The following is a 111,004-nucleotide window of genomic DNA, read 5'->3' on the forward strand; positions in this document are numbered from 1 at the left end:
CCGGAGGGGCCTGGTGTGTGGACGTAAAGCGCAGCAGTCCACACACCAGGCCCCGGAGGCCCGTCACCGCACCCACAGCCCCGCGCAGCGGACCCCGCCCGCCGCAGGCGCAACGGCGAGACGAACCACGGCGGGAACGCCGACAACGTGGGCCGCGGCGCTAGCCCGCATAGCGCCGCAGGAACAGCGCCTCCGCAAGCGACAGCCGCTCCAGTTCCTGGGGCGAGACGCTTTCGTTGACCGCGTGGATCTGGGCCTCCGGCTCGCTCAGTCCGATCAGCAGAATCTCCGCCTCCGGGTAGAGCACGGCCAGCGTGTTGCACAGCGGGATCGAGCCGCCCATCCCAGAGGTCTGCATCTCCTCGCCGTCGTACGCCTCGCGCAGCGCCGCCGCCATCGAGGAGTACGCCGGGCTGGCGGTGTCCGCGCGGAACGGCTGCCCCTGCCCGATCTGTTCGACCGCGACCCGCGCACCCCACGGAGCGGCGCTCTCCAGATGCGCGGTCAGCAGCTTCGTTGCCTCGACCGCGTCGGTGCCCGGCGGCACCCGCAGGCTCACCAGCGCCCGCGCGCCCGCCTGCACGGACGGGGTGGCGCCGACCACCGGCGGGCAGTCGATGCCGAGCACCGTGACGGCCGGACGCGCCCAGATCCGGTCCGCGATCGAACCGCTGCCCACCAGCCCGACACCGTCGAGAACCTTGGCGTCCTTGCGGAAGTCCTCCTCCGGATACTGCAGGCCCTCCCAGGAGGCGTCCGCGGCAAGGCCGTTCACCGTGGTCGAACCGTCCTCGGCGCGCAGCGAGTCCAGGACCCGGATCAGCGCCGCCAGCGCGTCGGGTGCCGCGCCGCCGAACTGACCGGAGTGCAGATTGCCCTCCAGGGTGTCGACCCGGACGCGTACCAGCGTCATCCCGCGCAGCGTCGCGGTCACCGTCGGCAGCCCGACCCGGAAGTTGCCGGTGTCACCGATGACGATGGCGTCGGCGGCCAGCAGGTCGGGGTGTGCCTCGGCGTAGCGCTCCAGACCGCCGGTGCCCTGCTCCTCCGAACCCTCCACGATCACCTTGACGTTGACCGGCACCCCGCCGTGCTCCTTCAGGGCACGCAGCGCCGTCAGATGCATGATCAGGCCGCCCTTGCAGTCGGCCGCGCCGCGCCCGTACCAGCGGCCGTCGCGCTCGGTCAGCTCGAACGGCGGGGAGACCCAGGCGCCCTCGTCCAGCGGCGGCTGCACGTCGTAGTGCGCATACAGCAGCACCGTCGGGGCGCCGGCCGGGCCGGGCAGGAAGCCGTACACGGACTGGGTGCCGTCCGGGGTGTCCAGCAGCGCCACGTCCTGGAATCCGTCCGCCCGCAGCGCCTCGACGACCCAGTCGGCGGCCGCCTCGCACTCGCTCTTGGGGAACTGGGCCGGATCCGCCACCGACTTGAAGGCCACCAGCTCGGCCAGCTCGGTCCTGGCGCGGGGCTGCAGTGCGGCGACGGTGCGTGCGAGCGGGCTGTCAGACATGGAACGCTCCTTGTGGGCGCGACGTGGTGCGTACGGGCCGTCCGGCCTCGTGAGCCGGACGGGCCGGACGTACGGGCATCAGTGCGTCCGATCTTCCCACAGGGCCCTTGCGCAACAGCGGCCCGTAGGATGCGGGCGGTACGCGCAGCCAGGCATCGGATGGGAGCAGAAGCACAGGTGAGCAGCGAGCACGCAGCCGAGGACAACCAGCAGGTGTGGGACGTCGTGGTGGTGGGCGCGGGGCCTGCGGGCGCCTCGGCCGCGCATGCCGCGGCCTGTACAGGACGCCGGGTGCTGCTCCTGGAGAAAGCGGAACTCCCGCGCTACAAGACCTGTGGCGGCGGCATCATCGGCCCCTCGCGGGATTCGCTGCCGCCCGGCTTCGACCTGCCGCTGCGGGACCGGGTGCATGCGGTGACGTTCTCGCTGAACGGCCGGCTGACCCGCACCCGCCGCTCCAAGAGCATGCTGTTCGGGCTGATCAACCGCCCCGACTTCGATGCGCGGCTGGTCGAGTCGGCCAAGGACGCGGGCGCGACGGTCCGTACGGGCGTCACGGTCTCGCGGGTGGAGCAGCACGGCGCCGAGGTGCCGGACCGGCGGACCGTCGCGGTGGTGCTGGGCGACGGCGAGGTGGTGCTGGCGCGCTCCGTGGTCGGCGCGGACGGCAGCGCGGGCCGGATAGGAGCCCATGTCGGGGTCAAGCTCGACCAGGTCGATCTCGGCCTGGAGGCGGAGATTCCGGTACCGGCGCCGGTCGCGGAGGACTGGGCGGGCCGGGTGCTCATCGACTGGGGCCCGATCCCCGGCAGCTACGGGTGGGTCTTCCCCAAGGGCGACACCCTCACCGTCGGTGTCATCTCCGCGCGCGGCGAGGGCGCGGCGACCAAGCGCTATCTGGAGGACTTCATCGGCCGGCTGGGCCTGGCCGGTTTCGAGCCGAGCATCTCGTCCGGGCATCTGACGCGCTGCCGTGCCGAGGACTCCCCGCTGTCCCGCGGCCGGGTGCTGGTGTGCGGCGACGCGGCCGGGCTGCTGGAGCCGTGGACGCGCGAGGGCATCTCGTTCGCGCTGCGGTCAGGGCGGCTCGCGGGGGAGTGGGCGGTGCGCGTCTCCGAGGCCCATGACGCGGTGGACGCCCGCCGCCAGGCCCTCAATTACGCCTTCGCCATCAAGGCGGGCCTCGGCGTGGAGATGGGGGTGGGGCGCCAGATGCTGAAGGTCTTCACGCGCCGCCCCGGCCTGCTGCACGCCGCGGTCACCGGCTTCCGCCCGGCCTGGCAGGCCTTCGCGAAGATCACCCGCGGGACGACCACGCTGGCCGAGATCGTCCGCACCCACTCGATGGCGCGACGGGCGCTGGAGGCGATGGACCGGGGGTGAGGCCGGGGCTCGGCCGTCCCCGGGCGGCGGCGCGGTGTGTGCCACCGGCGCCCGTGTCGCGGCCCGCGGGCCGGGCGCGCGCCGGCCCCCCGGCCCGTACTCCCCCGGGAGTACGGCGGATCACCACGCCGGGCTGACGCCGCCGGGCCCCGCCGCGGTCTAGCGTGACGGCATGGAGAACGCACGGCCGCCGTGGGCGCGGCGCTGCCTCGGCCCGGGTTGGGAGCGGTGGCTGTCGGCCTCGCCGGACGAACCGCGGGGGTGGTTCGGCACCCGGCTGCCCTGGCTCTCGACCCTCGCCGTGACGGTGATCGTGATGGTCGGGTCGGGCTTCGCCGGGCACGGCCAGCCGGACCGCGTCCCGCTGGACTCCGTCGCCCGTGCGCTGCTGTTCGCCGGCACGGCCCTGCTGCTCTTCCGGCACCGCTTCCCGCGCGCCGTCGCCCTCGGTGCCGCCCTCGCCACCGTGGTCTATCTCGCGGCCGGCTACCCGTTCGGGCCGGTCTTCCTCACCGTCGCCCTCGGCGCCTTCGGGGCGATCGTCGCCGGGTACCGCAGGGTCGCCTGGTGCGCGCTGGGCGGTGTGTGGCTCTCCCATGTCCTGGTCGCCCACTGGCTCTACCGCTGGCTGCCGCCCGCGCACGACGGGCCCGCCCCATGGGAGCAGGAGTTCTTCGTCACCGCCTGGGTGGTGGCCGTGGTGGCCCTCTCCGAGCTGGTACGGGTGCGCCGCGAGCAGCTTGCGAAGGCGCGGGCCGAGCGGGCCGCGGCGGAACGCCGGCGGGCGGACGAGGAGCGGCTGCGGATCGCCCGTGAGCTGCACGACGTCCTCGCCCACAGCATCTCCGTCATCAACGTCCAGGCGGGCGTGGGCCTGGCGCTGCTCGACAGCGACCCGGAGCAGGCGCGCTCCGCGCTGACCACCATCAAGGACGCGAGCAAGGAGGCGCTCGGCGAGGTCCGTCAGGTCCTCGACACCTTGCGCACCCCGGGCGACGCCCCGCGCTCCCCGGCCCCCGGCCTGGACCGGCTGCCCGAACTCACCGAGCAGGCCGCGAGCGCCGGCCTCGCCGTGGCGGTCAGCACCGAGGGCGCCCCCGCCGCCCTGCCGCCCGGCACCGACCTCGCCGCCTTCCGTATCGTCCAGGAGGCGCTCACCAACATCGTCCGGCATTCCGGCTCGCGCACCGCCCGGGTGCTGCTCGCCCATACGCCCGGGGCGCTGGAGATCCGGGTCGACGACGACGGCCCGGCGACCTCCGAGGCGGACGGGCCGACGGGCGGCGGCAACGGTCTGGTCGGGATGCGGGAGCGGGCCGCCGCACTGGGCGGCAGCGTGGAGGCGGGCCCGCGCCCGGACGGTGGCTTCCGGGTCCTGGCCCGTATCCCGCTGCCGGGGACGCGTGACCGGGGCCGGGCCCCGGATACGGATGCGGTGACTCCGGCCGCCACGGAGGAGGAGTCGTGATCCGGGTACTGCTCGCCGACGACCAGCTGCTGGTCCGGGCCGGGTTCAAGGTGCTGCTGGACGCCCAGTCCGATATCGAGGTGGTCGCCGAGGCAGCGGACGGGCAGCAGGCGCTGGCCGCGGTCCGCGCACACCGCCCGGACATCGTCCTGATGGACATCCGGATGCCGGTGGTGGACGGTCTGGCCGCCACCCGCCACATCACCGAGGACCCGCAGCTGCCGGACGTGAAGGTCGTCATGCTGACCACCTTCGAGTTGGACGAGTACGTCTTCGAGGCGATCCGTTCCGGGGCCTCCGGCTTCCTGGTCAAGGACACCGAACCGGCGGAGCTGGTGCGGGCCGTGCGTGCGGTCGTGGCCGGCGACGCGCTGCTCTCGCCCGGTGTCACCCGCCGCCTCATCGCCGAGTTCGCGGCCCGGTCCAAGGAGCCGGCCGCGGCGGATGCCCTGTCCGAACTGACCGAGCGGGAGCGCGAGGTGATGGCGCTGGTCGGTATCGGGCTCTCCAACGAGGAGATCGCCCGGCGGCTGGTCGTCAGCCCGCTCACCGCCAAGACGCACGTCAGCCGCACCATGGTCAAACTCGGCGCCCGCGACCGCGCCCAGCTGGTCGTGCTGGCCTACGAGTCGGGATTGGTGCGGCCCGGCTGGCTGGGCTGAATCCAGATGACGTCCTCGGTGGACGGGCCGGCCCCCGGCCGGGCGGGCAGACGCCGCAGCACGCGCACCACCCGGACGCAGAACAGCGCCCCGCCGAGGACGGCGCTCACCGTGAGCCACGGCCCGCGCCACGAACCCGGCATCCCGCCCCACAGGACCGCGCTGCCCAGTACCCCGCCTCCCGAAAGACCCACGAAGGCGCCACTGACCAGGGCAAACATGATCTCGATGGTGACCGCGTCGCGTTCGGCCGGGGTACGGGTGGGTGACATCCCGTCAGTCTCCCAGGCGGGCACCTCCGCCGGTCCGCTGGCGGCTTCTGTATGTTGATGCGCCCTCGGCGGCCGAACGGGAACGTCCCCGGGCCCTCTGCCGGTCGGTCCTTTCCGGTAGCCGGACGGGCCTCGTCCAGGACTCCACCCGCCGCCGCGCCCGCGGGCCTTTCCCGCGCTCAGACGCCGGCGCGCTCCCGCCACAGCCCGGCCAGCGTCTCGTCACCGGTGATCGTCATCGCGTCCCACGGCAGACGGTTCCACAGCGCGAGATACAGCTCCTCGGCCGGGCCCTCGATCGTGCAGTCCGCGGGCTTTCCGGTGTCCGGTCCCTCGCCGCCGGCCTCCGGGGAGGTGCGCACCGTGTGCGGCGGGGCGTCGGAGAGGTGCACGGTCCAGTCGGCGCCGCGGGCGTTCGTCGCGCGCAGCCGCAGCGTCCGGGGGACGTCCGTCCGGACCTTGCTGCGGTCACGGGCGTGAAAGCCGGTCAGGAGCTCGTCGATCCCGTCGGCCGCGAAGGCGGACGGGAGGGGGGTAAGGGAGGCACCGAGCGCCTGCTGGGCGTCCACGCGGTGCACCGACGTCTCGTGCGCCTGTCGGCGGGCCCAGAACGCCAGCGGGGACGGGGCGGGCAGGAACGTCCAGGCCGACAGGTCCTGCGGGGCGGAGTGCAGCGCCAGGACGAGGTGGTGATGGCCTTCGCGCAGCCAGGACACGAGTTCGTCGTCGGCCAGGTCCGGGGCCTCGGGGGGACGATTGGGCTGCTGCAGGCCCTGGGTCACGAACTCCGTCGCCCAGCGGTGAATCCGGCCGGTGTGGGTGACCAGATCCCGCATCCGCCACTCGGGACAGGCCGGAATCCGGGCATCCGGTCCTGCCTCCTCGGCGGCGTCGGCGAGCAGGCTTCCGTCCAGTCGCAGCGATTCGACGAACTCAGTGATCTCCATGGTCAGAAGTGTGCCAGCAGGTGCTGACAGCGGACCCTCGCGGGTCGGGGCGGCTGCCGCACGGATGCGGGTGCGCGGGCGCCCGGCCGCGTGGCCGCGACGGTGGTCTCACGGCCGCCCGGTGTGGTGCGCCCCGCGGGTGGCGTACGCGATGCCCGCGGCGACCGCGGCCAGCACAGCCACCGTCGTCAGGGCCGTCGGCAGGCCGACCGCCTCGGCGAGGAAGCCGATGGCGGGCGGTCCGAGCAGCATCCCGCCGTAGCCGACCGTGGAGGCCACGGCGACCCCGTCGGGGCCGCCGCTCTCGCCGGCTCGGGCGATGGCGATCGGGAAGATGTTGGCGAGGCCCAGGCCCGCGACGGCGAAGCCGGCGCAGGCCGCCCCGGCCGAGGGGGCGAGCGAGCCGAGCAGCATGCCGGCGGCCGCCGTCGTCCCGCCTGCGATCAGCGCCCGCGCCGCGCCGAATCGCTGCACGACCGCGGTCCCGGACAGCCGTCCGACGGTCATCGCCAGCGCGAACACCGCATAGCCGGCGGCAGCCGTACCGGGACCGGCGGCCAGGTCCTGGGAGAGGTGCAGCGCGCCCCAGTCGGCCATGGCTCCCTCGCCGTACGCGGTGCACAGCGCGATCAGCCCGAAGACCAGCACCAGGCGGCAGCCGCGGCCCGCGCTCCGCGGCCGGTTTTCCGCCGTCGCCGCCGGCCGTCGCTCGGGGACGGCCGGGGCCCGGTGCGTGTGCAGCGCGCGCCCCGCAGCGGCCGTCACCAGCAGCCCGATCACGGCGAGCAGCAGCAGATGGACGGTGGGGGACAGGCTGCCGGCGATCAGCCCGCCGAGCCCCGCACCGAGCATGCCGCCGAGGCTGAAGGCGGCGTGGAAGCCGGGCATCACGGGGCGTCGCAGGGCGCTGATGAGGTCGACCGCGGCGCTGTTCATCGCGACGTTGAGCGAGCCGTACGCGGCGCCGAAGACCAGCAGGACCAGTCCCAGCGCGGTCGCCGAGTGGGTGAGCGGCGGCAGCACGATGCTCAGCGCGAGGGCGGCCCCGGAGGCGGTCGTCACGGCGTGGCTGCCGAACCGGCGGCACAGCCTGCCGGTGATCATCATGAAGGCGACCGCGCCGGCCGACACGCCGAGCAGCGCGAGCCCCAGCGTGCCCGCGCCGGCGCCGGTCTGCGCCTTGATCGCGGGGATGCGGACGACCCATCCGGCGAAAAGGAAGCCGTCCATGGCGAAGAAGGCCGTGAGGGCGATGCGGAGTCGGGTGAGGTGCGGATCGGCGGGGAGGAGGCTCCGGGTCGTCGTCAGGGCCGCCCGCATTTTGTTTAGTGTCGGCACAAAGCCAGAATAGGGGGGTGACCCAGACTCGGACAACCAGGCTGGAGCGGGGCCGTGGCGCCCTCGGACCCGCACTGGAGCTCGTACACACCGGACGTGCGCCCACCCGCGCCGTCCTGACCTCCGAACTCGGCGTGACCCGCGCGACCGCGGGGGCGGTGGCCGCCGAGCTCGAAGCGCTCGGCCTGATCACCGTCGACTCCCGGCCGACCGCCTCGGCCGGCTCCCAGGGACGACCCTCCCACCGGCTGTTCGTCGACGAGCGCGGACCGGTGGTGCTCGCCGCGCAGATCCATGCCGACGGATTCCGGGTCGCGCTGGTGGGCCTGGGCGGCCGCATCGTGGCGACCTCGACCGGCTGCGGCACCATCCCCGCCGACCCGGCGCATGTCCTCACCGACGCGGTCGCGGCCGGCTCGGACCTGCTGCGCGAGACCGGACGGCGCTGCCTCGGCGCCGGCCTCGCGGTGCCCTCCGCGGTCGCCGAACCGGACGGCGAGGCCCTCAACCCGCTCCATCTCGCCTGGCCTTCCGGCGCCCCCGTACGCGCACTCTTCCTGCGCTCGCTGGCCGACGCCGGCATCCCGGGAGTCACCGAGGAGATCGGCTTCACCGGCAACGATGTGAACCTCATGGCGCTCGCCGAACACCGGCACGGTGCCGGCCGGGGCGCCCGCGATCTGCTCTGTGTGGCGTCCGGCCACCGGGGTGTCGGCGGGGCGCTGGTGCTCGACGGCCGCCTGCACAGCGGCAGTTCGGGCCTGGCGCTGGAGGTGGGCCATCTGACGGTCAACCCCGAGGGGGCGCCCTGTCACTGCGGCAGCCGCGGCTGCCTGGACGTCGAGGCGGACCCGCTCGCCTTCCTCGGCGCCGCGGGCCGCGAGCCCGGCCCGGAGGTGTCCCTGCTCCAGCAGGCCGCCGATCTGCTGCGGGACGAGTACGCCGATCCGGGCGTCCGTGCCGCCGCCGATCTCCTCATCGACCGCCTCGGGCTCGGCCTTGCCGGACTCGTCAACATCCTCAACCCCGACCGCATCGTCCTCGGCGGACTGCACCGCGCGCTGCTGGAGGCGGACCCGGAGCGGCTGCGCGCGGTGGTGGCCGACCGCAGCCTGTGGGGCCGCAGTGGCGGGGTGCCGATCCTGCCCTGCAGTCTCGACCACAACAGCCTGGTCGGGGCGGCGGAGTTGGCCTGGCAGCCGGTTCTGGACGATCCGCTGGTCGTCCTCGACCGGTAGCGGGCGGGCGGGTGGCGCGGGGCCAGGGGCTCCGCGCCCGCGTCACGGTCGCGGCCACCGCCGGGCCGGGGAGCGGGCCGGCGGCGCTCCGGCTGCTCAAGGCGCCGTGTCCTGCCGTCCGGCCGGAGTCCTAGGGTGTGGCCATGATTCCCGAAGCGGTCGCGCGCAGTCCTTACGTCAGCCTGGTCACGTACCGCAAGAGCGGGACCGCTGTGGCCACCCCCGTGTGGGCGGTGGCCGAGGGGGACGAACTCCTGGTGTGGACGCGGGACGACAGCTGGAAGGTGAAGCGGCTGCGCAACGACGCGCGGGTGACCGTCACCCCGTGCGATGTCCGCGGCCGGATCGCCGAGGGCGCACAGACCGTCGAGGGCACCGGCCGGCTCCTGGAAGGCGTCTCCGGGCTCGGCCGGGTGCGTCAGGCGATGGCGCGCAAATACGGGCTGCGGTTCCGGGTGATGGACGTGGTCGGCGCGCTGGTGCGCGGGGGCAGGCGGCCGCACGTGGGGATCTCCGTCACGCTGTAGGCGCTCGCCCCGGTCCGTGACGTCCGTGCGGGGCCCGCGTCCAGTCCGCGGCGAAGGCGCGCGCCGGATTCGTCGTCAGAAACTGTGTGACCAGGTTCGTTCCCAGGGCGACTTCGAGACGCTCGCGGTGACGGCGCAGCAGATGAGGCATGCCGGGGCCGCCGTTGACCGATCGAGCGCCGGCCGTCGTGGTGTCGCCGCCCAGCAGGATCCGGTCGCCGTGGCCCGCATCGGCGAGCGCGGTCAGCGCCTCGGGCAGCCGCCAGTCGGTCGTGTGATGGGCCCGTGAGGGGCCGTCGAAGGCGAGGTACGCCCCGGCCTCGGCGGCCGTCCGGTGGACGACGAGGTCCGGCGAGCGATTGAGGTGGCTGAGGATCACCCGGTCCGGCGGGACGGCCAACTCGCCGCAGAGCAGGTCGAGTACGTCCAGCGCGCCGGTGCCCAGCTCCAGATGGACCCCGATGGCGGCGCCGGTCGCCCGCTGGGCCTCGGCGGCCGCGGCCATGGTGTGCCGGGCGTGGGTGTCCAGACCGTGGAAGCCGCCGGCGACCTTGATCATCCCGGCGCGGGGGCCGCTGCCGCCGATCCCTTCGGTCAGCTCGGCGAGGAACAGCGAGGCCAGATCGTCGTGGATCCGCTCCAGCATCTCCGGGGCGTAGTGCGCCGCCTGGTGCAGCCCGGTGGCGGCGACGATCCGTACCCCCGACTCCCTTGCCAGCAGCGGGAGTTCGGCGGCGCCCCGGCCCATGCCGTACGGCGTCCACTGGATCACCGCCGCGCCGCCTGCCGCACGAAAGGCGCTCAGCTCGGCGGCCGCGGCCTCGGGGTCGTCCAGCTCCTGGCCCGGGAGTTGGGGGCTGCGCAGGAAGAGATGGTCGTGTGCGTCGCAGATGCCGAGGCCGGACGGGGGGATGTCGCCGAGGACCGTACGGATGGCAGGGGCGGCCGGGTCGCCCGTGGAGGCCGGGCTCACCACTGCCGTCCGGCGCCCAGCAGGCCGGTGCCCGGGGCGGACAGATGCAGCACCTGGTGGCGGGCGCCCGCGGACTCCGGGGCGGCGTCCTCCCAGAGGGTGAAGTGGACCAGCTCCCAGTGCCGTGGATCGAGGGCCAGCGCCGTGGAGTGCACACCGTCCGTCGTGGCCAGCTCCTCGTGTCCGCCCACCGCATGGGCGATGACGGTGGCCGCGTCGGCGTCCTCGGCGAGCGTTTCGGTCCGCCGGGTGAAGGCGCGGGGGAGGGTGCCGGCGGCCGGGCCGGAGCGGTGGAACAGCCCCTGCCAGTGCTGGACGACCGGCCGGCCGAAGTCGCGGACCACCCCGCGGAATCCGTCACCGAGGAGGAAGCGGTTCATGGCCTCCGGATCGGCCCAGAGGTAGAACGGTGCGTACTGGTTCACCGGTGAGCCGTCGACCCCGCGCTCCCGGATTCCGTACGCCTTGAGGCCGAGCCCGGCGAAGTCGTCCAGGAGCGGGCCCTTGGACTTCACGCGGCGCCGGATGATCTGCATGTCGTAGTCGGCGGGCAGGGTGATCGCGTACTGCATGGCGTGCATGGCGGGCTCCGTACGGTGCGGGGGAGGGGGCTCAGTCGGTGGTGCCCGTGCCGGGCGTGACCTGTGCGGCGAGCAGCGCGAGCACGCCCCGTACGGCCGCGTCGAAGGGGGCGGTGTCATCGGCCGCGCGGGCCAGTACGTACCCGCCCTGGACGACGGCCGCGACGGTCGCCGCGGTGGCCGACGGGTCCAGTCCGGCGGCCAGTTCGCCACGGCGCCGCCCCTCGGCGAGGACCTCGGCGATCCGGCCCTGGAGCCAGCCGAACATCTCGTCCAGCGGCTGCCGCAGCTCGGGGCTGTGCACCACCTCGCGGTCCTGCGTCATCCGGCCGACCGGGCAGCCGCGCAGCACCTGCCGCTCGCGCAGCAGGTAATCCGCGACGCGGTCGTAGGCCGTGCCGGGGCCGCTCAGACACTCCTCGGCGGACGCCTTCATGCGCGCGGCGGTGCGCTGGATCGCCGCCAGCGCGAGCGCGGACTTGCCCGCGAAATGGTGGTACATGCTGCCCTGGCCGACGCCCGCGCGCTCCAGGATCGCCTTGGGGCTGGTGCCGACGTACCCGCGCTCCCACAGGAGCTCCTGGGTGCTTCGCACGAGGCGTTCCTGAGCGTTGGGTGTGCCGTGAGCGCCGGGCGGTACCTGCGTGCCGAGCGGTTCCTGAGTGCTCATGGGCGCACTGTACATACCAGTAGTTACAGAGATCAAGAGGTGACCGGAACGGGGCGGGTCCGAGCGCCCGGAGCAGGCGTGGACGTCCCGCGTACTTCCTGCGTCGTACGGACAGAGCCGCTGGCCGTACGACGACCCGCGGCCCCCTGAGGACGAGGCTCGAAGGAGACCGGACCCCCCGGTCCTGCCCGGGACCGGGACCCTCCGGCCCACTCGTCCCACCGAGGAGCTGATCATGATGTTCGAGCTCGCCGAGACCTGGACCGGCGGCGGCCCCGGCCCCTGGATCCTGTTCGTTCCCGTCCTCTGGGCGCTGGTCATCGTCGGCGTGGTGACGCTGCTGCGCCGCACCGGCCGACGCCACGGCGGACCCGGCCGGCGGTTCGGCGGCCCGCAGTACTCCGCCCGTGCCGACGCACCCTCGCCCCTCGCCGTACTCGGCCGGCGCTTCGCCGCGGGCGAGATCGACGAGGAGGAGTACTGGCGCCGCCTCTCCGTCCTGGAGGAGCACTTCGGCGCCGGCCCCAAGGGAGGCGTGGCATGACCGCCGCGGACCCCACCGCAGCCGCGCCCGCCGCGCGCGTCGTCGATGCCGTCAAGGTCTACGGATCCGGCGATGCGCGGGTGCGGGCCCTGGACGGGGTGAGCGTCGACTTCCCGGCCGGCCGGTTCACCGCGATCATGGGCCCGTCCGGCTCCGGCAAATCCACCCTGATGCATATCGCGGCCGGCCTGGACAGCCTCACGTCCGGGGCGGCGTTCGTGGGCGGCACGGATCTGACCGCCCTCGACGACCGCCGGCTGACCCTGCTGCGCAGGGAACGGATCGGCTTCGTCTTCCAGGCCTTCCATCTGCTGCCGACCCTGACCGTCGCCGAGAACATCACCCTCCCGCTGGATCTGGCGGGTGAGCGGGGCGATCCCGAATGGATCGATGCGCTCATCGACGTCGTCGGGCTCACCGACCGGCTGCGCCACCGGCCGAGCGAACTCTCCGGCGGGCAGCAGCAACGCGTCGCGGTGGCCCGCGCCTTCGCGGGCCGTCCCGAGGTGGTCTTCGCGGACGAGCCGACCGGCAATCTCGACTCCCGGTCCGGTGAAGAGGTGCTCGGGCTGCTCGGCCGGGCCGTACGCACCATGGGCCGTACCGTCGTCATGGTCACCCACGACCCGGTCGCCGCCGCACACGCCGACGAGGTGGTCTTCCTCGCCGACGGCCGGCTGGTGGACCGGATGGCCGAGCCCACCGCGGAGCGGGTCCTCGACCGCATCAAGGCCTTCGACGGCAGGCCCCGGACCGGCGCGGCGGTGCCGTCATGACGGCCCGCCCCGTACGCCGCACGGCGGCGCTGCCGACGCCCGTACGTCTCGCCGGCTCGGCGCTGCGCACCCACAAACGCCGGTTCGCCGGCACGTTCATCGCCGTCCTGCTCGGTGTCGCCTTCCTCGGCGGCACGCTCGTCATGGGCGACACCCTGCGCGCCGGCTTCGACACGATGTTCGGCAACGCCACCGGCGGCACCGCCGCCGTGGTGCGCAGTGCCGATGTCGTCACCGTCCCCGGCGCCGGCCAGGGCACCCGTCAGCCGGTCAGCACCTCCCTGGTCAAGACCGTCGAGAAGGTGCCCGGCGTGGCCGCGGCGGTCCCCAGCATCCAGGGCGAGGGCCGGCTCGTCGGCAAGAACGGCAAGGTCGTCGGCGCGAGCCAAGGACCGCCCTCGCGCGGCGGCAACTGGATCGGCGACGCCGGGCTGAACCCCTATCAACTCGCCGAAGGACACGCCCCCGAGGCCCCGGGCCAGGCGGTCATCAACCGTGGTGCGGCCAAGGCGGGCGAGCTGCGGATCGGCGACCGCACCGTACTGCGCACCCCCGACCCGGTCACCGTCACCATCGTCGGCATCGCCACCTTCGGCGGCGAGGACGGCATGGGGCAGAGCACCTTCACCGCGCTGACACAGAGCGACGCGGAGAAGTACTTCACCCCCGAGCCCGGCCGGGCCGCGAGCATCCAGGTGCGCGCCGCCTCCGGTGTCTCCCAGCAACAGCTCGTCGACGACCTCCGGCCCACCCTGCCCCAGGGCGTGGAAGCCATCACCGGCGCCCGGTTCACCGAGGAGAGCAGCGCCGTCGCGGGCGGATTCCTGGCCCTGTTCACCACGCTGCTGGTGGTGTTCGCGGGCATCTCGCTGCTGGTCGCGACCTTCTCCATCCACAACACCTTCGCCATCGTCGTCGCCCAGCGCACCCGCGAGAACGCCCTGCTGCGCACCCTGGGCGCCGCCCGGCGCCAGCTTGTCGGCGCCACCCTCGCCGAGGCCGCTGCCGTCGCGCTCGCCGCCTCCGCCGCCGGTCTGCTCGCCGCCCTCGGCATCGCGGCCGGACTGCAGGCCCTCTTCCCGGCGATCGGGTTCCCGTTCCCCGGCGGCCCCTTGGTCATCAGCGGACTGTCGATGGCCCTGCCGCTCGTCGTCGGCGTCGTGGTCTGCCTCGGCTCCGCGCTGCTGCCCGCCCTGCGCGCCGGGCGCACCGCCCCGATGGCCGCACTGCGCGACACCGCTGTGGACACCTCCGGCAGCTCCCGCCCGCGGGCCGCGGCCGGCGCCGTCCTGGGCACGGCCGGGATCGCACTGACCGTCGTCGGCGCCACCGGCACCCCGGACATCGGGCTCACCGGCGCCGGTGCACTGCTCACCCTGATCGCGTTCGTCGTGCTGGGTCCGGTCGCGGCATCCCTCGCTGTACGGGCACTCGGCAGCCCGGTCGTTGCGCTGCGCGGTGTCACCGGCGTGCTGGCCCGGCGCAATGCGCTGCGCTCGCCGAAGCGGACCGCGGCCACCGCCACCGCCCTGATGACCGGCGTCGCCGTCGTGTGCCTCTTCACGGTCTTCGGCGCCTCCCTGAAGGCCGGCGCGGACCGGTCCGTCTCCCAGGCGTTCGCCGGCGACATCGCGGTCGGCACCACCTCCTTCGGCCCCGGCGGCAGCGGCATCAGTCCGAAGCTCGCCCCGGCCCTGGCGCGGTTGCCCGAGGTGGACACCGCGCTCGGGCTCGGCAAGGGCGTCGCCAAGGTGGACGGCGGCGGACGGCAGCTGACCGTCACGGACCCGGCCACGCTTCCCGAAGTCCTCGATCTGGGCGCCGTACAGGGCTCGTTGAAGGGGCTGGGCGGCAACGGCCTCGCCGTCGCCCGGCGGGAGGCCGACGCGAAGGGCTGGCACCTCGGCAGCACCGCCGAGCTGACCTTCGCCGACGGTGCCCGGGAGCGGTTCACGGTCCGCGCCCTCTACGCGCAGCCCGACCTCACCGGGGACTACGTCATCTCCCGCCGGGCATGGCAGCCGCACCACGTCCAGGACACCGACACCCTGGTCGCCGTCTCCCTCAAGAACGGCGTGGGCGTCCCGGCGGGCAAGGCAGCCGTGCAGCACACCGCCGCCTCCTACGGCAGTCCCGAGGTGCAGACCCGCGCCGAGTACGCCGCATCCGCCGCGAACGGCGTCGACACCTTCCTGACCCTGGTCTACGCACTGCTCGCCCTGGCCGTGGTGATCGCCCTGCTCGGCATCGCCAACACGCTCACGCTGGCACTGCACGAGCGCACCCGCGAACTCGGCCTGCTGCGCGCCGTCGGCCAGACCCGGGCGCAGTTGCGTGCCATGGTCCGCTGGGAGTCGGTCCTGGTGGCCGCCTTCGGCACGGCCGGCGGGCTGGCGCTGGGCGGATTCCTTGGCTGGGCGCTGGTACGGGCCGCCGACAGTACGGGCAGCAGCGTCTTCACCCTGCCGCCGGTGCAGCTGGCGGCGGTGGCGGTGACCGGCGTCGCCGCCGGGGCGGCGGCCGGACTGCGGCCCGCGCGCCGCGCGGCACGGCTGGATGTCCTGCGGGCCGTCGCGACCGAGTAGCGCGACGCGGAGGACAACCGATCGGGGCGAGGGACGATACGGGAGAACCACCGAGCGGTGCCGTGCCGGGGACAACCGCCCCGCGCGGCACCGGAATTCGGCGGACAGGGGATCGGCGCCACCGGCGGTCCGCCTCCCGGGCGGAGCGAGGGATTCCGCGGTGTACCCGAGAGGCGAGGGGCGAGGAGGCGCGAGGGGCGGCAACCGCGGCTTCGCCGTCGCGGAAGCCCGTATCCGGCCCCGGACCGCGGCCCTGAAAGGCCTGATCGACACCGACGTGCGACGTGCGACGTGCGACGACCGCCGTAGACGAAGCGCCGGCCGTGGACCGGCCCGTCAGCCGACCTTCGTGCCCCGTATCGGAGGGCGCGGACCGGCCGCCGTACCGCTGTCCTCCAGCGGCAGGGGCTCCAGATAGCCACGGACCGTAAGGGCCTCTTCGGGGGCGGTGTTCAGGGCCGGAAGAGTGAACCACACGACCTTGCCGCTGCCGTCCGGACGCACCCCCCAGCTCTCGCTGAGCGCCGCGATCAGCGCCAGGCCGCGGCCACAGGTCTCCCAGCTGTCCGCGACCCGGATCCGCGGCAGCCGGGGATCCTCGTCATGCACCGAGACCGTCAACTGATCCAGCAGTACGCACAGTTCCAAGGTGCACTGTTTGCTGGGGCGGGCATGCCGGTGGACATTGGCGAGGAGTTCGGTCACCCCGAGCGCCGCCGGGTCTATCAAGGCGTCGAGACGCCAGTACCGCAGCTGCGCGGAGACGATTCTGCGCACATGTCCGATGCGAGCCGGAACGGCTTGGAGCTTCACCGTGCAGTGCCTGCTGGGCTGCCTGATCACGACCGCGACTCCCTGATGAGGCCGGGCGCCCCTCTCACCGGGCAGGGGCGAAGATCGGATCCAGCGATGCCGACTACACCAAAGCGTCACCGCTGGTGAACCCTCAGTGATACGAGTCCAGGGTCATGCAGCCGGTGCGCTCCCGCAACCGCACCTCCACGTCCGGAGGAGGGCGTCAGGGGTGGGGCGGACGCGCCGCCTCCAGGGCCTTGAAGAACAGTTCCGGGGTGCCCAGGGTCAGCGAATAGCGGTGGCCGTTGAGCGTGGCGAGCGCCCGGTCCCGCGCCGCGAACAGCGGTTTATGGGCCTCTACGGCCTGCAGCGGGGCGCTGTCGATCTCCGTGCCGTAGCTGGTCAGCAGCACGAGTCTGCCGTCTCTGATGACGACCTGTCCGGCGCGGGTCAAGGACCGCAGCCACCGCTCGATCCGTACGCCGGTCGCGTTGAACTCGGCCTCCGCCATGCCGGCACCTCCTCGGTGAGACGGGCAGCTGCCCTCCACCGCCCCTTGGGGGGAGTCTGCCGGTGCGGCGCCCGGTGCACCAGTGCCCCCCGGCGCGCACGGCGCGTGACGGGCCCTGTCCCACGACGTCCTTGGGGTATCCCAAAGTGATGTTTATGCAGGTGAGAAGCGTGCGGCGGGTCGCTATAGTCGTAATCTGCCCGCGGGTGTGCGCGGGCTTCCGAACCCCTGAGGAGCGCGCCGGTGAGCATCGCACAGCAGCCGCAGAGCCGGCCCGACCATGAGGCCGCGGCCGAGGCCCGGATACCGACCGTGGATATCGACCGCACGGATCCGGCCTACCGAAGCTGGCTCAAAGAGGCCGTCCGTAAGGTCCAGGCGGATGCCAACCGCACCGCCGACACCCACCTTCTGCGCTTCCCGCTGCCCGAGAAGTGGGGCATCGACCTCTACCTCAAGGACGAGTCGACGCACCCCACCGGAAGCCTCAAGCACCGGCTGGCCCGCTCGCTGTTCCTCTACGGGCTGTGCAACGGCTGGATCCGCCCCGGGAAGCCCGTCATCGAGTCCTCCAGCGGCTCCACGGCCGTGTCCGAGGCGTACTTCGCCTCGCTCATCGGAGTGCCGTTCATCGCGGTGATGCCGGCCACCACCAGCCGCGAGAAGACCCGGCTGATCGAGTTCCATGGCGGCAGCTGCCATCTGGTGCAGGACCCGCGGACCGTCTACGAGGTCTCCGCCCGGCTCGCCGCCGAATCCGGCGGTCACTACATCGACCAGTTCACCTACGCGGAACGGGCCACGGACTGGCGCGGCAACAACAACATCGCCGAGTCGATCTACCAGCAGCTGCGGCTCGAACGCTACCCCGAGCCCGCCTGGATCGTGGCGACCGCGGGCACCGGCGGCACCTCCGCGACCATCGCCCGCTATGTCCACTACATGCAGTACGACACCCGCGTCTGTGTCCCCGACCCGGAGAACTCCTGTTTCTTCGACGGCTGGCTCACCGGCGACGCGAAGACCGACTGCGCCACCGCCTCCCGCATCGAGGGCATCGGCCGGCCCCGTATGGAGCCGAGCTTCGTACCCGGCGCGATAGACCGGATGATGAAGGTGCCGGACGCGGCCAGTGTCGCCGCCGTACGCGCCCTGGAGGCCGCGATCGGCCGCAAGGCGGGCGGCTCGACCGGGACGGGGCTGTGGAGCGCCCTGAAGATCGTCGCGGAGATGGTCGCCGAGGGCCGTCGGGGATCCGTCGTCACCCTGCTGTGCGACCCCGGCGACCGCTACCTCGACAAGTACTACTCCGACGACTGGCTGACCTCCCAGGGGCTGGACATCACGCCCTACACACGCACCCTCGACGCGTTCCTGGCCACCGGCTCCTGGCCGGCCTGAGCCGTCGGACCGGCCCGCGGGGCCCGGCGCCGCCTCAGGCCCGGGCGAGCCTGCGGTCCAGGGCCCGCGCCGACTCGCGGAAGGCGCGGCCCAGACCGGGCCTGGCCAGCGTCAGCACAAAGCGGAACGGCGCCGGACCGTCCGCCGCGAACGTCCACCGCAGCCGGGTGCCGCTGCCCGCCGGCGCCAGCCGCCACTCCTCCAACAGGGCCCGCAGACCGGGGGCGTTGGTGGCGTCGACCCGGTAGGCGTAGTGGACGTCGGGCTCGGCCGCCAGGACCGTCTCCGCGAAGCGGGTGCCGCCGGTCAGCCGCACCTCCCGGCCCTTGCCGCCGTGCGTCGGCGCCGACCGCGCGACGCCCGTGAACCAGCACGACCAGCCCGCCACATCGTCCGCGAGCGCCGCATACACCGCCTCCGGCGGCGCGGCGATCTCCGCGGCGAACACCAGCCGCAGCGGGGCGGACTCGGCGAAGTCGAGCTCGACGGGGCGGAGTCGGCGTGCCATGGGACGAGCACCCCCTACGGGACGGTCGGCGGGCCTGCGCGGCTCACCATAGCTGGCGGGCCGTCAGATGTCTGCGTCGGCCGGCCGTTCGCCCGCCACCACCAGCTCCGGCGGCAGCTCGGCGAACTCCGCGCGCGCCTCGGCGGACAGCCCGGCATCCGTCACCAGCACCTCCACCTGATCCAGCGTCGCGAACGAACTCAGGCCGACCGTGCCCCACTTGGTGTGGTCGGCGACCACCACCACCCGGCGCGCGGACCGCACGAAATGCCGGTTGGTCTCGGCCTCCGCCAGATTCGGTGTCGACAGCCCCGCCTCCACCGATATGCCGTGCACCCCGAGGAAGAGCACATCGAAGTGCAGCGACCGGATCGCGGCGTCCGCCACCGGGCCCACCAGGGTGTCCGACGGCGTACGCACCCCGCCCGTCAGCACCACCGTCGCGGCGCCCGCGCGGGGCCCCGCGCCACCGCTGGCCGCCGCCCGCTGGGCGCCGTAGAACACATCGGCCACCCGCACCGAATTCGTCACCACCGTCAGATCCGGCACATCCAGCAACTGCTGCGCCAGCGCGAACGCGGTCGTGCCGCCCGCCAGCGCGATTGCGCTGCCCGGTGCCGCCATCTCGGCCGCCGCCTTGGCGATGTCCTCCTTGGCGCTCAGCTCCAGCGCCGACTTCGCCTCGAAACCGGGCTCGTGCGCGCTCGGCTCGCTGACCGGCACCGCGCCGCCGTGCACCTTCTCCACCATGCCCTGACGGGCCAGCGCGTCCAGATCGCGACGGACCGTCATGTCGGACACGTTCAGCTTGCGGGTGAGTTCGTTGACCCGCACCCCTCCGCGCCGCCTGATCTCGTCGAGAATCAGGGCCCGTCGCTGCTCCGCGAGGAGGTTCTGGTTGTCGCTCACCCCGGCCCGTCCCTTCCGCCCCGGCTCGCTGTGTCGGGTCGTACGCGCTGGCTGCCGCCTGCGATCACTGGTGCCCTCATCCTCGCACGAGGTGCTGACAGTGATGCTGGTGACGGGGGAAGCGTCTGTGGGTGACGGGGGAAGCGTCTGCTGGTGGTGGCGCGGAAGCGTCTGCTGGTGGTGGCGCGGCTGCTCCCCCGCCCCCTCCCCCTCTCCCCCTTCGGGGGAGGGGGCGGGGGTGGGGGTGGGTTCGGGGGTGGGAAGAGGGGAACCGGCCGGGAGGGGGAGGGAGAGCCGGTCGCCGGGAGCCGGTCACCGGTGCGCCAGATCCCCCCGCGCACCGCCCCCAAGCCGCCTCACCCTCCCCCCCCCGCAGAACCACGCGCAACTACAGACCCCGGAGTGGGTGCTGGATGCGCCTCCCAGGGGAAGGGACAATCCTGGAGCGTCACACCGCACGGCGTCGCACGGACTACCGGACACGACTGCCGGACACGACTCCAGAGCACAACCACAGGCACAACCACAGGCACGACCACAGGCACAACCACAGAGCATCACTACGGGGGACAACAGTGGAGACCGCGGACCCGACACCGCACGCGCGCTCAACGGACCGTGAGAGCACCGCAGATGGGCCACCGGCCACCGCACCGCAACTCTCCCTGGAGCTGCTGGTGCACGGCGTCGGCGGCACCACCGCACAGGAAATGCTCGGCGACCCACGCGTCCAGCTCATCACCGGCGACGACACCGCCGCCTGCTACCGCCGCACGGACGACGCGGACGCCGAGCAGCGGCCCGACGACTACCGCGGCGAACCGGTCCGCGAGGCGTACTGCTGGTCCAACCTCACCTCGGGCAACGGAGCCCGCGCCCTGTGGCTGGTCCTGGTGCCCTTCATGGTCGCCAACCTCGCCCACTGGATGCGCCCGGCCGCCCCGTCCGAGCACCCGGCCCAGCGGATCTACGACCTTCTCGTACGCATCCTCGCCCTCACCCTCACCGTCCTGCTCGCCGCCGCGGCCTGCGAGGTCGCCCTCGACCTCACGGCCTGGCAGTGCGCCGGCTCCACCGCCTGCGCCGCCGGCAAATCCTGGATGGGCTTCCTCAGCCCCGACAACTCCGGCTGGTGGAGCGCCCCGGGGCGCCGTCTCGCGCTCGCTTCCATGGTGCCGCTGCTCGTCGTCGGCTTCCTGTGGTGGCTCTCCCGCCGCACCTGGAGCGCCTACGAATCCGCCTCACCGCCGCCCCGGCTGCCCGGCACCTCCCGCGGCACCCCGGTCGCCGAACGCACCGCGCTCAGCCGCGACGGCTTCTGGTACGGCCGCCGGCTGGTCGCCCGGCTGCGCGCCGCCCACACCACGGCCGGTGTGCTGACCATCGCCGCCGTACTCCTCGCGGCCGGCGCCCAGGAGGACGGGAGCGACGGCGGCCACACCGCCCTCGCGGTCATCGGCCGGGCCCTGACCGCCTTGGTCATCCTGCTCGCCGCCGCCACCGTGGTGGTCGTCTGGCGCACCGCCCGCAGCGAGGCCGCACCGGACGACGAGTCCGACCATCTGGTCGTCCGGGCGCTGCCGTTCGCCTCCCTCGGTGTGCTGGCGCTGATCGTCGTGCACACCGGCTGGGCGCGCCCCGGCTCGCACAGCCACGGCGCGCTGCCCGGTGCCGCCGCCTTCGGCGGAATCGCCGTCTTCCAGGGCCTGTTGGTCCTCGCGCTGGCGCTGACCGCCTGGGTCCTGCAGCGCGCCGCCCGCGACGACGCCCGTACCGCCCTGCGCGGCATGGGCGGGCCCGCCGTGGCTCTGCTGGCCTGCGCGGTCGGCGGGGTGCTGTCCGGGGGAGTGGCCCAGCGCTTCGCGGACTGGCTGGACGGCGGCGCGACCCCCGGCCAGGCACACGCTCCCATCCCCGGGCCACCGGTCCTGCTGTCCTGGCAGGCCTCGGTCCTTCCCGTCCTGCTGGTCGTCGTCGCGATCGTCGTCCTGCTCGCGGCCGTCCGCGTGGTGGTCGTCCGCGGCCGGGTGGCCAAGGACGTCCCCGGGCTCTATGACCCGCGCGAGCACCCCGACGAGCGCCGTACGAAGCGGATCGCCGGCACCATCGCCGGCGCCGGACTCACCGATTCCGCACCGGTCCTGGTCGCGGCCACCGCCGCCGTCACCCTCGTCCTCGGCGCCGGCGCGGTGGCCGGCGCCTGGCTCAGCGACCGGGCGCCGGGCCGCGCCACCGAAGGCGCGCCGCCGGTCGTGCACGCCGCCGCCGCGACCGCGGAATCCCTGGGCTCCTGGCTGATGAGCGCCGGCGTCATACTGCTGATCACCATGGGCCGGCGCGCCTACCGTGACCACTCCGCCCGCCGCACCATCGGCATCCTCTGGGACGTCGGTACGTTCTGGCCGCGCGCCGCCCACCCCTTCGCACCGCCCTGCTACGCCGAGCGCGCCGTCCCCGACCTCACCTGGCGGATGGCCACCTGGACCGAGCGGTTCGACGGCCGGCTGGTGCTCTCCGGGCATTCCCAGGGCAGTGTGCTGGCGGCAGCCGCCGTCTGGCAGCTGGACCTGGTCACCCGCAGCCGGGTCGCACTGCTGACGTACGGCAGTCCCCTGGAGCGGCTCTACGGACGCTGGTTCCCCGCCTTCTTCGGGCCGCCCGCGCTGACCGGACTGCACCGCGAGATGGACGACTGGCGCAATCTGTGGCGCTTCACCGACCCCATCGGCGGCCCGATCCGGCTCACATGTGACGACGGCCGCCGGATCGACGAGGGACCGTTGCGCGACCCGCTCGCCTTCGGCCGGACCCTGCAGAATCCGCTGCCCGCCCAGATTCTGGGCCACGGCGACTACCAGGCCGACCCGGTCTTCGACCGGGTGCGCGCCGAGCTGATCGCCCAGCTCGGCCCTGACCTGCCGGGACAGCGGCCCGCTGATGACCGGTCGAGCCGCGATGCCGCTGCTGAGGACTGCCCGGACGAGCGTCCCGCTCAGGGGAGTTCGGGCAGATCGTCCGCGTAGAGCAGGGTCAGGTCGTCGGTGCTCGGGGCGGTCAGCTGTGCCACCCGCCCCGCGTGCCGCTCGACCATCGCCTCGAAGGTCTGCCGTGCGGTACGGCCGTTGCCGAACGACGGCCCCTTGGGCAACGCCGTGAAGTACTTCAGCAGCGCCTCGCCGGCCCCCTCGGCGAGGTGGTACTCATGCTCCTCGCCCTGCTGCTCGACGATCCGCAGCAACTCCTCGGGCGCATAGTCGCCAAAGGTGATGGTGCGTGAGAAACGTGACGCCACACCGGGGTTGACCGCCAGAAAGCGCTCCATCTCGGTGGTGTAACCCGCCGCGATCACCACCACCGCTTCCCGGTGGTCCTCCATCAGCTTCACCAGCGTGTCGATGGCCTCCCGCCCGAAGTCCCGCCCGGAGTCCTCGGGGGAGAGGGCGTAGGCCTCGTCGATGAACAGCACCCCGCCGCGCGCCCGGTCGAACGCCTCCTGGGTACGGATCGCCGTCGACCCGATGTGCTCGCCGACCAGGTCCACCCGGGACACCTCGACCAGATGCCCGCGCTCCAGCACCGCCAGGGACGCCAGGATCTCGCCGTACAGCCGGGCCACGGTCGTCTTGCCGGTGCCGGGGGAGCCGGTGAACACCAGATGGCGGCGCACCGACGCGGCCTTCAGCCCCGCCGCCTGCCGCCGGCGTCCCACCTCGATCATGTTGATCAGGCTGCGCACCTCACGCTTGACGCTCTCCAGCCCCACGAGGGTGTCCAGTTCGCCCAGCACCTCGTCGGAGGGCCGGCTGCTGACGGCCGGTTCCGCGGCCGCCGGGACGGTCTGCGGAGCGACCTGTGCCGGGACGTTGCCCAGCAGGCCCGCCGTCTGCGTGGCCTGCTGCACCGCGGGGGCCGCCGCCGCTCCGGCGGCCGGCGTCTGCACGGTGCGGCTCTCGTCGCTGGTGCAGTCCTGGACGGCCGGACCGTCGCCCTGCCCGGCGCCGCCCTCGGCGAACTCGTAGCCGCCGCGCGCACACCGCTCCGTACGGCACCGCGTCAGCGACGTACGGCAGCCGTCGATCACATGGAAGCCGAACCCCGAACTCCCGGTGACCCGGCAGCCCTGGAAGGTGCCGCGGCCCTCCGCGGAGACGTAGAAACCGGCCTCGGCCGGTGAACTGACCGTGCAGCCCTCGATGGTGGGGTCCGCGCCCTTGGTGACGATCACCCCGGTCTGCGCACCGTCGATGGTGCAGTTGGCGAGCGTGCCGCCGCTGCCGTGGTCGCGGAACCACGCCCCGGTCGCCGCTTCCCGGATCCGGCAGTCGTCGAGCTGGACGGTCGCCCCGTCGCTGACCGACACCGCGGTGTTGCGGACCTGCGCGATGTCGCAGTCCACGACGTCGGCGCGGGAGCCCCGGTCCAGTACGAACAGGGCGTCCGGTACGTCGTGCACCCGCGTCGAGTCCAGCAGGGCGGTGGCGCCGTCGCTGACCCATACCGCCGGATAGTCGCCCGTACTGTCATGGATCTCGCACTGGTTGGCGTCCACGCGGGTGCCCGGGTCCCATACGGACAGTCCGTTGCGTCCGAAGTGCCGCACCGTGCTGCGGGTCAGCGTCAGCACCGAACGCGACCGCAGATCGACCGCGTTCTCCGGGATGTCGTGGATGTCGCAGTCGGCGAGCGTGAGCACCGCATCGGTGTCCAGGGTGACACCGTCGGCGGAGGTGCGGTGCACCGTGCAGTCCGTGAGATGGCCGGTGGCCCGCGCGGCCACCTGGATCCCCGCGCCCTTGATCTCGTACAGCTCGCAGCCCACCGCCTCGACCGCGCTGCCCTCGCCGTTGACCGACAGGCCGGCGCCCGAGGCATGGTGGATCCGGCAGTTCTCCAGCCGCGGATGGGCCCCGCCGCGCACCGCCACTCCGGTCTGCCCGGCGGCCACCACCTCGCACTCCTCGAAGACGCCGCCCGCGCCGTCCAGGACGCTGATGCCCACCCCGCCCGCATTGTCGACCGTGCAGCGGCGCACCGTCGGGCGGGCGCCGCCGCGGACCTCGATGCCGGACGCGGACCGGGTCACCACCCGCAGGCCGGTCAGCTCCGGGGCGCCGTCCTCCACCAGCAGCGCGGGCGAGGCCGAGTCCGTCGCCTCCAGATGCAGATCGTGGACGCTGGCCGAGGCGCGTACCGTCAGCGCCACCCCGTCGGCCGGGGCGATCCGCACCGAACCGCGCGCCCCGTCCGGGCCGCGCAGCGTCACCGCGCGCACCAGGACCAGATTCTCGCGGTAGGTACCGGCCGGGACGGTCAGCACATCCCCGTCCCCGGCGGCCTCCAGGGCGGCGGCGAGCGAGCTGTACTCCCCTGTGCGGCGCCGCCAACGCGACGTTCCGGAGTGCGTCACCTGGACCGAGCCCTGTGCCATGGCGCTGTCGTGCCCCCACTTCGTGCGGCTGTTGTCGGCCCGGCACCATCCGTCCGCGGATGTCCGCTTTCTGGTCTGCGGGGCCCCAGCCGAGAGGCTGGCGCCACCACCGTAGCGCGCCGGGCGGGCGGCAGTTGACACGGTCAGCCGCCTGGAGAGGCAGCCTCTCAACTCCCCGCGCCGGCCCGGCCCCAGTCCTGGCCCGCGCGCTCCCACTCCTCGTCCCAGCGGCGGAAGCGACGCACCATCAGCTGCCAGACGACCAGCCGCCGGGCCCCCTCGATCATCATGCCGACCCCGGCCGCGGTGCCCAGACCGGCCAGCACCGCATGCGTACCCGCCGTGCTGACGTCCATCGGCCGCGGCACCACCCGGCCCCGGTCATCCGTCCAGATCCGGAACCTTTCACCGGTCTCCACCGGACGCGGCGCGGCGAGCTGTCCGATGTGCGCACTGCCGTTCGGGGCCGTCCAGCGGGCGATGACCCGGCGGTGCGCATCGCGCTGCGACGAGGTCTCGGGATCGGGGTCGAGCGGGGCCCGGGAGACCAGCCGGTCGACCGTCACCCACTCCAGATGCCGCTGCTGGTGCTGTATCCGTACGGTCGCCAGCAGTGCGCCGTGTGTGGCCCCTCCGGCGAGCCGGCCCACGGACGTCGCCCCGAGGGCGACCAGGACGGCGGCGGCGAGCGCCACCCAGGCCTCGATCCGATCGGTCCGGCGCCACAGCGGATTGCGCCGCCAGCGCCATATGCCTCTCATCGCTCGCATCGTGCCCCCTCTCCGAGTCCGTGGATACCTCATCAGGGGTGCTCCGTGCGAGAGTTCTGCGAAGAGAGAACAACTTCACCCGGTACAAAGAGCGACAACCGGACGTATGGCACGTGTCCTGGGCCCCTGGTCCGGCGTCCGGCGGGACCGGCGCCGCGGTCAGCGCAGCCGTACCGTCACTGTCACGACGGCGCCCGTCATGCCGGTCTCCGGGGCTCCCTCGGCGACCGCGAAACGGTCCGCCACCAGCCGTGCCAGCCACAGCCCGCGCCCCTTCGGCGCACCGTCCAGGCCCGGCAGCAGCTCGGGGATCACCTCCTCGCTGAACCCGGGCCCCGCATCGCTGATCCGGCACTCCAGCTCGTCGCCCACCCGCCGCAGCACCAGCCGCCCCGAACCGCCCGCATGCTCCACGGCGTTCCCGGCGATCTCGTCCACCGCCAGGACGAACTCGCCGCGCCGCGGCTCGCACAGCCCCTCCCGGGCCGCGCACTCCTCGACCAGCAGCCGCAGCTGCGGCAGCAGCCGGGCGGTGAAGCGCCGCTGCAACAGCCGGCGGCCGGACTCCTCCGCCGGCAGCTCGGCCGGATCGGGGCTCACCACGCCCGCACCACCTCCGTCAGGGCCAGCCGCGGCAGCGTCGCCGCACCCAGCCGTCGCAGCAGCCGGCGCTGCCCGCGGTCGCAGCGCACCTCGACCAGATCGTGGCCCGCGGCGCAGCGGGCCAGGGTGAGCAGACCGACGGCGCAGCCGACCGACAGGAAATGCAGCCGGGTCAGATCCACCGTGAGCCACCGGGCCGGTGCCGTCTGCGCCAGCGCGATCTCCAGCGCTCTGCTGAACGCGGTCCGATTCGCGGCATCCGCCTCGCCGATGAAGTGCAGCGTGCCGTCCGGGGCGCGCAGTGACCGCAGGCTGCCCAGGCGTTCCAGGAGGGCGCACGGATGCGCCCGTTCCATGGCGGTGAGCAGCGGGCGGTCGAACCGGCGGCGGTCGTAGGCGCAGACCTCCGTGTACGGCCGGCCGGTGAAGAGCGCCTGCGCGCCGGTCTCGCGGCACGCCATCACACCGAGGTCCGCGCCGAGCGCACGCACCCAGCCCATGTCGATGAACGCCCGCAGGCCCGTGTACCCCTCGGCCGTCGCCCGGTCCGTCTCCGCGTACAGCCGGCCCATCTGGCGCGCGGCCGTGAACTCCGTGTCCGGCCGGATCACCTCATGCATGCTGCTCACCACCAACTGGCCCCGCTCGCGCGCCGACACCGTACTGCGGCTGGGGAAATCGATCCTGGCCAGTACCTCGTCCTCGGGCACCCCGGGGCAGGGCAGCACCAGCACCCTCTCGGCGCGGGACAGGCCGAGCCGTACGAACGCCGTGACGACCTCCCAGCGCACCTCGTCATCGCCGTAGCTGACAAAGGCGTGGTCCCCGGGCCGCAGATGCTGGACGGGAAGGAGACGGGCGCACCCGGTGTCGTTCGCAGACATCGACACCAGCTCTCCGTCTTCCGTCGGCCGCTCCCGTCGGCGGAGTCGGGCGCTCACCGCCGACCGTGGTCACCGGGCCGCGGCGGCCCGCGGCCGCCGTGAACGCCCACGGCGCGACGTTGGCGAACGGCCGCGCCGGCCCGTCAGCCGAGTATCTCGAACGGGTCGCCGATACGGATCGTGCCGGCGCCGCGGGGGATCAGATTCTGGCCGAAGACCAGCCGGTCACCGAAGCGGCGATGCCGGGCGAGGGTGCGCAGCGGCTCCTTGCCGCGCTCGGCGGTGCGCTGGTCGGTGGTGGTGACCACACAGCGTGCGCTGGGCTTGGCCACGTCGAAGACCACGTCGCCGATACGGACCCGCTGCCAGTCGTCCTCCGCCCAGGGCGCGGTGCCGTCCACCACCACATTGGGCCGGAAACGGTTCATGGGCAGCGGCCCCTCGTCGGCGTGGTCGCCCTGCGCGATGAGGGAGTTGAGTGCGTCCAGCGACGAGGTGGTGGTCAGCAGCAGCGGGAAACCGTCGGCGAAACTGACCGTGTCACCGGGCTCGCAGTACTGCGGGTCGACGGGGCGGCGCTTCTCCGGGGCGTCGAGATACACCAGCCGGCACTCGACTCCCAGATACCCGCCGAACCACTCGGCCGCCGCCGGGTCCGCGGGCACCGCCTCGACCTCGTCCTTCCAGACCTCGACCGGGATCGTCTCCCCGGAGGCGGGCACCTCGACGGTCAGCGGGCTCCTCCCGGGCGCGGTGAGCCTGAGGCCGCCGCCCGGCAGCCCCTCGGCATGCGCCAATGCCAGCGTCCGCTGCTGTCGTTGGGTGATCTGCCTGCGCTCGGCGTCCACCAGCAGCCAGCGTCGGTCCCCGGCGAGCCCCCACGGCTCCACTACCGCCTCGCCGGGACCGGACCCCGCAATGGATTTGACCGGGTAGAGATGGATCGACTGGAGCGCAGGCTTCGGCATGCCGTCCATCCTGCCAGCAGCCTCGGACAGTTGACCGACGCCCAGGTCAGTACCCGCGCGGGTACTGCCGGCCGTACGGGTCGTCGTACGGCGAGGCCGGCCGGGGCGCGACCGGAGCGGCCGGCCGCATCGCCTCATACCCCGTGCCCATCGGCGGGCGCTGGGGCTGCTGCTGGGACGGATAGCCGCGGGTGCCCGCCTGCTGCGGGATGTACGGCGCCGGAGCCTGCTGCAGCGGGGCGACCGGCTGTGCGGCCGCTCCCGGGTAGCCCTGCGCAGGCGACGGGTAGGAAGGCGCGGCCGGAAGTGCCGGCAGTGCCGAGGTGCGCGCCGGCAAATAGGACGAGCCCGTGTCGTAAGGGGAGGGGTTCACCCGGATCGGGGCGATCTGCGGCGTACCACGTTCGGCGACGAGGCTGTCGTAGATCGGGGTGTCGGGGAAGGAAGGCGAAGCGTAGTAGCCGCCGTAGGTAGAGCGGGGGGAGGTCATGCCTCATAAGTTAAGCCCACGATGTGCCGATTGGGGAGCCTGGAAAGAGGGTTGTTTTGCGTGTTCGGAGCGGTGGTGGATCCCCAATGGGAGCGAACTTGTGGAAATCGGTCGCGATCGCCCGTAGGAATCCTGTAAAGACCCCGCTTCTCGCAGGTGAACAAGGGGCGTTCGGACGGGCGGGGGCCCAGTAGGTTGGGAGTGCCACCAGTGACGGGGCACGGCGGACGAAAGGAAGGCGCAGCGATGTCGATGCTCAAGGGCAGCAATGTTCCGGTTCCGGCCCCGGAGGTCCGGGTGGAACTGGGCTGGCAGGCGGCCCCGGGGACACCGGACGTGGACGCCTCCGCCCTGCTGCTGGTGTCCGGAAAGGTCCGGGACGACGGAGACTTCGTCTTCTACAACCAGGCCGCACACGCCTCCGGCGCGGTACGCCATGACGGCAAGCGCCCGGCCGGCGGCGCGATGACCGACACCCTGACCGTCGCCCTGGCCTCCGTCGAACCCGCCGTCGACAAGGTGGTGCTGGCCGCCTCCGCCGACGGCGGCACCTTCGGGAGCGTCCCCGGGCTGCACATCCGGGTGCTGGACACGGCGAGCGGCGCCGAGCTCGCCCGCTTCGACAGCAAGGACGCCGGCACCGAGACCGCCTTCGTGCTCGGCGAGCTCTACCGCCGCCAGGGCGCCTGGAAGTTCCGTGCGGTGGGGCAGGGTTACGACACCGGGCTCGCCGGACTGGCCACCGACTTCGGCATCAGCGTCGACGAACCGGCGCCGCCGCAGCCCACGCCGCCGGCCCCGGCCCCCGCCATGCCCACGCCGCCGCCCCCGGCGCCCGCGCCGCCCATGGCCCCGCCGCCCATGGCCCCCGCGCCGCCGTTGCCGACGGGGCAGCCGGCGGCGTCCGTTCCGCCTCCGCCGGGGCAGCCCGCGCCCGCCCCGGCGCCGCCTCCCGTTCGTCTGACAAAAGTCACCCTCACGAAGGACGCCCCAGCCGTCTCCTTGACGAAGCAGGGCGGCACCTCCGGGGCGATGCGGGTGAACCTCAACTGGAGCGGCGGCTCGGCGGGCAAGCGGCTCGGCAAGACGCTCGGCCGCAAGGCGATGCAGGCCGTGGGCGCCCGCGGCGCGCTGCTGTCCCCCTCCGGCGAGCTCGACCTCGACCTGTGCGCGCTGTACGAACTCACCGACGGCGCCGCCGGTGTGATCCACCCGCTCGGCAACAACTTCGGCGCCCTGCAGGCCCCGCCGTTCATCCAGCTCGACGGCGACGACCGCACCGGCGCCGCCGAGGCCGGCGAGAACATGACCATCAACCTCGACCACCAGGCACGCATCAAGCGCATCCTGATCTTCGTGACGGTCTACGCCGGCGCCCGCAGCTTCGAGGGCCTGAGCGCGACGGTCACCCTCCAGCCCCAGCACGGCGCCCCCGTCGACTTCTCGCTCGACGCCTGCACGGTGCCCTCCAACGTCTGCGCGCTCGCCCTGATCACCAACACCGGCAGCGAACTCGTCGTCCAGCGCGAGGCCCGCTATCTCGTTCCCGAGCCCGGCGTCAGCCCACAGCGCACCGTCGACTACGCCTACGGCTGGGGTCTGGACTGGTCACCGGCCCGCAAGTGACGGCGGCACCGGGGGCGCCGCTCAGGGCGCCGGGTACGTCCGCCCCTTCCACGCCGCACCGCGCCCCCGGTAGTGCGCCACCGCCGAGTCCACGGTCATCAGCAGATACAGCAGCGCGGTGAAGGGCAGCAGCGGCGCCCACCACAGCGGCTGCCCGTAGTAGCGCAGCATCGGCAGATATGTCCCGCACATCACCGCCCAGGCCGCCCCGCCGAGCGCGGCGAGCGTCGTATTGCCGTCGGCCAGTCCGGCCACCAGCGCGACGGGCGGCGCGAGATACACCAGCGCAAGACCGAGGACCGTGCCGAGCAGCAGCATTGGCTGGTGCCGCAGTTGGGCGTATGCGCTGCGCGAGACCATCCGCCACAGGTCGGCCGGCCGCGGATACGGCCGCACGCTGTCCACCCGGTCCGCAAGCCCCAGCCAGATCTTGCCGCCGGAGCGCTGCACCGCACGGGCCAGCGTCACATCGTCGATCACCGCATTCCGGATCGTCTCCGGAATGCCCGCCCGCTCAGCCGCCTCCCGCCGCAGCAGCACACAGCCGCCGGCCGCCGCCGCGGTGCGCGCCCCGGGACGGTTGACCCGGCGGAAGGGATACAGCTGCCCGAAGAAGTACACGAAGGCCGGCACGATCAGCCGCTCCCAGAAGGTCACCACCCGCAGCCGCGCCATCTGCGACACGAGGTCCAGCCCCGCCGACCGGGCCGCCGCCACCAACTCCCGCAGGCTGTCCGGATCATGCGCGATATCCGCATCCGTCAGCAGCAGATACTCGGGTGCGACGCGCTCCCGCGCCAGCGCGATCCCGTGGCGTACGGCCCACAGCTTCCCCGTCCACCCGGGCTCGGGCTCGCCGGGCGAGGACACCGTCAGCGGCAGGCCCCCGCGCGCGGCCGCCAGCTCCCTGGCCCGTGCGCCGGTCCCGTCCGTACTGCCGTCGTCGACCAGGAACACCTCCGCCCGGCCCGGGTACTTCTGCCCGAGCAGCGACGGCAGACTGTCCGGCAGCACCGCGGCCTCGTCCCGCGCCGGGACCACCACCGCGACCGACGGCCAGCGCTCCGGATCCCGGCGGTCCGGCAGCCGTACGTCCGTCCGCCAGAAGAAGCCCTGCCCCAGCAGCAGCCACACCCAGGCCAGCAGCGACCCGGTACCGATCCACTCCATCGCGCTCACGGCCGCAGTCTGCCGCACCGCCACCTGCACACACCGGCGATCGACGCGGTGTCCCGGGACGGAACGGAACGGATCGAGAGGGTGCGGGACGGAGAGAGAAGGGGCGGGACGGTACGCGAGGGCAACGGGCCGGGAGACCGTCCGCCGCCCGTCCGTGGCCCCGGCGGGCCGCCCGGCTGCCGCGCCCGGTATGACAAGCCGGACGTGCGACTGAGTAAAGTGTCCGGGTGAAGATCGCGCTGATGGACTCCGGGACCGGGCTGCTCGCGGCGGCCGCCGCCATGCGGCGACTGCGGCCGGACGCCGATCTGGTCCTCTCCTCCGATCCCGACGGGATGCCCTGGGGCCCCCGCACCCCCGACGATGTCACCGCACATGCGCTGGCAGTCGCCCGCTCCGCGGCCGCACACCGCCCCGACGCCCTGATCGTCGCCTGCAACACCGCGTCCGTGCATGCGCTGCCGGCGCTCCGCGCCGAACTGGAGCCCGATGTCCCGGTCATCGGCACCGTCCCGGCCATCAAGCCCGCCGCGGCCGGCGGCGGCCCCGTTGCCATCTGGGCCACCCCCGCCACCACCGGCAGCCCCTACCAGCGGGATCTGATCGAGCGGTTCGGGCAAGGCGTGGAGGTCACCGGCGTGCCCTGCCCGGGGCTCGCCGACGCGGTCCAGGCCGCCGACGAGGCGGCGATCGACGACGCCATCGCGGCCGCCGCGCATCGCACCCCACGGGACGTGCGCAGCGTGGTACTGGGCTGCACCCACTACGAGCTGGTCGCCGAACGGATCCGCGCCGCCCTCCAGCAGCCCGGTGCCCCCGCCCTCGTCCTGCACGGCTCCGCCGAGGCGGTCGCCGCCCAGGCGCTGCGCCGCATCGGTGCCGAGCCGGCGCCGGCGGCCGCCCCGACCGGCGCACTCAGCGTGATCCTCAGCGGCCGTCCCGCCGGACTGCCGGCCGTGGCGCTCGTCTACGCCGAGGGCCGGCTGCTCGCCGAGAGCCCGACGGACATCGCCCCGGGGGCCTCCGCCGAGGGCGCTCCGGCGGCCGACGGGGTCGCCACCGCCGCCCCCCGCTGACGTCAGGCATGGTGTCGGCGGCACCGCAATCCGGGCCGTGAATGCCCCGCCCGACGCGCTGCCATAGCGTGCAAAGACGCGTACGCTGCGTCTCATGAGGGACCACCCCCACGAGGGGGCAGCAGCCCCCGACGACCCTGGCACGAGCGATGGCGCCGACAGTGGAGCGCGCCCCAGCGGCGGCTCCCATGCAGAGATTCCCGAGGTCTGGCACGGCAGTGCCACCAACCGCATCCAGTGGCTGCTGGCCGCGGTCGGTGCGGGCTGTCTGGCGCTGGGCATCGAGCTCGCCGTCGACAGCAGCTGGACCGCGGGCCTCGCGCCCCTGGTGATGTCGGTGGTCGGCTGTGTCGCGGTCGGCCTGCTGGTGCTCTTCGGCACGCTCGCCTACGTCCATGTCGCGGTACGCGTCGACAAGGACTGTCTGGAGGTGCGGTGCGGCCATATAGGGGTGCCACGCCGCCGGATCCCCCTCGACACCGTCGTGGGCGCCGACTTCACCCCGCAGGTCACCCCACGCCACTGGGGCGGCTGGGGCTACCGCTGGCGCCCCGAGCAGGGCACGGCGGTGGTCGTACGCCGCGGTGAGGGCGTCGTGGTGCGGCTCGGCGACGGACGCGACTTCACCATCACCGTCGATGACGCCGAGGGCGCCGTCCGCGCGATCCGGGGCCGGCTGCGGCCGCGCAAGGGAACCCCGGCAGGCGCCTGAACGCCGGGCGGGGCCGCGCACGCGGCACGTCCCACGGCCGGGGTTCCGCCGGGGGTGTCCCGTAGGGTCGGAGGATGGCAACCCCCGATTTCATCCGTGACCTCCGGAGCTCCATCGGCCGGCAGCTGCTCTGGCTGCCCGGGGTGAGCGCGGTCGTCTTCGACGACCAGAGCCGGGTCCTGCTGGGCAAGCGGGCCGACACCGGTGGCTGGTCGGTGATCGGTGGTATCCCCGAGCCCGGTGAACAGCCCGCCGAGACCGCGATGCGCGAGGTCTACGAAGAGACCGCGGTGCGGGTCGTCGCCGAGCGCGTCGTTCTCATCGAGACCATGCCGCCCACCCACTACCCCAATGGCGATATCTGCCAGTTCATGGACGTGACGCTGCGCTGCCGGGCGGTCGGCGGCGAGGCGAAGGTCAACGACGACGAGTCGCTGGACGTGGGCTGGTTCGCCGTGGACGCCCTGCCGGAGCTTGAGGAGTACGCGCTGACCCGCATCAAGCGGGCGCTGGAGGCCGGGCCGACGTGGTTCCACGAGATGGGGGAGGAGCCGGACGCGCAGCAGCCCTGAGGGGTCGTCTCCGGGGCGACCCGGGGTGCTCCGGGGTTTCTCCGGCGGCCGGAGGGGCTACAGCTCCTCCGTCGACGGTTCGTCCATCGGGTCGGAGGGCTCACCGGGAACCGGGGGCAGCTGGGACCCGCGGGGTTCGCCGGGCTCCTCGGACGGGCCCGGGTCGGAGGGGGGATCGGTCGGCTCCTCGGTGTGCATCTCCCGCTTGTCCTTGCGGCAGGTCGTGATCCAGGTGCCGGTGGGGCCGCTCTCGTACTGGCAGAACCAGCCCCGCACGGCCAGGGTGCCCCGGTCGTCCCGGGCCTCGCGCGGCGCCCGCACGAAGAACTCGGACATCACCTGGCGGGCCTCGTCGCAGCCCACCGTGCCACCGGCCCCGGGATCCGCGAAGAGGGTGACGTCCCCCGCCTTGCCCAGCGCGTCGGGGAGCGCGCCGCAGTCCATCGGCTGCCCGGGGACGGTGGGGGACGCGGAATCGGGGCCGTCGCCCGGAGTCCGGTCCGGGCCCGGACCGATGCCCGGCGCGGACGACGCCGCGGCCGTCGGGTCCCCGCCGTCGTCCCCACAGCCCGCCGCGGCCAGGGCGAGCAGCACCGTCGGCACGGCGATGAGCCTCCGCATGTCGGTCTCCTTGTGGCGGCGGTGCGCAGACGGCACGCTGCGTCGTACGACGCTAGGAGCTCTCCGGGGGCCCGGCGATCCGGGACGACCGATCGGGTGAAGCCGGTGGGCCGCCAGGAGCGGCGGGGCACCAGCCGTCACGACGGTGCGGGCGGGTGCGGGCACCACATCTGACGTGCGCCGCCACCACCTCCGTCCGGTGAAGTGTGGCGCCGAGGCACATCGGAGCCGGACCCGGCCGCTGCCTAAGGTGCCGACATGACCGTGATCGGCACCCCAGGCCCGGTATCCCTCGACCTCGACGGCCGCACCGCGCTCGTCACCGGCGCGGCCAGTGGCATCGGACGCGCCTGCGCCCTGCGGCTGGCAGCGGCCGGCGCCACGGTGCGCGCGGTCGACCGGGACACCGCCGGTCTGAACGGCCTCGTGGCGGCTCACCCGGACGGCGCCCGCGGCGGCATCGAACCCCGGCCGCTGGACCTCACCGATCTGGACGCCGCCGAACGGGTCGCGGCCGGCGCCGATCTGCTCGTCAACAACGCGGGCCTCCAGCTCGTCCGCCCCATCGAGGAGTTCCCGCCCGAGGTCTTCCACCAGGTGCTGACCGTCATGCTGGAGGCGCCCTTCCGGCTGCTGCGCGGCGCGCTGCCCCATATGTACGCGCAGGGCTGGGGCCGCGTCATCAACATCTCGTCCGTGCACGGCCTGCGGGCCTCCCCCTTCAAAAGCGCGTATGTCGCGGCCAAGCACGGCCTGGAAGGGCTGTCGAAGACCGCAGCCCTGGAGGGCGCCCCGCACGGCGTCACCAGCAACTGCATCAATCCCGGATATGTCCGCACCCCCCTCGTCGAACGGCAGCTCGCCGACCAGGCCGCCGCACACGGCATCCCCGAGGACCGCGTACTGGCCGACCTCCTGCTCGCCGACTCCGCCCTCAAGCGGCTGCTCGAACCGGAGGAGGTCGCCGAGGCCGTCGCCTACCTCTGCACTCCGCAGGCGTCCTTCATGACGGGCACCTCACTGGTGCTGGACGGGGGCTGGACCGCGCATTGAGCGGCCCGCGGTCCGGTACCCGCCCCCGGAGGCTGGCGCACCGCGGCGACCCGAAGGTATCCCTGTGACCATGCCCACCGATCAGCCGACGCCCGAGCCGGACCCCGAGTCCGTGGACGCGTCCCCGCCGCCCGGTCCCGTGGACGTCCGTCCGCCGGAGCCCGTTCCGTACGACCGGGAGCACGATCCGGCCGACGCGCTCGCCCATGACCCGGCCGAGACCCCTTTCCTCGGGCTGCTGGCCACCGGCGCCGCCGCCGAGGAGTACGAGCGGCCGGTGCTGCGCGCCCGCGCCGAGGGCGCGTCCGCCCGCCGGCTCGCCGCACTGGAGCGGGCCAAGCTCCTCGCCCTGCGGGTACGCGCCGAGCTGGAGGGCCGCCGACGGCGCGAGGAGGAGCTGTCCGCGCTCTATGCCACCGCCCACGACCTGGCCGGGCTGCGCGACCTCGACGCGGTGCTGCGTGCGATCGTGCGCCGGGCCCGTTCCCTTCTGGGCACCGAGGTCGCCTACCTCACCCTCAACGACCCCGCCGCCGGTGACACCTATATGCGGGTCACCGACGGCTCGGTCTCCGCGCGGTTCCAGCAGCTGCGGCTCGGCATGGGCGAAGGCCTGGGCGGGCTGGTCGCACAGACCGCCCGCCCGTACGTCACGGACAGCTACTTCCACGACGAGCGCTTCCGCCACACCCGCACCATCGACTCGGGCGTCCACGACGAGGGCCTGGAGGCGATCCTCGGGGTACCGCTGATGCTCGGCAGCGGCGTGATCGGCGTACTCTTCGCCGCCGACCGCCGCGAGCGGGTCTTCGAGCACGGCCAGATCGCACTGCTCGCCGCCCATGCGGCGCATGCCGCCGTCGCGATCGACACCGCCAACCTCCTCTCCGAGACCCGTAAGACACTCACCGAACTGGAAGCCGCGAACGAGATCATCCGCGACCGCAGCTCGGTCATCGAGCGCGCCTCGGACATCCACGACCGGCTGACCGAACTGGTGCTGCGCGGCGGTGGGGTCCAGGACGTGGCGGACGCGGTGGCGGAAGTCCTGGACGGCGAGGTCGAGTTCACCGATCCCGGCCGGGCGCCGGCCGAGGCACTGGCCCGCTCCCGCGCCGACGGCCACGCCGTACGGGATGGCACCGAATGGGTCGCGGCGGTCGGGGCGGGCGGTGAGGTGCTGGGCGCCCTCGTACTGCGCGGTCACCCGGCCCTCGACCCGGTCGACCAGCGCACCCTGGAGCGGGCCGCCATGGTCACCTCCCTGCTCCTGCTCGCCCGGCGGACCGCCGGCGAGGCCGAACAGCGGGTGCGCGGCGAACTGTTGGACGACCTTCTGGACGCCGCCGACCGCGACCCCCGTCTGCTCGGCGAACGCGCGGCCCGGGTCGGCGCGGACCTCGACGCACCGCATGTCGTCCTGGCGGCCCGGACCGACGGTGCACCACCGGCGCACGGGGCTGCGCCGTCCGACGGCGACGCCGCGTCCCACCCCGACGCCCACCCGCACGGCGTCGACCGCCGCCGCATATGGTCGGCGGCCTCCCACCTCGCCGCCACCCGCCATGGACTGGCCGCCGTACGGGACGGCGGCGCCGTTCTGCTGCTGCCGCTCGGCCCAGACGACGACCCGGCGCACACCGCCTGCGAGATCGCCGACCGGCTCGGTGCCGCGCTGCACCAGCCCGTCACGGTCGGCGCCTCGGCCCCGGTCCCGGCCCCTGCGGCCCGCCCCGCGGCGGTCGCGGACGCCTACGCGGAGGCGCGGCGCTGCCGGGAGGCACTGCGGGTGCTGGGCCGGGCGGGGCAGGGGGCGGCCGCCGCCGACTTCGGCTTCCTCGGTCTGCTGCTCGCCGACACCCGCGACGTGGACGGCTTCGTCGACCGCACGCTCGGCGCGGTCGCCGACTACGACGCCCGCCGCGGTACGGAGTTGCTGCGCACCCTCGGCGCCTACTTCGCCTGCGGAATGAGCCCGGCCCGTACCAAGGACGCGCTGCATGTCCATGTGAACACCGTCGCCCAGCGCCTGGAGCGGGTGAGCCGGCTGCTGGGACCCGACTGGCAGACCCCGGCCCGTGCTCTGGAAATCCAGCTGGCGCTGCGGCTGCACCAGCTGTCCTCCGCCGTGGCGCGCGATACCGGTGCGTAGCCGGGTCCCGTGATCCGCGCCGGGCCCCGGACCGGCCGGTACCGATAGCCGCCTCCGGGTGCGCGCCGCCGCGACCTGCGGCAGCGTGGTGCCGAAGCTTTCCCCCTTCCCACGGGACAAAGGAGTTCGTCATGGGTGACAAAGGCGGCATGGACAAGATGAAGGGCAAGGCCAAGCAGAAGGCCGGCAAGGCCATGGGCGACGAGCGGATGAAGAGCGAAGGCCGCACGGACGAGACCAAGGGCAAGGCCAAGGGCGCGATGGGCAACGCCAAGGAGAACATCCAGGGGATGAAGGACTCCCTGAAGGGCAAGAGCCACTCCTGACGCCCGGCGGGGGCGTGGCGGACCTGCTGCCCCGTCTCCCGGAGCGTCCCCGGGCCCGCCACGCCCCCGCCGAACATCAGGTTCCCGGACCCTTGGGGCCTGCCCTTCGGATCACGGCCGGCCCGGCCGTGATCCGAAAGGCACGCTCTAGGACGGTACGGCGGAGGACGCCCCGCCCTCCGCCGCTCCCGGGCCCGACGCACGGAGCGCGCCCGCCGTCGCCGTCCCGTCCACCGCGGCGAGATCCCGGCTACGGGTCTCGCGTGCCACGCCCACCGCGACCAGCGTCAGCAGCGCGGCGGCGATGACGTACAGGGCGATCGGCGTCGGGCTGTCGAAGTCGGCGAGCAGCGCGGTCGCGATCAGCGGGGCGGGCGCGCCGGCCGCGACCGAGGAGAACTGGGCACCGATCGAGGCGCCCGAGTACCGCATCCGGGTCGCGAACATCTCCGCGAAGAAGGCCGCTTGCGGCGCATACATCGCACCGTGGAAGACCAGCCCGACGCTCACCGCGAGCAGCAGCAGCCCGAACTGGCGGGAGTCCACCAGCGCGAAGAACGGGAACGCCCAGGCGGCGACGCCGACCGCGCCCAGGAGATAGACCGGCCGGCGCCCGATCCGGTCCGAGAGCGCGCCCCAGGCGGGGATGACCGCGAAGTGCAGCGCCGAGGCGATCAGCACGGCGTTGAGGGCGGTCTGCTGGGACAGTCCGGTGTGCGAGGTCGCATAGACGAGCACGAACGCCGTGATCACGTAGTACGAGATGTTCTCGGCCATCCGCGCCCCCATCGCGATCAGCACATCCCGCCAGTGGTACTTGAGCACCGCCACCAACGGCGTCTTCTCCACGGCGGTGCCCTCCGCCCGCCGTACCTCGGCGCTCGCCAACGCGGCCTTGAACACGGGCGATTCATCCACCGAGAGCCGGACCCACAGCCCCACGACGACCAGTACGCCCGAGAGCAGGAACGGCACCCGCCACCCCCAGGACGCGAAGGCCGCGTCCGACAACAGCGCCGTCATCACCGACAGCACTCCGGTGGCCAGCAACTGCCCGGCGGGTGCGCCGGTTTGCGGCCAGGACGCCCAGAATCCACGCCGCCGTGCGTCACCGTGCTCCGACACCAGCAGCACCGCGCCGCCCCATTCACCGCCCAGCGCAAACCCCTGGACCAGCCGCAGCACGGTCAGCAGCACCGGCGCCGCGGTACCGACCGTCGCATGCGTGGGCAGCAACCCGATCGCGAAGGTCGCGCCGCCCATCATCAGCAGGCTCAGCACCAGCAGCTTCTTACGTCCCAGCCGGTCCCCGTAATGCCCGAAGACCAACGCACCGACGGGCCGCGCCGCAAAGCCCACCGCGTAGGTCAGAAACGACAACAGGGTCCCGACGAGCGGATCGGAGCCGGGGAAGAACAGCTTGTTGAACACCAGCGCGGCGGCAGATCCGTAGAGAAAGAAGTCGTACCACTCGACGGTGGTGCCGATGAGGCTGGCGGCGACGATGCGCTTGAGGCTGGTGGGCGCGGGCGGGGAGGTTGCGGGGGCGGCCATGGTCACCACTTCCGGGCGGGTACGGGGACGTTGAGGTGTCGCCACACCGTAGAAACGCCCAGGTCAGGCGCACATGTGGCGGGACACCACACTTTGGGCTCCGACCGTGCGCGCGGGCACCATGACGTGATGCAGAGGGGAAGCCCGGGGCGAAGTAAGCGTCAGGGCCTCGGCCGGTGCCGATGCCGCTTTTGGTCAGTTTTGAGGTGCGGTGCTGACTCCCGTACTGACCGAAGTCCCATGTCATCACCCCTGATCGCCCCGCCCGTGCTGACCAGCGATGGGCGCCGGGCCCGCGACCGAGCTGCCGCGAGCGGGAAGGCGCCCATCACGATCGAGGAGACAAGGCGCTAGGCGTCCCGGTATCGGTCCCGGACCTCGGGGCGTTGCTGGAAGCCGGCTGACGTGTAGGTGGCGACGGCTCCCACATTGGAGCTCGGGGTGCAGACGATCGCGCTCGACGAGCCCAACCCCTGGAGTGCGGCCGCCGCGGCGACGGTGATCGCCTCGCCGTAGCCGTGACGGCGGTGTTCCCGGTGCACGCCCATCGGTTCGAGCAACCCGGGCCTACCCGGACCGGCCGACCACACTGTCACCGCCGCCACCGCGTTGCCCTGGTCGTCGTACGCGACCAGACACCGGGCGTCGGCGTACGGCAATCCGGCCGCCATCGCGTGCCAGCGCTCGTCCGTGAACCTCGACCCGTCGAACGCCGCCCGGTGTACGGCGGCAAACACGTGCGCCTGCTCCGGCCCGACCACCTCGATCCGCATGCCTGGGTCCTTCACCGGCTCCGTGAGGTCTCGGCGCAGCGGCGTCCACGGCTCGTCGGCGTTCCAGCCGTCCTCGAACAGCAGATCGTGGACCAGTGCACCCGTCGGCGTCTCGATGTTCACCCTCCCCTCGGGCAGCACGCCGCGCTCCGGCTCGGTCACGTCGTCAACCAACTGCTGCGCCAGCTCCTCCTCCCGCTGAGCGTCTGGCGCGATCGTCAGCCGCAGCAGCCCGGGGCCGTCCAGCAGCCCGACGGCGAGAATCCGTCCGTCCCGGCTCCACGTCCTGACCGCCGCGGCGGTTGCTTCCGCACCTGACCGCCAGAACCAGCCCAGGTCCCCCGGATGCAGTTGCATCGGCGCCCCGTCGTACTGCCACTTCCGCAGCACCCCCACGGCCTGGCTCAGCCCGTCGACTCCCGGCTTGCCCAACACGATCGCCATACGCCCGATCACACACCACCGCACCGCCAGTCCGCACCCGGTTTCCGACCGGCCGGCGTGGTGCGGGTTCGGCGACTCGGGAACCGCCGCCACCACCGGATACCAGGCAGAGAGCGTGGTGGCGGACGTCCGGCGGGGAGGCGGTGGGACGGTGAACGGGCACCGTGACCCCGGTGATCCGTCTGGCCGGGTTCCGGCCGGATCGGATGGCGGGGCCGTGCCGGGCCCCGCCGCTGATGTCGTCGTGCTCCATGACCCGTGGCGTACTCAGGTCGTTCGCGAGCCGCTGCAGGGACGGTTCGTCCAGGCCAACCGGTCAGGCCGCGCCCATGTCGGGCAGGAGGCGGGTGAAGGAGACCGGGAGGCGTTCCGGGCCGCGCAGGATCGCGTTCTCCCGGTAGGGCGGGGGATCGGCGACCAGGCGGGGTGACTCCAGCCGGCGGGCGAGTGCCGTCAGGGCGATCTGTGCTTCGGCGCGGGCGAGGGTGGCGCCGATGCAGTAGTGGATGCCGCCGCCGAACCCGAGGTGGGCGTTGTCGGTGCGGTCGGGTACGAACCGGTCCGGGTCCGCGAAGCGCTGCGGGTCGCGGTTGCCGGCGGTCAGGAGCAGGCGGACACGTGAGCCCTTGGGGATGGTGGTGCCGGCGATGTCGATGTCGGCCAGGGTGCTGCGTCCGGACATCTGTACCGGCGGGTCGTAACGCAGCACCTCCTCCACGAGCGGAGTGGCGAGATCGGGGTCGGTGCGCAGCCGGGCGAGGGCATCGGGGTGGCGCAGCAGAGCGAGGGTGCCGTTGGCGATGAGATTGACCGTGGTCTCGTGGCCGGCGATGAGCAGCAGGCCGAGGGTGACGCGGAGGTCCACGGGGTCCATGGGGCCCTCGGGCCCCTGGCCGTACATCAGGCCGGAGAGCAGGTCGTCGCCGGGGGCGCTGTCATGCCGAGCGATGAGCCCTTCGAGATACTGCTGCAACTCGGTCCGCGTCTGCTGGAGTTCGCGGATCTCGTCCTCGGTCTGGGTGTCGATGGGGTCCAGGCCCCGGGTGAGCCGACGGGCGAGACTGCCGAAGAGGGATTCGTCCTCGCGTGGCACGCCGAGCAGTTCACAGATGACGGTCACGGGCAGGGGATAGGCCAGGTCGCCGACGACGTCCAGCACTCCCGCCCGTTCGCTGGTGTGCGCGTCGAGCAGCCCGGTGACGAGGGTGTCGATGTGGTCGCGCATCTCCATGACGCGGGGTACGAACTGCTGGGTGACCAGGCGGCGCAGCTGGTCGTGACGGGGCGGGTCCTCGACCAGCAGGCTCTTGCGGATCGGCCGCTGTTGTTCCGGGGGGAGCCGGTCGGCGCTGATGCGCGGGTCGCGCAGCAGCAGGCTGATCTCGCGGTGTCCGCTGACCAGCCAGGTGCCGTCGTCCATGCGCACGGCCGGCTGCCGGAGCAGCTGCTCGTAGTAGGGGTAGGGGTTGGCGCGGTGCTCGTGGCGGAGGGCCTGCGCGAACAGCGCTGAGGCCGTGGTCCGGTGGGTGGTTGAGCTCGTGGTCGAGGCCATGGTGGATTTACCTCACTCGTGTCCGGCCAGGACGGACGGGGTGGACGGCACGGACGGTATGGACGGGCGGCCCGGTGTGGGGGCGGCGGGCCGGGGGAACGCAGGGTCGAGCGGATGGGGCCGGTCCGGTCCGTCGGTCGCGTTGAGCACCGGGGGGAAGGGTGCTCCGGCCTCGATCAGGGCGGCGTATCCGTCCAGCACTTGGGGGGAGTCCACCGCGACGGCGGCGACCAGACGGCCGCGTCGACCGTAGGCGGTCACGAACCGCCGCTGGTCGGGCGAGCCCTGGGTGAGGACGACCTGATCGGCCAGGGCGGGCAGCCCCAGGCACTTGAGGTTGACCCCGAACTGGTTGGACCAGAACGCCGGCAGGGGGCGATGGGTACGAGGCGCGCGCGACCCGTGGGCCATGTTGTGTGCGGCGGTCCGGGCCTGCGCGACGGCGTTGTCCCAGTGGTCCAGGCGCAGGAGTTGCCCGGGGTAGAGCGGGTGCGGCCAGCGGGCGACGTCACCGGCGGCGAAGACGTCCCTCACCGGTGTCCCGTCGTCGGCCAGGGCCCGGCAGGAGTCGTCGCACACCACCCCGCGGACATCGGCGGCCAGCCCGGAGCCGGTCAGCCATTCGGTGTTGGCGACGGCGCCGGCGGCGACCACGGCCACCTCGGCCTCCACCACGGTGCCGTCGGAGAGGGCCGCCCGCCGCAAGTTGCCGTGGGCGTCGCCTTCCAGCGTCCGGACCGTGGTGCCCAGCCGCAGGTCCACCCCGGCATCGCGGTACCAGTCGGTCACGGCGCCGCCGATCACGCCGCCCAGCGCACTCACCAACGGGGTGTCGCCGCGCTGCGTCACGGTCACGTCGAGGTTCAGGTCGCGGCAGACCGAGGCGACCTCGCCGCCGGTGAAGCCGGCGCCGATCACCAGCACCCGGTCCGGCCCCGCGGCCAGTGCCGCGCGCAGCCGGTCGGCGTCGTCGCGGGACCGCAGCACATGCACCCCGTGCAGGGCACCGCCCTGCTGCCGGGGCCAGGGCCGGGCCCGGGCACCGGTGGCGATCAGCAGCCGGTGATACGGCACCTCCCGCCCGTCCGCCAGCGCCACCCGGCGTTTGGGCAGGTCAACGCCGGTCGCGCGGGTGCCGAGCAGCCAGCGAGCATCGATGTTGCGCGCCCGGGGCAGCACGGTGTGGTCGGTGGGCAGCCAGCCGGACAGGACCGCCTTCGACAGCGGCGGCCGGTCGTAGGGCGCATACGGTTCGTCGCCGATGAGCGTGAGCTCACCGTCGAACCCTTCGTCGCGCAGTGCCTCGGCGGCGCGCAGTCCGGCCAGGGAGGCTCCGACCACGACGATGCGCTCGGGGCCGTTCACCGCGCACGCTCCGGGGCCAGGGGCGCGGGCTCGGTTGCCCTGCCCAGAGCGATGGCCTGTACGGGACACGCTGCGGCGGCTCGCTCCACCTCGCGGCGGGTACGTGGATCGGGCGCGTAGTCGTATTCCAGCGCCTCCTCACCGTGGAACCGGAAGACGGTCGGTGCGGCGTAGACGCACTGTCCATAGCTCTGGCATCGGTTCAGATCCACGACGAGCCGGAGCTCGTCGGGGGGCGGATCGGTGGGCATTTCTTCGCTCTCCTCCCAGGTCGGCGGGGGTTCGGCGGCTCTTTCGGCGGTTGTCGGGCGTCGCCTTGCGACGATCCCGCCGGTTCGATCGCATCCGCCATTCAGATAGCAACCACTATTCGAACTGTACACGCTATCGGCGCATTGACGTAGTGATCGCTATCCGAATAGCATTGGCCATATGAGTACCGACCGAGATGAACCGGCGCGGCAGCGGCTCACCCGTGCGGAGGCCAAGGCCCGCACCCGGCGACTGCTGCTGGACGCGGCGGCCCGGGTCTTCGCCCGCAAGGGCTTCGCCGGTGCCTCGGTGGAGGAGATCGCCGAGTCCGCGGGCTTCTCCATTGGCGCGCTGTACTCCAACTTCAGCGGCAAGGAGGCTCTCTTCCTGGAGCTGATGGCCGAACGCGGTATGGGCCGCGTGGCCGAGGCCGCCCAGACCCTCGACCGCCACGAGGCGGGCACCGGTGAGGCCGCCGCCGAGCTGGGACGTCTGTTGGTGCATGTCGCCGACAAGGACACCGATTTCGCGCCGCTCCAGGCCGAGTTCTGGCTCTACGCCGTACGCAACCCCCACGTCCTCGACACGATGGCCGCCGCCTTGCGTGAACCGCGCCAGGCGCTGGAGGGCCTGATCGACACCTGGCTCGCGGAGCAGGGCGCACCCGCCGAGGTCCCCGCCGAATCCGTGGCCACGGTGGTGACGGCGCTGTTCCAGGGGCTGGTGCGCTTGCGGCGCGTCGATCCCGACAGCGTTCCCGAAGAGCTCTTCGGCCAGGCCCTGCGATGGCTGTTCAGCGGCATCGGCGCGGACCCCGCACCGGACCGCCCCACCGACCAGGACTGACCGACGCGGCGCCACTGATCGCCCCGCGGCCGCCACCGACGGCGGGTGCCCCGCGCACACCGCTGCCACGGCAGGGTCGCGGATCGCCTCGCTCGCAACTCCGCCCGCAAGGAGCCGCTTTCATGAACCCGCAACGCCAACCGGCTGCCCGGGGTGTCCGCAGGGGCTACGCCGTGGCCGGCGTGGTCCTCGCCGTCATGTGGCTGGGGGAGACCAACGAGCCGGCCTGGGCCCACGCCGTGCGTGCCACCGTGCTCCTGCTGCTCATCCCGCCCCTGCTCCTGCGGACCAACCGCCGCCTCACCGCCGCGTTTTACGAGTCCGCGCACCCCCGCCGGGCGCTCACCCGCCTGATCACCGCCCGGATCCTCATTGTCTCGGCAGCCGTCGTCGTCAGTGCCCTCCTCGGTCACCTGATGGCCCCGGGCGCCGACCATGACATCAGAGCGCTCGGTATCCGCGTGCTGTGCGTCCTGCTGACGATCCCGTTGCAGATCCGCGCCGCACACCGTGCACGGGCCGGGGGTGGGCACCCCTCGGCCCGTCCCACCTTGTCGGCACCCCGGGTGATCTGCGCCAAGCTGGGCCTCGTCGCCGCCGCACTGCTGGCCCAGATGGTGATCGATCCTTATGTGGCCAACGCCCAGGTGCTCACCGCCGTGGCCGTCGCCGTCGCCGTGACCGTCCTGGGCCCCAGGGTCCACGCCAAGCTGCTGATCACCCCCACTCCCGGGACCGCTGTTGCGGTCCCCGTCCGGTCCGCGAAGCGGCCCGGCTCGCCGGTCGGCCCGCAGTGCGCGGAGCCGTCCTCGGTGCCGGCCACGGGCCGCGGCGGTCGGCTTCGGTCGGCCCTCGCCCCTGGGCGTTTCCTCTGACTTCTGCGCACGGACGGGGTGATGGCCGGGCCCGTACCCGGGGCGGGCAGGGAGCCGGAGTGCGTTGGAGGCCTGAACGTCGTTTCCCCGTGGGGCAGTTCGTGGGCGGCTCGTCCGCGCCTCGTTCGCCGTGTTCGGTCACGAACCCTTGTGCTCGTTTCTGTTCTACACAACACTCGCAATGCACAGAAACACGCACTACTGAACATGTTCGCGTCGTGGGCGACGATCGGTCGAGCCGAGGAGTGCAGAGATGTCGCAATTCAGTCGACGTAGATTCCTGAGCGCAGCCATGGTGGGAGCCGCGTCCGTGGGCGTCACCGTGGGCAGCAGCCGGACCACCCTCGCCCAGGCCGAGGGCCTGCGGGGACTGACCACCCGTGGAGACCAATTCCTGCTGGACGGCGAGCCGTTCCGGATTCTCTCGGGTGCTTTCCACTACTTCCGGACGCATCCCAAGGACTGGCGCGACCGGTTGACCCGGATGCGGGCCATGGGCCTGAACACCGTGGAGACCTATGTCGCCTGGAACTTCCACCAACCGGACGAGGGGAAAGCCGACTTCACCGGGTGGCGCGACGTCGCCGCCTTCGTGCGGACCGCGGACGAGGTCGGGCTGAAGGTGATCGTGCGACCGGGACCGTACATCTGCGCGGAATGGGATTTCGGCGGCCTGCCCGCCTGGCTCCTCAAGGACAAGGACGCGCCGCTACGCCGTTCCGACCCCGCGTTCGAGCGAGCGGTTGACGCCTGGTTCGCCGAACTCCTGCCCCGGTTCGTCGATCTGCAGGCCACGCGCGGCGGGCCCATCATCGCCATGCAGGTCGAGAACGAGTACGGCAGCTACGGCGACGACCACGGGTACCTGGCTCATCTGCGGGACACCATGCGGGCACAGGGCGTGGACAACCTGCTGTTCTGCTCCAACGGACCCACCCAGGAAGCGCTGAAGGCCGGCAGCCTTCCCGATCTCCTGTCCACCGTCAACTTCGCCGGGGATCCCAGCGGCCCCTTCGCCGAGCTGCGCACATTCCAGCCGGACAAGCCCCTGTTCTGCACGGAGTTCTGGGACGGCTGGTTCGACCACTGGGGAGAGCCGCACCACACCACCGACCCGGCGCAGACCGCCGCCGACGTGGAGAAGATCCTCGAAGCGGGAGCGTCGATCAACTTCTATATGGCGGTGGGCGGAACGAACTTCGGCTGGTCCGCGGGTGCCAATCTGAGCGGCAGCGCCTACCAGCCCACCGTCACCAGCTACGACTACGACTCCCCGATCAGCGAATCCGGCGAACTCACCGAGAAATTCCACCAGGTGCGCGAGGTGCTGGCCAAATACACCACCTTGCCGAGCACGCCCCTGCCGGCCACGCCGCGCCGCATGCCGGCACAGAAGGTCGCCGTCCGCGAGTCGGTGCCGTTGATGGACGCGCTCGACGCACTGGGCACTCCGGTACGGCACAGCGCTCCCGTCCACATGGAGGCGCTCGGGCAGCCGTACGGACTGATCCACTACCGCACTCGGGTGCGGGGGCCGCAGGGGACCAAGGGCCTGAGAGTCACGGGCCTGGGCGACCGTGCGCTGGTGTTCGGCGACGGCAGGCGCATGGGCACCTTCGACCGTAACCAGCCGGACCACAGCGTCGACTTCACCGTGGACGGCGCGTCCAGCACCCTCGACCTCCTGGTCGATCCCACCGGGCGGGTCAACTTCGGCCAGGGACTCAATGACCCCAAGGGGATCAGCGGCAAGGTTCTCCTCGACGACGAGGAACTGAGCGACTGGGAGATCCGCCGGCTGCCTCTCGACAACCTCTCGGCTCTGACGTTCGGCAGCGGAGACACGCCGACCGGCCCCGCGTTCCACCGCGCCCGGCTCCAAGTCGACACCCCCGCGGACGGCTTCCTCGCCTTTCCTGGCTGGGACAAGGGCATGGTCTGGCTCAATGGATTCGCGCTCGGCCGGTACTGGTCCCTCGGGCCGCAGATCACCCTGTACGCGCCAAGTCATCTGTGGCGGAAGGGGCGTAACGAGCTCGTCGTGCTGGAGATGGAGCGGACGGGGGACGAGATCGAAGTACGGTCTGCGCCCGATGTCGGACAGGGAGCGCCGTGAAAGTGGATCTTTATTGGCGGTGAGCCAGCCTTGTCGGGCCCGGTGATCCGACGAACGGCCAAGGGTTCGCCCGGTGCGGGGCCGGTGATCACCAGCGGGTGCAGGCCGTACTGCGGTTCGTCTGTGACGACCGCCACGCCCTGGCCACGTGCCGCCAGTGCCTGGGCGGCGCGTGGCAGGTCCATCTCCTGCACGGGCTGCCGGCCGAGCGGCCCGGACATCCTCGACAGATGGTCGTCGAACACCCTGCGCGCGGAGTAGGTGAGGGTGGGAACGATGAGGGGTTCCCGCCCGAGCTCCGTCAGCGGCACGGTGGGGCGGCCAGCCCAGGGGTGCTCGGCGGGTACCTGTGCGAACACCGGGAAGCGCACGACGAGGCCGACCTCCAGGCCGGTCGCACCCGGATGCGAGGAGAAACCGAGGTCGGCCTGCCCGCTGGACACGGCGTCGGCGATGGCCGCGGTGGGGACCTCCGTCAGGTTGAGCACGGCGTGCCGAGAGACGGCGGCCAGGGGCGCGAGGACGTCGTTGATGGTGGTCACCGTGGAGGCGACCGTCAGGCGCGGCTCCCGGCCCTCGGCGAGGGTGCGCATCATCGCCACCGCCTGGTCGTGCCGGGTCACCAGATCGCGGGCGACGGGCAGCAGGCGGGCCCCGGCCGCGCTGAGGTGCAGCCGCCCGCGGTGCCGTACGAAGAGTTCGAAGCCCAGGGAGTTCTCCAGCTGACGGATCTGCCGGGACAGCGAGGGCTGGGCGACGTGCAGGGCTCGCGACGCCGCTGAGACGGACCCGGTGTCGACCACCATGAGGAAGTACCGGATCGTGCGGATCTCCATTCCGCCTGTCTACCAGCTCACCCTGCTGGAGAGTGCGCCCTGGGAGCGTCGCCTGCTGGAGCACGTGCCGGTCGGGGCGCACGGTGGTGCGCGGCCACCGTGACCTCGGCGCCGGCGGCGTGGCGGGCCCCGGGAGAGGGACCGTCGGAAATTTTTCAACACGCCACCAATCCGGGGGCGTTGCGGCTCCGAATAACGAGCGGCACCTCGCCGAGGTGTCGCTCTCGAACCCGGACGACGTGCGGCCCCTCTTCCCCCGTGGAGGCCGCCGGAAAAGGATCGAACGTGATAGCCAAGCGCACCAGCCGCCTCGCCGTACTCGTCGCTCTGCCCGCCGCCCTGGCCCTCACCGCGGGCGCCTCGTCCCAGGCCGTCGCCGAGGGCACCGGAGCGTTCCAGATCAATCTGGCGCAGCTGAACAACTCCGGTTCCAAGGGCACGGCGATGCTCAGCCTCCAGGGCAACCGGCTGACGGTGAAGATCGAGTCCGAGGGGCTCGTCCCCGGACAGCCCTCCGCCCAGCACCTCCACGGCTCCACCGATGGGCATGACTTCCACTGCCCGGATGCGAGCGACGACACGAACGGCGACGGCGTCCTCGACAACACCGAAGCCACGGTTGACTACGGCAACATCAACATCTCCCTCACCACCAAGGGACCGACGGACATGATGAGCGGCCTCGCCGTCGACCGCATGCCCGTGGCAAACGCGCAGGGCAAGCTGTCCTATCAGCGCACACTCACCGTCTCCCAGGCGGTGGTCGACCACATCAAGGACCTGCACATCGTGCAGCACGGCATCGACCGCAACAACAACAAGAAGTACGACTTCGACGGTGCGGGCAAGAGCGAACTCGACCCCAAGCTCCCCCAGGAGGCCACCGCCCCGACCAACTGCGGTGAGGTCAAAGGCGCCGCGGTGGGGTCCATACCCGTCGGCGGGGTCGAGACCGGAACCGGGCCCTCCGCGGAGAAAGGGGTTCCGGTGGCGGTGATGGGCGCCGGAGGTGTCGCCTTCGTGGCGGTGACCGGTGTACTGGCTGTTCTGCGACGGCGGAAGACCGTGTTCGCCGCCGGGCGGACCGGGAACAACGGGGGCGTCGCGTGAGCCGCCGGAGCGAGGACAGCGTGCGCACCGTACGCCGCCGGGGCCACCGCGTCCTCGGCTGTGCGATCGGCGCGGCCATGGCGGCCGTGCTCGTCGCCGGGTGCGGCGGGCAGGAAACGGCGCCGCCCCGGTCGCTCCCCGCGACGCAGCCGCCGACCCAGGGCGGGGACTCGTCCCAAGACGAGCAGACGGGCGGCGGATCCGGGAGCCAGGCCGCGGCCGGCATGCCGAAGTCGGTTCCGGAGCGGATCTCCATCCCGTCGATCCAGGTCTCCTCCACGCTGGAGACGCTGGGACAGCACAAGAACGGGTCCATGGAGACGCCCCGCGACCCCGCCAAGGCGGGCTGGTACCGGCCGGGCCCCACCCCCGGCTCCCAGGGACCGGCCGTGATCGCCGGCCATGTCTCCTGGAACGGCAAGCCGTCGGTGTTCGAGAAGCTGTCGACGATGAAGGCCGGTGACACCATCGAGGTCGCCCGGCAGGACGGGAAGACGGCGAAGTTCACCGTCGACCGCGTCGCCCAGTACCCGAAGAACAAGTTCCCCACGGTCGAGGTGTACAAGAACGTCGACCACGCCGGTCTCCGCCTGATCACCTGCGGCGGCCAGTACGACGAGGGCCAGCACTACTTCCCCGACAACGTGGTGGTGTTCGCCAGCCTCACGGGCAGTGCGTAGGCCGAACCCCTGAGAACCGGCCGGCGGCCCGGCGCTCCGCACGGGCGTCCGGGCCGCTCGCCGCACCCCGGGCCGGCGTCGCGGCGGCAGGGGATCAGCACGAAGGAAACGGCCGGGAGTCCGGTGACGACGGTGGGGTGATTCGCCGCGCCGGGGAGGGAACGGGCGGCACCCGACGGCGGCGGCGAGACGGCAAAGGCGGGCCGGCACCTCCTGGGGGCGCGGCCCGCCGTCCCTGGTCAGGTGGCCCCCGGGGCCGCCGGACCGCCCGCTCCCGTCAACCGCCATACTGCGTGCGATCTTTCTGCTCACCCCGAAGGGAACCCCGCGACGTGTCCTCCACCCCCTCCCCCTCCCGCACGCACACCCGCGTCGTCATCGTCGGGGCCGGGCCCGCCGGGCTCACCGTGGCGAATGTGCTGCGCGCGGCCGGCGTCGACTGTGTGCTGCTGGAAGCGGAGAGCAGGGAGTTCATCGAGCAGCGGCCGCGCGCCGGGTTCATGGAGGAGTGGGCCGTGCATGCGCTGGCCCGGCACGGGCTGGCCGACCGGCTGCTCGAACGCGCCGACACCCAGGGGGAGTTCGAGTTCCGGTTCGACGGCGAGCGGCACACCGTACGGACGGCGGAGCTGTCGGGCCGACGCCACTACGTCTATCCGCAGCCGCTGTTGGTCACCGACCTCGTGGCGTCGTATGCGGACCGGGCGGGCGGCGAGGTGCGCTTCGGCGTACGCGACGTGCAGCTCCATGACGTCGAAGGGAACCGGCCGGCGGTCTCGTACACCGACCCGGCGACCGGCGCCCGGCACCGCATCGAGTGCGACTTCGTCGCGGGCTGCGACGGTGCGCGCGGGGTGAGCCGGGAGGCCATACCCGCCGACGGGGCGCTCCTCACCCGCCATGACCACGGCGTCGCCTGGCTCGCCCTCCTCGCCGAGGCGCCGCCGTCCGCCGACGGTGTGGTCTTCGGCATCCACGAGCGCGGATTCGGTGCCCACATGGCCCGAAGCCCCCAGGTCACCCGCTACTACCTCCAGGTCCCGCCCGGCGAGGACGCCGAGAACTGGTCGCACACACGGGTGTGGGACGAGCTGCGCACCCGGCTCGCCGCCGCCGGCGCCGCGCCGCTGACCGAAGGGCCGCTGATCGAGAAGGTGGTCCTGGACATGCACGATTACGTGGTGGAGCCGATGGCCTACGGCCGCGTCTACCTGGCCGGCGACTCGGCGCACCTGGTCGCGCCGATCGCCGCCAAGGGCATGAACCTCGCGATCCATGACGCGCTGCTGCTCGGCGAGGCACTGATCGCGCACTACCGGGGCGACGACAGCGGCCTCGAAGGGTATGGGCAGGCCTGTCTGCGGCGGGTCTGGCAGTACCTGGAGTTCTCGCAGTGGCTCTCCTATGTGCTGCACGGCGCCTCGTCCGGCGACCGGTTCCAGGCGGGCACCGCCTCCGCACGGCTGCGGCGGCTGCTGGGGTCCGAGTCGGCGGCGAAGGCATTCGCCGGTCTGTACCTCGGCGAGGAGGCCGATCTGTAGGGTCGTGACGGACGTATCCGGACCGCGCGTCTGTGGGGTGATTCACCACCCGTAGGAGGGTGGGCCCCGCTGGTCCGGGTACGCGGCCTCGTGATCGCCGGGCGAGATACCGTTGTGAAGTGGTAGAAATTCGGCGAAAAGCATCGCTGAGACTCCGAGGAAGGGAGACGCCATGTCATCGAAGCGCCGTCGCAAGAAGAAGGCCCGTCGCAAGAACGGAGCCAACCACGGCAAGCGGCCGCAGTCCTGACTGAAGGACGGTGACCGGAGGGACCTCCTCGATGGGGTTTCTGTGGGCTCCTCGCCTCCGTTTCGGCGGACGCGAGGAGCCCACAGTGGTATGCGCACGATGGTGACGGCTCGGTCCGGCTCTCGGCCCTGGGCCCGGTGGCTTTGTCCCGGGGAGGCGTCGCCCCCGGATCGGCCCGAACGGGACGGCGGCGCCCGGCTGTTGGCCGCGGGTGGCGAACGGGACTGAGGAACGGCCGTACCGTTCACCGGCCTTGCCCACGATGTGGTGATCAGCAGGCCTTCGCCCCGGGCGGCGACCGGTCGAACGCGGTGATGTCCAGCAGGACCCGGGACCCGTGCGTCAGCTTCACGGAGCCGGGCACATCGCGCCCGTGAAGGCGCGGGTCATGGCCGGGCACCCAGGCGCCGCTCGCCGTACCGGACCGCCCGCCTCCGCGCCGTCCGGCATCCGAGTAGAGGGAGCCGTTGCCGAGGTTTAGCGTGGAGAGGGGTTCCCCACACGGAGGGGCTGTTGCCATGTCGCTCGGCCGGCAGGAGACCGCGGCCGACGGACGGCTGTCCCAGCTGCTCGACAGCCCCGTCCTCGGTATGACGCCATGGATCGCGATGTCGGTGCTGGTCGGGCCGGGGCGCTATGAACTGGCGGTCGGGATATCGCTCGCCCTCGCCGTGGCGATCGTCGTCGTCGGCCGCACCCGCCGCCCCGGAAGCTCCTTCAAAATTCTTGAGATTTCCGATGTGGTCTTCTTCGCGGCGATGGCGGTCATCGGCATCCTGGCCTCCCCGGGCACCCTTCGATGGCTGGAGAATTACTCGGGGGAGGTCTCGAATATCGCCCTGCTGGTGATTTCCCTCGGATCCATGGCGATCGGGGTGCCGTTCACCCTGCAGTACGCCCGGGAACAAGTACCCCGCGAGTTCTGGAGCGATCCCAGATTTCTGCGGACCAATTACTACATCACGGGTGTCTGGGGTGCCGCTTTCGGGGTGGCGGCGATAGCGGGTGCCTGTGGCGACCTCGTGCTGCACAATTCCAATAATCTGTGGACGGGATGGATCATCCAAATCGCGGCCATCATCGTCGCGCTGCAGTTCACGCGGTGGTATCCGGACGTCGTGCGTGCGCGTTCCCTGCGGGAACGAGGTCTGCCCGGACCGCCGGAACCCCCGCTCAGCGACCTGCTCATTCCGCTCGCGGGCTATCTGACCCCGGTGGGCATTGTGGTGCTCGCCTTCAGCGCAGGGCCGGTATGGCTGGGCGTCGGGCTGGTCGTGGTGGGAGTGCTGCTGGTCAAAACGTTGAACCGCCCCTCGGCGGCCGAGCCCGATGCGGGCGGCCGCGCATGACAACGGCACGAATGCCCCGGTCGGCGACGGCCGGTACGGGGTGACCTAGACTCGATGGATGATCTTCATTGTCGTCAAGTTCCCCGTGAAGCCCGAGTACGCCGAAGAGTGGCCGCAGCACGTCGAATCCTTCACCAGCGCCACCCGCGCCGAGCCCGGCAACCTGTGGTTCGAATGGTCCCGCAGTATCGAGGACCCGAACACCTATGTCCTGGTCGAGGCATTCAAGGATGACGCTGCAGAAGCGCACGTCAATTCCGACCACTTCCGCGCCGGGATCGAGACGATGCGCCCGCTGCTGCGCCGCACCCCGGACATTGTCAGCACCGCTATCGAGGGTGCGGACGGCTGGAGCGCGATGGGCGAGATCACCATCGACTGAGGCTCGTCCGGATCACCTCGTTCAGGGGCCGTCCGGCGGACCGGAGCCGGGAAACGGAATACCGGCGAGGCGGGCAGGCCTTGGACGGGGAATTCCCCGGCCCCGCTACGGCTCCGTCACCAAGTGGCTGACAAACCAGTCCCGGGCGAGTTCGGCGACCTGCTGGAGGGTGCCGCGTTCCTCGAAGAGATGGGTGGCGCCGGGGACGATTTCCAGTCGGGTTTCCGTGCGCAGGGCCGCCTCGGCCTCCCGGTTGAGGTCGATGACCAGGGGATCGTTGCCGCCCACGATGAGCAGCGTCGGCGCCCGTACGCCGGGGAGCACCGCGCCGGCGAGGTCGGGGCGGCCGCCGCGGGAGACCACGGCACCGATGTCCGCGTCCGGGGCGGCGGCGGCCCGTAGCGCGGCCGCGGCTCCGGTGCTGGCGCCGAAGTAGCCGATCGGGACGGTGAAGCGGCCGCGCAGCCACCCGCTGGCGTCGGCGAGCCGCTCGGCGAGGGTTTCGATGTCGAAGACATTCGCCCGGTGGGCTTCCTCTGCCGGTGTGAGCAGGTCGAAGAGCAGGGTGCCCAGGCCCGCCTCGTTCAGCGCCGCGGCGACCAGGCGGTTGCGCGGGCTGTGCCGGCTGCTGCCCGAACCATGAGCGAACATCACCATCGCCCGGGCGCCCGCCGGCACCGTGAGGTCCCCGGTGAGCCGGACCCCGGCGGCGTCGATCGCCACCTCCTCCGCCACGTCCGTCTCCGCACCCGTTTCTCCGGTGGGCGGCCCGGGGTCGTCGGCGGCCTGTGCCAGCAGCGAGACGACCTCGTCGTCCGGGGTCTGGGAGAAGTCCCGGTACCACTCGCCGACGGCGGAAAAGGCGAACGGGGTGGAGAGGCAGACGAATTCATCGGTCGCGCCGCGCAGCCGCTCGGCCGCGTCCGGTGGCGCCACGGGTACCGCGAGCACCACACGGTCCGCGCCCTGCGCGCGTACCACCTCGCACGCGGCCGCCGCGGTGGCGCCGGTGGCGATCCCGTCGTCCACGAGGATCGCCGTCCGGCCGGCGAGGTCGAGTCGTGGCCGCCCCGCGCGGAAGCGCTCCGCCTGCCGTGCGAGCTCCGCCGCCTCGGCATGCTCCACGGATGCCAGGTCCGCCGGTTCCAGCCGGCCGCGGCGGACGATGTCGTCGCTGATCACCCGTACGCCGCCTTCGCCGATGGCGCCGAAACCCAGCTCGCGCTGGTAGGGAACCCCCAGCTTGCGGACCACGATCACATCGAGCGGCGCCCGGAGCGCCCGGGCCACTTCAAAGGCCACCGGGACCCCGCCGCGCGGCAGGCCGAGCACGACGGGTTCTTCCCCCTGCAGGTGTTGCAGCGCTTCGGCGAGGCGGTGCCCCGCATCCGCGCGGTCAGTGAACAGCACGATGCACCCCCTAGCCAGGGGAGACGGTAGCTGCGTCCACACCTCACTTCGAAGTAACCCCATCCGTGCAGGCTTCGCAAGTCGGGCCGTGGCGGTGTCCCGCCGCCGGCCCGGCCACGGCTGACCGTGGTTACCGTCGGCGTATGAAGGGAATCGCAGCGGTCCTGATCGATATCGACGGCGTGCTCACCGTGTCCTGGAAGGCGCTGCCCGGCGCGGTGGACGCCATGGAACGGCTGCGCGCCGCGGGACTCCCGCTGGTGCTGGTCACCAACACCACCTCGCGGACCCGCGCAGGGGTCGCCGAGCGGCTGGCCGGGGAGGGTTTTCCGGTCGATGCCGACGACATTCTGACCGCGCCCGCCGTCACCGCCGCTTACCTGCGCGAACACCATCCGCACGCACGCTGCCGGCTGATCAACAGCGGTGACGTCGGCGAGGATCTGGCAGGTGTGGCGCTGGTGGGGGAGGAGGCGGACGACGAGGGCCGGGACGCGCCGGAGGTGATTGTTTTCGGCGGCGCGGGCGAGGCATTCAGCTACTTGGCTCTCAATACCGCCTTCCGGCATCTGCAGCGCGGTGCCCGGCTGGTCGCCATGCACCGCAATCTGTACTGGCGTACGGCGGACGGGCTCGACCTGGACACCGGGGCCTATCTGCCGGGGCTGGAACGGGCCGCCGGCGTCGAGGCAACGGTCACCGGCAAGCCGGCGGAGGCGTTCTTCGCCACCGCCCTGGCACACCTCGGTGCCTCGGCCGCGGAAACGCTGATGGTGGGCGACGACATCGAGTCCGATGTGCTGGCGGCCCAGCGCTGCGGGATCACCGGTGTGCTGGTCAAGACCGGCAAATATCTGCCGGAGACCCACCGGGCGGCCGACGGCACACCGGACCATGTGCTCGATTCCTTCGCCGAGCTGCCCGGTCTGCTCGGTCTGTGGTGACCGTGCGGGTATGGCGTGCCCGATGACGGTGCGAGGGCGGGGCGCCGGGCCGGTGGGCGGTGGGCCGGTGCCGCCCGGGGTCATCCCGTCGCGGTGTCCCCGGCGCGCCGGTAGTGGAGGAGGACGACACCATTGCCGAACGTCCGGGTCCCGTCGAGCCGGAGACCGGTCTTGGCGTCCGTGGCCCGGAAGAGGGGTTTGCCCCGGCCGATGAGGACCGGATGGACATAGAGGCGGTACTCGTCGATCAGATCGTGCGCCATGAAGGCGGCGGCGAGATCGGCGCCGCCGAGCGCCAGATCTCCGCCCGGCCGGGCCTTGAGCGCCATGATCTCCGTGGGGACGACCTCCCGCATGATGGTGGTGTTCCCCTCGGCCCGCTCCAGGGTCCGGGAGAACACGATCTTGGGAGTATCCCGCCAGATCCCGGCAAATTCGGCCATGGGTCCGGTACTTGAGGGATCGGCGTCCGCGGTCGGCCAGAACCCCGCCATGAGTTCATGGGTGACCCGGCCGTTCATGAAGGCGCCCATCGTCCTGAGCTGGTCGTTGAAGTGCTGGTGCAGCTCGTCGTCGACCAGGTGCCAGTCGATCTGGCGGTCCGGCCCCTCGATGAAGCCGTCAAGGGACACCGACATCGACAAGACGATCTTTCTCATCACGGTCCTCGCTGAAGTCCTCGGGGGCGGGTCCTCCGACCGGTTGGCACCAGTGTGCCCGCGGCGCGGCGCGGTGGTGCCCGCGGTGCGCTGCGTACGGCGCGCCGGGAGGGCGCGCACCGGTCACCTCGGGTCGCCGAGCAGCGCCGCGATCTCCGCGGCCGTCCAGTGCCCCTCGGCTCCGGGGCAGCCGGCGAGGTACTCGGCGGCCTGGAGCGCGCGCCATCCGTGGGAGGCGACGATGCCGGCCGCGATGTGCCGCAGATAAGCCGCCGAGGGCGGGTTCACGGCGATGTCCTGACGGCTCCACGGGGCGGTGAAGGTCAATACCGGGTCACCGTCCAGCAGCCCGGCACACACCAGGGTTTCGTACCTGCCGGGACCGGCCTGGGCCCGGCCGCGGGTGAGGGCCTCCGTCAGGTCGAGATCCCCGCCGGGCTCCCGGTACATCTCCTGAGCGGCGATGTCGGAGAACTGGGAGAGCGTCAACAGATAGGCCTGGGCGGGAAGTTGGGTGCTCCCGGGGTACCCGGCTGCGCCGTCGGCAGGTGTGCCGGGGCCGGGGTCGTAGAAGGCTCTGCCACCGGTCCACACCTGCGATTCGGTGGCGAAGTACAGCAGTCCGGGCAGCATGACCGGTGCCGTACGCGCGGGCGGGCTGGGGTTCCGGCAGCCGGGGTAGGTGCGCAGCCCACCGAGGGGTCGCCCGCCGGCCAGATAGCAGGTCAGCCGGTCGCGATGCATGTTGGAGCCGTATGCGGCGTACCAGAGGCGGCGGACGGGGCTGCGGCGGCGGACGGCCTCGGGGGAGTGGTCGAGGGCTTCGAGGCGTTGGGGCCTGATCACGTCCTCACGCTACGCGGACCGGCTCGCCACGGCGCCGCCCGGCAGGGTCCGCGGCGTCCGGGTCGTGCGTCCGGAGCGCCGGGTGGCGGTGCGGTGACGTGCAGAGGAACGGAGTAGGCGGCCGATGTGACGGTGGCCTGATCATTTCCCCTATGTGTTTTGCCGCGAGCGGTCTGGAGAAGCGCACTGCACGGACAGGACCGGTCCGAAGGACGGCCGGCGCCCGGTTATCGGCCGGGCGCCGGGGGACGGAGGCAGTGTGGCGGACGAGGTGTCAGGGCGAGACGACGCCGGGATACGCAGGGCAGGGGCGGCCGGCCACCGCCCCGCAGCGCCCTCTCCATCGCCGGATGCGAGCCGGCGTCATCTGCTCGCGGCCACGGCAGCAGCGGGGCTGGGACTGCTCACCGCGTGCGGTGGGACATCCTCCCGTGCGGACTCCGCCCCCAAGGCGTCACCGCCCGGCGGCTCACCGCCCTCCCCCTCCGCCGGATCCGGCACCCCGAGCCCGTCCGGTTCCGCGGCAGCGTCCCCCTCGGTCCGCCCGACGAAGCGGCGCCGCCCCGAACTACCCCGTGGCGGACGGGAGTTGTTCCCGCGCTACCGGCTGGTCGGGTTCTGCGGTCTGCCCGGTGCGGCGGCGCTCGGCCGGCTCGGGACCGGTGACCCGGAAAAGCGGGCCGCCGAGGCGGAGAAGGTGGCCCACTCGTACGCCGCGGGGCGCGAACCCCTGCCCGTACTCGAACTTCTGGCGACGGTGGCCAATGCCGCGGCCGGCCCGGACGGCGCCTACCGCTCCCGGACGCCGTCGGCCACCATCCGCCGCTTCCACCACCTGGCACGCGACCGGCGCGCGCTGCTGCTGCTGAACATCCAGCCGGGCCGCGCGTCGGTGCTCGACGAGGTCAAGGCGCTGCGCGACTGGCTCGTCCACCCCGATGTGGGGATCGCGCTCGACCCGGAATGGGAGATGAGCTCCGGCCAGGTGCCGGGCGACACCTACGGGCACACCGACGGCCATGAGCTGACCAAGGTGGCCCGCTATCTGTCCGGGCTGGTGGAGGCGCACGATCTGCCGCAGAAGCCGCTGGTCTTCCACCAGGTGGCGACATCCGTCGTGAGTGAGGAGTCCGCCCTGCGGCCGCAGCCGGGCGTGGCGCTCATCAAGAGCGCCGACGGCATCGGCTCGCCGGGCCTGAAGCGCGGGACCTGGGGGCGGCTGGTCAGCGACCTGCCCGACGGTCTCCACACCGGCTTCAAGCTGTTCTACGAGGAGGACGCGCAGGGCAGCCGCCTGATGACGCCGAAGGAGGTGCTGGCCCTGCGGCCGCGGCCGGAGTATGTGATGTACGAGTGAACCGCTCGCCACGCTTCACGCCCTGACCGCGAGTCCGCGCACGAAGGCAGCAGGCGACCGCTCGGCGAACCGGACGCCGAGCGGCGGGCGTTGCAGGGATATCGCTCTGCCGTAGAGGTGCACAGGCCGTTGAACTGCCGTCAGTACGGGTGCTTGTTGGGCCGGTTCGTCCACGCCGCGTACGCATGGGCGCCGAGGTCCGGGTAGATCTGTTCGATCTTGATCCGGCGCTGGTCGAGCGGCTTGGTGAAGTCCTCGTACTGGAACGAGTCGTCGAAGCCGATCCTCGCGGTGTCGTCGAGGTCGCAGCTGTAGTACACCGCATCCATCCGCGACCAGTAGATGGCGCTCATGCACATCGGGCAGGGGGCGCCGCTGATGTAGATCGAGCAGCCCTGGAGCATGCGGGCGCGTTCCGGGAGCGGGTCCGGTGATCCTTCGGGGCGGGGGACGTACTCCAGGGTGCTTTCGTTCTGACGCTCCGTGGAGATGGACGGAGCCTCAGGGTTGAGTGCCTGGATGGCCTTCCGGATCGTCTCCACTTCGGCGTGGGCGGTGGGATCGCCGGTCAGCAGTACGCGGTTCTGACCGCGGGCGAGGATGTCCCCGTTGCGCGTGATGACCGCGCCGAAAGGGCCGCCCCAGCCGTTGTCCACGGATTCGGTGGCCAGCCGGACGGCTTCTGCGAGGAGTTCTTTCTGTTCCATTACGGAGTCTCCGATCGGCGTCGATTCCACTGCAGAACGGTACGGCAAATGCCCCATTTGCCGCGTAAATCTCTTATGTACTAGGCTACTCAAGGTGAGTTCCCGTGCAAGCCGTGGTTCCGCGGCAGACAACGCCACCGTCGTGACCTCGCAGAAGGTGCGCGAAGGTCGGACCGACGAGTACCAGCGCTGGCAGGACAGAACGAATCAGGCAGCCCGTGAATTCGAGGGTTTTGTGGACGCCGAGGTGTTTCCACCCGGCGCCGGCGACGAAAACGAATGGGTGGCCGTATTCCGCTTTTCCGGAATGGACCGTCTGACCGCCTGGCTGGATTCGAGCCGGCGGCAGGAGTTGCTCAACGAGGGGCGCGGTCTCTTCGAAGGCCCTCCGACGCAGGAGGTGCTCCACGGCGGCAGCCCCGCGCAGCCGGCTCCTGACGTGGTCACGGCCGTCATCTCCCACGAGGTGAAGCCGGGATGCGAGCAGGCATTTCTGAACTGGCAGGAGAAGACGCTCAAGGCGCAGCAGAAGACGCCGGGCTTCATGGGGTCCGAGCTGTTCAAGCCGGTGGAGGGCGTGCAGGAGCACTGGGTCGTCGTCTTCCGGTTCGACTCCCGCGAGCACCTCGACCACTGGCTCACCTCCGATGTGCGCACGAAGCTGCTGGAGGAGGGGAGCAAGTACTTCACCTCGTACGACGTGCGCAAGGTCGATTCGGCGTTCAGCGGCTGGTTCCAGTTCGACCACGGCAAGGGCGGCGGTGCTCCGCCCAACTGGAAACAGGCGATGTCCGTCGTCCTGGCGCTCTATCCGACGGTGATGGTGCTCAACCTGACCGTGGGAGTGGGGCTGGAGAAACTCACCATCCGCGAGTACATCGGCCTGTTCCTGTCCAATGTCCTGAGCGTCAGCGCGCTGACCTGGCTGCTGATGCCGATCGTGAACAGGGTGCTCGCCTTCTGGCTGGTGCCCTCCCGGGCCGCCGGCCGTCGGGCGCAGGTGCTGGGCACCGCGGTGGTGCTGCTCGGCTACCTGGTGTCCATCGTCGTCTTCGGCCTGATCACCCACCAGATCTGGTGAGGAGGCCATGATGCACCCGCGGGTACCGACCCCGGCGGAAAACATCCAGGGCACGCTGGTGAGGCGCGGCGAGGCGGGTTACGAGCGCGTCCGGTCCGCCATGGTGTGGAACGAGCGGCTGCCCCAGCGGTTCCCCGAAGTCATCGTGCGTGCCGCCGTGGAAGCGGACGTGGCACTCGCCGTCAGCCACGCACGCGCCCGGGGCCTGCGGATCTCGATGTGCTCCGGCGGGCACAACTGGTCCGGCTCGCAACTCCGCGACCGGGCGCTGCTGCTCGATCTCTCCGCGCTCCGTGCGTGCCGCGTCGCGCCCGCGACCGGCGACGCCCCGGCGACGGCCACGGTGGAGCCCGCCGCCACCGGCCAGGAACTGGTCGCGGTCCTCACCCCGCAGGATCTGGCGTTCCCCGTGGGCCACTGCCCCACCGTGGCGGTCGGCGGATTCCTGCTCGGCGGCGGTCTGGGCTGGAACTCCCGCGCCTGGGGGGCGTCCTGCGCCGACGTCCGGGAGATCCGGGCCGTCACCGCCGACGGCCGGACGGTCACCTGCAGCGAAACCGAGAACCCCGACCTCTTCTGGGCCGCGCGGGGCGCGGGGCCGGGATTCTGCGCGGTCGTCACCCGCTTCCGCCTCGCCCTGCACCCCCACCCCGCCTCGATCATGACGACCTCCCTGACCTTCCCGCTGGCCGAGGTCGCCCGGGTGACGGAGTGGGCGGAGCGGACCGCGCGCGGGCTCCCGCCGTACGTCGAAACGGCCTTCGTCCTCGCGGCGTCCGGTCCGGGGGCCGCCACGCATGAGGCAGGGCCCCGGATCACCGTCGCCGCGACCGCGTTCGCCGCGACACAAGGCGAGGCCCTGCAGGCGCTGGAGCCGTTCGCCGACTGCCCCTTCGGTGAACTCGCCGTTGCCCGGCAGCCGGCCGTGCCGACCTCCTTCGCCGCCCTGCACGAGGGCGCGGCGGCCGTCTGGCCCCCGGCACACCGGTACGCGGCGGACACCCTGTGGTCGCCGGAGAGCCATGCCACCCAGCTCACCCGTATTGCCGATGCGGTGGCCCATGCCCCCTCCGGGAAATCCCTGGTGCTCTCGCCCGTGCAGCCGGTCTCCGAGCACCCCGCTCTGCTGCGGAACATGGCCTTCTCCCCGCTCGGCGCGTCCTACCTCGTCTGCTACGCGGTCTGGGAAGACCCGGCCGAGGACGAGACTCATGCGCGCTGGCTGCGTGCGGCCATGGGCGCCGCGGACCCGCACGGTGACGGCTTCCACTTCATCGCCGAAGCGGACCTGGAAGCCGACGCCGCACGGGCCCGGCGCTCATACGCCCCCGCCACCTGGGACCGCCTGCAGGAAATCAAGGCGCAGTGGGACCCGGACAACCTCTTCCACTCGTATCTCGCCCCCTGACCACACAGCGCCGGGACGACCCGGCCGCGGACCGGCACGGTGCCGCACCGGCCCGCGGCCTGCGCGGCCGGGGAAGCGGGGACGGCGCCGCGGGGGCACCATGGCTCTATGCTGCTGGCCGATCTCGCACGGGTGTCGGGGGACGTCGCCGCGACGGCGGCGCGTTCGCGGAAGATCGCGCTGCTGGCCGGGCTGTTCCGGGCGGCCGCGCCCGAGGATGTCCCGGTGGTCATCCCGTATCTGGCCGGGCGGCTGCCCCAGGGGCGGATCGGGATCGGCTGGAGCGTGCTGCGCGAGCCGGTTCCGGCGGCCGAGCGCGCCGCACTGACCGTACGTGACGTGGATACGGCGCTGACCGGCCTGGCACATGTCTCGGGGGCCGGGGCGCAGGGGGAGCGGCGCAGGCTGGTCCGGGAACTGCTGGCCGCCGCGACACAGGAGGAACAGCGGTTCCTGGTCGGCCTGCTCACCGGCGAGGTGCGGCAGGGCGCGCTGGACGCCATCGCGGCCGAAGGGCTCGCCGCCGCGACAGAGGTGCCTTCCGCGGACGTCCGCCGGGCCGTGATGCTGGCGGGCTCCCTGCAGGACGTCGCACGGGCGCTGCTGGCCGAGGGGCCGGCGGCGCTCGCGGAATTCCGGCTCACCGTCGGCCGGCCCGTCGGGCCGATGCTGGCGCACAGCGCCAAGTCGGTGGCCGAGGCGGTGGACAAGCTCGGCGCCTGCGCGGTGGAGGAGAAGCTCGACGGCATCCGCGTACAGGTGCACCGCGACGGGCCGGACGTACGGATCCACACCCGCACCCTGGACGAGGTCACCGACCGGCTCCCCGAGGTCACCGCCGTCGCCCGGGAGCTTCCCGCCGACCGTTTCATCCTCGACGGCGAGGTGATCGCCCTGGACGGCGAGGGCCGCCCGGTGCCGTTCCAGCGGGTGGCGGGACGGTTCGGCTCACGGGTGGACGTCTCCGCGGCGCAGGCCGCGCTGCCGCTGTCCCCGGTGTTCTTCGACGTCCTGTCGGTCGACGGCCGTGATCTGCTGGAACTGCCCGGAGAGCAGCGGCACGCCGAGCTCGCCCGGCTGGTGCCCGAACCTCTGCGGGTACGCCGTCAGGTGGTCGCGGACCCGTCCGACGCCGCGGCCCGCGCGGCCGCCGAGGACTTCTGGTCCCGGACCCTGCGCCGCGGCCACGAGGGCGTCGTGGTCAAGGCGTTGGACGCCCCCTACAGCGCGGGCCGCCGGGGCGCCGCCTGGCTGAAGGTGAAGCCCGTGCACACCCTGGACCTGGTGGTGCTCGCGGCGGAGTGGGGCCACGGCCGGCGCACCGGGAAGCTGTCCAACCTCCACCTCGGGGCGCGCGGACCGGACGGCGGATTCGTCATGCTGGGCAAGACCTTCAAGGGGCTCACCGACGCCACCCTCGGCTGGCAGACCGAGCGCCTGCAGGAACTCGCGGTGGCGGACAACGGCCATGTCGTGACGGTCCGTCCGGAACTCGTCGTCGAGATCGCCTACGACGGGCTGCAGACCTCCTCGCGCTACCCGGCGGGTGTGACCCTGCGGTTCGCGCGGGTGGTGCGCTACCGGGAGGACAAGACGGCGGCCGAGGCGGACACGGTGGAGACGGTGACCGGCGCGCACGACGGCGGGGGAGGATAGCTGTCATGGCGGGAAAGCGCAGCGCGGGGCTGCTCCTGTACCGGGGCGCGGGGGACGGTACCGAGGTGCTCCTGGGGCACATGGGCGGTCCGTTGTGGGAACGGCGGGACGCCGGGGCGTGGTCGGTGCCCAAGGGGGAGTACGTACCGCCGGAGGAGGCGCAGGACGCGGCCCGGCGGGAGTTCGAGGAGGAGCTGGGGATGCCGCCCCCCGAGGGGCCCTACGTCTCCCTGGGCGAGGCCCGTCAGCCGAGCGGCAAGGTGGTGACGGTGTGGGCCGTCGAGAGCGACCTCGACCCGGAGCGGATCGTGCCCGGTACCTTCGAGATGGAATGGCCGCGCGGATCCGGGGTGACCGGCACTTTCCCCGAGATCGACCGGGTCGCCTGGCTCACCCCGCACGAGGCGCACGAGCGGCTGGTGGCGGGCCAGCGGGTGTTCCTGGAGCGGCTGGCGGAGCGGCTCGCGAACCAGGCCTGAGCACGGGCGCCCCGCACTCCCCGCCTCCACACCCGCGCACGCCAAAGGCCACAAGTCGCCCTGGACACCTCCGTTGACGCCGGGCAGGCTTACGGCGGGGCCGCGTACGACAGGCCCCGAACGGGGGGCCCTGGCGACAGGGTCATGAGCATGCCGCGGGGGCCGCATGTTGCGTATTCACTTCGAAGACCGGGATGTCGCGCGCGTACAGATCGCCGCCGAGCCCGATCCACTGTGGGAAACGGTGCTCGCCATGCACCATCTGGCGCCGCCGGGACGTGGTGTGCCGGTGTACGGGGCCTGGCGTGCCCGTGCGCGCCGTGAGCTGGGCGAGCGGGGGCTGACCCGTGCCGCACGGCTGATCAGCATCCTGGCCCCGGCCGACGCCCGCTACTTTCCGGACTTCCTCACCCCCGACGCGGCCCGCGACGGGCTGGCCGCGGCGCTGGAGGCGCTCCGGGACACTCCACGGGTGCGGCTGACCACGGAATCCGCCCGGGCAGCGCTGCCGGCCCGGCTCCCGCGCTGGACCGGCGCGCTGGCCGCGGGAAGCCGGCAGCCGCTCGACGAGCTGGCGGCCGCGTTCCAGGAGGTGCACCGCGCGGTGATCGCCCCCGACTGGACGGGGGCGAGCGCCACCGTCGACGGTGACCGGGGCGGTCGTACCCGCATGCTCTGCCGCGGCGGCGTCGACGCCATGCTCAACACCTTCCGGCCCGCGATCCGCTGGGAGCCGCCGGTCCTGCACGTCGACTACCCCGTGGACCGCGATCTGCGCCTGGGCGGACGAGGACTGCGGCTGATCCCCTCCCACTTCTGCTGGCGCAGACCCATCGCCCTCGCCGACCCCGGCCTCCCGCCGGTCCTGGTCTATCCCGTCCAGCACTCCACCAACTGGGCGCCGGCCGCCACCCGCAGCTGCCATCCGCAGGCGCTGTCCGCACTCCTCGGCCGCACCAGAGCCCGTATCCTCGCCGCCCTCGACGCCCCGACCACCACCGGTGAACTCGCCCGCCGCTTACGGGTCTCCGCCCCCTCGGCCAGCGAGCATGTGAGCGCACTGCGCGAGGCCAATCTGGCCCGCAGCCGGCGCGACGGCGGCTCGGTCATCCACGCTCTCACCCCGCTCGGCACGGCGCTCCTGCACGGTGAACTCGCCCCCGTCAGCCGGCCGCGGTGAGCGGCCCGGTGGTCGCCGGGCGCCGGTTCACGGCCGTACCTGAATCTTCCTCCCCTCGCCCGCCCGGAAGCGGTCCAGCGCCTCGGCATAGCGGTCCAGCGGGAGCCGGTCGCTGATGAAGATCTCCGGGTCCAGGGCGCCGGCCGCGAAGAGTTCCGCGGCGCGTTCATAGCTGTGCAGCACGGCCATCGAGCCGGTGATGGTGATCTCCTGGTTGTAGATGCGGTACGGCTCGATGGTGGCGCGGGCGGCGTAGTCGGCGACGCCGAACTGGAGGAAGGTCCCGCCCTTGCCGACCTGCCCCAGGGCGTCCTGGATGGCGTGTTCGTTGCCGGTGGCGTCGATGACCACGTCCCAGCCGCGCGGGCGGTCCAGCTCGTCGGCGGAACCGGCCGCGTTGCTGCAGCCCAGGGTGCGGGCGGTGGCCAGCCGCGCGGGGTTGATGTCGATGACGTCGACCCCGGCAGCGCCGGTGCGCTTGGCGAGTTCGAGCATCATCAGGCCCATCGTGCCCGAGCCGTAGATGAGGACCTGGGTGCCCAGCTGCTGGGAGCGCAGGATGTCGTAGCCGCGTACGGCGCAGGAGAGCGGCTCGATGAGCGCCGCGTCCTCGGTACGGATGTGATCGGGCAGCTTGACGCAGTTCGCGACCGGGGCGACGGCGAACTCGGCGGCGCCGCCCGCCGTGGTCACCCCGATGGCGGCCCACCGCTCGCAGAGGTTGTTGCGGCCGATGCGGCAGTAGTGGCACTCGTGGCAGTAGAGGGAGGGGTCGACGGCCACCCGGTCGCCCTCGGCGAGTTCGGTGACCGCACTGCCGGTCGCCACCACGGTTCCGGCGAACTCATGGCCCGGCACGACGGGCAGCGTCGGGGCGAACTCGCCCTGGAGGATGTGCAGATCGGTTCCGCACAGCCCACAGGCGGCGACGGAGACCACGACCTCGCGGGGGCCGGGCGTCGGGTCCTCGACGGTGGCGACCTCGACCTTGCCGGGGGCGCTGATCACTGCGGCTTTCATTTCACGGCTCCAAGCGACAGGCCCTGGACCAGTTTGTCCTGGGCGGCGAACCCGGCGATGAGCACCGGGAGGGAGATGACGGTGGCGGCGGCGCACACCTTGGCCAGGAACAGGCCCTGGCTGGTCACGAGTCCGGTCAGGAACACCGGCGAGGTACCGGCCACGACGCCGGTCAGGACCCGGGCGAACAGCAGCTCGTTCCAGCTGAAGATGAAGGAGATCAGGGCCGTTGCCGCGATCCCCGGCATCGCGACCGGTGCGACGATCCGGGTCAGGGTGGTGGTCAGCCCCGCCCCGTCGATCGAGGCGGCCTCCAGCATCTCCACGGGTACCTCGGCGAGGAACGAGCGCATCATCCACACCGCGATCGGCAGATTCATCGAGGTGTAGAGGATGACCAGCAGCCAGATGCTGTCGAGCATCCCGGCGTTCTGTGCGACGAGATAGACCGGCAGCAGACCTGCCACCAGCGGCAGCATCTTGGTGGAGAGGAAGAAGAAGAGGACGTCGCTCCATTTGCGTACCGGCTTGATGGCCAGGGCGTAGGCGGCGGGCACCGCCAGCAGCAGTACCAGCAGGGTGGAGACGACGGAGGCGGTCATCGAGTTGATCAGCGGCGGCCAGGGGCTGACACCGCCGCCCGTCGCCCCGAAGAACTCGCGGTAGCCGTGCAGGCTGAGTCCGGCGCCGACGCTCGGCGGGTTGGTCGCCGCGTCCGTCTCACTGTGGAAGGACGTCAGCACCATCCAGGCGACGGGCAGGAAGAAGGCGATCCCGCACAGCCAGGCCGCCAGACCCAGCAGACTGCCGGTACGCCGCCGGCGCCGGGCGGCCGGGGCCCCGGCGCGGCGCAGGACCAAGGATGAACCGGTCATGCCGTGACCTCCTCGCGCAGCAGGGACGACACGGTGCGCAGCGCAAAGGTCGCCACCAGCAGCGAACACAGCACCACGACCACGCCCTGCGCGGACGCCCGTCCGTAGTCATGGGACTGGTAGACGGTTTGGTAGATGGTGTACGGAAGGTTGGCCGTGCCGAGTCCGCCGCTCGTGATGGTGAACACCGCGTCGAAGTTCTGCACGACGTACACCGTGCCCAGCAGCGCGGCCAGTTCGAGGTAGCGGCGCAGATGCGGCAGGGTGAGATAGCGGAAGATGTCGAAGGCGGAGGCGCCGTCCATCCGGGCCGCCTCGACGGCGTCCGTCGCCCGGCTCTGCAGCCCGGCCAGCAGGATCAGCATCATGAACGGGGTCCACTGCCAGATCAGCGACATCTCCACCGCGGCCAGCGGCGAGTCGGTCATCCAGTCCGGCTGCGGCGGGTGCTCGCTGCCGAACAGCCCCCATATCCAGGTCAGCGAGCCGTTGAGCAGCCCGTACGAGGCGTTGTACAGCGCATGCTTCCACAGCAGCGCGGAGGCGACCGGCACGATCAGGAACGGCGTGATGAGCAGGGTGCGGACGATGCCGCGCCCGCGGAAGCCACGGTCGAGCAGCAGCGCCAGGCCGAGCCCGAACAACAGGCTGACCAGCACCACGGTCACGGTCAGCAGCACCGTCGTGCCCACCGAGGCCCGCATCGCCGGGTCGGTGAAGACGGCGCGGTAGTTGTCGAGGGCGGCGAAGCCGCGGTTGTCCGGGGCCAGTGCGTTCCAGCGGGTGAAGGAGATCACCACCGTGGCAAGGAACGGGAGTTGGGTGACGACGACGAGGAAGACCAGCGCGGGGAGCAGCGGCGCGCGGCGGGCCCAGTTCTTGGCCCGTTCGGTGCGGCGGGCGCGGGCGTCCGGGTGGCCGGTGCGGAGCACGCGGGCCGCGTCGGCCTCGGGGGCCGGTTCAGTGGTGCGTGTAGCCATCGGACACCTCCTGGGCCAGTCGCCCGCTCTTCTTCAGGGCCTCGGACACGCTCTGCTTGCCGGCGATGGCCGAACTGATCTCGTTCGAGGCCTTGGTGCCCAGGTCGGCGAACTCGGGGATGCCGACGAACTGGATCCCGGGGGCCGGGCGCCGCTGGACGCCGGGGTCGCCGGGCCGGGCCGAGCTGATCGCCCGCTCGGTCGGGCCGGCGAACGCCGCGGCCGCCTTGGCGTACTGCGGGTCGCGGTAGAGGGAGGCCCGCTTGCCGCCCGGCACCCTCGACCAGCCCAGTTCGCGGCCCACCAGCCGCTCGTAGCCCTTGCCGGAGGCCCAGCGGATGAACCGCCAGGCGTCGTCCTGGTGCCTACTCGCCTTCTGCACGCCCCATGCCCAGGTGAACAGCCAGCCCGCGTCACGGGTCCGCTCCACCGGCGCCGGCGCATAGCCGACCTTGCCCGCGACCTTGGATTCGCCGCTCTCCAGCGAACCGGCGCCGGCCGTCGCGTCGTACCACATGGCGACCTTGCCCTGCTGCATGTCGTTGAGGCACTCGGTGTAGCCGGCCTGCGGGGCACCCGCCTGTCCGTGCTTGCGCACCAGATCGACATAGAACCGGGTCGCCTTGGTGAACGCGGGGCTGCCGACCTGCTGCTGCCAGTCCTTGGTGAACCAGGTGCCGCCGAAGGTGTTGACGACGGTGGTCAGCGGGGCCGCCAGCTGGCCCCAGCCGGGCTGGCCGCGCAGACAGATGCCCTTCAGGCCCTTCCGGGAGCCGTCCAACTTGGCCGCGAGTGCGGCGACTTGGTGCCAGGTGGGCCGTGCGGGCATGGTCAGCCCGGCGGCCTTGAGGAGGTCCTTGCGGTACATCAGGAAGGATGACTCGCCGTAGAAGGGCTCCGCGTAGACCTTGCCGTCGGTGGCGGTGAGGGAGGAGCGGACCGGCTTGAGGATGTCGCCCTGGTCGAACGTGCGGTCCTTCGCGGCCCGTTCACCGAGCGGTGAGAGCCAGCCGTTGCGGGCGTAGATGGGCGTCTCGTAGTTGCTGACACTGGCCACGTCGTACTGCCCGGCCTGGCTGGAGAAGTCCTGGCTCATCTTGTCGCGCAGATCGTCCTCCGGCAGCACGGTGAAATGGACCTTGATGCCGGTCTCCTTGGTGAAGTGCTCGGCGGTGAGCCGCTGCAGATCCACCATCTGCGGGTTGTTGACCATCAGGACGTTGAGGGTGTGACGGCTTCCGTTGCCCGCATCGCCGGCGCCGCGATAGCAGCCGGCGGTGGACAGTGCCAGGGCCACGGCGAGGGCGGTCAGCCCTATGGAGCGGCCGCCGCGGCCTGGTCCGGGGGATCGTGCTCTCACGGCTCGTACCTTTCTGAGGGGACAGGGGATGTCCGACGGGTGCCGCACAAGGGGCGGTTCCGGGGCGTACGACGCCGTCCTGGGGGCACGCCGCGGAGCCGTCCGACGGCCGGCGGTGCGGCCTTCGGCGGTCAGCTGTGGGGTATGTGGTGCCGGGCTGCGGGGCCGGCCGGCCCCGTCCCGGTCAGACCCGGAGCACCTGCGGCCCCAGGAGCGAGTAGCGATGTGCCTCCGGCGCGGACAGCCCCGCATCGGTGACGATCGCGTCGAAGTCACTCACCGCGGCGAACCGGCAGAAGCTGCTGGCGCCGAACTTGCTGTGCACCCCGACCAGCACCCGCCGCCGCGAGGAGCGGACGGCCTGCTCCTTCACCTCGGCGACCGCCGGATCGGGGGTGGTCAGGCCGTGCTCCCGGGAGATGCCGTTCGCCCCCAGGAACGCCAGGTCGATCACGAACCGGGCGAGCATGTCCCGGGCCCAGGACCCGACCGTCGCCTGGGTCCCGGAGCGGACCCGCCCGCCGGCCAGCAGGACGGTGGTCGACTCGGACGCCGCGACCAGTGACGCGGTCCGCAGCGACGCGGTGATCACGGTCAGCGGACGGTCGGTGGGCAGCAGCGTGGCCACCAGCTCCGGTGTGTAGCCCTCGTCGACGAACACCGTCTCGGCCTCGCCCACCAGAGACGCGGCCGCCGCCGCGATCCGGCGTTTCTCCTCCACCTGCTGGGTCTCCCGCCGGGCCAGCGTGGTCTCGAAGCCCGCGCTCTCGACCGGATACGCCGCGCCGTGCGTACGCCGGATCAGGCCCCGGCGCTCCAGCTCGCTCAGATCGCGCCGTACGGTCTCGCGGGCGACCCCGAACTCCGCCGCGGCATCGGCGACCTCGACCCGGCCGGACTGCCGGGCGAGCGCGAGGATGCGGTGCTGGCGTTCCTCGGCCCTCATGGCTCACTCCTGCCTGAATTCTGTCGTTTTCCGGTTTCCGTTCGGTCACGGGACTGCCCGTTTCCGCCCGCATCAGGTTTATAGCAACCAGAGCGGCGCCGCAGGCTGCCCGCGGCGGCGGAAAACATGACCGTTTCTGTCCGCTTCAGGACGCTGTCACCCTGGCCGCATGCACGAACGGGTGCCCGTAACGCCCTGGCAGCGGGCCCGTACGCGCCCCACGGGCCGGGGAGCCCGGGGTGGCCCGTTGTGCGCCGGCGGGCCGCAGCGGTGGTGCCGGGGGCGACGGCGCTTAGTCTGGACGGCATGAGCTCGGAGATGCGGTCGTTGGCGGTCACTGCGATCGTGCAGGCGGAGGAGTGCGCTGTCCTGCGCGTCAGCGGAGACCTGGACCTCCGCACCGAGCAGGCTTTTCTCGCCGAGGCACGCTCGGTGGTGTCGGCCGGCCACCGCTTTCTGGTGCTAGATCTGACCGCGCTGCGCTTTTGTGACTCACGGGGGCTGAGCTGCCTGCTCGCCCTGGAATGGCTGTGCCGGCGTCTGGAGGGCAGGCTGCTGCTGGCCTCGCTCGGCGTACGGATGCTGCGGCTGCTGGTCGGCACCCAGTCCCTCAGTGTCTTCTCCTGCTACCCCACGGTCGGCCATGCGCTGGCCACGGTTCCCGACGTCAGCCGCCCGGAGTGGCCGCCGGTGGGGGAGGATCCGTCGGCGGGAACGGGCGACTCATGAGGCCGACGGCCGGGTGGTCGGACAGTTCATCCCCAGCCAGGCATCGTCGAACCGCGCAAAAGTGATCTTCCGGTACGGCCCGGACTCGTAGAGCAGCCCGAAGGTGCCGTCCTGCAGACGGGTCAGCGTCGAGTAGGCCGCCGGACCCGGAGCGACGGCCCGCGCGATGGGCCAGCTCTCGCCGTCGTCGCAGGACGCCCGCACGGTGAGGTTCTCGCGGGCGCCGGTGCTCGCCGTATTGCTGAACAGCAGCCAGTGCGCCCGCGCCCGGTCCGGCGGTGCCGCCGGGTCGTAGCGCAGGATCGAGGCATTGTTGGCCGGATCGATCAGCTCGTCGTCCGCGGCCGGGGCGCTGTAGGTCAGCCCGCCGTCCCGTGACTGCGCGACCAGCCGCCTGGTAGTGCTTCTGGTGCGGCTGTTGAGCATGATGCGCCCATCGGCCAGCTCGACGGTCTTGTTCTCGTCCATCAGCGGCCCCACCGGCGTCCCCAGCTTCCAGGACGCGCCGTGGTCGTCGCTGTACGCACTGGCCGCCCACATACTGCCGTCGGCCTTCCGGAACGCGTACTGCTGCAACAGCCGTCCGCCGGCGAGCTGGGTGCCGGAGCCGGACGAGGCGAAGATGCCACGCCAGGAAGGGTCCTTGAGGTCGCGGGTGAGGCGCCGGTGATACCAGCTGCGGCCGCCGTCGTCGGAGGAGCTGTAGTCGGTGTGCAGCACCGTGCTGCTGTCGTGGGCGTTGCCCGCGCCCGCACTGCCGAAGCCGATGCCCCGGGGCGCATACGCATGGAAGAGGAAGACCCGGCCGGTCGTCCGGTCGACGAGCAGGCTCGGGTCGCCGGCGCCCACCCCGCCGTCGTAGTCCACGGCCGCCCGCGGGGCGCTCCAGGTGCGCCCCTGGTCGGTGCTGTGCCGCACCATCACATCCACATTGCCGGGCAGATCGGCCGCGCTGTCGTTGCGCCGGTCGTAGGCGGCGAGAAGGGTGCCGTCCGGCAGAGTCGCCAGCGCCGGGATGCGGTACGTGTGCGCCCCCTGGCCGGACACCGCCAGATCGGCGGTCTCGTACAGCGCCGGCCGGGCGGCGCTGCCCGGCGGTGCGGCGGCGGGTGCCGCGGGAGCGGTCAGCAGGCCGGCACCGGTGGCGAGCAGGGTGGCCAGGGTGACGGGGCGGACGGCTTTCACCGAGACCTCCGGACGGGGCACGGCACGGGGTGCGACGGCAGCAGGGAGGCATCGGACATCGGACGTCCTGCGAATCTAAGATCCGGGTGAAAGCCCGTCAATTCCGGCAGGGCTGACCGTGTTCCCCCGGCCCGCGCCGGGCGCGCCGTTGGCGCGGCGCCGCTACTCGGCCCGGCCGAGGTCCCGGACGAGCGTGGGGGAGGGGCGGGGGATCTCGCCGAAATCCTCGTCGTCGCTGTCCACGACGAGCCGGTTGATCACGTTCTCCAGGGCGTTCGGCAGGGTCGGGGCGAGCCCGCTGTGCCACTGGACGAGGAGGTTGTGGCGGGCCGCGTCCGGCAGCAGCTGCTTCTCGTCGAACGCGGCCGTGGACCGGCGCTCCTCGTCGGGCGCATGCGCGGCCTGCTCGCGCCAGTAGGCGGCGTCGCGGTACTCGCCGTTGCGGCGGTGGGAGAGGTACAGACAGTAGGCGGCGGTCCGGCTCCCCGCACCGGCGCCGAAGTGCCACCAGAAATGGGCCGCGTCCTGGCGTCCGGTGATGTGCAGCAGACAGGCGAAGACCAGCGCGCCTTCGGGGTCGATGTGGTGCTCGTCGACCAGCCGTTCCAGGCTCGCCGCGGCCGCCGCCGCATTGACGACCAGCGCACAGGCCAGCTGGAGCTCATGGGTGGCCTCGTCGCGGGCGCTCGGGTAGGGGCTGGGCGCCCCGTGGCCGGCCCGGACCGGCCGCTCCGCCGTCGGTGGACCGTCCGCCGCCCCCGCCCGGACGGAGGCACCGAGGCCGCCGAGCACCCCCGCGTCGTCGAGGTCACGAAACCCCGCCAGATCATCGATACCGGACACCGCCGCGGCGGCGCTGAGCAGCGTCTCGACGGTCTCCCGGCGGCCCGCGGGGCAGATGTGCGACATGGTCAGTTCCCCCTGGAATTTCCCTGGTCGATACCGAGCGCGGCGGCGAGCTTGCGCTTGCCGCGGCTTGCGTAGGAGCGGACGGTGACTTCGTCGACGCCGAGCAAGGAGCCGATCTGTGCGTCGCTGTACCCGATGACATGGCGCAGCACGATCACATCGCACTGCCGCTCCGGCAGCCGGGCGATGGCGGCATACAGCCCCAACTGGCCCTCCAGCATGGCGAACTGCTGCTGGCACTCGCGCAGCAGGGCATGGGTGACGACGGCGAAGGCGGCGGTCTCGGTGAGCGCGGTGGGTTGCTGGTGGTCGTACAGCCACTCCACGACGCGTTCCTTGAGGACCGACCAGGCGTATGCCTCCACCGAAGCCTGCCGCAGCGCATGCGGCCACAGCCGGCCGAGCCGGGCGTACGCCGCCCGGGTCACCTCACGGGCCGCGGCCTCACTGCCGGTGTGGAGATAGGCGTACGTCAGCCACTTGCGTGCATGCGTCGCCAGGAACGCCTCGAAGGTGATCGACAGCTGGCGGTCGAACGGGTCCGGCGCGACGGCCGGGAGCGAACAGCGGGGGAGCGGCGCTAACTCCGCCGTAGGGACATGCGCCGGAGCGCACGCCGGTAGCAGTCGGTCCCGGTCTGCGCTCACGAGTAGTCCTCGTTCCGTTTCGCCGTGCACCGAGCCGGGCGCCGAAGTGCCGCCGACCGCGGAAGGACGCTTTGCCCTCACCCTCCAATGAACCGGAAAGTGAGCCCTTTTGTGGCATCGGGCGAGAAAAAATCTGCCGCTGCGTATTCATATGACTACGCGTGACCATGGCATGTGACGGCCGATGACGCCGGTCAGGCCGACCGTCAGGGACTCCGCCGGGTGCGCTCCGGCATGATCCGGGACGTACGGGGCAGAGCTCCAACAGCCGGGCGCACGGCGGGGGTTGACGCGCCGCCTGGAGTGCGCGGATCGCGAAGGGGCGTCACCGTACGCCGGGGAAGCACGCCGGGGCGGCATGCCGACTGGAAGGCAGCAGACGATGAGTGAGCACGGGTCCGTGGTGGACCTTCAGCTGGACCGGGCCCACTCGTCCCGGATCTATGACTACTTCCTGGGCGGCAAGACCAACTTCCTGGCCGACCGGATGGCCGCCGGCGACGTGCTGGGCGTCTTCCCCGCCGCGCTGGTCGCCGCCCGCATCAACCGCGAGTTCATGCACCGCGCCACCCGCGTGGCCGCCGCGTCCGGCCTGCGGCAGTTCCTCGACATCGGCACCGGCATCCCCACCCCGCCGAACCTCCACGACATCGCCCAGGACATCGCCGCCGATGCCCGGGTCGTCTACACCGACAACGACCCGATCGTCCTCGCGCACGCCGCGGCCCTCCTGCTCAGCACCCCCGAGGGACGTACCGCATATGTCCAGGCCGATGTCACCGATCCGGCAGGCATCCTCAAGGCGCCGCAGCTCCTCGACACCCTCGACCTGAACCGTCCGGTCGCGCTCAGCCTGAACGCGCTGATGCACTTCGTGCCCGACGACGGCCAGGACCGCGCCCACACCATCGTCGAGACCCTCAAGGCCGCACTTCCCAGCGGCAGCACCCTCGCCATGAGCCATGCGACACCGGATTTCAGCCCCGGGGCGATGGACAAGATCATCAAGATCTACGGCGACGCGGGCACCCCGCTCCAGTTCCGCTCCCACGCCGCGTTCCTGCGCTTCTTCGACGGCTGGGAGCTGCTGGAACCGGGCGTCACGCTCTCCCACCAGTGGCGCCCCGACCGCCCCGAGGACGCCACCCATGTCACCGACGCGGAGGCCGCCTGCTACGCGGGCGTCGCCCGCAAACCCTGAACAGGGCGGGAGCAGGCGGCCTCCGGCATGCCGTCCTCACTCCTTGCGGTACCCGTACGCCTCCCCGGCCGCCGCCGCGACCGCGTCCAGATCCGCCCCGGTCGACGCGGTGACCACGGCGGCCACCGCACCCTCGACGAACGGCGCGTCCACCAGCCGTGCGCCCCCGGGGAGTTCATCCCCCTCGGCGATCAGGGCCTTGACGGTCAGTACGGCGCTGCCCAGGTCGACCAGGATCGCCACGCCCGCGCCACGGTCCACGGTCCGCGCCGCCTCGGTGATCAGCTCCGCACTCGTCCCGAGCCCGCCGTCCGGCGTACCGCCCGCCGCGGCCACCGGCACCGTGTCCCCGCTGCCGGCAAGTCCGGCCGCCAGCACCGCCACGGACTGTGCGACCGGGCCGCTGTGCGACACCAGCACCACGCCGACCGGCGAACCCGCGGAGCCGGCCGTAGCGCCGGCCGGCTCCGCGCTCACTTCGCCACCTCCGCAAGCGCCGCGAACAGCAGGGCCGAGGACGTCGCCCCCGGGTCCTGATGCCCGATGCTGCGTGCCCCGAGATAGCTCGCCCGGCCCTTCCTGGCCTGCAGCGGTACGGTCGCCAGCGCGCCCTGCTCGGCCGCCTCCGCCGCCGCGTCGAAGGAGGTCGACAGTGCCGTGACCCCCGGTACCAAGGCATCGAGCATCGTCTTGTCGCCCGGCGCCGAGCCGCCGAGCTGCCCCACCGCGTCCACCCCGGCGGCCAGCCCCGACCGCAGCTCCTGGACCGACACCTGAGGCGCCTCGCCCAGCGCCTTGCCGGTACGCCGCAGCAGCGTCCCGTACAGCGGCCCGGACGCCCCGCCCACACTTGAGATCAACTGCCGTCCGGCGGCAGTCAGCACCGCACCGGGCGTGGCCGGCGGCTCCGTCTCCAGCGCCTTGACCACGGCCGCGAAGCCGCGCTGCATATTCCTCCCGTGGTCGGCGTCACCGATGGGCGAGTCCAGCTCGGTGAGCCGGTCGGCCTCCCGGTCGATGACGGCGGCGGCCGCCGTCATCCAGCGTACGAAGAACGTGGCATCCAGCACCGTTTCGGACACGGACTACTCTCCTTGGTTGTTCGGGCACGGAGCGAAGAAAACGGAGACGGGTACGGCCGCAGGCGGCGGATACGGACCCGCATACGGATACGGCTGCGGTGTCACCGCCCCCAGCGGAGTCCGGACGTCTCCACCGGCGCGTCCCACAGCCGCAGCAGCTCCCCGTCCACCTGGCACAGCGTCACCGAGCAGCCCGCCATGTCCAGCGAGGTCACATAGTTCCCCACGAGCGTGCGGGCCACCGCCACCCCCCGCTCGTCGAGCACCCGGCGGACCTCCGCGTTGAAGCCGTACAGCTCCAGCAGCGGGGTCGCGCCCATGCCGTTGACCAGTACCAGCACCGGCAGCCGCGGGTTCAGATCCTCCAGGATCGCGTCCACGGTGAAGTCCGCGATCTCGCGCGAGGTCATCATCGCGCGACGCTCCCGACCCGGCTCGCCGTGAATCCCGACCCCCAACTCCAGCTCCCCGGCCGGGAGATCGAACGTCGGGCTGCCCTTCGCCGGGGTCGTACAGGCACTCAGCGCCACACCGAAGCTGCGCGACGATTCCACGACCTGTCGGGCCAGCACCTCCACCCGCTCCAGCGGCATGCCCTCCTCGGCCGCCGCACCGGCGATCTTCTCCACGAAGAGCGTCGCTCCGGTGCCCCGCCGCCCCGCCGTGAACGTCGAGTCGGTCACCGCGACATCGTCATTGATGAGCACACTGGCCACCTGCACCCCCTCGTCCTCCGCCAGCTCCGCCGCCATCTGGAAGTTGAGCACGTCCCCGGTGTAGTTCTTCACGAGGAACAGCACCCCGTTGCCGCTGTCCACGGCCGCGGCGGCACGCACCATCTGATCGGGCACCGGCGAGGTGAAGACCTCGCCCGGACAGGCGGCATCCAGCATCCCGGGGCCGACGAACCCCCCGTGCAGCGGCTCGTGTCCGCTGCCACCCCCGGACACCAGCGCCACCTTCCCCTCCACCGGTGCGTCCCGCCGTACGATCACCCGGTTCTCGGCATCCACCACCAATTCGGGGTGCGCCGCGGCCATCCCGCGCAGCGCATCGGTGACCACGGTCTCGGCGACGTTGATCAGCATCTTCATGGGTACCTCCCGTTGAGTCGAGCAGTCGAGCCTCTGACCGGTGTTTTTACAGGTCAGGGTAGGTGTGGGGGAGTTGTTGATCTCGGCGTTCATGGCGGTCGAAAGGTGGTCCGGCGGGACGGATGCTGACCTTATGCCGACTTTGCTGATGGGTTGCCGGTTGGGTTGGACGGGCGTGCTCAGGGAGGACAGGGAGTCGCTCCGAGGGCAGTATCTGTGCTCCAGACCTCAAGGTCACGTGATGTGGAGAAGGTGAGTGTCCGAGGCCGCCTGATCGGCTCGGGGCGACGGCCGGCCCGGCCGCCGGCCCCTGGAGGCAGGGACCGTGACGGGAGAAGAGCGCTGACGGCTCGGGCGAGTGGCGAAGCCGCCCTGGGCGCCACAGCACACTTCCCACTGCTCATCCGGCTGTCCCGTGGTCGGACGTGGCCCTGACCTGCGGTGTGACGACGTGCGGGCACCCCTGCTAGCGGACGAAACCGGGCGGGGACGAACACATCGAAAGCCTGGGCAGGTTCCTCCGTTCCTGTGGCGGATGGGGCGCCAGTGCCGGCCCGGCCGAAATTCCCGGTCGTGAAGCCGGCGGCGTGAAGTCGTCACCGTGCTCTGCCAGCCACTGCACCACGGCATAGCGCTCCAGCTGAGCCCGGATGAGTCCGTAAGTGACGTCGTAGCGGGCCCTGGAAGCCTGCCGCGCACGATCGGTCACCCACCTCAGCACCTGTGCGGCGGTTTCGCGGTCGAGCTCTCCGGCCGACCACCACTTCTCCCATGCCAGCTCAGCCGAACCCTTCGTCTCAGGGGCGCCGAACCGGGACAAGGCCTCGTCCCGGCGCTCGTCCAGGCAGCGGCCGATGAGCCTTCTGGCCAGTGCGTCGTCTGCCATGGCCACCTCCGTCGGCCGCCCGTGCGTCAGCCTCCACCGTCACGAATTCCAGGCCAAGGGTCAACCGGCTCGGGGCGTCGGGCGATCCACGTGACGGCCCTTGAAGGCCCGGGGCGACCCGCAGAACTTGCAGGTAAAGGCCTCTTCTCCCATGGTCGCACTCAGCGACGGAGGCCGTCGCGCGAGGCAGCCACGCCGGGGCACGGGCCGTGCACGGCGGCCGCTCCGGGTGGGGTCAGCCGGAGCCTCGGTGGCGGTGGGACGCGGTGTCGATCACGCCGAGGCGTTCGAGCAGCAGTCCCTCCCGGGTGGACCAGGGGCAGATCTCGACACTCTTCACGCCGCAGGCTTCCATGAGGGCCTCGGCGACCAGAGCCCCTGCCAGGGACTGCTCGGCGCGGTGCCGGGAGATGCCCGGCAGGGCGGCACGGCGGTGCGGGCCGCTGTCGGTCAGCAGGGGGATCACCGCCTGCAGTTGAGACAGCGTCAGTTGCGGTCGCGCTTGACGTGGCTTGTGCTGAGAGGCGTCGGCGAGCCGTGAGAGCTGCTCGAACGTTTTGGAGCAGGCGAGAACCCGGTCGCCGGGCTCTGCCCGCGGCACGCCGGGCGCCACACTCAGTGCGTGCCTCAGATATCGACGGACCTCGGCCAGGCGCCGTGCGGAGGGGGCGGTGCCGCCGGGCAGCCATTCCCGGGTGACGGTGCGGGCGCCCAACGGCAGCGAGCGCACGATACGCGGTTGCCTGCCCGTACCCGAGGCGACCTCCACGGTGCCGCCGCCGATGTCCAGGACCAACAAGGGGCCCGGCGCGGAACCCGCCCACTGGCGGGCCGCCACATAGGCCAGCCGTGCCTCCTCCTCGCCGGCCAGCACCCGCAGCCGTGTGCCCGTGGTCCGGGCCACCAGCGCGATGATCTCCTCGCGATTCGGAGCGTCCCGGATAACGGAAGTGGCGAAGGCGAACACCTCCGGCCGGCGAGGGCGCTGGTCCGCTGCGACCGCCTCGGCCACCGCCCGTTGCACACTCTCGACGCCGTCCTTGCCCAGGCGCCCCTTCCGGTCGAGCGACTCGTGCAGCCTCAGCCGCACCTTGTGGGAGAAGACCGGTTCCAGCACCGCTTCAGGTCGCCACCGCACCACCGTGAGCAGAGCACTGTGGCACCCGACGTCCAGTAGACCTGCCTGCCGCATCCAGCCGCTCCCTGACATCGCGCGCGTCCACACCCGCGGCCGGATCGAGCTCCCGCAGCGTCCCGGGGCCCACCGACTCACGATCGGACTCACATCCGGCCCCTACGTGACCATGATGTCACCGACTGTGCCCTGTATCGGTGGCCAACCCGCGGAGGCGGGCCCACGGCGGTGCTTGCCGAGGCCGCCGAGGCCCACTCACAGGGCGAGACCGGACGTGCCACAGGCAAGCTGGTACTCACCGTCCACCCGGCCGCGACAGCCACTCCCTGACCCGCAGCACCGCCCCACCTCAGCGACTGACGCAGCCGGCTCCAGGCCGGGTTCACGGGACGTGAGCCGTGCCCCGGCCGTTGTCGACTGCGGGCCAACACGGACGCCCGTGGTCTGCCCGCCGTCGTGCACGTTGCAGTCGCTGCACGTGGGCACGCGCGGCGCAGCCGCCGATTCATGGTGAGCAGGGCCTCCGCTTGCCCCACCTCGTCGTAACAATTACAGTTACTTCAGAGAGGAGGGCCCGTGAGCGCCAACAGCAAGCTGACCGTCGCCGTCCACGCGCTGGCATGGGTGGGGCTCTATCAGAGCCGCGGGCATGACGTCGCCACCTCGGAACAGATCGCGGAGAGCGCGAACACCAACCCCGTGGTGATCCGGCGCCTGCTCGGCCAGCTCCGCAGCGCAGGGCTCGTCCACGCCCGGCGAGGCGCCGGCGCAGGGTGGATGATGAGCCGCGACCTCGCCGACATCACCGTGCTGGACGTGTACGACGCGATCGAGTCCGGCCCCTTGTTCGACATGCACCGGGCCGAGCCCAACCAGGGCTGCGTCGTGGGCGCCGGTATCCAGCCCGCCCTGTCGAACGTCTACAGCCGGCTGGACCAGACGCTTCGCAGCGAGCTGGCCAGGACGACAGTGGCCGACGTCCTGCGCGACACCCTTTCCGCCTCCTGAGCGCCGTGCGATACACGCGGCACATTCTCAGCCCTGAAATGTAACCAGAATAGTTACATCCCCTCCTCGCGCGAAACGCCGAGCCGACTGTGAAGAGAGAAGACGATGACCGAACCCACCAGCAGGAACCTCGCCACGCAGGTCGTGTTCAACGCCTACTACCGGGTGCACCCGGACGACCGGCAGAAGTTCATCTACGCAGTCGTTCCCCACATCAGCTTCACCGCCGAGCTGCCGGGTTGTGTGTTCTACGTGTTCGCCGCCGACCTGCTCGACCCCAACACCTTCCATCTCTCCGAGGGTTGGGCCGACCAGGCAGCCATCGACCGCCACAACGCCACCGAACCCTTCCAGAAAGCCCTGCGGGACGTGATGACCACCGTCAGGATCCTGGATCACCAGGGTCAGCGCTACGAGATCGCCGGTCAGGGCGCCGGGGACCCGCCCGGCGGGGTGGAACTCGCGGGCTGAACGCCGGGCCCCGACCCGCGCAAATTGTAACCAAACTAGTTACGTCAAAGATTCGGAGAATCTGATGGGACAGCTGGACAACAAGACCGCCCTCGTGACCGGGGCCTCCACCGGAATCGGCCTGGCCATCGCCCGCCGGTTCGCCGCCGAAGGAGCGACCGTCTATCTCACCGGCCGCCGCAAGGCCAAGCTGGACGCCGCCGTCGAGCAGATCGGCAGCCACGCGATCGGTATCCAGAGCGACGTGTCGCAACTCGATGACCTCGACCGGCTCTTCGCCGAGATCACCGAACGCAGCGGCCGTCTCGACCTCGTAGTGGCCAACGCCGGCGTCGGGGACTTCGGCCCGCTCGGCACGATCACCGAGGAGGCGTACGAACGCACCACCTCCATCAACCTCAAGGGCACCGTCTTCACCGTGCAGAAGGCGCTGCCGCTGCTGTCGGCCGGCGCCTCGGTGGTCCTGCTCTCCTCCAGCGCGGCCCTGCGCGGCGCCCCGGGCCTGGGCATCTATGCCGCTACCAAGGCCGCGATCCGCAGCCTCGCCCGCACCTGGGCCGCCGAACTCGCCGGGCGCGGCATCCGCGTCAACGCCCTCACCCCCGGCCCCGTCACCACCCCCGGCGGCGACGAACTGCGGGCCGCGTTCCCCCAGGACGGCCAGGGCCCGGCTGCGGCCGAGGCCGCCGCGCCGACACCGCTCGGCCGCGCGGGCCGCCCCGACGAGGTCGCCGCCACCGCCCTGTACCTGGCGAGCGACCAGAGTTCCTTCACCACAGGGGCGGAACTGTACGTCGACGGCGGCGCCACCCAGCTCTAGGTGTCCGCGGCAGTGGGCGAGGAGATCTCGCTGGAGGCGGTGCACGGTGCCGCTGGATCGCACTGGTCCAGCGGGCGAGGCGTTCGGCGCTCGCGAGGCCGGCGGAATCCGTCCGGTCGGGCGCGCACCGGCAGGTGACCGACTCCCGCGGGTCGTGCAGCTCGCGACCGGCCCGTCAGCACGATGTCGGCGCGGTCTTCACTCCGGCGAGGGGCAGTAGTGCTTCACGGCTGCGTTCCTGCGTTGTCGGCGAGTGCGGTGTGGCCTTGAAGGCGTGCGCAGTGGGCGCAGCAGAAAAATCGCCCGTTGGCCTGGTGACCGTGGCCGAGGATGCGGCAGCCGCAGTTGTCGCAGACGGGCGCAAGTTTGTGTGCCGCACATTCGAAGCTGTCGAAGGTGTGGACGGCGCCCGCTGCGCGGACCTCGAAGGCCATCTCGTAGTCGTTTCCACAGACCTCGCAGATTGCCATGGTGCTCTCCTCGATAGGGATGGCTTCGTCGGGTTCCCGTGCCGGAGCGGTCCACACATGACCTCACGGAGCCCGGCGCCTCGCGATCCCCAGAGGCCAGATGGCGCAGCGACTCGGGGCCGGGCACACGTACACGCTCGACGGCCACAACGAGGGCGAGTGCCGCCCCGCCCCCGTGACCGGGCACCCCGGCGATGCCGCTGAAGGAACAGTCCTCGCCCGATACGTACCAAAGCGCCGATCAAGGCTTTCCGATGCCTCTGTGGTCGGCCCGCCCCCGGCTCGGCATCTTGAGCCATCGGGTCTGCCGCCGACGGCATCCGGCGAAATTCCCCACCACGCTTTTACGGGCGACGCCGTGCGGGCACCCGACTTTCCGAGGTGCCGGAGCCGGCCGTCGCCCAGCGAGCGGAAGGTGAAGACCATGGGCCGTGGCGGAGACGTCATCCAGGAATCGACAACCGACAAACCGATCACCGCGAGGCCGGCGAGCTCTTCGAGCGATTTTCACGACGCCGTGCCCGGCAGCCCCGACCGCAAGCGGCCGGTCGACAAGCGGCCGGTCGACGTGATCACCATCGCGCCAATACGGCACTCGGCCGCCGAGGAACAGCCCCTCCTGGAAAGCCCGCTCCACCGACTGAACCCGGGACCACGAGCAGGGCCGTCCGGTTCCGCGGACCCCGCCGGCTCCCATGTCGCGCGCGCCGCATTTTGGGCGTGAAGTGGAGATGTGCACCCGGTGACCTGGACGGGAGTTCCCGGGCCGCCGGGTGCGCCCAGCGTTGGTCAGCATCCCAACCGGTTGGAGGAGGCTGCTCATGCCCGCGGGGTCGAGTACGAAGCGTGAGCGTAGGTACGCGCAGATCAAGGAGAACGCCACGGAGCAGGCCGCTCCCGGATGAACGAGGAGCAGCTTCGCAAGGCTCTCGGCCGCTGACCTGGTCAGCCCGCCGGGTGTGCGGGGTCCTTCATGACCCATGCTCCGCCGGAGCAGTCTTCCGGCAGGGGCGGGAAGGTGTGGTTCTTGACGTTGGTGCTGGTGTTCCAGCGGTGGGACTGACCGCAGTCACACTCGTAGATTCCGCTCTCGGGAACCGTCTCGCCGGGACGGAACGTCTGCGCTTGTTCGCTCATACCTCCTGTCTACGGCCGGCCCCAAGATCGCGCGACCGGACGGACAACGAGAGAACGGAGCACATGATGGCGGTGACACAGCGAGACCGAACAGGGGAGAGCCCAGCACCGGACCAACGCGCGCACGGCACCGTGACGCAGAGATTGATGGGCGCGCATCTTCTGTCGGGTCGTCTGGAGCCGGGGGAAGGGATCGCGCTGCGTGTCGACCAGACGCTCACTCAGGATGCGACCGGCACTCTGGTGATGCAGGAACTGGAGGCGCTGGCGCTCGACCGGGTCCGGACGGAGGTGAGCGTGCAGTACGTCGACCACAACATTCTTCAGGCCGACGAGCGCAATGCCGAGGACCATCTCTTCCTGCGCTCTGCCGCCCGCCGCTTCGGCCTGTGGTTCTCCAAGCCCGGCAACGGCGTCTCGCACCCGACCCATATGCAGCACTTCGGCGCCCCCGGCAAAACCCTGGCCGGCTCCGACTCCCATACCTGCGCCGGGGGTTCACTGGGCATGCTGGCCATCGGCACCGGTGGCCTGGAAGTCGCCCTCGCCATGGCCGGACGGCCCCTCCACCTCACCATGCCCAAGATCTGGGGCATTCGACTGACAGGCGAACTGCCACCCTGGGTGAGCGCCAAGGACGTAATCCTGGAAATGCTGCGACGTCATGGGGTGCAAGGCGGCGTCAATCGAGTACTGGAGTACTACGGGCCGGGCCTGGCCTCTCTCACCGCCATGGACCGGCATGTCATCGCGAATATGGGGGCGGAGCTCGGGGCCACCACCACCGTCTTCCCGTCGGATGAGGCGGTGCGCCGCTTCCTGACGTCGGTGGGACGCGACGAGGACTTCGTCGAAATCGTCGCGGAACCGGATGCGACCTACGACCTCGACGAGGAGATCGACCTGTCGGCGCTGGAACCGCTCATCGCACGGCCGAGTTCCCCGGGCAAGGTCGTGCCGGTCCGGGAGGTCGCCGGCGAGCCCATTGGGCAAGTGGTCATCGGCTCTTCCGCCAACCCCGGCTTCCGGGACTTCGCCGTACCCGCCGCCATGGTCAAGGGGCGTCAGACCGCAGCTGGCGTGAGCTTCGACGTCAATCCGACGTCACGTGAGATTCTGCAGGACCTGACCCGCTCCGGGGCGACATTCGATCTGATCGCAGCCGGTGCGCGCATTCATCAGTCAGGCTGTCTCGGTTGCATCGGCATGGGACAGGCGCCGGCCACGGGACGCAATTCGCTGCGTACCTTCCCGCGCAACTTCCCTGGCCGCTCCGGCACCGAGGACGACGCGGTCTGGCTGTGCTCGCCGGAGACGGGCACCGCCTCCGCATTGGTGGGCGCGATCACGGATCCGCGTGACTGGGCCGACCGCCTGCCGGTATCCCCTCCCGCGCCCAAGGCACCGGAGCCCGTCTCCTTCAACGAGGAAATGCTGGAGGGCCCCTTGCCGCCGGACGAGGCGAGGCGCGTCCAATTGGAACGCGGACGGAACATTTCCGCCTTGCCCGATCTCGACCCCCTGCCGGACATTGTGGAAGGCCCCGTCCTGCTCAAGGTCGGTGACGATGTCTCGACAGACGAAATCTCCCCCGCAGGGGCACGGGCCCTGCCCTTCAGGTCCAACATCCCGAAGCTGGCGGAGTTCACCCTCACCCGGATCGATCCGGACTACCCCCGGCGTGCCGCGGCAGCCGAAGGCAGCCATTTCCTGGTCGCAGGCGAAAACTACGGTCAGGGTTCTTCACGCGAACACGCGGCCATCACGCCGCGCTACCTCGGGCTACGAGCCGTTATCGCCAAGTCCTACGCCCGTATCCACTGGCAGAACCTCGCCAACTTCGGCGTCTTGGCCCTTGAGTTCAATGACCCCGACGACTTTGCACGCATCGAGGCCGGTGACAGGCTGCGACTGTCGGATCTGCACGACGCTCTCGCCGAGACGGATGCCCCGCCGCTTCGCCTGCACAACACCACCCGGAACGAGGAATACCTCGTCCACCATCGCCTCTCACCCCGTCAGCGCGAGGCGGTCCTGGCAGGTGGCATCATCCCCGCACTGGCCCACTGACCGGCCTACGCGAGGGCACGCATCTGGTCCACCGCCACATGCGTAAGGCGCGCACGCCGCGAGCCACGGCCAGGACGATCAGCGCGGTAGGGCTCAATCGGCCACACTCGCCGGAAACGACTCACTCAGCTCGCGGAATCGACTCCCGCTGTCAGCTCGCGGAACCGACTCCCGCTGTGCCGAACTCCACTGGCGCGGCGCTGAAGAGCCGTATCCGGTGGCGTGAAAAGCAGCGAGAGCCATGGAGACCGCTCCCTCAGCTATCCGGCTGGCAGTGCGGACACCACACCGTTCCGCGTCCTGCGATACGGCCCCTTCGCAACTGCTCACGACAGCGTGGACAGACGGCATCCTTGGCATCGCGGTGTCCGGTGAGCCATGACTTCCTGCCCGGTACACGGCCCGCCTCAACTGCCGACCGCACAGTGCGGCGCATGTCCCTGTACAACCGGCCTCGCTCGGCCTGAGTGAGATCAGCGGCCCGGCGCGCGGGTTGGATTCTCGCCCGCCACAAAATCTCATCGGCAAGCAAATTCCCGAGACCCGCAAGTACCGACTGATCGAGGAGGGCCGACTTGACGCCGCGCCGCCCGGAAAGAGCCTCGTCGAACCCCGAACGATCGACCTCCATGGCATCGGGCCCCTGTCGATCGAGGATCCGGGCCGCACCGGAATCGTCTTCCAGCCAGAGCCCCTGAAGTTTGCGCTGATCACGGAAACGGAGCTGACGATCGCGACCCACCGTGAACAAAACGCGGTCATAAGGACCGACTTCGTCGTCGGGATGACAGCAAGCCAACTCGCCCGTCATACCGAAATGCATCATAAGAATTGGTTCGCCATCGGTGGCGGCGAGGAGCCACTTCCCGTGCCGCTGCGGGCCGGTGAACGTACGTCCCGTCAGATCGCGGCGCAGCCTCGCCGCGCTGACTCCATGCAGAACACTCGCGTCGCATACGTCGACGTGACTGATGCGCCTGCCTTGCGCACAGGATGCAAGGATCCCCCGGAACGCCTCAACATCTGGCAGCTCAGGCATCGATTGTCAGCCCTTTCCGGCAGGTCCACCTCTTGAAGCAAAGCTACCCGCGAAACGGGAAGACCGCTGAATGCAAAACGACTCACACTCTTGGCTTCCATGACCCGAAGAAATCGCGACAGGTAAGTGAGGTGCGCGAATCACTTCGACCACATGCTCGAATCCGCCTGGGTAAGGGCCAATGTCTCCCCATCCCTCCCTCCCAAGGCGGCCTGGCCACTCACCGGCGTGCCGCGGCAGATCGCCGGGGGTGTCCGCTGTTCCCGGAGGCTTCCGGGAACGCGGCACTTCCGTTCCGTTGCGGCCAGACGTCCTGGCGGAAGTCTGGCCGCAACCATAACGCCAGAAGTTTCAAGGATACTTGAGCGGTAAGGTGAAGGGTGACGAGGGAGGATTTGCTGAGGACTCACCGGAAATCCAGGGCAGCTCGCGCTGATAGGGAGTTTTTGTCGTGACGGAAAACATGTGGGACTTCCAGGAAGAGACCGGCTTCCAGGCAGGGACCGACCTGAGCGGCTTCGACGTCGAAGCGATCGACGGCAGAATCGGCAAGGTCGACAAACATTCCGACGAGGTGGGCGCCGCTTACCTGGTCGTCGACATCGGCGGATGGCTATTCGGCAGGCATGTTTTGCTACCGGCTGGAACGATCTCCTCCATCGACCTTGAGAAGACCACGATCCATCTCTCCCGTACCAAGGAGGACATTGAGCACGCCCCGGAGTTCGACAAGAACAGGCACATCGCCGACGACGACTATTACCGGCAGCTGACCGGCTACTACGGCGCTCCGCACTCCTGAACGCGCCGGCCCTCTCACCTCGGGGCCGACGATCCGATGGGCCGCCACCGTGGGTCGTCGAGCGGACCATCTCCTGGCCGGCCGGATGTCGGCGCCTGCACCGCCGCTACGGGCGCAGGTCCTGATCCTGACAACGGGCCACAGCGGTCACTTCCGCCGCACACACACTGTATGGCCTGCTCGTAGCAGGAGCGACAGGTGCCGTCTGACGAGTTCGGGCCGGGGGCTGGGCAGGAGTTCGTTCCCCGCGGAACGTTCACGGCCGTTTGCGTTCCGATGATGTTCTCCGACCCCCTACTCGAAGGTCTTCAGGGTGTCCTCACCGTGGGTCCACCAGACACCGAGCCTCTGGCGCGTCAGGAGCCAGCCGTTCGGGCCCCGGCTGAATTCCCAGTCGTAGGGGCCGCCCATCGAGTAGGGGGAGGAAGTCTTCCCGGATTCGGTGACGGCGACGAACCACATGTAGCCGATGCCGGTCGCGCGGTCGCCGTCTATGTCGAAGTGCATGTTCAGGATGTGGTGTTGCATGCTCGGGTAGGGAGATTCCGCTGCTTCCACCGTCTCCCGGACCGCGTCCTTCCCGTGGGTCTTCTCCCATGGCCCGAACTCCAGCACCGCGTCGTCGGCCCAGCAGGCGATCCAGGTCTGCCAGTCCTTGCGGTCCAGTGCCCTCCACCCTTGGATCATGAGGGCACGCAGGGCTTCTTTGTCCTCCAGGTCCCGCAGTCTTCGCACCAGGCTGTCGTAGTCGGCGGCAGTGGGTGGCATACCTGCTCCTTTCCTTCCGGGGTGGGTCACTGGGCGCTTGCGGTGGGGCGGACGATGATTTCGTTCACGTCGACCTGCGACGGCTGTGAAAGGGCGTAGGCGATGGCCTCCGCGATGGCTGCGGCAGGCAGTGCCACGGCGCGGTAGGTCTTCATCGCCTCCCTGGCCGCAGGGTCGGAGATGCTGTCCGCGAGTTCGGACTCGGTCACGCCGGGGGAGACGAGGGTGACCCGGATGTCCCCGGCGGACTCCTGGCGCAGCCCTTCGGAGATCGCACGGACAGCGAATTTGGTGGCGCAGTAGACGGCGGCGGTGGGGGAGACCTCGTACGCGCCGACGGAGGCGATGTTCACGAAGTGCCCGCCGCCCTGTGCACGCATCACGGGCAGGGCGGCGGCGATGCCGTGCAGGACTCCCCGCACGTTCACGTCGATCATGCGGTCCCACTCGTCGGTCTTGAGCGCCTCCAGCGGGGAGAGGGGCATCAGACCCGCGTTGTTCACGAGGGCGTCGATCCGGCCGTACTCGCCCACCGCCGCATCGATGAACGCGCGCGTCTCTGCCGCGTCGGTGACATCCAGCTTTCCGAAGGCTGCGGTGCCGCCCTCCTTCGTGATCTCCTCGACCAGCCGCTCAAGTCGGTCGGTGCGGCGCGCGCCGAGAAAGACCTGGTGCCCGTCCGCCGCCAGACGGCGTGCGGTCGCCTCACCGATACCGCTGCTCGCACCGGTGATCGCTACCACCTTGGTGATCCGTGCCATGCTTTCCTCCTTGAAGAGAATGAGGTGCCAGTGGTGGAACACTCCGTCACGGACCTCGCCCGTGGCGGTGGCACCACCGTTTGTCGACGGAGCCGAGATGACTACCGGTCAGCGTGTAGCGGCCGGCAAGACACTGCGATGCGTGCCGCGGGCCTCGTCGTAATGGCTGTCGGCATACCGCTCTTGCCGGGTGGTCCGTCCGCGGTCACCCGCACACCGACCACATCCGCCCTCTCACCGGACCCGGCTCCTGCCGCAGGGCCCGACTGTTCGCTCACCGTGCCGCTTCCGTACTTCCGTCCGGCTCTCCGGAGTCTGGACGGCGGCGGAAGGGCACGCCAGGACAGGCTGTACCTGGGTACGGCGCACCCAGGTACACAGGCGGGGGGGGGCGGGGGGCGATACAGCCTCAAGTGGTGACCAGCACGGCTGTTGGAGACTTCCGTCGCGGACTTTGCGGACCCTGCGGACCCCGCGGACCCTGCGCACGGCTGCGCACGGCCGCGGCGCGGCACGGCGACGTAGGGCTGGCTGGCCTCCTGCGGCCGGCGCCGGGTGGCCGGGCTGCGGGCGGAAGGAGATCGCCGTCCTGGCCGGCAGGAACACCGGCTGTCTCGGAGCGGCGGTCGTCATGAACGGTGCGCCGTGGGGTACACGAAGGCAATGGTCCTCCGTAGTGCCACCGAACCGGCCCCGGTCTATACGGCGACTGAGGGCCCCATGTGGGCAGGCTGGGTCTACGTTGGGCTGGCTGCACTGGCCAGTGCCCAGCTCCTGGCAACCGTGCTGCAGGCGGGTTCCGGTGAACCGGCCCTACTCCCCAGCCTGGTCGGCGTGATCGCGTTCCCTGCGCTGGCCGCAGGTTCCTTCCTGCGGACTCGTCGGAGTCGTGCCCGAACGGACCTGGCCCGCGATTGCCTCATCGGCCGGGGCCGGTGACCTTGCCGCGGCCTGCTTTCGAACAAATGGACAGCCCTTAGCCGGGCCGCCGTGGCCCCGCCCCACCACAAGCGCGGCTTTGTCCATCTCGGCACCACCACCGCGGGAGCCCTCACCAGCTGGCGCCGAACATGAACGGCCATGCCGAGGGGCGAAGCCGCCGGATCGGCTTCGCCCCGTGTGCGGCAGGAGGATTGCCGCTATCCGGCGGCGCCCGGTGCGATGGCGGTCACGGTGAATTCATTACCGCAGACCTTCAGGCCCGAAGTGCGTGCGGTCATCGACTCCTTGGAGCCCGGAGGGAACGCCTGCACCAGGTCAGCACCCTTCCAGCAGCCGGAGCCCTTCAGCCCCTCGTTGAGCGTGTGCAGCACCGCGTGGGCGCTGCTGCCGGGAGCCAGCGTCACGGCCGTCCCCGCCCCTCCTTCGCGGGCGGCAGGCTTGCCGATCGTCTGGCCGTCCCCGGCCAGGAGGGAGACCCCGGGGTAACCCCGCAGGGTGCAGGACTGCTTGCCGCTGTTGGTGAGGACCAGCGCGTAGCGGATATTGCCCGCACCCGCGTCGGGCGCACCCAGACGCATCCGCATCGACGTCGCCGCGCAGCGGTTCGAGGAGTTGTCGGCGGACGCGGCGCTTCGTGCTGCGGTGGGCCGGCGGTTGCTGCCCGTTGACCCGCCGGTGTTCTGCGAGCCGCCGGCGGTGTCACCGCCACTGGATGCTGTGTCGGAACCGGCGCTGTGGGAAGTGGCCGCCGATGACGGGTTTCCGGAGCCGGTGGTCTTGCCGTCCTGGCAGGCGGTGAGCGCGACGGCGGCAGCGGTGGCGAGCACCGCGGCGGCGAGCTTATGTGCGTGGCGGGGGGAGGGGAGGGCGGGCATGTCGCTCCTGATCTGGTTGAACGTCGTGCGTAGACCTGCGAGGCACTCGTCCGCCTGTCCCGGGGACAGGCGGCGCAACACCTCTGACGCTCAGTGGGGTGACGCCAGGTGGGGGCGGGGCTGCGGAGCACGAGTAATCCTCGACGTGATCACTTACGGTCCGCTAATGCTGCACTAACGTCGCGCACACATCGCGCCGCGCGAGGTTCTACGAGTCGCACCGGCTGCCGACGGATCGGACCGCCGGGCTCTTGGATCGGACCGGACTCGTCATCAGCGCGCAACTGGTGAAGGGTGCAGGAGCTTGACAACGGAGCCACATGGACGACCGTTACCTTTCAAGGGTTTCCGGTCGCCGCTCGAAGCGGCGGCCGTGGCCTGACAGCAGCCGGCCGCCCACCCTCGCCGCGGCGCGGTACTCGATCCAGTCCGCGCAAGGCCAGGGGCCCCACGGCCTACTGGATGCTCCAGCGGTGCGGATGCGAGGGGTCGGCGGGGCAGGCGAAGACGTTCAGTTGACCCCAGCGGCCCACGGTGACCTTGGTCGGCACGGCGGACCGGTGCGTGGGCAGGTTCCGTTCCTCCAGCGGTTTCCAGCTGCCGCTGCCGCCGTCCCACTCCCGGCTGTCGATGGTCAGCAGTAGGTGCATCGGTGCGGCGCAGGTCCGGCAGTCCATGGGAGAGGGGTCGGTCAGGTGCCATGACGCGAACCCGCCGACGCGCCAGCCGGGCGGAATGGACAGGTCGTACTGGTAGGCGGGCGGCTCGGGTGCGTCAGTGTCCGCCGCATCTTCGGCCTGCTCCTCAAGGGCTTCTTCCCAGGCATCGATTCGGGCGCACAGGTCCTCGGGAAGCAGGCCGGCGAACGGGTACGTGGCCACCTGTTCCGGGTGCAGCACGCAGGGCTCCGGCACGTACCCCTCGTAGCCCACGACCTCCGGTCGGGGCGGTGCGGCCAGGACCTCGGCGACCTCGGAGGACCGGCGCCAGCGGAGGTCCAGTGACATGCCGTACCCGGTCCTTCCGTGCCGGTCGAAGGGGCACCAGAACACCTGGAGCAGGTCACAGCCGTCCGGGCCCGCCGGCAAGTCGGGCAGGTCCCGCCGGTAGAGCTGGGCGACGCCGATCATCGGCAGCGGGTCGGTGTCGGCCGGCCCCGTGATGCGGTGCTCCTGCGAGAGCTCCACCAGGAGGGCCCGCTCCTCCGCCGTGGGGCCCGAGCCCGGGTCGCGGTCCCAAGCGCCGGCGAGGACTTGTCGCTCCCGGTGGATGTCCACGGGACGCCGGCCGGTCCCGCGCGTGTGCGGCTCGGTGCACACCGGCCACGGCTCGTCCGCCGGCCACAGCAGGGGCCCGCCCACGGAACTGGATGACACGGCCGGGCTGCCCGGCCGCGGGTGCAGCCGGGTGGTCGTTCCGCGATAGGAGGCCAGTTCTGGGAACAGCGCCTCGACATCGAGCGGGCGTGGCGGCGTGGTCCTGGTCATGGACGCGACCCTAATCATCAGCGGGCCTTCGTCACCGAGCGCCCCCTTGCCGCCTTCCTTCGGAGCGCGGAGCCGTGACCTCGAAGCCGTGACCGCGGAGGCGTAACCGGGGAGAGTCCGCTCCGAACCGGTGCTGTCGACATGCGGGTTCTGGCTCAGACCGTGCGGGCCTGTCACCGTGAGTGCTGTGCAACCTGTCGGGTGCCACGGCATGAGTGGCGTTGCGGTGGCCGCCACGCCCTCTTCGGCATCGAAGACCGCGGTACTTCATGTGCGTTGTGGTAGCCGGTCGAAATCAGGTGCTTGGGGGGACGACGTTTGTGCACACTGCACGGATGAGTACCGACACCGCCTGGTCGTTGCAGGAGAAGGCCCTGCGCCATGTTGCGGCCATGTCCTCGGGAGGACCGCTCGACGCTCGGGTGCAGTTGACGATGAACTTTCACCCCGACCGCATGGTGGGAAACGACGCGATCCTTCTCAGGATGGCGGCGGACGGCTTCTACCGGTCGCAGTTCGTGACCGGCACGAGCAACGGAGGCCTGACGGCCCACGCGGGCGGGGACCGGTGGCGCTGGGAAAGCCGTATCTTCGGCGGTGCCTACGACCACGCCTCCGCCGATGAACGCCCCGTCTACGGCGCACTGAACTTCCGGTCGGAGCCTGCCGGCGGGGCGCCGCGGTTCGGCTCCTCGTACTTCAGGCTCGCAGCTGAGACCCTCGCGCGAGCCACGTTCTGCTACCCGGACAGCTCTACCGGACGCTCGGCCTTCGGCGTCGCCGCTCACTGTTCGCTCATCGAGTTGGCCGAGGCTGACGGCTTCGACAGTCTGGACGGCCACATCGAGGCGCAGATCCACGGACCCGTCAGACTCGACCGGGACGTGGAGGCGCTGGTCCTGGATCCCAGCTATCGCGGAACAGCCGTGGAGGCCGCCGCCCGTCAGCTTCCGTGCTTCGTCGAGTGGCATCTCGGCTTCCGGCTCGACATGGCCCATCTGCGACGACACCCGGACTACCGCGGACAGGAGTACGTCGAGCTGGCTGCTGAGATCGCGGTCGACGACCACCTCAACCCCCGGATCATCGGAGATGCCGCCCTCACAGGTCGCTACGACCCGCAGGCGCTCAAGAAGGTCTGGCACTGCTTGGCACGTTTCGGTTCGCCACCCCGCGAGGGCGCCGCGCACACCAGTCTGATGACGACGTGCTGTCCTCCGTCGTCTGCAAGTTGATGACGTGCGCCACCGAAACGTCGATCAGTGATCGCTGCAGGCGCTGTCCCCTTGAAGATGTGTCTCCTGCAGGGAGTACGTGCCGGCGAAGAAGCAAGAATCCGGCGCGTCCGAACATCCCGAGGCGCCGCCCGTTCGCTCAGCGACCTCTCTGCTCATCGGCCTCGCCGTCGGGAACTGGTACGGCTGGCTGGTCGTCTCACCGGGCATGCCTTCTGCTCTCGTTGTTGGAATCGACCCGCACACCGTGCCCGGTATGGACGGGAACGCGATGCGCGCTGCCCTCGACCAGGAGCTGGCGCGCTTCGGCGACCATGTTCACCTGCGCCGATCGCTGGGAGGAATGGCGGTCTGCTGAGGTGAGGGCACTCCGGCGATGGCTTGGACGGAGTCGGTCACGTACGCTCCGCCGCGAGCTGTCGCGGATCCCGGTTTCGTGTCCCACAGTGGTTGAAGTGTTCTGCGTGTGGAAAGCCGCTTGGGTGGGTGGAGGCCGGTCGGCCCGCCCGCCCGAGACGCGGGCGCGATCCATGAAGGCTGCTACACGCGGTGGCACCGCGTCCGGCGGGCGGGGAGCGCGACGAGCAGCTGCGCCAGGCCGAGCGGGACGGTTCGGTCTGTGGGTGTCTCCGACGTGCACGTCTCTCCTCTGCGCGGACGTCCGTCCTTCACCCGCTGCTCCGGAAGCCTCGGGCCGCGTTCGTGTCGTATGCCCGCACCATCAACACGGGAGAATGCATGCTCTTCGCGCTACCGCCCATCCCAAGGGCCGCGGGCCTCGGCCGGCCCGCTTCGCCGGTGGTCCCCAAGCCGGGTGACCCGCCCCGGCAACCACACCCCGGCGCGCCGGACCCGCCACCGCCCGGCCCACTCGATCCTGTGCACCCTGACCCGAACCCCCCGCCCGTTCCCGATCCGGGCAAGGAACCGGAGCCACAACCCGCCCCGGATCGCCGGTACTGGAATTGATGCGGCCGGCGGGCGACGTTGCCGTTCGCCCGCCGTTGCCCGGCGCCGCATGCAGGAAACCCCTGCTCTGGCGCACCGACGGTGGCGGCGACGCCCCCTTCCAACGGCTGAACCGCGAGCCGGGCCGTCTGGCCGAGACCGGGCCGGCTCTCTCGTGTCGCGCGTGGCTGCGTTTGGGCGTGGAGTGGGAGTGCATGGCTGCGGCCGGGACGGTGCATCCGGCAAGCGGCAGGCCCAGCATCCCGAACACACTGATCAAGGAGTCTCCTCATGCCTGCAGGTTCGAGCAAGAAGCGTGAGCGCCAGTACGAGCACATCAAGGAACAGTCCGAGGAGCGCGGCACCTCCGAAAAGCGGGCGAAGGAGATCGCTGCCCGCACGGTGAACAAGGAGCGTGCTCGCTCCGGTGAGGCGAGGTCCGCCGGCAAGGTCTCCACCCGCGACCCCAAGTCCGCCCCGCAGCGCGGTGGCGAGCGTTCCCACAGCGGACCGCAGGGGCCCACGAAGGACCAGCTGTATGAGGAGGCCAAGAAGAAGAACGTCGACGGCCGCTCCACCATGACCAAGGAACAGCTGCGCAAGGCCGTCGGCCGCTGAACGGAGCGGGTTCCGCGAGCCGGATCGGTGAGGGTTTCCGTGTCGGGCTCGTCGACGGTCAGCAGGGGGCGGCATCGCGCCCTTGCCCCGCACCGGCGGGATACCCGGGCAGGAGACGCCCTACCTCGCCGGTGCGCAGGCCGATGACGCCGCCCCGCACACATCCCCGAGCGCGGAACTACCGTCGCCGTCGGGCCTGGTCAGCGCCGTAGTACGGGCGCCTTCCGGGCGGGCCCGCACGCCTGCCGCTGCCCGGTTGGGTGAGTAACCCACCCCCCAAGGGGCACGCGAGGCCCGAAGGGGCGACTTTGGAGAGGTAGGCCATGCGTCGACGCGCTGGAGGAACCATGGGCGTACGCCGGCTGCTGCGCGAATGGCCCGCGTACCGGCAGCTGACCAAGAAGGATCCGCTGGGCCGTGGCCGCGCCGCAATGTCCCGGCACACCGAAGAGCTGCGGCCGCGTACGGACACCGCCGACCGTGTGGTGGGGTCGATCTGCCCGTACTGCGCGGTCGGCTGCGGACAGCAGGTGTACGTCAAGGACGACCGGGTGGTGCAGATCGAGGGGGACCCCGACTCCCCGATCAGCAGGGGGCGACTGTGTCCCAAGGGGTCGGCGACGCTGCAGCTGACGACGGGGGACTCCCGGCGTCATCAGGTCCTCTACCGGCGGCCGTACGGGACCGAGTGGGAGCCGCTGGACCTCGACACGGCCATGGACATGATCGCCGAGCGGGTGATCGAGCTGCGTCGTGACACCTGGCAGTGGGAGGAGGACGGCCGGCGGGTCGCCCGGACGCTCGGCATCGCCAGCCTGGGTGGCGCGACCCTCGACAACGAGGAGAACTACCTGATCAAGAAGTTGCTGACCGGACTCGGCGTGGTCCAGGTGGAGAACCAGGCCCGGGTCTGCCACAGCTCCACGGTCGCCGGTCTCGGTACCTCGTTCGGGCGAGGCGGGGCGACCACGTTCATGCAGGATCTCCAGCACGCGGACTGCATCGTCATCGAAGGCTCCAATTTCGCCGAGGCGCACCCGGTCGGCTTCCAGTGGGTCATGGAGGCCAAGGCGCGCGGCGCCCGGATCATCCATGTCGATCCGCGCTTCACCCGTACCAGCGCCCTGTGCGACCTGCATGTGCCGATCCGGGCGGGCAGCGACATCACCTTCCTCGGCGGGATCATCCATTACGTCCTGAGCGAGGAGAAGGACTTCCGGGAGTACGTCCTCGCCTATACGAATGCCGCCACGCTGGTCAGCGAGGACTTCCGCGACACCGAGGATCTCGGCGGTGTCTTCTCCGGCCTGGACGAGGAGCAGCGGCGCTACGACCCCGCGAGCTGGCAGTACGAAGGCACCGACGTCCAGGCACCGGCGGGCGACGTCGAGCAGCTGCACGACCAACGCCTCCAGGACAGCAAGGTCAAGCCGCAGGTGACTCCGGGGCACGCCGAGTCACATGGCGCGGGCGGCCCCCAGGCCCACCCCCGCGCACCGCAGGACCCGACGCTGCAGCACCCCCGCTGCGTCTACCAGATCCTCAAGCGGCACTACGCCCGCTACACCCCCGAGATGGTCGAGCGGACCTGCGGGGTGCCACGCGAGACGTTCTTGCAGGTGTGCGAGGCGCTGACGGAGAATTCCGGGCGCGAGCGCACCAGCGCCTTCGTCTACGCGGTGGGCTGGACGCAGCACTCGGTGGGCTCTCAGTACATCCGGGCGGCCAGTGTGCTCCAGCTGCTGCTGGGCAACATCGGCCGCTCCGGCGGCGGCATCCAGGCGCTGCGCGGCCATGCGTCCATCCAGGGCTCCAGCGACATTCCCACCCTCTTCAACCTGCTGCCCGGCTATCTGCCGATGCCGCATGCGCACGCCCATGAGGACCTGGACAGTTTTGTCGCGGCGAGCCGTACCGACAAGGGTTTCTGGGGCCAGATGCGGGCGTACTTCGTCAGCCTGCTGAAGGCGTACTACGGCGACGCCGCCACGCCCGCCAACGACTTCTGCTTCGACCATCTGCCGCGGCTCACCGGCTCCCACAGCACCTATGACACCGTGCTCGCCCAACTGGACGGCGTGTGCAAGGGCTACTTCCTCATGGGCGAGAACCCCGCGGTCGGCTCCGCCAACACCCGTTTGCAGCGGCTGGGGATGGCCAACCTGGACTGGCTGGTCGTCCGCGACTTCTCCCTCATCGAGTCGGCGACCTGGTGGCAGGACGGACCCGAGATCGAGACCGGCGAACTGCGCACCGAGGACATCGGGACGGAGGTGTTCTTCCTCCCGGCGGCGGCCCACACCGAGAAGTCCGGTTCCTTCACCAACACCAACCGCTGGCTGCAGTGGCACCACGCCGCCGTCGAGCCGCAGGGCGATGCGCGCAGCGATCTGTGGTTCATGTATCACCTGGGCCGGCGCATCAAGGAGAAGCTGGCGGCGTCCACCGACCCGATGGACCGGATGATCCAGGATCTGACCTGGGACTATCCGGTGGAGGGGCCGCTCAGGGAGCCGGTCGCCGCGGCCGTGCTGGCCGAGATCAACGGCCACGGCCCCGACGGGGCACCACTGAGCGCCTACACCGAGCTCAAGGACGACGGTTCGACCCGGTGCGGCTGCTGGATCTACTGCGGGGTCTTCGCGGACGGCGTCAACCAGGCCGCCCGCCGCACTCCGCACACCGAGCAGGACTGGGTCGCCGCGCGGTGGGCCTGGGCCTGGCCCGCGAACCGGCGGATCCTCTACAACCGGGCCTCGGCCGCCCCCGACGGTACTCCCTGGAGCGCGCGCAAGGCCTATGTCTGGTGGGACGCCGACGACGGACGCTGGACCGGCCATGACATCCCCGACTTCCTTCCCGACCGGGCCCCGGACCATGTGCCTCACCCGGAAGCCACCGGACCCGACGCCCTGCGCGGCGACGACCCCTTCATCATGCAGGCCGACGGCAAGGGCTGGCTCTACGCACCGTCCGGGCTGCTCGACGGGCCGCTGCCGACCCATTACGAGCCACAGGACTCCCCGTTCACCAACGCCCTCTACCCTGACCGCCCGCGTAATCCCACCAAGCAGCTCTACTTCCGTGCGGGCAACCGCTACCACCCCAGCGGCGACGAGCCGGGCGCCGAGGTCTATCCGTACGTGCTGACCACGCACCGTCTCACCGAGCACTTCACGGCGGGCGGGATGAGCCGCTGGTCGTCCCATCTGGCCGAGCTGCAACCCGAGTTGTTCTGTGAGGTGTCACCGCAACTCGCCGCGGAGCGCGGCCTGGAGCACTCCGGATGGGCCACGATCATCACCGCCCGCAATGCCATCGAGGCCCGGGTCGCGGTCACCGAGCGCATCAGGACACTGACCGTGCACGGCCGTACGGTGCACCAGATCGGGCTGCCCTTCCACTGGGGGCCCAACGGGGTCGTCACCGGCGACGCGGCGAACGAGCTGGTCGCCATCTCGCTGGACCCCAACTCCCATATCCAGGAGGACAAGGCCCTCACCGCCGACATCCGGCCGGGGCGGCGGCCGCGCGGCCCCGCGCTTCCCCGCCTGGTGGCCGATTACCGGCGGCGCGCGGGCATCACCGAGCACACCGGAGAGGACCACCGGTCATGACCGACAACCTGCTCAGCGGCCCGGAGCCCGACCCGGCGGGCGATGCCGGTCATGCCGATGCCCCGCCCCGGGTGGGGTTCTTCACCGATACTTCGGTCTGTATCGGCTGCAAGGCGTGCGAGGTGGCGTGCAAGGAGTGGAACGCGATCCCGGAGGACGGGCTCTCGCTCACCGGCATGTCGTACGACAACACCGCTGAGCTCGGCGCCTCGACCTGGCGCCATGTGGCCTTCATCGAGCAGTCGGCGCCACCGGCCGCGCCCCGGGTGCCCGCCCCCGAGGGCCGTACCCAACTGCCGCTCGCCGAGGACTCCTCGCAGTCGGCACTGCCGCTCGCCCAGGACTCCTCGCAGTCGGCGGGCGGCGACTTCCGCTGGCTGATGTCGTCCGACGTCTGCAAACACTGCACCCATGCCGCCTGCCTCGATGTCTGCCCGACCGGCTCGCTCTTCCGTACCGAGTTCGGGACCGTCGTGGTCCAGGAGGACATCTGCAACGGCTGCGGCTACTGCGTCCCCGCCTGCCCCTACGGCGTCATCGACCAACGCCCGTCCGACGGCCGCGTCTTCAAGTGCACCCTGTGCTACGACCGGCTCGGCGCCGGGCAGGAGCCGGCCTGTGCCAAGGCGTGCCCGACCGAGTCGATCCAGTTCGGCCCGCTGGACGAACTGCGCGAACGAGCGGCGTTGCGGGTGGACCAGTTGCACTCCGCAGGCGTGCCCGAGGCCCGTCTGTACGGACACGACCCCGAGGACGGGGTCGGCGGGGACGGCGCGTTCTTCCTGCTGCTCGACGAACCCGAGGTCTACGGGCTGCCGCCCGATCCGGTGGTCACCACCCGGGACCTGCCCGCGATGTGGAAGCACGCGGGGGCGGCGGCGCTGTCGCTGGTGGGCGGTGCTGCCCTCTCTTTCGCGCTGCCCGCGCTCCTGCGAAGGAAGGTACGACGATGACCGACCAGGCACCCCGCAGCGACGGCACCGGTGCGCGCCGCCGCCGTAAGGGCGAGGAACTCATGGTCCCCCGGGCGGAGTTCCGCTCCTACTACGGGCGACCGGTCATCAAGGCCCCCTCCTGGGCAGCCCGCGACATCGCCGGGTACTTCTTCCTCGGCGGCCTGGCGGGAGCCGGGTCGGTACTCGCCGCGGGCGCCCAGCTGACCGGCCGCACCACTCTGGCGACCGCGATGAAGGTGTCCTCCCTGACGGCGGTGTCCCTGTCGGCCGCGGCACTCATCAACGACCTGGGCCGCCCCGGGCGGTTCGCCAACATGCTGCGGGTACTCAAGCCGACCTCGCCGATGAGCGTCGGCTCGTGGTTGCTCAGTGCCTACGGGCCGGCTGCCGGTGCGGCGGCCCTGTGCGCGGTCACCGGGCGGCTGCCACGGGCCGGCGCCACCGCCACCGCGGCCGCCGCGGTACTGGGGCCGGTGGTCGCCACGTACACCGCGGTCCTCGCGGCGGACACCGCCGTACCGGCCTGGCACGGTGCGCACCGGGAACTGCCGTACCTCTTCGCCGCTTCCGCGACCGCCGCTGCGTCCGGCATGGCGCTGGTGTGCGCACCGGCCGCGGACAACGCACCGGCGCGTTGCGCGGCAGTGCTGGCCGCGGCCGCGGAAGCGGCGGCCGCCCGAGCCGCCGAGCGCCGCCTGGGCATGGTGGCGGAGACCTACCGGGAGGGGCGGGCAGGGAAGCTGCTGCGCTGTGCGCAGGTCCTGACCGGCGGCGCCGCAGTGACCGCGGCCATCGCGGGACGCCGCTGCCGGACGGCGGCCCTCGCCAGTGGTCTGGCGTTGCTGGCCGGTTCCGCCTGCACCCGCTTCGGCATCTTCGCGGCCGGTATCGCCTCCGCGGAGGACCCCGCCTACACGGTCCTCCCACAACGCGCCGCCAAGGAGGCGGCACTGACGAACTGATCCGCCGTCGAGCACGGGTGCCGGCTGAATCGACTCGTCCTCGGACGCCCCTGAGGTCTGTCCCGTGAATGATCTCGGGTCTGGGGCAGGTGTGCAGGTGTGCAGGTGTGGTCCGGTGCGGGGTCTCCCGCTTGCCTGTCCGGCACGTTGAGGTTGTGCAGGCGGGCGCTGCCGCGTGACCAGGGGTCAGGTGACGGCCAGCAGCAGGTCCTCGCCGCTTGACGGGCGGAGGCCGTCGGCGCGATCGGCGAAGTAGTGCCGGGCGAGCGAAGCCCCGGACAGGTGTCGGGCGTCTTCGAAGCCGGCTTCACGGGCCAGTGCCAGCATGTCCTGCGGGGTGTAGAAGCTGATGAACGGGGTTCCGGATGCTCGTGCGCCTTCCTCGCTCGCCCGGAGGCCGGAGCGATCGGCATCGTCGACGAGTTCGGTCGGCAGTAGGAATGTCATGGCGAGCGTGGAGCCGGCGGCAAGCCCGGCGATCTGGCGCAGGGTGGCCACGGTGGCCTCTTCGGTGAGGTACATGGTGACGCCGGTGGAGACGATGACCGCGGGCCTGCCGGGATCAAAACCGGCGGCGGCCAGCTGCTCGGGCCAGGCCGCACCGGCCTCGAAGTCGACCGGCACCAGGTGCAGCCAATCCGGGATGCCATAGCTGAGCTCGACCAGGCGGTGGCGCTTCCAGGCTTGGGGGCCGGGCCGGTCGACCTCGAAGATCTGCAGGCGGGAGGCGATATCCGGCTTGCGCTGGGCGAAGGTGTCCAGGCCGGCCCCGAGGATGACGTATTGGGTCACACCGCGGTCGGCCTGCTCGGCGATCAGATCCTCGATGAAGCGAGCACGGGTCACGATGGCCGCCCGGAACGCGCTGGTGGCGTGGGGGTCCATGTCCGGGCGGTCGCGCCAGTCATCGCCGGGGGCCGCCAGCTGCAGTCCGATCTCGTCCTCGACCACATGCGGCGGCGGGTCGACCTGGACGTGCATCGCCCGCCAGAGGGCGGTCCGCACCGCGCTGCTGTCCGGCGCCTCGGCCTGCTCGTCTGCCATGGTGCTCCCTCTCGTTGCGGTCAGTTCCCGGCCGGAGCCTGGAGGTTCCACAGGCGCCCGTCGGGGTCGCGGACGGTCATCTCCTTGGTCCCGTAGTGGGTGTCCTCGAAAGGAGTGACCACCTCGACGGCAGGATCGGGACGGAACGCATCCGCATCCGGCACCTTCAGCACGATCTGCGTCTCGGGCTCTCGGTCCTCGGGGACCTCGGCAAGGAACACGTACGGCCCGTCGCCGTTGCGGAGCCGGCCGGAGTTGTGGTCCGTCGCGAAGTCCAACTCGTAGCCCAGTGCCTGGAAGAACTTCGCCGCCTTACCCCAGTTGTGAGTCGTCAGGAACACGGCCTCGATTCCTTCGGTCGCCATGTCAGGTCTCCTCCTCGGTCGGTTGCTGCTTGCTGCGCCCCTGGGCGTCGTCGAGGTAGGCACGCAGCGCCTCGGCGACCAACGCCGACAACGACATGCCCGACTCGATGGCGCGGTACTTGACCTGCTTGATCAGCCCGATCGGCAGGTACACGTTGAACTGTTTGACGTCCTCATCACCCACGCGTGGATGCTAGCACGCTAGTAAGCTAGCAAGGTAGAGCGCGCCTGCTTGCGGTGGTCTTCCCCATGGCCTCCTGCGCGCCGATGCGGCTCGTCCAGCCCGGCGGGCAGCCGAGACGGCAGCGGCTTCCCATGGCGTCATGCCACCAGAGGCCGGTCCCTGGGGCCGATCGGGGCGGGAAGCGCGGTGGAGCCCGTCAGATAGCGGTCCGCGGCCGCCGCGGCGGCCCGTCCCTCGGCGATGGCCCACACCACCAGGGACTGGCCGCGCCCCGCGTCGCCCGCGACGAAGACTCCGTCCGGCCGCATGGGGGCGGCCCGTTCGGCCGGCCACGCCGCCTCGGCGGCGAAGTCGCCGTCCCGGGCGAAGTTTCCCCGTTCGTCCAGCGTGAGCCCCAGCTGCCGCATCAGACCGGTGCCCCGCTCGGGACCGGAGAAGCCGAGGGCGACCAGCACCAGCTCCGCCGGGATCACCCGCTCGGTGTCCGGCCGCGGCCTTCTCGCCGTGGGCTCCACCTCCGTCAGACACAGGGCACGCACCCGGCCGTCCGCCGTTCCTTCGAAGCGCAGGGTGGCGGAGGAGAAAATCCGCGGATCCGTGCCCTCCCGGCCCCGGGCCTCTTCATGGGCATGGGAAATCCGGTATACCTTCGGATAGATGGGCCAGGGCTCGCCGTCCGGCCGGGCATCGCCCGGCTCCGGGTTGATGTCCAGCTGCACCACGGAGGCCGCGCCCTGACGCAGCGCGGTGCCCAGGCAGTCCGAGCCGGTGTCCCCGCCCCCGACGATCACCACATGCTTGCCCTCGGCGGTGACAGGAGGCGACGCGAAGTCGCCCTCCACGACCCGGTTGGCGAGGGGCAGATAGTCCATGGCCTGGTGGATGCCGTGCAGCTCGCGGCCGGGAACGGGCAGTTCCCGCTGCTCCGTGGCTCCGACGGCGATGACCACCGCGTCGTGACGCCGTCTGAGCTCGGTGGCGTCGACATCGCTGCCGACGTCCATGCCCGTACGGAACTTGGTGCCCTCCGCCCGCATCTGCTCGATGCGGCGGTCCAGATGCTGCTTGGCCATCTTGAACGCGGGGATGCCGTAGCGCAGCAGCCCGCCGATGCGGTCGGCGCGTTCGTAGACGGCGACGGTGTGGCCGATACGGGTGAGCTGCTGTGCCGCGGCCAGCCCCGCGGGTCCGGAGCCGATGACGGCGACGGTCTTCCCGCTGAGCCGCTCCGGCGGATGCGGTGGCGCGTAGCCGCGCTCCCAGATCTGGTCGGCGATGGTCTGCTCGACATTCTTGATCGTCACCGGATCGGCGTTGAGGGCCAGCACACAGGCGGCCTCGCACGGCGCCGGGCACAGCCGCCCGGTGAACTCGGGGAAGTTGTTCGTCGCGTGCAGGCGCTCGGCGGCGGCCCGCCAGTCGCCCCGCGCCGCGTACGCGTTCCACTCGGGGATGAGGTTCCCCAGCGGGCAGCCGTTGTGGCAGAACGGTATGCCGCAGTCCATGCAGCGGTCCGCCTGCTCGGACACGAGCGGGAGCAGGGCCTGCCCCGCGTAGACCTCGTCCCAGTCGCTCAGCCGTTCCTCGACGGGGCGCGCCGGAACGGGCCGACGGGGGAACTTGAGGAAGCCGCGAGGGTCGGTCATACCCCGCCTCCATCGCTTACTCACGCTGCAATATGGCGGTCTTCGTCAGCCTACGCCTGGTTTCTTCCGCTTTCATCGGGGGGCGGCGGAGCCACGGCAGGGGATCGCGGCGTCGGCGCCGCTGCCCCGGCCCCGGTGACCCGGCTCAGCGGCGGGCGCATCCGGCCCGCAAGGCGTATATGTGAATCCATCGGAAGGTACCGATACGGCACGCGCCGGCAGGGTGCGCACGGCGCATCATGCGGTGGCTGTGGCTCCTTCCGCGTAGCGCGCGAACCGGCAGCAGGAGAAGCACGGTGAAAAGCTTGCAGCCCACGCCGGCGAGGGTGTCGTGGACGCTCGCGGCGCTGGCCCTCGTGGTCGGCGTCCTGCTGAATCTCTTCGCGCCCCAGCCGTACATGGGACTCCCGCTGCTGGCGGCCGCACCGCTCGTCGCCGGCGCCATGCTCTCCTTCCGCTCCGCGCTCGTCGTCCTGTGCGTCACCTGCGTGGTCTCGGTGGCAGTGGATCTTGAGCTCGGACGCGCGGCGACGGCTCGGTATGTCGATCTGGCCGTGGTCGGCGTGGTCGGCGTGCTGGCGCTCGCGGTCAACCGGCTCCTGCTGCGCCAAGGCCGTGATCTCGCCATGGCCAGGGATGTCGCGGAGGCGGTCCAGCGGGCGGTGCTCCCGGATCCGCCGAGGGAGGTCGGGCCGCTGGCGGTGGCTGCCGGGTACACCACGGCGCAGGCCGAGGCGCGGATCGGCGGTGATCTGTACGCGGTGCAGGAGACGCCGTTCGGAGTGCGAATGATCATCGGGGATGTGCGGGGCAAGGGCATGGAGGCCGTCGCCGCCGTGTCCGTCGCGATCGGAGCGTTCCGTCAGGAGGCCGAGTACGCCCCCACCCTGGCCGCGCTGGTCCAGCGGCTGGACGAGGCCATGGCCAGGGCAGCGGCCAGGAGCGGCCCGGTGACCTCCAACGAGGGCTTCACCACCGCGGTGCTGGCCGAGGTGTCCGCCGACGGCGGGGCGCTGAGCCTGGTCAACCGAGGGCATCCGCCGCCGTACCTGGTCCACGGCGGGCAGCTCGTACGCCTCGACCCGAGCCTCCCGCAGCTGCCGCTCGGCATGGGGCTGGGGGACGCCACTTCGGCCGGCTCCGCGCCTGTCGATGTGGTGCGCCTGCCCCTGGGCGCCTCCCTGCTGCTGGTCACCGACGGTGTCACCGAGGCCCGGGACGCACACGGCACCTTCTACGATCCGGTCTCCGCACGCCGCATGGGCAGACGGTTCACCGATCCGGATGCGCTGGTGGATGCCCTGACCAAGGACGTCGGCCGCTGGACCGGGGGCAACCACCGGGACGACATGGCCATCCTCGCCGTCACCCGGCGCCGTGTGCTCCCGCCCGCTGCCCTTGATCAGGCAGCGCCCCCACGCCGCCACCGGCCATGACGCCGCCGCGCTCGCGGCCCCACTCCGCACCTGGCCGGTCATTGCGTCCGAACGGTGCCACCGATACCTGCGACGCTGGCAACCAGCCTCAACCCAGGTCGAGTTGGCGTCCCATGACGGAACGGCGCCGGTCATCCTGCGCCGGCCGTTTCCACTCTCCGCGGCTGCCGCGGCTGCCTCGACGAGCCGGCTCACCGAAGGATGCGAAAGCCCGGAACCCGGGGGAGAGCCATGCTCGGCCCGGCCTCCGGAGGCCGGGCCCGGGAGCGCGCTCTACGCTGGGTGAGGAAGCCGACGACCGAGGTGCGGTGAGGCGGTGGAGGCCCGTGGCGGTACGGCACCGGCTGATCGAGCGCTCTCCCGAGGAGCTGTGGACGGTACTTGCCGACGGCTCCCGGTACGAGGAGTGGGTGGTCGGCACCGTGCACTCGCGGCCGGCGGCCGGCGACTGGCCCGAGGTCGACTCCATGATCGAGTACACCGTGCGGCTGGGACCCTGGGACCTCACCGGCCACACCGTCGTACGCCACAGCGACCCGCCGCATGCGCTCGAACTCGAGGTGGACAGCGGCCGTCTGGGCACCGCCCGGGTCGCCATCGAGGTGCGTCGCTGGGGCCCGGATTCCCTGGTCATCGTCGATGAGCACCCGCTGCGGGGGCCCGGCGGACGACTGCACAACGCGGGCGTCGACGTCCTGCTGCAGCTGCGCCACCGGAGCATGCTCAGCAGGCTGGCCGACGCGGCCGAGCGGACCCCGCGCGGCACACGTACGGGCTCCTGACCGCGGCCTCGTGCGGCGGCTCGCCGACGCCACGGCCGGTGGCGCGCACGGTTGATGCGCGGGCAGACCTACGGCTTTCCCGTGCCGGCCGGCGCCGACCGGTCGCTCGCCGCTGCCCTGATGCAGCGTCAGCAGCAAGGCGACCGGGTGCGGGACCCGGCGGAGCGAGCGCGATCAACGGACCGGTCACGGTGCACCGGAGCGCGCTCCCACGGCCGCTGGCCTCCACAACTCCCGCTGGAACAAAGAGAGCTGACGTGACATCACCTACATGACCGGACGAGCACCCGGAGCTCAGGAGGGTGTGATCGGCCCGGCCGGCAGGGCGGCAAGCAGCAGCAGCGCGACATCGTCCTGCCGGTCCGTATCGTCCTGCCGGTGCTCCAGGAGGGTGTCGGCGAGGCGGTCCGGGCCCAGCGGCGGTGCGTCGTTGAGGCGCCGGGCGAGGTCGGCGACGGAGCGCTCCGGGTCGGCACCCGGCGTTTCGACCAGGCCGTCGGTGTAGAGGGCCAGCACCGAATCCGGGGGCAGGGTGATCTCCGTGGCGGTGTACCGGGCGTCGGGCTCGACGCCCAGGAGCAGCCCCGGAGGGACGTGCAGCACCGTGGTGTGCCGGTCGGGGTGGCGGAGCAGGGGTGGGGGATGGCCGGCGTCGGCCAGGCACGCCCGCCGTGTCCGCAGGTCGATATGGACGTACAGACAGCTGGTGAACAGCTCCGGGTCCAGGTCGGTCAGCAGCCGGTTCGTGCGTGCGAGTACCTCGGCGGGGGAGGCGCCGGCGGTGGCATAGGCGCGTACGGCGGTGCGGGCCTGCCCCATGAAGGCGGCGGCGGCCGCGTTGTGGCCCTGCACATCGCCGATGACGGCGGCGATGCTGTTCTCGTCGAGGCGGATCAGATCGTAGAAGTCGCCGCCGATGTCCATACCGCGGGTCGACGGCAGGTAGCGGGCGGCGACGGCGAACCCCGGTACCGAGGGCAGGCGGTGCGGCAGCAGGGCGGCCTGCAGATCGTGCGCCAGTTGCTGCTTGGTGTCGTACAGGCGGGCACGGTCGAGGGCCTGGGCGATCAGGCCCGCCAGCGAGGTGAGGACCTGGCGTTCCTCCTGGCTGAAGGTGCGGGGCCGGGTGTACGCGAGGATGCAGCAGCCCACCGGGCGGCCGGACACGATCAGCGGCAGCACGGCCCGCGCCGCCTTGCCCGTCAGAAGCGGCAGCCCCGGGTAATCGCGTTCCATCTCCTCGGGGGTGGTGAAGAAGCTGGGTTCCCCGGTGGCGAGGGCGTGGACGGCGGGGCTGCCGGCGGCGCTGAGGGCGACACCTTCGAAGGCGGCGACGGCCTCGGCGGAGTAGCCGCGATGGCCGATGGTCAACAGCCGGCCCGCCTCCGCCGCGTACATGATCACGCCTTGGGCCCCGAACGCCGGCACGATCTGGTCGGCGACGAGATCGACGACGTCCTGGGCCCCCACGGCCTCGGTGAGGGCGGCCGCGAGGTGCAGCACGTGGTAGATCTGGCCGGCCCGTGTGGGCGTGACGTCCGTCGGTGTGGGATAGGGCTCCACCGGGCCGTAGTCCTTGCCCGAGGGACTGATCCACACACTCAGGCCCCTGCCGTCCGGGAACAGCCGGAAGGCGAGCCACTGATTCGGTGGCCGGCAGGCGGTGAAGGACGTCGGCCGACGGCTGATCACCGCGGCGCGGTAGCGGTCCTCGAAGGCCGGGTCGCGCAGCCACGGCAGGGTCTCCCACGGGCGCGAGCCGATCAGCCGGGAGTCCTGCTCGCCGAGCAGTTCCGCCGCGCCGGTCGTGACCAGGGTGATGCGTCCTTCCAGGTCGAGGGCGCAGCAGCCGCCGGGCAGCCGCTCCAGGTAGTCGGCCGCCGCCAGCGCCTCGTCCGGGCCCACGGTCCGCGCCGGCGGCATGGACAGCACCCGCGGTGCATCGGAGGGGGGAGCGGAGCCATCGGGCCGGGGGCGCTCGTCGAGCAGCCCCGCCAAGCGCCCGCACGCGACCTCCACGGCCCTGCGTTCGTCCGCCGACAGCAGCCGTGCGTGGCCGGCGGGCCACAGCAACAGCAGCGCGCCCCGGGGCGCGGTTCCGTCGCCGACCGGAGCCGCCGCCAGCGAGAAGTCGTAGGGCACGGCCACCGCGATGCGGGGGAAGTCACGGGCCAGCTGCTGCTGGCCGCCCGCCCACACCAGGCGCCGTTCGCGCGTCGCGACGGCGACCGGGATCGGCGCTGCCAGCGCCACTCGGCTCCAGGGCTCCAGGAAGGGCGCCGGCACCCCGCTCATGGCCGTCAGCTGCAGGACCGGCCCGTCGGCCGCCAGCACATAGAGCCCCGCGGCGGTCGCCCCGGTCTCCCGCATCGCGCGGAGCAGTGCCCGGCCCACCGGATCGGATCCGGCACCGCCGGTCATCGCACACCTTCACACAGCTGTCGTGCCATCGACACTCACTCCGGCGCGCCCGTTCTCCCCGTGCCGAGACCGTCATGGCGTCTCTCCCGGGACAGTGCTGACGTTACGCCGCCGACCGGGCCGGGGCACTCGTTACGGGGCCGCCGATGCGGGCCTGGCCTGGCCGAACAGCCCAAGATGCGCTCAGCTCAGGCCACGTATCATGTAAGGGCGTCTCTTTGCAGTGGCGCGGGCAGCATGTCGCCTCCGATTCCGGAGAGAGAACATGGCCGCAGACGAAGAGGACGAGACCGGAGAAGTCCGGCGTCCGTCCAGTAAGAAGACCGCCAAAAAGGCCGCCAGGAAGTCCAGCAGCGTTCGGGCCGGCAGCCGCGAGAGCGAAACGGAGCGCGCGGCCCGCCGCCTTTCCGCTCCCCGCGCCATGCGGTACGCGGCCGAGCAGCTCAAGGAGCTGCTGGGCCGGGCCCCCGAGTCCGTCTCCGCCGTGAAGCCGACGGAGGACGGCTGGCAGGCGGACGTGGAGGTCCTGGAGCTGGAACGTGTCCCCGGGACCACCAGCGTGATGGCGACCTACCGGGTGGTGCTGGACAAGGAGGGCGAACTGGTGGCGTATGAGCGCACCCGCCGCTACACCCGAGGCCAGATCGACCGGCGTTGAGGCCCGGGTTGCCACGGCAGACCGTTCGCCAGGCGAACGACACGGCCACTCCGCACAGGCTGGAGTGAGCCGGTGAAGGGAGGCACCGTGACTGTGGTGCCGCAAAGCGGAGGATCCGTCGCCACCGGCGGCGGAGGGGGCTCCGGAAATCTCTACGACATCCTCGACCTGATTCTGGACCGCGGGCTGGTCATCGACGTCTTCGTGCGTGTGTCGTTGGTGGGCATCGAAATACTCAAGATCGATGCCCGCATCGTCGTGGCAAGCGTCGACACCTACCTGCGCTTCGCCGAAGCGTGCAACCGCCTCGACCTGGAGGAGGGGCGCAAGGCGCCCTCCCAGCTGACCGACATCGTCGGCGAGGTCACCGAAGGCGGATCGCACGGCAAGGCCAAAGGCGCCCTGTCCGGCGCCGCGGAAGCGGTGACCGACGCCCTCAAGGGCGGCGGGGACGAGGAGCACGAGGAGAGGCACAAGGAGCCCGCCGAGCGGCGCGAGCGGCCGGCTCGCCGGCCGGCCCGGCGCCGAAAGGAATGAGCGATGTCCGTCTACGTCTACTCCATTGTCGCGACCACCCATCCACTACGACTCGACGGTCTGGACGGGGTGGGAAAGCCCCCGTCCACCCTGCGCACAGTACGGACCGAGGAGCTCTCCGCGGTCGTCAGCGACGCTCCCGAGGAGTTGCGTCCCAAACGCCGGGACCTCGCCGCCCACCAGGCCGTCCAGGAGCGGCTGATGGCCGACGGGTCGGTCCTGCCCCTGCAGTTCGGCTTCACGACCACCGACGACGAGGCCGTGCGGGACGTGTTGGAGGAGCGTACGGAGGAGTTCACCGAGCGGCTGGAGGCGCTGGAGGGCTGCGCCGAATACCACCTGAAGGCCGCCCAGGAGGAGGACGCGATGCTGCGGCAGATCCTTCAGGAATCGGATGAGGCCCGTGCGCTCAACGAACAGATCAGAAGCGGCACCGGAAGCCCGGATCTGCCGCTCGCCCTCGGTGAACTGATCTCCAAGGAATTGCAGGCACGGCAGGACCGGCTGGCCGGCGGAGTCCTCGATGCACTGCGCGGGTTCGCCCGGGAGGAAAGCGGGTCCCAGCCGGCCGGGAACGACTTCCTGAGCGTGTCCTTCCTCGTGGAGCGGGACAACGAGAAGCGTTTCCTCGCCGCCGAGCAGGATCTCGCCAAGGAGCTGGGGGAGGACTTCGACCTCCGGCTGCTCGGCCCGCTCCCCGCCTACAGCTTCGTCTAGGGAGGTCTCATGGGCCTGTTGAGCCAACTCGCCACCCTTCCGCTGGCGCCGGTGCGCGGCGTGGCCTGGGTCATGGAACGCGCCCTGGAGGCCGCGGAGAACGAGTACTACGACCCCGAACCCGTCGAGCGGGAACTCGCCGAGCTGGAACGGGCGCTGCTGGCGGGAGACATCGATGAGGAGACGTTCGACCGGCGCGAGGACGAACTCCTGGACCGGCTGGACGAGATCAGGGCCCATGTCCAGGGCACCGACACCTGACCGCGGCGGCCGGCGCGGCGGCGGGACGTGGACCCGTGCGCCCGTCGCCGGGCCGGGATATGAGGGAATCGAGGTGCAGCGGCCGTGAACGAACCCGTCGCCAGGAGGATGGGTGACTACCCGTCCAGGGCCGGCCCGTACAGCGGCCAGGGTTCCTCGGCCAATCTCGCCGACATCCTGGAGCGGGTCCTGGACAAGGGCATCG

Annotated in this window: 108 protein-coding genes (1 of these 108 cut by a window edge); 54 read left to right on the plus strand and 54 right to left on the minus strand. The window is 71.5% G+C overall.

The window, feature by feature from the left end; all coding sequences use genetic code 11:
- Positions 1-160 precede the first annotated feature (160 nt).
- Positions 161-1,513, minus strand: a complete 1,353-nt coding sequence (locus tag ACGFWI_RS23165; RefSeq protein WP_393907891.1) for a dipeptidase — start codon at positions 1,511-1,513, stop codon at positions 161-163.
- A gap of 177 nt (positions 1,514-1,690) precedes the next feature.
- Between ACGFWI_RS23165 and ACGFWI_RS23170 the strand changes: the two genes are divergently transcribed.
- The 3 genes from ACGFWI_RS23170 to ACGFWI_RS23180 all read left to right on the plus strand — a co-directional run bounded on the left by ACGFWI_RS23170 (position 1,691) and on the right by ACGFWI_RS23180 (position 5,026).
- A complete protein-coding gene (locus ACGFWI_RS23170) occupies positions 1,691-2,896 on the plus strand; it encodes a geranylgeranyl reductase family protein (RefSeq protein WP_393907892.1) in 1,206 nt (401 codons plus the stop codon).
- A 172-nt stretch (positions 2,897-3,068) separates the two neighbouring features.
- Positions 3,069-4,364 carry a histidine kinase gene (locus ACGFWI_RS23175; RefSeq protein WP_393907893.1) on the plus strand — a complete coding sequence of 432 codons (1,296 nt, stop codon included), beginning with the start codon at positions 3,069-3,071 and terminating at the stop codon, positions 4,362-4,364.
- Positions 4,361-5,026, plus strand: a complete 666-nt coding sequence (locus tag ACGFWI_RS23180; RefSeq protein WP_393907894.1) for a response regulator — start codon at positions 4,361-4,363, stop codon at positions 5,024-5,026. Before ACGFWI_RS23175 ends, ACGFWI_RS23180 begins: the two co-directional genes overlap by 4 nt.
- Here the strand turns inward: ACGFWI_RS23180 and ACGFWI_RS23185 are convergent.
- The 3 genes from ACGFWI_RS23185 to ACGFWI_RS23195 form a co-directional block, all read right to left on the minus strand.
- Positions 4,987-5,298: a DUF6332 family protein gene (locus ACGFWI_RS23185; RefSeq protein WP_393907895.1), complete on the minus strand. Its 312-nt coding sequence runs from the start codon at positions 5,296-5,298 to the stop codon at positions 4,987-4,989. The genes ACGFWI_RS23180 and ACGFWI_RS23185 overlap by 40 nt on opposite strands.
- Positions 5,299-5,477: 179 nt before the next feature.
- Positions 5,478-6,245, minus strand: a complete 768-nt coding sequence (locus ACGFWI_RS23190) for a maleylpyruvate isomerase family mycothiol-dependent enzyme (protein ID WP_393907896.1) — start codon at positions 6,243-6,245, stop codon at positions 5,478-5,480.
- A gap of 108 nt (positions 6,246-6,353) precedes the next feature.
- Positions 6,354-7,583 carry an MFS transporter gene (locus ACGFWI_RS23195; RefSeq protein ID WP_393907897.1) on the minus strand — a complete coding sequence of 410 codons (1,230 nt, stop codon included), beginning with the start codon at positions 7,581-7,583 and terminating at the stop codon, positions 6,354-6,356.
- Between the two features lie 17 nt (positions 7,584-7,600).
- On the opposite strand from ACGFWI_RS23195, the gene ACGFWI_RS23200 reads away from it, so the two are divergent.
- The gene (locus ACGFWI_RS23200; protein ID WP_393907898.1) at positions 7,601-8,821 is read left to right on the plus strand and encodes an ROK family protein; all 1,221 of its coding nucleotides are present in this window, start codon (positions 7,601-7,603) and stop codon (positions 8,819-8,821) included.
- Positions 8,822-8,964: 143 nt separating this feature from the next.
- Positions 8,965-9,348 (plus strand): PPOX class F420-dependent oxidoreductase, encoded by a 384-nt coding sequence (locus tag ACGFWI_RS23205; protein ID WP_393907899.1) that lies wholly within the window; start codon positions 8,965-8,967, stop codon positions 9,346-9,348.
- On the opposite strand, the gene ACGFWI_RS23210 is transcribed toward ACGFWI_RS23205, so the two are convergent.
- The 3 genes from ACGFWI_RS23210 to ACGFWI_RS23220 are packed head-to-tail and all read right to left on the minus strand — an operon-like array spanning position 9,338 to position 11,572.
- The gene (locus ACGFWI_RS23210) at positions 9,338-10,321 is read right to left on the minus strand and encodes a phosphotriesterase (protein ID WP_393907900.1); all 984 of its coding nucleotides are present in this window, start codon (positions 10,319-10,321) and stop codon (positions 9,338-9,340) included. The two genes, ACGFWI_RS23205 and ACGFWI_RS23210, sit on opposite strands and share 11 nt — an antisense overlap.
- Positions 10,318-10,902 (minus strand): DUF4865 family protein, encoded by a 585-nt coding sequence (locus ACGFWI_RS23215; RefSeq protein ID WP_393907901.1) that lies wholly within the window; start codon positions 10,900-10,902, stop codon positions 10,318-10,320. Before ACGFWI_RS23215 ends, ACGFWI_RS23210 begins: the two co-directional genes overlap by 4 nt.
- 31 nt (positions 10,903-10,933) lie before the next feature.
- A complete protein-coding gene (locus ACGFWI_RS23220) occupies positions 10,934-11,572 on the minus strand; it encodes a TetR/AcrR family transcriptional regulator (RefSeq protein WP_393907902.1) in 639 nt (212 codons plus the stop codon).
- A gap of 238 nt (positions 11,573-11,810) precedes the next feature.
- Here ACGFWI_RS23220 and ACGFWI_RS23225 point away from each other — a divergent pair, with 238 nt between their 5' ends.
- The 3 genes from ACGFWI_RS23225 to ACGFWI_RS23235 are packed head-to-tail and all read left to right on the plus strand — an operon-like array spanning position 11,811 to position 15,477.
- A complete protein-coding gene (locus ACGFWI_RS23225) occupies positions 11,811-12,116 on the plus strand; it encodes an SHOCT domain-containing protein (protein WP_393908051.1) in 306 nt (101 codons plus the stop codon).
- Entirely contained in the window at positions 12,113-12,892 is a 780-nt protein-coding gene (locus ACGFWI_RS23230) for an ABC transporter ATP-binding protein (protein ID WP_393907903.1), read from the plus strand. The genes ACGFWI_RS23225 and ACGFWI_RS23230 overlap by 4 nt, the downstream gene beginning before the upstream one ends.
- Positions 12,889-15,477: an FtsX-like permease family protein gene (locus ACGFWI_RS23235; protein ID WP_393907904.1), complete on the plus strand. Its 2,589-nt coding sequence runs from the start codon at positions 12,889-12,891 to the stop codon at positions 15,475-15,477. The genes ACGFWI_RS23230 and ACGFWI_RS23235 overlap by 4 nt, the downstream gene beginning before the upstream one ends.
- 336 nt (positions 15,478-15,813) lie before the next feature.
- Here ACGFWI_RS23235 and ACGFWI_RS23240 read toward each other — a convergent pair whose 3' ends face one another.
- Together ACGFWI_RS23240 and ACGFWI_RS23245 are read right to left on the minus strand one after the other, a co-directional pair.
- Positions 15,814-16,320 (minus strand): ATP-binding protein, encoded by a 507-nt coding sequence (locus ACGFWI_RS23240; protein WP_393907905.1) that lies wholly within the window; start codon positions 16,318-16,320, stop codon positions 15,814-15,816.
- A 175-nt stretch (positions 16,321-16,495) separates the two neighbouring features.
- Entirely contained in the window at positions 16,496-16,783 is a 288-nt protein-coding gene (locus ACGFWI_RS23245) for a hypothetical protein (protein WP_393907906.1), read from the minus strand.
- A gap of 243 nt (positions 16,784-17,026) precedes the next feature.
- On the opposite strand from ACGFWI_RS23245, the gene ACGFWI_RS23250 reads away from it, so the two are divergent.
- Positions 17,027-18,184: a PLP-dependent cysteine synthase family protein gene (locus tag ACGFWI_RS23250; protein ID WP_393907907.1), complete on the plus strand. Its 1,158-nt coding sequence runs from the start codon at positions 17,027-17,029 to the stop codon at positions 18,182-18,184.
- A gap of 34 nt (positions 18,185-18,218) precedes the next feature.
- Here ACGFWI_RS23250 and ACGFWI_RS23255 read toward each other — a convergent pair whose 3' ends face one another.
- Together ACGFWI_RS23255 and ACGFWI_RS23260 are read right to left on the minus strand one after the other, a co-directional pair.
- Entirely contained in the window at positions 18,219-18,692 is a 474-nt protein-coding gene (locus tag ACGFWI_RS23255) for an SRPBCC family protein (RefSeq protein ID WP_393907908.1), read from the minus strand.
- A gap of 63 nt (positions 18,693-18,755) precedes the next feature.
- On the minus strand, positions 18,756-19,601 hold the full coding sequence (locus ACGFWI_RS23260) for a DeoR/GlpR family DNA-binding transcription regulator (protein ID WP_393907909.1): 846 nt from the start codon (positions 19,599-19,601) through the stop codon (positions 18,756-18,758).
- 575 nt (positions 19,602-20,176) lie between these two features.
- Here ACGFWI_RS23260 and ACGFWI_RS23265 point away from each other — a divergent pair.
- Positions 20,177-22,624, plus strand: a complete 2,448-nt coding sequence (locus ACGFWI_RS23265; RefSeq protein WP_393907910.1) for a hypothetical protein — start codon at positions 20,177-20,179, stop codon at positions 22,622-22,624.
- Here ACGFWI_RS23265 and ACGFWI_RS23270 read toward each other — a convergent pair.
- The 6 genes from ACGFWI_RS23270 to ACGFWI_RS23295 all read right to left on the minus strand — a co-directional run bounded on the left by ACGFWI_RS23270 (position 22,594) and on the right by ACGFWI_RS23295 (position 28,744).
- Positions 22,594-25,029, minus strand: coding sequence for a right-handed parallel beta-helix repeat-containing protein (locus ACGFWI_RS23270; RefSeq protein ID WP_393907911.1), 2,436 nt, complete (start codon positions 25,027-25,029; stop codon positions 22,594-22,596). The genes ACGFWI_RS23265 and ACGFWI_RS23270 overlap by 31 nt on opposite strands.
- A 167-nt stretch (positions 25,030-25,196) precedes the next feature.
- Positions 25,197-25,790: a hypothetical protein gene (locus tag ACGFWI_RS23275; protein WP_393907912.1), complete on the minus strand. Its 594-nt coding sequence runs from the start codon at positions 25,788-25,790 to the stop codon at positions 25,197-25,199.
- A 168-nt stretch (positions 25,791-25,958) separates the two neighbouring features.
- The gene (locus tag ACGFWI_RS23280) at positions 25,959-26,402 is read right to left on the minus strand and encodes an ATP-binding protein (RefSeq protein ID WP_393907913.1); all 444 of its coding nucleotides are present in this window, start codon (positions 26,400-26,402) and stop codon (positions 25,959-25,961) included.
- On the minus strand, positions 26,396-27,286 hold the full coding sequence (locus tag ACGFWI_RS23285; protein ID WP_393907914.1) for an MEDS domain-containing protein: 891 nt from the start codon (positions 27,284-27,286) through the stop codon (positions 26,396-26,398). The genes ACGFWI_RS23280 and ACGFWI_RS23285 overlap by 7 nt, the downstream gene beginning before the upstream one ends.
- 143 nt (positions 27,287-27,429) lie before the next feature.
- A complete protein-coding gene (locus tag ACGFWI_RS23290; RefSeq protein ID WP_393907915.1) occupies positions 27,430-28,254 on the minus strand; it encodes an MOSC domain-containing protein in 825 nt (274 codons plus the stop codon).
- Between the two features lie 46 nt (positions 28,255-28,300).
- Complete coding sequence (locus tag ACGFWI_RS23295) at positions 28,301-28,744, minus strand: DUF6643 family protein (RefSeq protein ID WP_393907916.1); 444 nt, start codon at positions 28,742-28,744, stop codon at positions 28,301-28,303.
- A gap of 246 nt (positions 28,745-28,990) precedes the next feature.
- On the opposite strand from ACGFWI_RS23295, the gene ACGFWI_RS23300 reads away from it, so the two are divergent.
- The gene (locus ACGFWI_RS23300) at positions 28,991-30,370 is read left to right on the plus strand and encodes a TerD family protein (protein WP_393907917.1); all 1,380 of its coding nucleotides are present in this window, start codon (positions 28,991-28,993) and stop codon (positions 30,368-30,370) included.
- Positions 30,371-30,391: 21 nt separating this feature from the next.
- Here ACGFWI_RS23300 and ACGFWI_RS23305 read toward each other — a convergent pair whose 3' ends face one another.
- Complete coding sequence (locus tag ACGFWI_RS23305; protein WP_393908052.1) at positions 30,392-31,540, minus strand: glycosyltransferase; 1,149 nt, start codon at positions 31,538-31,540, stop codon at positions 30,392-30,394.
- Positions 31,541-31,776: 236 nt separating this feature from the next.
- Between ACGFWI_RS23305 and ACGFWI_RS23310 the strand changes: the two genes are divergently transcribed.
- The 3 genes from ACGFWI_RS23310 (at position 31,777) to ACGFWI_RS23320 (ending at position 33,909) form a co-directional block, all read left to right on the plus strand.
- Positions 31,777-32,625 carry a glutamate racemase gene (locus ACGFWI_RS23310; RefSeq protein WP_393907918.1) on the plus strand — a complete coding sequence of 283 codons (849 nt, stop codon included), beginning with the start codon at positions 31,777-31,779 and terminating at the stop codon, positions 32,623-32,625.
- A 94-nt stretch (positions 32,626-32,719) separates the two neighbouring features.
- The gene (locus ACGFWI_RS23315) at positions 32,720-33,337 is read left to right on the plus strand and encodes a hypothetical protein (RefSeq protein ID WP_393907919.1); all 618 of its coding nucleotides are present in this window, start codon (positions 32,720-32,722) and stop codon (positions 33,335-33,337) included.
- 74 nt (positions 33,338-33,411) lie between these two features.
- A complete protein-coding gene (locus ACGFWI_RS23320) occupies positions 33,412-33,909 on the plus strand; it encodes an NUDIX domain-containing protein (protein ID WP_393907920.1) in 498 nt (165 codons plus the stop codon).
- A gap of 57 nt (positions 33,910-33,966) precedes the next feature.
- Here the strand turns inward: ACGFWI_RS23320 and ACGFWI_RS23325 are convergent, their stop codons facing one another.
- A complete protein-coding gene (locus ACGFWI_RS23325; RefSeq protein ID WP_393907921.1) occupies positions 33,967-34,530 on the minus strand; it encodes a hypothetical protein in 564 nt (187 codons plus the stop codon).
- Between the two features lie 258 nt (positions 34,531-34,788).
- On the opposite strand from ACGFWI_RS23325, the gene ACGFWI_RS23330 reads away from it, so the two are divergent.
- From ACGFWI_RS23330 to ACGFWI_RS23340, 3 genes are all read left to right on the plus strand, one after another.
- Positions 34,789-35,583, plus strand: coding sequence for a 3-hydroxybutyrate dehydrogenase (locus ACGFWI_RS23330; RefSeq protein ID WP_393907922.1), 795 nt, complete (start codon positions 34,789-34,791; stop codon positions 35,581-35,583).
- Positions 35,584-35,653: 70 nt separating this feature from the next.
- Positions 35,654-37,735, plus strand: coding sequence for a helix-turn-helix domain-containing protein (locus tag ACGFWI_RS23335; RefSeq protein WP_393907923.1), 2,082 nt, complete (start codon positions 35,654-35,656; stop codon positions 37,733-37,735).
- A gap of 131 nt (positions 37,736-37,866) precedes the next feature.
- Positions 37,867-38,061, plus strand: coding sequence for a CsbD family protein (locus ACGFWI_RS23340; protein ID WP_393907924.1), 195 nt, complete (start codon positions 37,867-37,869; stop codon positions 38,059-38,061).
- A gap of 147 nt (positions 38,062-38,208) precedes the next feature.
- On the opposite strand, the gene ACGFWI_RS23345 is transcribed toward ACGFWI_RS23340, so the two are convergent.
- The 5 genes from ACGFWI_RS23345 to ACGFWI_RS23365 form a co-directional block, all read right to left on the minus strand.
- On the minus strand, positions 38,209-39,615 hold the full coding sequence (locus ACGFWI_RS23345) for an MFS transporter (RefSeq protein WP_393907925.1): 1,407 nt from the start codon (positions 39,613-39,615) through the stop codon (positions 38,209-38,211).
- Positions 39,616-39,965: 350 nt separating this feature from the next.
- Positions 39,966-40,832 (minus strand): GNAT family N-acetyltransferase, encoded by an 867-nt coding sequence (locus ACGFWI_RS23350; RefSeq protein ID WP_393907926.1) that lies wholly within the window; start codon positions 40,830-40,832, stop codon positions 39,966-39,968.
- A gap of 316 nt (positions 40,833-41,148) precedes the next feature.
- Positions 41,149-42,384: a cytochrome P450 gene (locus ACGFWI_RS23355; protein ID WP_393907927.1), complete on the minus strand. Its 1,236-nt coding sequence runs from the start codon at positions 42,382-42,384 to the stop codon at positions 41,149-41,151.
- A gap of 12 nt (positions 42,385-42,396) precedes the next feature.
- Positions 42,397-43,749, minus strand: a complete 1,353-nt coding sequence (locus tag ACGFWI_RS23360; protein WP_393907928.1) for an NAD(P)/FAD-dependent oxidoreductase — start codon at positions 43,747-43,749, stop codon at positions 42,397-42,399.
- On the minus strand, positions 43,746-44,000 hold the full coding sequence (locus tag ACGFWI_RS23365; RefSeq protein ID WP_393907929.1) for a ferredoxin: 255 nt from the start codon (positions 43,998-44,000) through the stop codon (positions 43,746-43,748). The genes ACGFWI_RS23360 and ACGFWI_RS23365 overlap by 4 nt, the downstream gene beginning before the upstream one ends.
- A 181-nt stretch (positions 44,001-44,181) precedes the next feature.
- Between ACGFWI_RS23365 and ACGFWI_RS23370 the strand changes: the two genes are divergently transcribed.
- The 3 genes from ACGFWI_RS23370 to ACGFWI_RS23380 all read left to right on the plus strand — a co-directional run bounded on the left by ACGFWI_RS23370 (position 44,182) and on the right by ACGFWI_RS23380 (position 47,838).
- Positions 44,182-44,847, plus strand: coding sequence for a TetR/AcrR family transcriptional regulator (locus tag ACGFWI_RS23370; RefSeq protein ID WP_393907930.1), 666 nt, complete (start codon positions 44,182-44,184; stop codon positions 44,845-44,847).
- Between the two features lie 122 nt (positions 44,848-44,969).
- Positions 44,970-45,722, plus strand: coding sequence for a hypothetical protein (locus ACGFWI_RS23375; protein WP_393907931.1), 753 nt, complete (start codon positions 44,970-44,972; stop codon positions 45,720-45,722).
- 253 nt (positions 45,723-45,975) lie between these two features.
- A complete protein-coding gene (locus ACGFWI_RS23380; RefSeq protein WP_393907932.1) occupies positions 45,976-47,838 on the plus strand; it encodes a beta-galactosidase family protein in 1,863 nt (620 codons plus the stop codon).
- On the opposite strand, the gene ACGFWI_RS23385 is transcribed toward ACGFWI_RS23380, so the two are convergent.
- Positions 47,730-48,674, minus strand: a complete 945-nt coding sequence (locus tag ACGFWI_RS23385) for a LysR family transcriptional regulator (RefSeq protein ID WP_393907933.1) — start codon at positions 48,672-48,674, stop codon at positions 47,730-47,732. The genes ACGFWI_RS23380 and ACGFWI_RS23385 overlap by 109 nt on opposite strands.
- 285 nt (positions 48,675-48,959) lie before the next feature.
- Here ACGFWI_RS23385 and ACGFWI_RS23390 point away from each other — a divergent pair, with 285 nt between their 5' ends.
- From ACGFWI_RS23390 to ACGFWI_RS23415, 6 genes are all read left to right on the plus strand, one after another.
- Positions 48,960-49,784: a hypothetical protein gene (locus ACGFWI_RS23390; RefSeq protein ID WP_393907934.1), complete on the plus strand. Its 825-nt coding sequence runs from the start codon at positions 48,960-48,962 to the stop codon at positions 49,782-49,784.
- Complete coding sequence (locus ACGFWI_RS23395) at positions 49,781-50,464, plus strand: class F sortase (RefSeq protein ID WP_393907935.1); 684 nt, start codon at positions 49,781-49,783, stop codon at positions 50,462-50,464. Before ACGFWI_RS23390 ends, ACGFWI_RS23395 begins: the two co-directional genes overlap by 4 nt.
- Positions 50,465-50,796: 332 nt before the next feature.
- Positions 50,797-52,005 (plus strand): 4-hydroxybenzoate 3-monooxygenase, encoded by a 1,209-nt coding sequence (locus ACGFWI_RS23400; RefSeq protein WP_393907936.1) that lies wholly within the window; start codon positions 50,797-50,799, stop codon positions 52,003-52,005.
- 172 nt (positions 52,006-52,177) lie between these two features.
- Positions 52,178-52,255 carry a 50S ribosomal protein bL37 gene (locus ACGFWI_RS23405; protein ID WP_370454205.1) on the plus strand — a complete coding sequence of 26 codons (78 nt, stop codon included), beginning with the start codon at positions 52,178-52,180 and terminating at the stop codon, positions 52,253-52,255.
- 518 nt (positions 52,256-52,773) lie between these two features.
- A complete protein-coding gene (locus ACGFWI_RS23410) occupies positions 52,774-53,604 on the plus strand; it encodes a hypothetical protein (protein WP_393907937.1) in 831 nt (276 codons plus the stop codon).
- 58 nt (positions 53,605-53,662) lie between these two features.
- Complete coding sequence (locus ACGFWI_RS23415) at positions 53,663-53,986, plus strand: putative quinol monooxygenase (protein WP_393907938.1); 324 nt, start codon at positions 53,663-53,665, stop codon at positions 53,984-53,986.
- A 105-nt stretch (positions 53,987-54,091) separates the two neighbouring features.
- Here ACGFWI_RS23415 and ACGFWI_RS23420 read toward each other — a convergent pair whose 3' ends face one another.
- Positions 54,092-55,396 carry a phosphoribosyltransferase family protein gene (locus ACGFWI_RS23420; RefSeq protein WP_393907939.1) on the minus strand — a complete coding sequence of 435 codons (1,305 nt, stop codon included), beginning with the start codon at positions 55,394-55,396 and terminating at the stop codon, positions 54,092-54,094.
- 143 nt (positions 55,397-55,539) lie between these two features.
- Here ACGFWI_RS23420 and ACGFWI_RS23425 point away from each other — a divergent pair, with 143 nt between their 5' ends.
- Positions 55,540-56,340, plus strand: a complete 801-nt coding sequence (locus ACGFWI_RS23425; protein ID WP_393907940.1) for an HAD-IIA family hydrolase — start codon at positions 55,540-55,542, stop codon at positions 56,338-56,340.
- A gap of 80 nt (positions 56,341-56,420) precedes the next feature.
- On the opposite strand, the gene ACGFWI_RS23430 is transcribed toward ACGFWI_RS23425, so the two are convergent.
- Both ACGFWI_RS23430 and ACGFWI_RS23435 read right to left on the minus strand, forming a co-directional pair.
- Positions 56,421-56,999 carry a dihydrofolate reductase family protein gene (locus tag ACGFWI_RS23430; RefSeq protein ID WP_393907941.1) on the minus strand — a complete coding sequence of 193 codons (579 nt, stop codon included), beginning with the start codon at positions 56,997-56,999 and terminating at the stop codon, positions 56,421-56,423.
- A gap of 123 nt (positions 57,000-57,122) precedes the next feature.
- Positions 57,123-57,845 (minus strand): histone deacetylase, encoded by a 723-nt coding sequence (locus ACGFWI_RS23435; protein WP_393907942.1) that lies wholly within the window; start codon positions 57,843-57,845, stop codon positions 57,123-57,125.
- 589 nt (positions 57,846-58,434) lie between these two features.
- Between ACGFWI_RS23435 and ACGFWI_RS23440 the strand changes: the two genes are divergently transcribed.
- The gene (locus tag ACGFWI_RS23440) at positions 58,435-59,202 is read left to right on the plus strand and encodes a hypothetical protein (protein WP_393907943.1); all 768 of its coding nucleotides are present in this window, start codon (positions 58,435-58,437) and stop codon (positions 59,200-59,202) included.
- A gap of 140 nt (positions 59,203-59,342) precedes the next feature.
- Here ACGFWI_RS23440 and ACGFWI_RS23445 read toward each other — a convergent pair whose 3' ends face one another.
- Positions 59,343-59,909: a nucleoside deaminase gene (locus tag ACGFWI_RS23445; protein ID WP_393907944.1), complete on the minus strand. Its 567-nt coding sequence runs from the start codon at positions 59,907-59,909 to the stop codon at positions 59,343-59,345.
- A gap of 94 nt (positions 59,910-60,003) precedes the next feature.
- Here ACGFWI_RS23445 and ACGFWI_RS23450 point away from each other — a divergent pair, with 94 nt between their 5' ends.
- From ACGFWI_RS23450 to ACGFWI_RS23470, 5 genes are all read left to right on the plus strand, one after another.
- A complete protein-coding gene (locus tag ACGFWI_RS23450; RefSeq protein WP_393907945.1) occupies positions 60,004-60,990 on the plus strand; it encodes an antibiotic biosynthesis monooxygenase in 987 nt (328 codons plus the stop codon).
- A gap of 7 nt (positions 60,991-60,997) precedes the next feature.
- Entirely contained in the window at positions 60,998-62,398 is a 1,401-nt protein-coding gene (locus ACGFWI_RS23455) for an FAD-binding oxidoreductase (protein ID WP_393907946.1), read from the plus strand.
- Between the two features lie 108 nt (positions 62,399-62,506).
- On the plus strand, positions 62,507-64,054 hold the full coding sequence (locus ACGFWI_RS23460) for an ATP-dependent DNA ligase (RefSeq protein ID WP_393907947.1): 1,548 nt from the start codon (positions 62,507-62,509) through the stop codon (positions 64,052-64,054).
- Positions 64,055-64,059: 5 nt separating this feature from the next.
- Positions 64,060-64,533 carry an NUDIX domain-containing protein gene (locus ACGFWI_RS23465; protein ID WP_393907948.1) on the plus strand — a complete coding sequence of 158 codons (474 nt, stop codon included), beginning with the start codon at positions 64,060-64,062 and terminating at the stop codon, positions 64,531-64,533.
- Positions 64,534-64,699: 166 nt separating this feature from the next.
- Positions 64,700-65,713, plus strand: coding sequence for a winged helix-turn-helix domain-containing protein (locus tag ACGFWI_RS23470; RefSeq protein WP_393907949.1), 1,014 nt, complete (start codon positions 64,700-64,702; stop codon positions 65,711-65,713).
- A gap of 27 nt (positions 65,714-65,740) precedes the next feature.
- Here the strand turns inward: ACGFWI_RS23470 and ACGFWI_RS23475 are convergent, their stop codons facing one another.
- From ACGFWI_RS23475 to ACGFWI_RS23495, 5 genes are all read right to left on the minus strand, one after another.
- Positions 65,741-66,733 carry a zinc-dependent alcohol dehydrogenase family protein gene (locus tag ACGFWI_RS23475; protein ID WP_393907950.1) on the minus strand — a complete coding sequence of 331 codons (993 nt, stop codon included), beginning with the start codon at positions 66,731-66,733 and terminating at the stop codon, positions 65,741-65,743.
- On the minus strand, positions 66,730-67,608 hold the full coding sequence (locus tag ACGFWI_RS23480; RefSeq protein WP_393907951.1) for a carbohydrate ABC transporter permease: 879 nt from the start codon (positions 67,606-67,608) through the stop codon (positions 66,730-66,732). The genes ACGFWI_RS23475 and ACGFWI_RS23480 overlap by 4 nt, the downstream gene beginning before the upstream one ends.
- A complete protein-coding gene (locus ACGFWI_RS23485) occupies positions 67,605-68,588 on the minus strand; it encodes a carbohydrate ABC transporter permease (RefSeq protein WP_393907952.1) in 984 nt (327 codons plus the stop codon). Before ACGFWI_RS23485 ends, ACGFWI_RS23480 begins: the two co-directional genes overlap by 4 nt.
- Complete coding sequence (locus tag ACGFWI_RS23490) at positions 68,569-69,948, minus strand: ABC transporter substrate-binding protein (protein WP_393907953.1); 1,380 nt, start codon at positions 69,946-69,948, stop codon at positions 68,569-68,571. Before ACGFWI_RS23490 ends, ACGFWI_RS23485 begins: the two co-directional genes overlap by 20 nt.
- A 184-nt stretch (positions 69,949-70,132) precedes the next feature.
- On the minus strand, positions 70,133-70,894 hold the full coding sequence (locus tag ACGFWI_RS23495; RefSeq protein ID WP_393907954.1) for a DeoR/GlpR family DNA-binding transcription regulator: 762 nt from the start codon (positions 70,892-70,894) through the stop codon (positions 70,133-70,135).
- A 306-nt stretch (positions 70,895-71,200) separates the two neighbouring features.
- Between ACGFWI_RS23495 and ACGFWI_RS23500 the strand changes: the two genes are divergently transcribed.
- A complete protein-coding gene (locus ACGFWI_RS23500) occupies positions 71,201-71,623 on the plus strand; it encodes an STAS domain-containing protein (protein WP_393907955.1) in 423 nt (140 codons plus the stop codon).
- Here the strand turns inward: ACGFWI_RS23500 and ACGFWI_RS23505 are convergent.
- The 3 genes from ACGFWI_RS23505 to ACGFWI_RS23515 all read right to left on the minus strand — a co-directional run bounded on the left by ACGFWI_RS23505 (position 71,618) and on the right by ACGFWI_RS23515 (position 74,364).
- Positions 71,618-72,808: an exo-alpha-sialidase gene (locus tag ACGFWI_RS23505; protein ID WP_393907956.1), complete on the minus strand. Its 1,191-nt coding sequence runs from the start codon at positions 72,806-72,808 to the stop codon at positions 71,618-71,620. The genes ACGFWI_RS23500 and ACGFWI_RS23505 overlap by 6 nt on opposite strands.
- A gap of 162 nt (positions 72,809-72,970) precedes the next feature.
- Positions 72,971-73,717, minus strand: a complete 747-nt coding sequence (locus ACGFWI_RS23510) for a hypothetical protein (RefSeq protein WP_393907957.1) — start codon at positions 73,715-73,717, stop codon at positions 72,971-72,973.
- A gap of 2 nt (positions 73,718-73,719) precedes the next feature.
- Positions 73,720-74,364 (minus strand): RNA polymerase sigma factor, encoded by a 645-nt coding sequence (locus tag ACGFWI_RS23515; protein ID WP_393907958.1) that lies wholly within the window; start codon positions 74,362-74,364, stop codon positions 73,720-73,722.
- Positions 74,365-74,746: 382 nt separating this feature from the next.
- Between ACGFWI_RS23515 and ACGFWI_RS23520 the strand changes: the two genes are divergently transcribed.
- Positions 74,747-75,565: an SAM-dependent methyltransferase gene (locus ACGFWI_RS23520; protein ID WP_393907959.1), complete on the plus strand. Its 819-nt coding sequence runs from the start codon at positions 74,747-74,749 to the stop codon at positions 75,563-75,565.
- Between the two features lie 36 nt (positions 75,566-75,601).
- Here the strand turns inward: ACGFWI_RS23520 and ACGFWI_RS23525 are convergent, their stop codons facing one another.
- The 5 genes from ACGFWI_RS23525 to ACGFWI_RS23545 form a co-directional block, all read right to left on the minus strand.
- Entirely contained in the window at positions 75,602-76,042 is a 441-nt protein-coding gene (locus ACGFWI_RS23525) for a PTS-dependent dihydroxyacetone kinase phosphotransferase subunit DhaM (protein WP_393907960.1), read from the minus strand.
- Positions 76,039-76,635 carry a dihydroxyacetone kinase subunit DhaL gene (gene dhaL, locus ACGFWI_RS23530; RefSeq protein ID WP_393908053.1) on the minus strand — a complete coding sequence of 199 codons (597 nt, stop codon included), beginning with the start codon at positions 76,633-76,635 and terminating at the stop codon, positions 76,039-76,041. The genes ACGFWI_RS23525 and dhaL overlap by 4 nt, the downstream gene beginning before the upstream one ends.
- Positions 76,636-76,748: 113 nt before the next feature.
- Positions 76,749-77,741 carry a dihydroxyacetone kinase subunit DhaK gene (gene dhaK / locus ACGFWI_RS23535; protein ID WP_393907961.1) on the minus strand — a complete coding sequence of 331 codons (993 nt, stop codon included), beginning with the start codon at positions 77,739-77,741 and terminating at the stop codon, positions 76,749-76,751.
- Between the two features lie 466 nt (positions 77,742-78,207).
- Positions 78,208-78,627 carry a hypothetical protein gene (locus tag ACGFWI_RS23540; protein ID WP_393907962.1) on the minus strand — a complete coding sequence of 140 codons (420 nt, stop codon included), beginning with the start codon at positions 78,625-78,627 and terminating at the stop codon, positions 78,208-78,210.
- 235 nt (positions 78,628-78,862) lie between these two features.
- Entirely contained in the window at positions 78,863-79,819 is a 957-nt protein-coding gene (locus ACGFWI_RS23545; protein WP_393907963.1) for a Ppx/GppA phosphatase family protein, read from the minus strand.
- Positions 79,820-80,338: 519 nt separating this feature from the next.
- Here ACGFWI_RS23545 and ACGFWI_RS23550 point away from each other — a divergent pair.
- The 3 genes from ACGFWI_RS23550 (at position 80,339) to ACGFWI_RS23560 (ending at position 82,061) form a co-directional block, all read left to right on the plus strand.
- Positions 80,339-80,770 carry an Rrf2 family transcriptional regulator gene (locus tag ACGFWI_RS23550; protein WP_393907964.1) on the plus strand — a complete coding sequence of 144 codons (432 nt, stop codon included), beginning with the start codon at positions 80,339-80,341 and terminating at the stop codon, positions 80,768-80,770.
- A 105-nt stretch (positions 80,771-80,875) separates the two neighbouring features.
- Positions 80,876-81,241 carry a putative quinol monooxygenase gene (locus ACGFWI_RS23555; protein WP_393907965.1) on the plus strand — a complete coding sequence of 122 codons (366 nt, stop codon included), beginning with the start codon at positions 80,876-80,878 and terminating at the stop codon, positions 81,239-81,241.
- A gap of 64 nt (positions 81,242-81,305) precedes the next feature.
- Positions 81,306-82,061: an SDR family NAD(P)-dependent oxidoreductase gene (locus tag ACGFWI_RS23560; RefSeq protein ID WP_393907966.1), complete on the plus strand. Its 756-nt coding sequence runs from the start codon at positions 81,306-81,308 to the stop codon at positions 82,059-82,061.
- A gap of 224 nt (positions 82,062-82,285) precedes the next feature.
- On the opposite strand, the gene ACGFWI_RS23565 is transcribed toward ACGFWI_RS23560, so the two are convergent.
- Positions 82,286-82,531 carry a hypothetical protein gene (locus ACGFWI_RS23565; RefSeq protein WP_393907967.1) on the minus strand — a complete coding sequence of 82 codons (246 nt, stop codon included), beginning with the start codon at positions 82,529-82,531 and terminating at the stop codon, positions 82,286-82,288.
- Positions 82,532-82,946: 415 nt separating this feature from the next.
- On the opposite strand from ACGFWI_RS23565, the gene ACGFWI_RS23570 reads away from it, so the two are divergent.
- Positions 82,947-83,255, plus strand: coding sequence for a hypothetical protein (locus ACGFWI_RS23570; protein WP_393907968.1), 309 nt, complete (start codon positions 82,947-82,949; stop codon positions 83,253-83,255).
- 221 nt (positions 83,256-83,476) lie between these two features.
- Here ACGFWI_RS23570 and ACGFWI_RS23575 read toward each other — a convergent pair whose 3' ends face one another.
- Positions 83,477-83,668: a hypothetical protein gene (locus ACGFWI_RS23575; protein ID WP_393907969.1), complete on the minus strand. Its 192-nt coding sequence runs from the start codon at positions 83,666-83,668 to the stop codon at positions 83,477-83,479.
- 147 nt (positions 83,669-83,815) lie between these two features.
- Between ACGFWI_RS23575 and ACGFWI_RS23580 the strand changes: the two genes are divergently transcribed.
- A complete protein-coding gene (locus ACGFWI_RS23580) occupies positions 83,816-85,738 on the plus strand; it encodes an aconitate hydratase (protein WP_393907970.1) in 1,923 nt (640 codons plus the stop codon).
- Positions 85,739-85,994: 256 nt separating this feature from the next.
- Here the strand turns inward: ACGFWI_RS23580 and ACGFWI_RS23585 are convergent, their stop codons facing one another.
- Positions 85,995-86,777: an Fpg/Nei family DNA glycosylase gene (locus ACGFWI_RS23585; protein WP_393907971.1), complete on the minus strand. Its 783-nt coding sequence runs from the start codon at positions 86,775-86,777 to the stop codon at positions 85,995-85,997.
- 451 nt (positions 86,778-87,228) lie between these two features.
- Here ACGFWI_RS23585 and ACGFWI_RS23590 point away from each other — a divergent pair, with 451 nt between their 5' ends.
- The gene (locus ACGFWI_RS23590) at positions 87,229-87,579 is read left to right on the plus strand and encodes a PRC-barrel domain-containing protein (protein WP_393907972.1); all 351 of its coding nucleotides are present in this window, start codon (positions 87,229-87,231) and stop codon (positions 87,577-87,579) included.
- A gap of 294 nt (positions 87,580-87,873) precedes the next feature.
- Here the strand turns inward: ACGFWI_RS23590 and ACGFWI_RS23595 are convergent, their stop codons facing one another.
- The 4 genes from ACGFWI_RS23595 to ACGFWI_RS23610 all read right to left on the minus strand — a co-directional run bounded on the left by ACGFWI_RS23595 (position 87,874) and on the right by ACGFWI_RS23610 (position 92,412).
- Entirely contained in the window at positions 87,874-88,347 is a 474-nt protein-coding gene (locus tag ACGFWI_RS23595) for a nuclear transport factor 2 family protein (RefSeq protein ID WP_393907973.1), read from the minus strand.
- Between the two features lie 26 nt (positions 88,348-88,373).
- Positions 88,374-89,108, minus strand: a complete 735-nt coding sequence (locus ACGFWI_RS23600) for an SDR family oxidoreductase (protein ID WP_393907974.1) — start codon at positions 89,106-89,108, stop codon at positions 88,374-88,376.
- A gap of 1,139 nt (positions 89,109-90,247) precedes the next feature.
- Complete coding sequence (locus ACGFWI_RS23605) at positions 90,248-90,925, minus strand: DUF4232 domain-containing protein (protein ID WP_393907975.1); 678 nt, start codon at positions 90,923-90,925, stop codon at positions 90,248-90,250.
- Between the two features lie 455 nt (positions 90,926-91,380).
- Complete coding sequence (locus tag ACGFWI_RS23610) at positions 91,381-92,412, minus strand: hypothetical protein (RefSeq protein ID WP_393907976.1); 1,032 nt, start codon at positions 92,410-92,412, stop codon at positions 91,381-91,383.
- 335 nt (positions 92,413-92,747) lie between these two features.
- On the opposite strand from ACGFWI_RS23610, the gene ACGFWI_RS23615 reads away from it, so the two are divergent.
- The 6 genes from ACGFWI_RS23615 (at position 92,748) to nrfD (ending at position 100,748) form a co-directional block, all read left to right on the plus strand.
- Positions 92,748-93,647 carry a DUF3626 domain-containing protein gene (locus ACGFWI_RS23615; RefSeq protein ID WP_393907977.1) on the plus strand — a complete coding sequence of 300 codons (900 nt, stop codon included), beginning with the start codon at positions 92,748-92,750 and terminating at the stop codon, positions 93,645-93,647.
- Between the two features lie 79 nt (positions 93,648-93,726).
- On the plus strand, positions 93,727-94,005 hold the full coding sequence (locus tag ACGFWI_RS23620) for a hypothetical protein (protein ID WP_393907978.1): 279 nt from the start codon (positions 93,727-93,729) through the stop codon (positions 94,003-94,005).
- Between the two features lie 881 nt (positions 94,006-94,886).
- On the plus strand, positions 94,887-95,213 hold the full coding sequence (locus ACGFWI_RS23625; protein ID WP_393907979.1) for a plasmid stabilization protein: 327 nt from the start codon (positions 94,887-94,889) through the stop codon (positions 95,211-95,213).
- Positions 95,214-95,560: 347 nt separating this feature from the next.
- Positions 95,561-98,830 (plus strand): formate dehydrogenase, encoded by a 3,270-nt coding sequence (fdh, locus tag ACGFWI_RS23630; protein WP_393907980.1) that lies wholly within the window; start codon positions 95,561-95,563, stop codon positions 98,828-98,830.
- Positions 98,827-99,783, plus strand: a complete 957-nt coding sequence (locus ACGFWI_RS23635; RefSeq protein WP_393907981.1) for a 4Fe-4S dicluster domain-containing protein — start codon at positions 98,827-98,829, stop codon at positions 99,781-99,783. The genes fdh and ACGFWI_RS23635 overlap by 4 nt, the downstream gene beginning before the upstream one ends.
- On the plus strand, positions 99,780-100,748 hold the full coding sequence (gene nrfD, locus ACGFWI_RS23640) for an NrfD/PsrC family molybdoenzyme membrane anchor subunit (protein ID WP_393907982.1): 969 nt from the start codon (positions 99,780-99,782) through the stop codon (positions 100,746-100,748). The genes ACGFWI_RS23635 and nrfD overlap by 4 nt, the downstream gene beginning before the upstream one ends.
- A gap of 186 nt (positions 100,749-100,934) precedes the next feature.
- Here the strand turns inward: nrfD and ACGFWI_RS23645 are convergent, their stop codons facing one another.
- The 4 genes from ACGFWI_RS23645 to ACGFWI_RS23660 form a co-directional block, all read right to left on the minus strand.
- Positions 100,935-101,792, minus strand: a complete 858-nt coding sequence (locus ACGFWI_RS23645; protein WP_393907983.1) for a class I SAM-dependent methyltransferase — start codon at positions 101,790-101,792, stop codon at positions 100,935-100,937.
- Positions 101,793-101,812: 20 nt separating this feature from the next.
- Entirely contained in the window at positions 101,813-102,157 is a 345-nt protein-coding gene (locus tag ACGFWI_RS23650) for a VOC family protein (RefSeq protein WP_393907984.1), read from the minus strand.
- 1 nt (position 102,158) lies between these two features.
- Entirely contained in the window at positions 102,159-102,341 is a 183-nt protein-coding gene (locus ACGFWI_RS23655; RefSeq protein ID WP_393907985.1) for a CopG family transcriptional regulator, read from the minus strand.
- Positions 102,342-102,478: 137 nt separating this feature from the next.
- Entirely contained in the window at positions 102,479-103,987 is a 1,509-nt protein-coding gene (locus tag ACGFWI_RS23660) for a glutamate synthase subunit beta (RefSeq protein ID WP_393907986.1), read from the minus strand.
- Positions 103,988-104,283: 296 nt separating this feature from the next.
- On the opposite strand from ACGFWI_RS23660, the gene ACGFWI_RS23665 reads away from it, so the two are divergent.
- Together ACGFWI_RS23665 and ACGFWI_RS23670 are read left to right on the plus strand one after the other, a co-directional pair.
- On the plus strand, positions 104,284-105,423 hold the full coding sequence (locus ACGFWI_RS23665) for a PP2C family protein-serine/threonine phosphatase (protein WP_393907987.1): 1,140 nt from the start codon (positions 104,284-104,286) through the stop codon (positions 105,421-105,423).
- 326 nt (positions 105,424-105,749) lie between these two features.
- The gene (locus ACGFWI_RS23670; RefSeq protein ID WP_393907988.1) at positions 105,750-106,205 is read left to right on the plus strand and encodes an SRPBCC family protein; all 456 of its coding nucleotides are present in this window, start codon (positions 105,750-105,752) and stop codon (positions 106,203-106,205) included.
- A gap of 294 nt (positions 106,206-106,499) precedes the next feature.
- On the opposite strand, the gene ACGFWI_RS23675 is transcribed toward ACGFWI_RS23670, so the two are convergent.
- Positions 106,500-108,626, minus strand: a complete 2,127-nt coding sequence (locus tag ACGFWI_RS23675; protein WP_393907989.1) for a SpoIIE family protein phosphatase — start codon at positions 108,624-108,626, stop codon at positions 106,500-106,502.
- A gap of 265 nt (positions 108,627-108,891) precedes the next feature.
- Here ACGFWI_RS23675 and ACGFWI_RS23680 point away from each other — a divergent pair, with 265 nt between their 5' ends.
- The 5 genes from ACGFWI_RS23680 to ACGFWI_RS23700 form a co-directional block, all read left to right on the plus strand.
- Positions 108,892-109,284: a gas vesicle protein gene (locus tag ACGFWI_RS23680; protein ID WP_393907990.1), complete on the plus strand. Its 393-nt coding sequence runs from the start codon at positions 108,892-108,894 to the stop codon at positions 109,282-109,284.
- An 87-nt stretch (positions 109,285-109,371) separates the two neighbouring features.
- The gene (locus tag ACGFWI_RS23685; protein WP_393907991.1) at positions 109,372-109,821 is read left to right on the plus strand and encodes a gas vesicle structural protein GvpA; all 450 of its coding nucleotides are present in this window, start codon (positions 109,372-109,374) and stop codon (positions 109,819-109,821) included.
- 3 nt (positions 109,822-109,824) lie between these two features.
- Positions 109,825-110,538, plus strand: coding sequence for a GvpL/GvpF family gas vesicle protein (locus ACGFWI_RS23690; protein WP_393907992.1), 714 nt, complete (start codon positions 109,825-109,827; stop codon positions 110,536-110,538).
- Positions 110,539-110,547: 9 nt separating this feature from the next.
- On the plus strand, positions 110,548-110,799 hold the full coding sequence (locus ACGFWI_RS23695; RefSeq protein ID WP_393907993.1) for a gas vesicle protein GvpG: 252 nt from the start codon (positions 110,548-110,550) through the stop codon (positions 110,797-110,799).
- Between the two features lie 108 nt (positions 110,800-110,907).
- Positions 110,908-111,004, plus strand: the 5' end (the start) of a protein-coding gene (locus tag ACGFWI_RS23700; RefSeq protein WP_393908054.1) for a gas vesicle protein. 416 nt of this gene lie beyond the right edge of the window; 97 of the gene's 513 nt are visible here — the first part of the coding sequence; the start codon lies at positions 110,908-110,910; its stop codon lies off the right edge, out of view.

It is taken from the genome of Streptomyces sp. NPDC048434 (genome assembly GCF_043200375.1).
GTDB lineage: Bacteria > Actinomycetota > Actinomycetes > Streptomycetales > Streptomycetaceae > Streptomyces.

Excerpts from the sequence above, each read along its gene's own strand:
- ACGFWI_RS23165 (WP_393907891.1), bottom strand. The coding sequence starts at position 1,513 with ATGTCTGACAGCCCGCTCGCACGCACCGTCGCCGCACTGCAGCCCCGC.
- ACGFWI_RS23175 (WP_393907893.1), top strand. The coding sequence starts at position 3,069 with ATGGAGAACGCACGGCCGCCGTGGGCGCGGCGCTGCCTCGGCCCGGGT.
- ACGFWI_RS23185 (WP_393907895.1), bottom strand. The coding sequence starts at position 5,298 with ATGTCACCCACCCGTACCCCGGCCGAACGCGACGCGGTCACCATCGAG.
- ACGFWI_RS23190 (WP_393907896.1), bottom strand. The coding sequence starts at position 6,245 with ATGGAGATCACTGAGTTCGTCGAATCGCTGCGACTGGACGGAAGCCTG.
- ACGFWI_RS23205 (WP_393907899.1), top strand. The coding sequence starts at position 8,965 with ATGATTCCCGAAGCGGTCGCGCGCAGTCCTTACGTCAGCCTGGTCACG.
- ACGFWI_RS23215 (WP_393907901.1), bottom strand. The coding sequence starts at position 10,902 with ATGCACGCCATGCAGTACGCGATCACCCTGCCCGCCGACTACGACATG.
- ACGFWI_RS23220 (WP_393907902.1), bottom strand. The coding sequence starts at position 11,572 with ATGAGCACTCAGGAACCGCTCGGCACGCAGGTACCGCCCGGCGCTCAC.
- ACGFWI_RS23225 (WP_393908051.1), top strand. The coding sequence starts at position 11,811 with ATGTTCGAGCTCGCCGAGACCTGGACCGGCGGCGGCCCCGGCCCCTGG.
- ACGFWI_RS23230 (WP_393907903.1), top strand. The coding sequence starts at position 12,113 with ATGACCGCCGCGGACCCCACCGCAGCCGCGCCCGCCGCGCGCGTCGTC.
- ACGFWI_RS23235 (WP_393907904.1), top strand. The coding sequence starts at position 12,889 with ATGACGGCCCGCCCCGTACGCCGCACGGCGGCGCTGCCGACGCCCGTA.
- ACGFWI_RS23245 (WP_393907906.1), bottom strand. The coding sequence starts at position 16,783 with ATGGCGGAGGCCGAGTTCAACGCGACCGGCGTACGGATCGAGCGGTGG.
- ACGFWI_RS23255 (WP_393907908.1), bottom strand. The coding sequence starts at position 18,692 with ATGGCACGCCGACTCCGCCCCGTCGAGCTCGACTTCGCCGAGTCCGCC.
- ACGFWI_RS23270 (WP_393907911.1), bottom strand. The coding sequence starts at position 25,029 with ATGGCACAGGGCTCGGTCCAGGTGACGCACTCCGGAACGTCGCGTTGG.
- ACGFWI_RS23275 (WP_393907912.1), bottom strand. The coding sequence starts at position 25,790 with ATGAGAGGCATATGGCGCTGGCGGCGCAATCCGCTGTGGCGCCGGACC.
- ACGFWI_RS23285 (WP_393907914.1), bottom strand. The coding sequence starts at position 27,286 with ATGTCTGCGAACGACACCGGGTGCGCCCGTCTCCTTCCCGTCCAGCAT.
- ACGFWI_RS23290 (WP_393907915.1), bottom strand. The coding sequence starts at position 28,254 with ATGCCGAAGCCTGCGCTCCAGTCGATCCATCTCTACCCGGTCAAATCC.
- ACGFWI_RS23295 (WP_393907916.1), bottom strand. The coding sequence starts at position 28,744 with ATGACCTCCCCCCGCTCTACCTACGGCGGCTACTACGCTTCGCCTTCC.
- ACGFWI_RS23300 (WP_393907917.1), top strand. The coding sequence starts at position 28,991 with ATGTCGATGCTCAAGGGCAGCAATGTTCCGGTTCCGGCCCCGGAGGTC.
- ACGFWI_RS23305 (WP_393908052.1), bottom strand. The coding sequence starts at position 31,540 with ATGGAGTGGATCGGTACCGGGTCGCTGCTGGCCTGGGTGTGGCTGCTG.
- ACGFWI_RS23315 (WP_393907919.1), top strand. The coding sequence starts at position 32,720 with ATGAGGGACCACCCCCACGAGGGGGCAGCAGCCCCCGACGACCCTGGC.
- ACGFWI_RS23320 (WP_393907920.1), top strand. The coding sequence starts at position 33,412 with ATGGCAACCCCCGATTTCATCCGTGACCTCCGGAGCTCCATCGGCCGG.
- ACGFWI_RS23325 (WP_393907921.1), bottom strand. The coding sequence starts at position 34,530 with ATGCGGAGGCTCATCGCCGTGCCGACGGTGCTGCTCGCCCTGGCCGCG.
- ACGFWI_RS23330 (WP_393907922.1), top strand. The coding sequence starts at position 34,789 with ATGACCGTGATCGGCACCCCAGGCCCGGTATCCCTCGACCTCGACGGC.
- ACGFWI_RS23335 (WP_393907923.1), top strand. The coding sequence starts at position 35,654 with ATGCCCACCGATCAGCCGACGCCCGAGCCGGACCCCGAGTCCGTGGAC.
- ACGFWI_RS23340 (WP_393907924.1), top strand. The coding sequence starts at position 37,867 with ATGGGTGACAAAGGCGGCATGGACAAGATGAAGGGCAAGGCCAAGCAG.
- ACGFWI_RS23345 (WP_393907925.1), bottom strand. The coding sequence starts at position 39,615 with ATGGCCGCCCCCGCAACCTCCCCGCCCGCGCCCACCAGCCTCAAGCGC.
- ACGFWI_RS23350 (WP_393907926.1), bottom strand. The coding sequence starts at position 40,832 with ATGGCGATCGTGTTGGGCAAGCCGGGAGTCGACGGGCTGAGCCAGGCC.
- ACGFWI_RS23355 (WP_393907927.1), bottom strand. The coding sequence starts at position 42,384 with ATGGCCTCGACCACGAGCTCAACCACCCACCGGACCACGGCCTCAGCG.
- ACGFWI_RS23365 (WP_393907929.1), bottom strand. The coding sequence starts at position 44,000 with ATGCCCACCGATCCGCCCCCCGACGAGCTCCGGCTCGTCGTGGATCTG.
- ACGFWI_RS23370 (WP_393907930.1), top strand. The coding sequence starts at position 44,182 with ATGAGTACCGACCGAGATGAACCGGCGCGGCAGCGGCTCACCCGTGCG.
- ACGFWI_RS23375 (WP_393907931.1), top strand. The coding sequence starts at position 44,970 with ATGAACCCGCAACGCCAACCGGCTGCCCGGGGTGTCCGCAGGGGCTAC.
- ACGFWI_RS23380 (WP_393907932.1), top strand. The coding sequence starts at position 45,976 with ATGTCGCAATTCAGTCGACGTAGATTCCTGAGCGCAGCCATGGTGGGA.
- ACGFWI_RS23385 (WP_393907933.1), bottom strand. The coding sequence starts at position 48,674 with ATGGAGATCCGCACGATCCGGTACTTCCTCATGGTGGTCGACACCGGG.
- ACGFWI_RS23405 (WP_370454205.1), top strand. The coding sequence starts at position 52,178 with ATGTCATCGAAGCGCCGTCGCAAGAAGAAGGCCCGTCGCAAGAACGGA.
- ACGFWI_RS23410 (WP_393907937.1), top strand. The coding sequence starts at position 52,774 with ATGTCGCTCGGCCGGCAGGAGACCGCGGCCGACGGACGGCTGTCCCAG.
- ACGFWI_RS23415 (WP_393907938.1), top strand. The coding sequence starts at position 53,663 with ATGATCTTCATTGTCGTCAAGTTCCCCGTGAAGCCCGAGTACGCCGAA.
- ACGFWI_RS23425 (WP_393907940.1), top strand. The coding sequence starts at position 55,540 with ATGAAGGGAATCGCAGCGGTCCTGATCGATATCGACGGCGTGCTCACC.
- ACGFWI_RS23430 (WP_393907941.1), bottom strand. The coding sequence starts at position 56,999 with ATGAGAAAGATCGTCTTGTCGATGTCGGTGTCCCTTGACGGCTTCATC.
- ACGFWI_RS23445 (WP_393907944.1), bottom strand. The coding sequence starts at position 59,909 with ATGGAACAGAAAGAACTCCTCGCAGAAGCCGTCCGGCTGGCCACCGAA.
- ACGFWI_RS23455 (WP_393907946.1), top strand. The coding sequence starts at position 60,998 with ATGATGCACCCGCGGGTACCGACCCCGGCGGAAAACATCCAGGGCACG.
- ACGFWI_RS23460 (WP_393907947.1), top strand. The coding sequence starts at position 62,507 with ATGCTGCTGGCCGATCTCGCACGGGTGTCGGGGGACGTCGCCGCGACG.
- ACGFWI_RS23465 (WP_393907948.1), top strand. The coding sequence starts at position 64,060 with ATGGCGGGAAAGCGCAGCGCGGGGCTGCTCCTGTACCGGGGCGCGGGG.
- ACGFWI_RS23470 (WP_393907949.1), top strand. The coding sequence starts at position 64,700 with ATGTTGCGTATTCACTTCGAAGACCGGGATGTCGCGCGCGTACAGATC.
- ACGFWI_RS23475 (WP_393907950.1), bottom strand. The coding sequence starts at position 66,733 with ATGAAAGCCGCAGTGATCAGCGCCCCCGGCAAGGTCGAGGTCGCCACC.
- ACGFWI_RS23480 (WP_393907951.1), bottom strand. The coding sequence starts at position 67,608 with ATGACCGGTTCATCCTTGGTCCTGCGCCGCGCCGGGGCCCCGGCCGCC.
- ACGFWI_RS23485 (WP_393907952.1), bottom strand. The coding sequence starts at position 68,588 with ATGGCTACACGCACCACTGAACCGGCCCCCGAGGCCGACGCGGCCCGC.
- ACGFWI_RS23495 (WP_393907954.1), bottom strand. The coding sequence starts at position 70,894 with ATGAGGGCCGAGGAACGCCAGCACCGCATCCTCGCGCTCGCCCGGCAG.
- ACGFWI_RS23500 (WP_393907955.1), top strand. The coding sequence starts at position 71,201 with ATGAGCTCGGAGATGCGGTCGTTGGCGGTCACTGCGATCGTGCAGGCG.
- ACGFWI_RS23510 (WP_393907957.1), bottom strand. The coding sequence starts at position 73,717 with ATGTCGCACATCTGCCCCGCGGGCCGCCGGGAGACCGTCGAGACGCTG.
- ACGFWI_RS23520 (WP_393907959.1), top strand. The coding sequence starts at position 74,747 with ATGAGTGAGCACGGGTCCGTGGTGGACCTTCAGCTGGACCGGGCCCAC.
- dhaK (WP_393907961.1), bottom strand. The coding sequence starts at position 77,741 with ATGAAGATGCTGATCAACGTCGCCGAGACCGTGGTCACCGATGCGCTG.
- ACGFWI_RS23540 (WP_393907962.1), bottom strand. The coding sequence starts at position 78,627 with ATGGCAGACGACGCACTGGCCAGAAGGCTCATCGGCCGCTGCCTGGAC.
- ACGFWI_RS23545 (WP_393907963.1), bottom strand. The coding sequence starts at position 79,819 with ATGCGGCAGGCAGGTCTACTGGACGTCGGGTGCCACAGTGCTCTGCTC.
- ACGFWI_RS23555 (WP_393907965.1), top strand. The coding sequence starts at position 80,876 with ATGACCGAACCCACCAGCAGGAACCTCGCCACGCAGGTCGTGTTCAAC.
- ACGFWI_RS23560 (WP_393907966.1), top strand. The coding sequence starts at position 81,306 with ATGGGACAGCTGGACAACAAGACCGCCCTCGTGACCGGGGCCTCCACC.
- ACGFWI_RS23565 (WP_393907967.1), bottom strand. The coding sequence starts at position 82,531 with ATGGCAATCTGCGAGGTCTGTGGAAACGACTACGAGATGGCCTTCGAG.
- ACGFWI_RS23575 (WP_393907969.1), bottom strand. The coding sequence starts at position 83,668 with ATGAGCGAACAAGCGCAGACGTTCCGTCCCGGCGAGACGGTTCCCGAG.
- ACGFWI_RS23580 (WP_393907970.1), top strand. The coding sequence starts at position 83,816 with ATGGGCGCGCATCTTCTGTCGGGTCGTCTGGAGCCGGGGGAAGGGATC.
- ACGFWI_RS23585 (WP_393907971.1), bottom strand. The coding sequence starts at position 86,777 with ATGCCTGAGCTGCCAGATGTTGAGGCGTTCCGGGGGATCCTTGCATCC.
- ACGFWI_RS23595 (WP_393907973.1), bottom strand. The coding sequence starts at position 88,347 with ATGCCACCCACTGCCGCCGACTACGACAGCCTGGTGCGAAGACTGCGG.
- ACGFWI_RS23600 (WP_393907974.1), bottom strand. The coding sequence starts at position 89,108 with ATGGCACGGATCACCAAGGTGGTAGCGATCACCGGTGCGAGCAGCGGT.
- ACGFWI_RS23605 (WP_393907975.1), bottom strand. The coding sequence starts at position 90,925 with ATGCCCGCCCTCCCCTCCCCCCGCCACGCACATAAGCTCGCCGCCGCG.
- ACGFWI_RS23610 (WP_393907976.1), bottom strand. The coding sequence starts at position 92,412 with ATGACCAGGACCACGCCGCCACGCCCGCTCGATGTCGAGGCGCTGTTC.
- ACGFWI_RS23615 (WP_393907977.1), top strand. The coding sequence starts at position 92,748 with ATGAGTACCGACACCGCCTGGTCGTTGCAGGAGAAGGCCCTGCGCCAT.
- ACGFWI_RS23625 (WP_393907979.1), top strand. The coding sequence starts at position 94,887 with ATGCCTGCAGGTTCGAGCAAGAAGCGTGAGCGCCAGTACGAGCACATC.
- fdh (WP_393907980.1), top strand. The coding sequence starts at position 95,561 with ATGGGCGTACGCCGGCTGCTGCGCGAATGGCCCGCGTACCGGCAGCTG.
- ACGFWI_RS23635 (WP_393907981.1), top strand. The coding sequence starts at position 98,827 with ATGACCGACAACCTGCTCAGCGGCCCGGAGCCCGACCCGGCGGGCGAT.
- nrfD (WP_393907982.1), top strand. The coding sequence starts at position 99,780 with ATGACCGACCAGGCACCCCGCAGCGACGGCACCGGTGCGCGCCGCCGC.
- ACGFWI_RS23645 (WP_393907983.1), bottom strand. The coding sequence starts at position 101,792 with ATGGCAGACGAGCAGGCCGAGGCGCCGGACAGCAGCGCGGTGCGGACC.
- ACGFWI_RS23650 (WP_393907984.1), bottom strand. The coding sequence starts at position 102,157 with ATGGCGACCGAAGGAATCGAGGCCGTGTTCCTGACGACTCACAACTGG.
- ACGFWI_RS23660 (WP_393907986.1), bottom strand. The coding sequence starts at position 103,987 with ATGACCGACCCTCGCGGCTTCCTCAAGTTCCCCCGTCGGCCCGTTCCG.
- ACGFWI_RS23675 (WP_393907989.1), bottom strand. The coding sequence starts at position 108,626 with ATGACCGGCGGTGCCGGATCCGATCCGGTGGGCCGGGCACTGCTCCGC.
- ACGFWI_RS23680 (WP_393907990.1), top strand. The coding sequence starts at position 108,892 with ATGGCCGCAGACGAAGAGGACGAGACCGGAGAAGTCCGGCGTCCGTCC.
- ACGFWI_RS23690 (WP_393907992.1), top strand. The coding sequence starts at position 109,825 with ATGTCCGTCTACGTCTACTCCATTGTCGCGACCACCCATCCACTACGA.
- ACGFWI_RS23695 (WP_393907993.1), top strand. The coding sequence starts at position 110,548 with ATGGGCCTGTTGAGCCAACTCGCCACCCTTCCGCTGGCGCCGGTGCGC.